The organism is Aquimarina aggregata (assembly GCF_001632745.1).
Taxonomy (GTDB): domain Bacteria; phylum Bacteroidota; class Bacteroidia; order Flavobacteriales; family Flavobacteriaceae; genus Aquimarina; species Aquimarina aggregata.
Map to the genome: position 1 here is coordinate 1 of NZ_LQRT01000004.1, position 115,343 is coordinate 115,343.

Below are 115,343 nucleotides of genomic sequence, written 5' to 3' on the forward strand. Positions count from 1 at the left end.
TGTTACCCCTCGACTTGCATGTGTTAAGCCTGCCGCTAGCGTTCATCCTGAGCCAGGATCAAACTCTTCATCGTTTGTCTTTAAATATTATTTGAAAACAATACAACGGAATTACAATCGTATCTCTAAATGATTCTAGTCTTTAATTTCGTATGTATTAACTATTCTATAAATAAAATAGCTAAATACGCGCTGTCAATCAATATGTCTATGAACTTTCTTAGCAATCTAAAACCACATCTAGTAGCCAAAATTACTCTTGTTATTACCTAAGGAATCGAACCCCAATTCTACCTCAATTATCAGTAGAAAACCATTCTAATTATTTTTATGAACTCGCTCTGTTTCGCTAAGCGGATGCAAATATACAACCCTTTTTTATTCTACAAAGCTTTTTTGAAATTATTTTTAAAAAACTTTTTTCCTAAATCCCTAACCAAAACAAGACCCTCAATGAACTCCTAAGCCCTCGAGCTTAGCGGATGCAAACATACAACCCTTTTTTATTCTGACAAGCTATTTCATAGAAAAAAAATAAAGTTTTTTTAACCTAAAAATAAAACCAAATCTCAATGAACTACCCGAAACATATTACCCCGTTTCGAGGGCGCAAATCTACACACATAAAACTATTCGACAATGACTTTTTTAATGTTTTTTTCAAAAGAAATGAAAAGCCTTGATTTTAAAAAAGATAGAAAGCTAAGATAATAAAAAATAATGAAACTAGAAATCAATTTTTTTAAATTTTAGTTACACTGAGAGAACATAAGTAGCCTATCCCCTAGTATTAAAACCCGAACAAGTTATTTTTTAACCGTACTAGTTTTGATTGTATCTGTCCATTTATTTCTTAAATCATAAAAACTAAAATCAAGTGCTGTCTTTTGTTCTTCAAGGATATTCGACTGAAAACTACGTTGTAATATATCCTCTATCCAATAATCTTCTTCTATATTAATAGGATCATAATGTCTTTTTAAAGAAATATCAAAAATCTTAGCCGTATTATTATACCAAAACGCCCTCCAACCACTTCTATACTCTTTAATAAGCTCAAACATTGTTTTACCAGTTTGACGATGGATTAACTTTACTAATATTTGTCCTTCGGTACGTGTAAGTTTTTTAAGTTCTGTGGTAAACTCCTCTTCCATGTATTTCTGAAGTATTTTTGTGTACTTCTTCTTTGACCTCTTCGAATTAATCCCTTCTAACCTTTTGTTCAATGTAATTAATCGTTCTGAAGCTAATTTTGCATACGGATACACTTTACGTGTTTTACGTCTAAGAATAAGATATTTTCTTCTTGCCAGTTTATCATCAAACTTTAATTTACCTAATATAACTACTTCATCAAGGTCTATAGCATCATGAGGGATAGTATCTCCTTCTATTATATAATATTGTACAAACCCAGTTGTATCTGCTTTTATTGAATCAACAGGTTTCTTTTTCCCTTGTCCATAAAGCAAAGGAGTACATAAGAATACTACTATATATGGTAAATATCTAAACATAATATTTTCTAAGGCTTCAAAATTACTTTAAAAAGTAATAATTAACAGATTCTAAAGCGTGAAATCTATGTGAATATTGTTAATTTAGTCAAAAAACAAAATTATATTTAAAATACCATGGCTAAAAAGAGCATATTGAATAAAAAATCTATAACCTTCCTTGAAAAATATCTAAATAACCCTGCACCTACAGGATACGAATGGGAAGGGCAAAAGATATGGATGGATTATCTTAAACCTTATGTAGATGAATTTATAACTGATACATATGGAACTGCTGTAGGTGTAATTAATCCAAAAGCGAAATACAAAGTTGTTATTGAAGGGCATGCTGATGAGATTTCATGGTATGTAAATTACATTACTGATAATGGACTTATATATGTAATACGTAATGGTGGTAGTGATCATCAGATAGCAACATCCAAACGTGTTAATATACATACAAAAAAAGGTATCGTAAAAGGGGTTTTTGGCTGGCCTGCAATTCATACTAGAAAAGGTGCTAAAGAACAAGCTCCTACTTTAGAGAATATTTGTATTGACGTTGGATGTACTAATAAAGAAGAAGTACTAAAACTTGGGGTTCATGTAGGCTGTGTTATTACATATCCTGATGAATTTTTCATTCTAAACAAGGATAAGTTTGTTTGTCGAGCTCTTGATAATAGAATGGGAGGTTTTATGATAGCAGAAGTTGCTCGTTTATTAAAGGAAAATAAAAAGAAACTTCCTTTTGGATTGTATATCACAAATTCTGTCCAAGAAGAGATTGGACTAAGAGGCGCAGAAATGATTACACAAACGATACAACCAAATGTTGCCATTGTTACAGACGTTTGTCACGATACCACTACTCCTATGATAGAAAAGAAAACTCAAGGAGAAACTAAAATTGGTGATGGACCTGTTATTTCTTACGCTCCAGCTGTACAAAATAGATTAAGAGAATTATTAATAGATACTGCCGAAGACAAGAAAATACCTTTTCAACGAATGGCTTCTAGTAGAATGACTGGTACGGACACAGATGCATTTGCCTATAGTAACGGTGGGGTTGCCTCTGCTTTGATTTCATTACCACTACGTTATATGCATACCACTGTCGAAATGGTACACAGAGATGATGTTGAAAATGTTATCAAATTGATTTATGAAAGTTTATTAAATATTAAATCGGGTGATACTTTTAGTTACTTTGACAAATAGACTTCGTTTTTTATATTCTAAATCCTGTTTTCTCAAACAGGATTTTTTATTTTTAGACTATGGCAGATGAAATGATAGATATACTTAATGATAAAGGTATTCCTACTGGTGAAGCTCGACTTAAATCTGAAGCACATCGATTGGGGTTATATCACGCTAGTGTGCATATCTGGATATATACAAAAGAAGGTAAAATACTGTTACAAAAGCGTTCTTATAATAAAGACACTTATCCAAATTTATGGGATGTGTCTGTGGCTGGTCATATTGAAGCTGGAGAATCTCCAGAAAATTCAGCTATTCGTGAAATAAAGGAAGAAATTGGCATCTATATTTCAAATAATAATCTAGAATACATTGGTATATACTTGGCCGAGAAAAAACCTAAACCAAATCTGTATGATAATGAATTTCATCATATATATTTGTTAGCTCTTCACCTTCCTATTCACAAATTCACATTACAGTCTGAAGAAGTAGCGCAGGTCGATTACATTGATATTAATATATTTAAAGATAAAATCATGAGTTCTACAGAATCCCTAAATTATGTTCCTCATGATCCAGCCTATTTTGAACTTGTTTTAGATGAAATTTCAAATCGACTATAATAATACCACTATCACCACTAACTATGAGCATCTACAATAAACAATAACAAACTATAGTATTTTTGTATTGAAAATAAATAATCAATAAACAAAAACTATGACATATTCAAATAAAGAAACCATAGCGGCTTTAAACACCTTATTAGCGGATTATCATATGCATTATCAGAAATTAAGAAATTTTCATTGGAATGTTACAGGATCCAACTTTTTTGAGTTACATGAAAAATTTGAAGAACTTTATGAGGATGCTAAACTTAAAATTGACGAAATTGCCGAAAGAATATTAACCCTTAGAGCAAAACCTTTTAGCAACTACAGTTCATATCTAAATAATTCTAATATTAAAGAATCTGAAAGCAATCTGCTTGATCACGAAATGGTTTCGGCTATTTTAGAAGATCATGACATAATTTTAAGTCAACTAAAAAATGTAGCGGAAAAAGCAGCAGATGTTAAAGATGAAGGCACCTTAGATATTACTGGAACTTATATTGGAGAGCTCGAAAAAACAAGTTGGATGCTTAATGCTTGGAATCAGAGAAATTAAAATATCAGCACTTTTATGTTTCATTCTTTTAACGGCTTTACAAGTTAGCTGTCAAAAGAATGAAGCTTCTATTTTGATAAAGATTGCCCCTTTATCAAATGCTCTTCATGAAATATCGGGTATTACAACACTTGAAAACAATAAATTATATGCAATTAATGATTCTGGAAATGACAATACTTTGTTCTGTCTTAATCAAGATGGTAAGATATTAAAAGAAATTAAAATTCCTGATTCAAAAAATATTGATTGGGAAGATCTTACCTATGATCATAACGACAATATATATATTGGCGATTTTGGAAATAATCAAAATACCAGAAAAGATCTAGTTATTTATAAAGTTTCTGGAATCTTATCTAATACTATTTCGGTTTCTAAAATCGAATTTATTTTTGAAGATCAAAAAAGGTTTCCTCCTAAAAAGAGTAACCTAAACTTTGATGTAGAAGCATTTATTCATCTTAATGGGAGTCTTTATCTCTTTACAAAAAATAGGGTTAAAAAATCTCCTATTACCACAAAATTATATAAGATTTCTGCTAAACCTGGTAAGTATATGGCAAAACTGATTGGAGAGTATGACACTTGCAAAGACCCTTCTGACTGTCTAATTACTGCGGCGGCGGTAAATCGATCGGGTAACAAAATAGCATTGCTTGCTCACAATAAAATATTTTTACTTCAAAATTTTAAAGGAGATAGCTTATTTAATGGTTCTGTTAAAAAAATAAAATTACATCACTATTCGCAGAAAGAGGGTATTTCTTTTAAAAACGACTCTACTTTATATATTACAGATGAAAAAATGAAACATAAGAAGGCGACATTATATCAATATACTTTAGATTAATTTGTTAGAAATCTAATCCAAACCCAAAAGTAAACCGTAAGCCATCGTCACTGGTAAACAATCCTAACTGCCCCCCTATTGTATCCACTGCGTTAATCCACATTCCACCACCAACAGAGTCATGCCATTTATCAGAGTCCTCACCATCTAACCATACTCGCCCTATATCATATCCACTAAAAACTCCTAACTGTAATGGTAGCAAACCTGTCTTAAATTTATTAAAACTATATCTTAGATCTCCACTAAATGCCACTGCACTCTCTCCTGTAAAACGCTCTTCTCGATAACCTCTTAATCCATTAACTCCGCCTAATGACGCTCCTTGATAAAACTCAAATTCATCACCAATAGTTATCTGTGCCATAACATCTGTTTTGAGGACTAATTTTCTATTTCGTGTCAAAGCATTATAAAATCCTAACTTAGGGTAGAGATACCCATAGGTACGATCGGTGTCTTCTACATTAGTTCTTCCTCCTGTTTGAACCTTAAAAAGCATTCCTCTTGTTGGATTAACGGCGTTATCATAACTTTCAAAAACATATTGCATGTCTACATTTGCAAAAAACTTTCTTTCAAAAAAATCTGGATCATCTGCTACAAAATCAAGTCCCGAGGTGATAAATCTTTCAAAGGTATCTTGCACTTCTATCCCCTCATAATTTGCTTTGATTGAAAACTTAGATCCATAATATCCGTTTTTAGAGAAACCTAAACCAACAGCCCAAGTACTTATCTTTACTCTATTAAAATCAAAACCTAATTCATCATCATTATTAATCGAATTATTTCCTAATCCAAAAAAGTTTTGAGCAAAATTTTCACTTGTAAGTAATCCGCTTACCAAGACGTTCCAATTTCCTATTGCATTCATATATTCTCCAGAGTATGAAACATCATATCCCCCTGAGGTTTGAAAATAGTAGGCTGCCCTAAAAGTATGCTTACTATGAAAGGGACTATTTTTAAATCCTTTCACAGTATAAACATCTGTAAGACTAACATTAAGCCCATCATCGGGATTAAAACCTACGAATGGAGTAACCACATTCGTTTTTTCTATATATTTATTAAAATCGTACAAGTTGTATTTATAAATATTACTTAGTCTAAATGTTGCTCCTCCTTTTTTCTTTATTGTATTTGGTTTTGATCTATGATCAAATACTTTAACTTTTCTTCCTGAATCTATCGCGTAAACATCATTATTTTGACCTCCAACAATACGCAATTTGATCGGCCTTTTTCCTTTTCCTTTGACTACAAATTGATCATCATCATCTAAACCATAAATCCATATTTCTTTAGTTTCTTTAGAATTGAACACTCTATTGATATATGGTTTTTTAATTTTATCTCCTTTAATTCTTGAAACTTTTATTGTTGTCTTATTATCTTCTCGTATAATCTCAAAATAATCATCCTTATCAGTTCCTTTTACAATAATATGCTTTAAAAGATATTCATGATATTGAAGTGCCAAACTTTCGATATTTTCAATTCTAACTTTCAGATCTCTTTTAATCTTTTCTACAGTATCCCCATGAAGTTCTGAAGGAAGATTTTTAAAGGCTTCTTCTATAGTTCTTTCTGAAATATTCTCTTTAATATAATGTGCCTGTTTAATCCAAGTATCTTTATTTGCATTTTGTATTAGTGCTTTATCTAATGGCAATCCCGATTGATTGATCCATCTTACTTTTTTAAGTTCATCATCATAAACCTGAAACTTACGTGCCAATGGCACTACAAACTTGACAACATCCAAAATCACACCATCATAATTAGAGTAAACCTGGTCTCTATCTCTGGGGATCGGTCTATATATTTTACCTTTTTTTGTATCGAATCGTGCCCAGCGCCATTGATCAGAATGACGATCCCAGTCACCTAATACCATATCAAAAAGTCGGGTTCTTATATAATGTTCTTCGTCAAGTTGGTATTCTTCGTCTTTTCGTAGCTTACTCAGTAAATCATCTGTACTTTCTATATCATCAGGTTTACCAAAGGAAGCCTCGTCGCTATATTCTTTTCCCGGACGTTCTTCTAAAAAATAAAGTTCTCCACCAAAACTATCATTATATCTTCCTAAAGCGGGGTGCTTAGGCATATAGTATAGTTTAGGATTGGCATGATACACACCTATAGCATCGGCTAATGTTCCTACGGTAAGAAAAGCATATGGATAACTTGAGGTATAAAAATCTGAGAGAGCCTCTTCTGTCATCGTATCGTCAAAACTGTCTCCTACATATGTGTTTTTAAAGGCTCCTTTTTGCAAAAACTGAGTAACACTCTTACGCATTGCTCTAAGACTATACCGTTTTCCTTCTTTGGTAATAAGTCTTAAGGATCTTGTTACCTGACCTCCTCCTTGTCTTTCGATTGTTACCCCTCCAAAAAGTGTATCTAAAGTAATAACAGGAACTTTTACATTTTTACCATAAACATGTCTATAATGATCTCCCATCATCGTTTTAAAGAACCATGATTTTTCAACCTCTGCATTTTTATAAATTGAAGCAGAAAATTCGGGCTCAAAAGTATTATTAATGCCACTATAATCATGTATTTCTTCTTTTGGATGAACTTCGGTTTGATATACTACTTCTGTTTTACCATTTTTTCCACCAAAAAAACGAACATTTGATGCTCCATTTTTAAACACATCTAGGACAGCAAAACCTTGACCTGGATATGAAAACTCACCATCTTTTCCCAATGCTGCTGCCGATACTTTAGACCCCGATCCTGATACAATTTGTTTACCGCCGGGACTATCAATATACTGTAAAGAATGTTCATGTCCAGAGGCAAATACAACTCTATCTACTCCCCTAGTCATTGTAGACAATCTTCTCATTAAACCATTATAGTGAACATTTGATAAGTCTTGTGCCGTAACACCTCCTTGTGCACGTATTAATGTAGCCAAAGACCCTAAAATTGGTAGCGGAATTTTCTTTTTAGATGGAAAAATGTGTTTATCAAAACTATACTTTCCACCATGAGGACCATTAGTAAACATAGGATGATGCATCGCGATTACTATTGTTTTCTTACTATGCTTTTTTACTTCACCTTCTATCTCAAGAAAAAACTTTTCTCTGGTTTTGATTTCACAATCATCGTTAACAGTAGGGTTTTTATCCCAATTTGCCAAATACCATTGCGTATCTAAAAGCAATAGTTGAACTTTATCACTAACCGTTATGCTTTCGATCGGACATCCTTTAGAAGGTAAGAGACTAACTTTTTTCCCTGTTTTTGATAAAATGAATTTCTCTTGACGTTTCACCCCTTCTACTCCATTAGCATACCAATCATGATTTCCAGGGATAAAAATGACATCGCCTTGAAAATTTCTAACTGCTTCTATTTGTGCATTGATTCTATGTTCTGCTAAACTTCTTTCTGGAGTATTTTTCTTTGGCATACCCTTAGGGTATATATTATCGCCTAAGAAAATAAGGTAATCATTTTTTGTTTTTGCTGTATCCAAAACTTTATTAAGCATAGATAAACCCTCTGTACTCTCTCCTTTTTTAGCATACCCAGCATCTCCTACTAAATAAAAGGTACTTTCTATAGTGCCGTTTGGTAATGTTTTTTTAAAATCTACGACTTTATACTTAGGAGAATATGTTGCGCAAGAACTAAGCAAAAATGCAACACTAATAATCAGAAACTTATTATATTTATTCATTGTTGTAAACTACAATCTCTTTTTTTTAATTATTTTGGTTACCGAAAAATAACAAATATGTCTTCTTTACTAGAATTAACTGATAATTTTGTTGCAGAACTTTTTGAAAAAGAGCTGCCGAACACTTGTACTTATCATAATTACGATCATACCAAAAGAGTACTTAAAAGTACAAAAGAAATTATTGATAATACTAATATATCTGATCAAGATAAAGAAGTTTTGTTATTAACTGCTTTATTGCATGATACAGGATATTCTAAAAGCTCTACAGATCATGAATCCCATAGTGTTACTATTTCTGAAGAATTTTTGGCACAACATAAAGTGAGTCAAGATATTATTGACAAGGTCTCTGTGTTGATTATGGCTACTAAAATGGAGCATGAGCCAACAAATCTTTTAGAAGAAATTATTAGAGATGCTGATGCTTCTCATTTTGCAAAAGATTATTATGAAGAGGCTAGTGAACTTTTAAGAAAAGAATTTAAACTAACTAATGTCTGTGATCTGAACAAATCGCAATGGCTTAAAGCTAATATTGATTTATTTGAAAACAAACACCATTACTATACTTCTTACGCTAAAGAACATTGGAAATCAAGAAAAGAGGAAAACCTTTCTAAGATGATAGAAGAACGAAGTAAGATCAAAAAGAAAAAAGAAAAAAAACAAGCAAAAGAAGAAAGTCCCGAGAAAGGTATACAAACATTATTTAGAGTCACACTAAGAAATCATTTAAAATTAAGTGATATTGCAGACACCAAGGCCAATATTCTGCTCTCGGTAAATGCTATTATTATATCATTAGCTTTATCTAACCTTATTCCTAAACTTGATAACCCGTCTAACCAATATCTTATATATCCAACATTGATATTTTTAATTTTTAGTATTGCTTCTATTGTTTTATCGGTTTTAGCTACAAGACCTAATGTTACTAGTGGAGAGTTTACTCGTAAGGAAATTGAAGAAAAAAAAGTAAACCTATTGTTTTTTGGAAACTTTCATAAAATGCCATTAGATGAATACAAATGGGCAATGGAAGAACTTATGGCCGATAAAGATTATATTTATGACACCATGATAAAGGATTTGTACTTTTTAGGAAAAGTATTACATAAGAAATACAAAATACTAAGAATAACCTATACTGTATTTATTATCGGGATCGTGACTTCAGTAATTTCTTTTGCGCTTGCCTTTAATTTATTACAGTAATAAATAATAAGCATAACACCTTATTAAATCAAGAAACTAAGAAATATCTTATGCTATTATTTAAAAGATTTAATTAAGTTCTTTCATTAAATCTTCGTAAGTATAAAACTCCTTATTATCTTCTTTTTTATGATAAAGAATATTTACGCGTAATGCTTTAAGTCCGGTTACACCTTGTAAATTTTCGATCTCTACAACTTCTATTTCTTCTTCTAGGTAGTTTTTTGACTGTAAAAAGTTGATATATTTTATGTATTCTCTTTCGTCAGAACTTTGAGAATATACTATTACTAGCTTACCTTTTTCTGTAATTCTTTGATCTGTACCTTTAATCTTAGATTTATCGACTCTTTTCTTTACAACTTCATATCTGGCATTATAGGTCCCATCGACATCAAAACGTTTTTCATCCATTCTAAACCTAACAGATAATGAGGCATTAAAAACTAAAACCATAGATGCTACATCTAGTGCTACTGGCAAATCAGTTTTCATTTGATAATATGCATTTTCCATTTCGCACATTACTTGTAATTGCCAAAGTCTAAGGTTGTAAAGATATACTTTATTAAAACTATTTTGTTTTGTAATCGACTCTCCGATATACATATTATGCTCAACACCATCAGTTTTAAATCTTTCAAAGTAATGTGGATACATACCCTGCGCTTCATCTTGTTTTTGATCTAATAATGCGGCCATTTTCTTGTTGATCAACATCACCGAATCATCATAAGCTTTACGATGTTTGTATACCGTTTTAATGTTTTTATCAAGTACATCCTCATACTGTTCGATAAGAATATTTAACTCACTATTTTTCTTCTTTAGATGCTTAAATAGCGGTGTAATTTCTTTTTTTATAAAGTTTACAATTTTTTGTTCACTATCTACCTGTAATTGTTCTGTGATAGAATTAATGTAGCGATTTGTTCTATAGTTTAGTTGCTCATATATTGGTAATGGATCAGATTCTATTACCTTATTCAGAACTTTAGCTATACCTTTAAGCTGTAAAACTAAGTCTTTTTGTATGGCAAAATTACGTGCTTCAGAAGACCCTTTAATATCGATTTGCCCATATAGTGGATATACATTATCAAATACAACTTCTTTAAATGAAGTTGGAGTGCCTTCTAACATTGAACGCATAAATTGTTTAGCTTCTTGCCTAAATTTCCAATGTACACTAGGGTGAATTGATGTACATTCCTGCTGAATGATTAATTCTAATTCATTTTCTGCTTTTGACTTAGAGCGTAACACTGAATCCACCAAATATGGCATCACATCTTGCAATTTATTTGCATTGATGCTATTAAGCTCATGTACATTAGGTGAAACAATTTCAAGAATTCCTAGCATTTTTCCTTCACTCTTTATGGGAGCAAGAATGGCACTATTTATATTTTGTTCTATTAAATTAGCATACATCTTCTCCTCTGGAGTAGACTTTTGATATCTTTTTACATCTGATATTGCAAAATACGTCGACTTTTCAAAAAGGTAATAATTTGTCCCTCCACAAAGTGCAGTGTCACATCTATCAGAATATCTATTAAAAAGAATATAACTATCTATATTACGCAAAGGTACTTTTTCAAGTACCTCTTCTTCTGGGTTATAATTAGAGAATCCTACTTTTATTTCATGTAAATTAAATATAGCCCTAAAGATTGCCTGAAAACTATCTACAAAATCCCCTTGGGTTTTATCATATTTAATAAGGCTTGTCTTGAAATCAGATAAAGAAACATCTGTAGTAACATCAAACATATTAGCAAGAACTATACCTTTAAAAATCCAACTATTTGGCGGGAACTTTTCTTTCCAAACTTCTACATTATCAAAATTATCTAGTAACTCTGCTACGTCTTCTTTAGTAATATCCCGAGCATCATCGGTTTTTATAATTTCTATAAAATCAGCATTATACATTATTCTGTAATGTCTTGTAATACCATTCTCATCAGGAATATCGTAAAAAAATGGTCTTCTAAAATCAATACTATACCCATAGTATGATTTTAAAATAATACTACATCCCATTATAAAATAGTGATCTTCATCAAGATTTTTAATTTCTGGTTCAAAATCTTTACCAGCTGCCTTAATAATATTTTTATAACGTTCAGAAGATTGTAAAACATTATTATTAAATGGTATTGTAGCTATTTTAATCTCGTTGGATTGTAATATTTGGGCAAAAGAATCTTCAAGAACCATTTTAATTTGTGGTAATAATTCTTGTACTCTTTCTTCTGATCTTATACCTTCTTCTAATTCAGGATATTCTTCAGCTATCTTTAAAACACGTATAGCTCTATCCTTAAGGAGTTCATTATCACTCTTTAAGTAGTTTCTATATTGTTCAAAAAACTTTGAAAAACTAATCCAAATGTCAAGTGGAAAATCCTGATCTAAAGCCCTCATATATAATTATTTACCCTAATTTAGCAAAAATAATGCATTAAAAATTGGTTAAACAGATATTAACAATTAATTAAATTTTATTTTTTTAATATCGTTTCTGTTACTAAGACGAATACTTTAACAATAATTGGACCGAAAGTCAGAAAAAAATCAAATAAATAAATATTAGTCGGTTTATTAATTACATCATTACATAGTATTCTTATTTTCAATCTACTATCAAAACAATTATAAGACGACCTAAAGGGGTATTTGTTACAACATTTTGTCAGTTTTAGGTGTAATTTTAGGTTCTTTATAAGAATCCTTTAACAATTACCCCATCTGCAACGTTAATATTTTGAGTATATACATATGATTCTTTACTTTTACTGTCAAGAAATATGAATTTTATGAAAAGAATTGCTCTGCTTGCTTTACTAGTATTAGTTGCAGCTTGCACAAAAGAAGAAAAAGGATATTCGATCAATGCCAAAACAGCTGGTTTTGAAAACGGAACAAAAGTGTTTATTAACGCCATTAGCCACTCCGGACGTCCTATAATAGTTGATTCTACAACAATTGAACAGGAAAAATTTAAACTAAACTTACCCCCTGCAGAAAGTAATGATTTTAATTATCTTACTTTTAATAATATTCAAGGTAATGTATTGTTTCTTCCAGAGAATAATGCAATTAAGATGACGATTCATAAGGATAGTTTACGTTCTTCTATTATTGAAGGAGGTAACGAAAACAAATTATTTTTTGAATACATCCAAAAAATTAACGAGTTTGGCAAAGAGAGAGTTGAACTTAATAATCAATATCAAATTGCATCTAGGCTAAACGAAAGTGATAAAGCTCTTGCAATCGCGGCCAAAAAAGAAGAATTAAGAGATAGCGAAAAAAATTATAGATTAAAAATAGCAGAAAATAACACTAGTTCATTAGTAGCTGTTATGGCATTAGGAGATCTGCTTAACCTTAAAATGTTACCTCCTAAAGAAGCTCAAGAAACCTATACTGCGTTGCAGGATACTGTAAAACAGAGTCGTTTAGGTAAAAATCTCAATCAAGTAATCGCTCAAACCTTAGCAGTATCTATGCAGAAACGTATAGATATGGGTAGTACTGCCGAAGATTTTTCTGGTCCAACTCCAGAAGGTAAATTATTGTCTCTAAAAGAATCTATGGGTAAAATTACAATTATAGACTTTTGGGCTTCATGGTGTAAACCATGTAGAATGGAAAATCCTAATGTAGTTAGAGTTTACAATAAGTATCATGATAAAGGGCTTAACATCATTGGTGTTTCTTTAGATAAACAACAAACAGCCTGGACAAAGGCTATTGCTGATGATGATTTAAATTGGAATCATGTTTCTAATTTAAAATTCTGGCAAGATCCAATAGCGCAAGCGTACGGGGTACGTTCTATACCTGCTACATTTATTATAGATGAAGAAGGTAAAGTAATTGCTAAAAACCTACGTGGTCCTGCTCTAGAGAAGAAAATCTCAGAATTATTAGGAGAAAAGTCTTTATAATATATTGAATTATACTAATATTTAAAACGACCCTAATGGGTCGTTTTTTTATACTTATAGTTTTCCTAGTCTTTGCATAACAAATAAGATAATAATTGGCACAGCTAATAATATTATCATTAAAAAATTCTCTTGAAAAAGCCATGGTGCCATAATTAATGTTATAAAATATCCCCCAACTGCACCTCCAAAATGTGCATCATGACCAATATTACCAACACTATTTTTCATTCCAAAAATAGAATATAATAGATAACCAATCCCAAAAATATAAGCCGGAATAGGAATAGGAATAAACATAAGATATAAACTCATATCAGGTCTGAACAAAATTCCCGCATAGATAATCCCTGAAACAGCGCCACTCGCCCCTACGGCACTATAATGATACTCATCTTTATGAAAGTACAATGAAAATAAATTCCCCATTAACAAGCTTCCAAAATACAAAATCAAAAATTTTACATTTCCTAAAAAACCTAGAACAACAGGTGCAAAGAAATATAAAGTAAGCATGTTAAAAAACAAATGCATCATATCTACATGCAAAAAACCAGAAGTTAACATTCTGACCTGCTCTCCTCTACGAACCCCTCCTATATTAAATTTAAATTTTTCGAAAAAAGAAAAGTCATTAAACCCTTTTAACGACATTAAAATATTAGCACCAATAATTACTATAATTACTATATCAAGATCAAGTTTTCCCATACGGAACAATAATTTTATTCAAATATACCACATATTTTGTCCTCTCAAAACCCATTTTAATTTTGTTAAAGAAGTACTTTATCCAATAATATAATGGAGTTATACTACGGTTTATGGGTCTTTGATTTTTTTAGATTTCATAAAATACCCTTATTTTTACAATCAAATTTTTCTTTATACATGCACTTACTTATTTATAGAGTTGTCTACCCCATTTTGTGGTGTATTTCTAAACTACCATGGGGGTTATTTTATGCGTTTTCTACTGGTATTTATTACTTTGTATATTACATTATCGGGTACAGAAAAAAAGCAGTGAAGGAGAATCTGGAGTTGGTTTTCCCCCAGAAAACACCTAAAGAAATTAAGAAGATTAGAAAAGGTTTTTATAAGCACATGTGTGATATGTTTTTAGAGATGATAAAGTCTATTTCTATCTCTAATGAAGAAATGATCAAACGATTTAAAGTCACTAATCTTGACGATTTAAAGAACCTAGAAGCTAAAGGAAAAAGTATGATGGTTTTTATGGCACATTATGCAAGTTATGAATGGTCTAATGTTGTTGATATACAAACAAAAATACAAGCAGTTGGTATCTACAAGCCTTTAGGTAATATATATTTTGATCGATTAGTTCAAAGAATCCGTGCTCGTTTTGGTTCGCGTCTTATACCTAACAGAAATGCCATGAAAGAAATTACTAAAGATCAGAAAAAAGATGGAGTATATATGTACGGTTTGGTTTCTGATCAATCTCCAAAGTTACATAGATCACAATATTGGACTGATTTTATGGGCATTAAAGTACCCACTTTTGTAGGAGCAGAAGTATTAGCCAAAAGATTAGATCTAAATGTATTTTACCTAAAAGTGAGCAAAATTAAAAGAGGTTATTACGAAGCTACATTTGTCCCCATTACAGATGATCCTAAAAGTTGTGAGGATTATGCCATTGTTAAAGACTATTTAAGAATGTTAGAAGAACAGATCTATAAAGAACCTCAGTATTATTTATGGACCCATAAACGTTGGAAACATCGTAATGCAGAGAAACCAAAAGGCGCAACAGTAGATTAAAGAGTTTATTTACTTATTAATGGTAAATAAGTTTACCTTTGTCCGCTAATCTTCAATTCATGCACTTACTTATATATAGGTTAGCCTATCCAATTATATTAGGAATTTCTAAACTACCATGGAGAATTTTTTATGCCTTTTCTACTTTTGTATATTTAATTGTCTACTATATTATTAGGTATAGAAGAACTACAGTTACGGAAAACTTAACCCTTGTTTTTCCTGAAAAAACTAAAAAAGAAATACAAATAATACGAAAAGCATTTTATAAGCATATGTGTGATATGTTTTTAGAAATGACTAAGTCATTATCTATTAGCCGCGAAGAATTAATAAAACGATATAAGGTCGTTAATCTTGATGAGTTTCATGAGTTTGAAAAAAAGAATAAGAGTATTATCACATTAATGGGACATTATGGTAGTTTTGAATGGTCTAATGCGGTAGATCTCGTATCATTAAATCCTTGTGTTGGCATCTACAAACAAATTAAAAACAAACATTTTGATAAGTTAGCTCATCGCATTCGAGGACGTTTTAACTCAAGATTAATTGCTAGTCATAAAGTTGCCCGACAAATAATTAAAGACAAACAAGACGGCACTGTATGCGGATATGGTATGATTTCTGACCAATCTCCTAAAATTTCTAATGCAAAATATTGGACTGATTTTATGGGAATCAAAGTACCTATTTTTATGGGGGGTGAATTTTTAGCGCAACGTCTTGATGTTATTGTTCTATATCTTCATGTCGAAAAAGTGAAACGAGGACATTATGAAGTGCGATTTATACCTATCTCAGAAAATAGTAAAGAAGAAGAAAAGTACTTTGTTATAAAACAATATCTACGTTTACTGGAAAAGCAAATCCATAAAAACCCAGAATATTACCTTTGGACTCATAAACGTTGGAAACATAGAAATGGACCAATTCCAGAAGGTGCTGTTGTTGATTAATACAAGTAAAAATAATCTAGAATCGAAATCACAAGAAAGGATTTACCATTCGATGATTACTTTTACTCGTATAAGTTATTAATATTTCCTAGAAACTATATTTTAATCGTGCTTGAATCCTGTTATTATCTTGATAATTACCGAAAAAAGTATTGTCCTTACCGCCAAAAAAATCGCCTATCACGCTTAAGTTAACACCACTACTTAAATTATAACGCAATTCTGATTGAACATAGGTATTGTCTACTTTGATATCATGTATACCTTGAACAATAAATTTTGCATCATTATTGATTTCATATTCTGCTCTTGCTACAAAAGATTCTTGAAAAATATTATTAAGATTTGTGTTTGGTGCATCTTCACCACTTTCTATAATCTGATGTACCCATTGCGCAATTACAAATAAATTATTCTCGCCGATAATATCAGTAAATGTTCTATCTAATCCTATAACATACTGGTAAAAAGAATCATCTATAAAAGGATTGGTACCATCCTGATCTTCAGTTCTAAAATAAGCTGCTTCTCCACGTAAACCAAAACTACCCAAAGCTGTAGAAAAATCTGCCCCAAACACTTGTAGCCGTTCAATTTCTGGAGTAATCAAAACATTTGTTAGTCCGTTTTGATCTTGTGAAAGTTGTCGATTAAAAGATGGTAAATCATCATAACCATTAAAATAACTAACAGAAAAATCCCATCCTTTAATTGTTGTACTTACTTTTAAAGCAAATTGAGCACTTTCTATATCCTTTTGAGGTTCTTGCGTCTCTTGTAATACAAATTGAGCGGGAATTATTTCTCCAGTAGGAAGTGCAACCGTTGTGGGAAAATCTACAAACCATCTAGAGTTTGTACTAGGTATTTTACTAGACTGAAAAACGGGAATAAAAACCCCTTGAATAGTAATATCATCTATATAATACTTAGATGATATTGAATATACCCCTATACGTTCGTCATCGGTATCAATTATATCTGAAAAATCTATTGGATTAATATTATTAGTTGGGTTAATACCATCTGCCTCTCCCCAATTGATTATTTGTTTTCCGATTCTTACATCCATAGTTTTCATGTAAATATCGATATAAGCTTCATCAATAAAAACACGTTCACGATCTGCATCTGATATATCGTTTCTTACTTCGATACCGGTAAAAAAATGGTATTTATCATTAACACTACCGTCTAACTCTAATTGTAAAATACCTTGATTTCTAGAATTGACTTTGGTATCATATTCTTCTGTATTTTTAAAATAACTAATGTGATCTAATTCAACAAAACCACCGATGTTATACTTTTTCTCCTTTTGGGAAAATGTAGATTGTATGGCTGTTATTATCAACAAAAGACTAGCAAACTTAATTTTACAAAAACTGTTTCTTCTAGTATCTTTTGTATTGTTTCTATATAGTTGTCTACAACTCAAAATGACAATTGATTATAAGTTTATATTATTATGTATTTGATTATCCCTTTTTTGAGTTTTCTATGAATTCTAGTATTCAAGAATAGATATTCTCTAATTTGTTTCTTGTAAAATCACACAAATCAATCAGTACGTGGCTTTAAACAAATTATAAGAATACCTATTCTATTACTTTTTGGTTTTTTTAACTATAATTCCATAGGCAAATATTAAGGGTTATACAATAATTTTTCTAGTCGTAAGAGTACTCTTTCTCTAAGTTTCGTTTAGAAAACAAATCTGTTTCTACTCCAGTATTAATTTGAAAATTTGAAAATTTTAAAATGGTTTTATGATTCGTTTTAAGATTATTCATGCTTATCTCATATGCTCTGGATTTTTCATTATTAACTACCTTTTTAATATCACCAGTAGTTAGTGTTTTGAAATGAACTCCATTTTTATCATAGAAATTCACTTTAGCAATCACAAAATCTGATTTTCTAACATATATTTCTCTTTTTGAATATCCTGTTTCTTTGATTTTTGATTCTGAAACAGGTATTGCCTCTACTAAGAAGCAATCTTGACCATCTAAAGTTTCTTGTTTTACATTTGTATATTTAAAATCCTCAAGATCCTCTGTTGCCAAGTCTTCATATGTGAAATCAGATCCAACAAAATTATCTGTCTGATTGCTTGATGAGATTCTTCTGGTTTTACTTAAAGCTGGTAGATACAACCACTGATCATCATCTCTATCAGAGTACTCTATCGCTAAAAATGAAGTGCCTTTTACATCTGATGGAGATGTAAATCGTATAATCGATGAACGATTTCGAGCCTCATCACTTTTTGTTACTTGATTTATGGTTCTAACTCTAGTTTTTCCTTTCTTATTTACTAGAGTCATAGTGATATCTACTTTCTCGTCATCTGCAAAAACTTGTTTTTCATTTTTGGTCATAACCTCTAAACCTGTTTGCGCTGATAACACTGATACGTTAAGAGAAAATACAACTAGAATTGCTGATAGCTTTATTGCTTTAAAAATTTTCATTGTTTTAAGTATTTTATATTTTTTTAATTAGATTCTTCTGATAATGCCATTTCTTTTTTGATAATCTTTGGTGGTGTTTCTTCTTTTACCACAATCATTTTTTGCTGAAACAACGATTTAGGTTTAAAAATTCCTAGAAGTGAAGGAAACAATACTAAAGAACCAAAGGCCACTGTTATCATAGTTAATGATATCAACCATCCAAAATATTGTATAGGTAAAAATCCAGAGAAAATAAATACGATAAATCCAAGAATATTGGATACTACATCATAAATTATTGCTTTCCCAGAAGTTAGAATAGTTGTCTCGGTTGCCTTTTCTAAATTTCCGTTTGTAATCATCATTTCTTCTTTAAATCGCAATAAATAATGAATTGCAAAATCGATACCTATACCTATTCCTATTGCAGTTATAATAGCTGTACCAGTTTCTAATCGAATACCTAAAAAGCCCATAAAACCAAAAGTTAAAATACTAGATACTGTTAATGGAACAATACTTAGTAACCCAAGAGATATTGATCTTAATACGATAACACAAAACACTAAAACAATTAAAATGGCTAAGAAAATATTTTGAATTTTACCATTAACGATGTAGCGTATTTGAGCCAACCAGAACATTACTTCTCCTCCAAACTCAATATTTGCTTCTCCTTTAAAATTCTCATTAACATAGGTTTCAAACTTCTTATACAACGCTATATGTTCTTCTTGCTCTGATGTGGTCAAGAAAAGTTTGACTTTGGCTCTTTGATAATCATAATCTATAAGATCTCCAAAATCTCCTGGATCTCCTGACATGGAGTACAATAATAAGTACTGGGCGATCGTATTTTTTGAATCTGGAATGGTATTAAACTTAGGATCTGCATCGTTCATTTGTAGATTCATTCGCTTAATAATATCCGAAAACGAACTACTATAACCAATCCCTGGTTGAGACTCTGCAAATTTTTGAAAATTCGCTATCTTTTTTAAAAATGTTGGATCTTTAATCATATCAGCTTCTTTAGCTTCTATCATTATATCCATAGTACGAACTCCTCCTAGTTTGTCATTAAATTTATTGAACGTAGAACGTAAAACATGTTCTTTTGGAAAATACTTTATAAAATCGTTACCTACTCTAATTTTGCTAATCCCAATACCCGAAATAACAAATAGTAGTAATGTACAGATCAAAATTCTTACCCTATATTTTAAGGATACGGCGGCTACCCACAATAAAAATTTATTAAGAAGTACCTCTCTATTTTTTGTACTCTTCTTCTCTCCTTTTTTCTTTGACAATGCAAGTATTGCAGGAATAAATAAAATAGATACTAATAACGTAGAGATTATACCCAATGAAGTAATAATTCCAAATTCTTGTATAGAGGTGACTTTAAAAATTATTAGAGTAGCAGATCCTATTGCCGAGGTTATCCCTGTCATTAATACTGCTGGTCCTATTTTTTTTACCGTTTCTCTGGCTGCTACTTTTCTGTTCTCACTAGTTAAGATTTCTTCATAATATCGATGAAGAACATGAATACCATAAGAACTTGATATAGCAATCATAAGCATTGGTAATACCGAAGATACAACTGTAATAGGAAAACCAATATGTCCCATTAAACCCATTGTCCAAATTATACTTAAAACAACAACGACAAATGGCAGTATTACGCCTTTTGCAGAGCGAAACGAAATGAAATACCCAATAAGTACTAATAAAAGCCCTAAGGGTAAAAGAAGGTTTACATCATCTTGAATACCCGTATCAATTTCATGAGAATTTATGGGTGCACCGGCAAGATAAAATTTCTCTTGTCCTTCATGCTTTTTAATAATTTCAGAAATTTCATTATAAACTACAGTTTGATCATAATCCTCGTCAAGATTAGCTATTATAGATGTAAAAGTAGCATCTTCGGACACTAAGCGACCAATAACCAGTTCGTTAGAAAAAACTTCTTTTTTAAGTTCTAGAATTTCTTCTTTGGTCGCCGGAACTTCTTCCATTAATGGACCTACATCTAGCCCCCAATCTTTACCTTGTATGTTATTAATTGTCGATAAACTTGTGATTTCATCTCCAATAACACCTTGTACAGTTTCTATTTCCTGAGAGATATTAATGATTTTACTAAGTGTTTCTTTGTTAAAGATATTTTCGGTTTCTATACCAACTATTAAAACATCTTTTTTTCCAAAAACTTCTTCCAGATAATCATTTGTTTTTACAATTGGATCATCTTCTGGTAGTTCTGAGTCCTGATTATTCTTGGTTTCAAGTTTTGTAACTCCTGTTCCTAAGAGTACAGTAGTGACCAAAAGTCCAATAAGGACAATCCATGGTCTCTTATAAATAATATTAGCTATGAGTTTCATTTTAAAAAATAAAATTAGTTAGGGGTTATGATTCTTATACACTCATCATACTTTGAGAAATCAGTTTATTAAGATTTGTTCCATCTTTTTTCATGACTTTCTCTGTTGCTTTTTTAATAATTAGTAATGGTATGATCCCAAAATACTTTCCTGGATCCATTTCGAAATACCATTCAAATTTTGTTGCATTGCCGTTTTTTATAGATTCAAATCTTTGTTCTCCTTTCATAGGAAAAACTCCTTCAGTACTTGTATACTTTCTTAGATGATATGCTTCTGTTGTGATTTGCATAACAAAAGTTTCTTTTCTACCTAAAAAATCATATAGTAGTTTTAATTGATCATTTGCTAATTGTTCGACTTGTTTCACAGAAGAAACCCAATCGACTTCATTTCCTGAGTCATTTACAAATTCATAAACATCCTTGATGTTATGATCTAAATAAAATGTTTGCTTAATAGATATCATGATTTTGTGTTTTGTTATTTATTTTGATACTGTTATCAATGCTTATTTTATTGGTGTTTTTTAAATAAAAGGCTCATCAGAAAGCGTAAAATGATATTAATTAGTATTACTTGAATTAGCCAAAAAGTTATGATTATTACTTTCTGACGAGCTATTGTTTTTTTTATTTAGTTATTACCATTTATAGTAATACCGCCGTTTCAACTTCTTTATACTCTGCTAGTACCTTTTGAAGCGTTCCTGCTAGTACAATTGCATTTGGATTATACATCATAGTATTATGATTACCTGGTACATCGTAAACCTTAAGATCTTTAACTTCGCAACGATCCCACCCTAGGTTAATACCTATTTGTTCTATAAGTGGTTCATGTACTGCTCTTAATAAATTTATCCGTCCGTTGTATGGTTTAGCTTCGTATAGTGATAATGCGGTTCCATTAGAGATATACACATCAAGATATCGTCTCATTTGATCTTGATTAATATCATCTGTTACGATATGTTCATTTTTTGCACGAGATAGCACAAGTTCAAACATTTTATCTACAGATTCACATTCTCTTAACTCTTCTGGAGATATCGTAAGTGTTTTACCATATGGTAATGCAAGATCTCTTGCAAACCATGATAAAAGAATAGCATCATCAAACTCTTCTGCATCATCATACAATGGGGATCGTGTATCTAATAAGTTTAGTGTCCCAATCTGGTCTCCTTGTTCTTTTAACTGATGTGCAATTTCTGTAGCGATTAATCCTCCAAAACAATACCCAACTAAATGGTAGGGTCCTTCTTCCTGAACCGATTTAATGTTATCAATATAATCCGTTGCAATATCTTCTACTGTAATATGAGGTGTACCATCTTCGTATAAATAAGGCACTTGTAAACCATAAATTTCATATTCATCTTTAATAGATTCTACCATTGGTGAATAACAAAAAACGTTACCTCCTATTGGGTGAATACAAAATACTGGGTGTTTATCTGATTTTCCTTTTTGTAAACGTACAAGAGGTGAACCTTTGGCGATCTCTTTCTTTTCACGGATTATTTCACCTAATTTTTCGATTGTTGGGTATTGAAACAAAACAGAAATTGCAAAACTATCACCAAATAATAGTTTAATATCACTCATTATACTCACGGCTAACATTGAATGTCCTCCTAGTTGAAAAAAATCATCTTTCACACCGATAGGTGAAATTTTAAGAGTTTTTTCCCAAATCTTCTGTAATTCTAATTCAACTACATCTCGTGGTAAGATCAATTCAACATCATCTCTTTTAATTTCGGGCATAGGAAGTTTTCTGTAATCTATTTTTCCATTAATAGTAAGTGCAAATGATTCCATTTCCATAAAAATCGATGGTATCATGTAATCCGGTAATCTGTTTACTAAATAATTTCTCAAGTCCTTATCAGTAACTTCTTTCTCTTCTTCTATGCTGTAGTAAGCTACAATTCGTATATCATTATCATTTATATTTTTTGTTGTTACTACTGCATTTTTAATACTAGGATGTGCTGTTAATAATGTTTGGATTTCACCAAGTTCAATTCTGAAGCCTCGAATTTTTACTTGAGTATCTGCTCTTCCTATATACTTTAAATCTCCATTTTTATAAAGTTGTGCCAAATCTCCACTTTTATACAATCGTGCATTCGCATCAGTACTATAAGGGTCTTTTATAAACCTTTCTGCGGTGAGTTCTTCTCTATTTAGATATTTTACAGCTAATCCTTCTCCCCCAACATAAATCTCTCCTGTAACTCCGTATGGTACAGGGTTTAATTCACCATCTAATAAATGAATTTTCATATCAGTAATTGGCTGTCCTACCATACTTTTTGGTGATAATAGGTCTTCTTTTACTATTTCTCTATATGTTGTATGTACAGTAGTTTCTGTAATACCGTACATATTTATAAGCTTAGGGGATTGATCCCCGTGTCTTTCTACCCATGGCTTTAAGGCAGGTATATCTAAAGCTTCTCCCCCAAAAACAACATATGACAGTGATAAATCTTTTGGTGCTGCCAAAGATACTTCATACTCTATAAGTTGTTTAAATGCCGAAGGTGTTTGACTTAATACGGTTACTTTTTTATCTACAAGTAGATCATAAAACAACTCTGGTGTTCTGCTTACTTCATAAGAAACAACAGCTAGTTTACCGCCATATAATAGTGCTCCCCATATTTCCCAAACACTAACATCAAAAGCATAGGTATGAAACAAAGTCCATACATCGTTCTCACTAAATTTATACCAATGATCCGTAGCAGTAAAGAGACGTAATACATTATGGTGTGTATTTAATACTCCTTTTGGTTTTCCTGTAGAGCCAGATGTATAAATTACATATGCTAATTCATCTTTTCCTGTAACCAGATCTAAATTTTCATCTGAATTGGTTTCTATTAATGGCCAATCCATGTCTAAATCAACTATTTCAATTTGATCATCTACTATTGCTATTTTTTCTTTTCCTTGCGTTATTATTATAGGAGTCTTAGCATCATCAATAATTAGTTCTAATCGTTCTTTTGGGTTTTTAGGGTCTAATGGAACGTATGCTCCGCCAGATTTTAAAATCCCCATTATTCCTACAAGTACTTCGATAGATCTATCCACACAAAGTCCTATTAATGTCCCTTTTTTAGCTCCCAGGCTTTTTAAATGATGAGCAAGAGCATTTGCTTTTTTATTTAATTCATCATAGGTTATTTCGGTATTGTCATACACTGCGGCAATGGCATTTGGGTTTTTAACAACCATTGCTTCAAATCCTTGATGTAACGTATTAAACTTAGGAAACTCTTGTGGTTTTTCCTGCCAAATATTTAGGATCTCTTCTTGTTCGGCATCCTGTAATATTGGGAGTTTAGCTATAGATAATTCTGGATTTTTTACTATCGATCGTAGTAGGTTTTTAAAATGTTGGATTACCTGAACCACAGTTTCACTAGATAATAAATCTGTATTATATTTAAATAATCCATGTAATTCTCCATCGACTTCATTCCCCATTTCAAGACTTATCTCAAACTGTCCTTCTTGTTGATCAACATCAAACAACTCTATATCTAATAACGAATCTTGACTTGTTCCTAAAGATGCCATAACATCATCTAAAACAGGTAATCTCTCCCAAGCAAATGCGGTCTGAATTAAAGGAGATCTTGCAGGATCTCTATCAGGAAGTAGTTCCTTTACAAGTTCTGAAAAAGGATATTCCTGATGTTTCATCCCATCGATTATATCCTTACGAATATCTTTTACAAAATCAGAAAAGTTTCTAGATGTATCTAAAGAAGATCTTAATACAATGGTGTTTACAAAATTACCTATGATATTTCTTGTTTCTTTTTTACCTCTACCAGCAACAGGAACTCCTATTAAAATATCTTCTTGATTTGTGTAGCGCTGTAAAAGAATTCTGTATGCTCCTAATAACAACATGTAAAGCGTTACACTTTCTTGTTTAGCCAACTCTACAAGCTCATTGCTTAATTCTTGGTCTAAAGAAAATCGTTCTACTTTGCCATTATAAGTTAATAATTTTGGCCTCACTTTGTCTATTGGAAAGTCTAATACCGGCAATTCTCCCGATAATTTTTCTTTCCAATAGGTTAATAAACTATCTCCTTTTTCAGAAAACAAGAGTGCTTTTTGATCATTTACATGGTTTCTGAAATTAGCTGTTATTGGTTTTAATTGTGGAGTCTCATTAGTCTTAAATGCCGTATACATTAATCTTAGCTCATTAAGTAATATAGCCAATCCCCATAGATCAATAGCGATATGATGTGCCGTTACCACCAATATATGCTGTTGATCATTTTTTTGATATAAATTTGCTCTAATTAACCTATCTGTACTAAGATTAAATGGTTTTTTTGTATCCTTATCAATACATTTTACTATTTCTTCTATATCAGACACACCTGTATTTAATTGAATATCAAACCCTTTAACAATATTTTTTTCAAAATTTTGATACGGTTTACCTTCAATTGTTTCAAATGTTGTGTTTAAAACATCATGACGTTCAATTAAAAAATTAAATGTACGTTCAAGAGTTTGAATATCTAGATGTCCTTCTATTTTCCCACCAAAAACGACATTATAAGCCGAAATATCTGGGTCTAGTTGTTGTAAAAACCACAATCCTTCTTGTTCTTTGGATAGTGGATATGATTGAGATGTATTTTGATCTATGTTAAAATCAGTTTTCATTATTTTTTAGTTTTAAGAATATGGTAAGCCTTAAGAATAAAAAAGAAAATATATACTAGTTGTTTTGGTTACTTTCTTAAATTCTTAATAATTGGTTATGGTGTTTCTTATTAAATTTTATCTTTAAGAAACGACATAATTGCATCTATTGTTGGATAATCCCATAGTGTAGTAGAAGGTAATTCTATATTAAGTTTTTCTTCTATATCTCCAGAAATCATAATAGCACTCATAGAGTCTAAACCATATAGCACCAGTTCTTCATGAACAGAAATCTTTTCACTATCCATACTTAAATGTTCTGCCACTTTATTGATTAACCAATTTTCCATTTCAATTATAGAAGTATTTTTTGCCCCCACTTCTATAGTTTCAGTTTTTTCTGACATTTTTTTTGTTTTTAATTAATTTGAAAGTTGAAAAGGTGTTATAGAAAATAACTTACCTTCTTGATGTAATTCTAATAAATGTTTTGCTGTATTTTCTAGATATTCTTTATCTAGTTCTTTCTTATAAATTGTAAAAGAGTCCAGAGTTCTCTGTAAAGCAAGGACCAGCCATTCACCTTTTGCAAAATATGGTCCTAATTCTTCTTGATTATATATCCACATAAATACTGAGGTAGCCGCTGTATGCAATTGACAATAATCCTGAGCAAGATCAAAATATTCGGTTTCAAGATTGTGTCCTGATTCTACTACAGGTAATTTATCTACTTTATTCTCAAGATCCATTAAATTACTAATAAGATCTATTGTTAAGTTAAGGATTTCGGATAATGTCTTAGGAGAAACATTACTTTTTCCTTTTAAGTTTCCTAATTTAGAAAGCGCAAACTCTATACCTTGTAGCACTATATTATTTCCTTTGCTAAAAAGGTCTAGTTTATCAAAATTGATATTGCTAACATCTTTATTTAGAGAAAAAATCTTTTCTAATTTCTCTTCTAAATCTATACCTCTACTTTTTGCTCTCTTTTTTGCTAAAAATTTAAGTTGAAGTGATAAAGAATGCTTGTTAATAATTGTACTACCATCAAATAAGCTAATAATAGAGTTGTCTCTCATCATTTTTTGAAAAACGCCATAGTCATGATCATTCCTAAAGTAAAATCTTGACCCTAAAATAACAGATAATTCTTGTATACTTTGTTCTACTTTTTGTGGTATATAATTTTTTACAATTGCTGACCACACGCTAAATTGAGAAGTTATCTCATGTAACCCTCTTGATGAAGCAATAGCTAGACAATCACAACTTAAAATATCAATAAATGATTTGGCTAATGTATGTCTTGAATGTTGTATATCAAAAACAGTTTTTCCGTATAATTGTCTTTTTAAGACAAAATTCAGTGTAGTTCTTAATGCCGTATCAGCTGCACCAAGAGATAAACCGGCACAAAGAGTTCTTGTTATTTGAAATCCTTTTAATGTTATTTCAAGACCTGCACCTTCTTTTCCAACAAGTGCATTTTTTGGTAGTACTGCATTATCGAATACAATACCACTTATATCACATCCTTTAATGCCAAGTGTATTGATCTTTGGACGATACGAAAAGGTATCAGGTGTTAGTTTTTCTTTATCTACCATTAAAATAGATAAGCTTCTTGAATCTTTCTTATCATTAGTTTTTGCTAAAACACATAAGATATCGGTCAATGTAGCTTTATTAATTGGCCATTTTTCTCCTGTCAAATGATACACTTCATCATCTGACTGCACTGCATATACCCCATTCGAATTAAGATCACTTCCATGAGATCTTTCTGTTACTGCAAGGCAAGCAGATCTACTATTTCTTATCGCTTCGGCTAACTCTTCTTTTTGTTCTTCTGATCCAGCAATCCAAACTGGAAGTGATCCTAAGAGCGTATGCGCATCGGTAATCGAAATAGATAAGTCTCTTCTAGAAATCATTCTTGTAAGAAATAATAACTCTTCGAAAGATTTTAGTTTTCCACCAAATTCTTCGGGAATATAATATTCATTATATCTCCACTTATGTAATTCTTTAATTTCTTGATGAGGAAATATTTCATTTTCATCAAGTTCGGCTGATTTTTTAAATGAAATTGCTGATGATTCATCAAAAGGGCTCTCTAGAAATTGTTCCAACTCTTCTACAATAGCAAGTCTATCAAAAATTATTGATTTTTGTATTTTAATTATATCTACAGACATATTCTTTCTTAATTTAGTTAGATAATCAATCAAACATTCATCAATACATTAACCGGGTATCATTTATGAATACCTATTTTGTCAATGTTTATGAAGTTTAAAAATAAATCGAATTAATCTTACGTATTTGGTACGATTAATTAGTTATTAGCATACTAAAGTTGCTTTTACGGGCTGTAAGTTATTTTTTAAATACATATCTTTTGAAGCCAATCTTTGTAATTTTCCACTGGTAGTTTTAGGAAACGAAGATGGCTCTATTAATACAACATCTTTTACCTGTACTTGGTATTCTTTAGACACTGCCATACATATCGCATTTGTAACTTCGTCTACATCAACTTTTCTTCTAAATTCTCGCTTCACTTCTTGCACAACAATAAGCGCTTCTCCATCTTCATTTTCTATTGCAAAAGCAGAGCCACATCCTGGTCTTAATGATTCATGAGTTTTTTGTACTGTATGTTCTATATCTTGAGGGTAATAATTTTTACCTCGAATAATTATCAAATCTTTATGTCTTCCTGAAATATATAAATTTTCATCTATCATAAACCCAAGATCTCCAGTTCTAAAAAATGGTCCTTCACCAGTATCTTTTACAAACGCATGAAACATTTCTTCTGTTAAATCTTCTTTTCCCCAATATCCTACAGCTACACTTGGGCTTTTAATCCAGATTTCCCCAATAGTTAAATCATCAGATAATGTTAGCGTTTCAGGATCTACTATTCTTATTTCATGACCATCTTCTTTGGTACCGCATGACACAAAAGATAAGCTTTCATCATTATTATCTTTATCAAGAACTTTTACTATTTGATCTTTTAAAACCTCTTTGTCTACACTAATAATTTTTGGATTTACTTGTGTTTTTCCTGAAGAAACTAATAGTGTTGCTTCTGCAAGACCATATACTGGAAAAAATGACTCTGGTTTAAAATTAGATGCCTTAAACTTTTCATTAAAATCAATTAATGTATTTTCTCTCACCGGTTCTGCTCCACTAAAAGCCACTTTCCAGTTACTTAAATCTAATAACTCTAATTTATCATCGGTTATTTTTCTTGTACATAATTGGTATGCAAAATCTGGAGCACCACTTATTACACCTCCTTTTTCTTTTCTTTTAGATATTTCTTCTAACCATATAAAAGGATTTTTAAGAAATGTCATCGGTGCCATAGACGTTAATCCAATACCGCTATATAGCGGTTGCAATATACCTCCTATTAATCCCATATCATGATAAGGAGGTAACCAACTTACCATATATGTATCTGGATAAAACCCAAACGATTCTCGAGCTACCTCTAAATTATCAAGAAGATTTTCATTGTTCAAAATAACTCCTTTAGGGTTTCCAGTCGAACCAGATGTATACTGTAAAAAAACAATATCATTTGGAGTTAATTCATTTGTATCATATGCTATTGTACTAGAAGAATCTATTAAATCGGTGGCTATCCAACCTATGTTATTTAAACAGTCCATTCCTTCTTTTCTGTTGTCATTAGAAATGTTTTTTCCAACCAGTGAATTTACATATTCTATAACAGGAGATGTACTTAACGCATATTTTGCTTCAGAATCCTTAATAATCATTAACAATCTTTCTGTATTTCTGCTATCTGGCGGATAAGCTGGTACAGGAATTACACCTGCATAAAGACATCCAAAAAAAGTACTTATATATTCTAGTCCAGGAGGATAAAGTAAAAGAGCTCTATCTCCAAAACTTAATTTTTGTTTAAGTTGCTTTGCTATAGCTTTTGCCCTATTTGACAATTCACCATACGTGATTTCTTCTTTCTTGTCTTTTGATTGTAAAAAAGTAATAGCTACTTTGTTCGCTTCGATTTCACCCCTACAGTACAAGATCTCTGCGATTGATTTAAAATTTTTTGTTTCCATTTAAAAGGTTTTAAGAGTATTAATTTTCTTTAATAAATCGACCTTCTCATATTATAAGAATATATTCCTGTTTATTCTGATGAACTCATTTATACCCCAAGTATAAATTGTTTTCAATACAAAAAGATCAACTATCATTTTTTAATTACGAGATAAAATTAAATATTATTTAAGTCATAACTATTTCATTGCATTTCACTAGGCTACTTAAAAATGCTCTAATTGATTGTTATTACATAGGTTCACATAAATTATATTTTAAAATAAAATAATATATTTCTGTTTTAAAACTCTAGAATTAGCCAACTATTTAACTAATAAGTAAGATCACAAAAAGTGATTTAATTATTAATTATTGACATTATTCCAGCGTTTCTCTATTTTTCAAAACTAAACAGGTTTAGCTTTAAAAATTTAAATAAATTTACTCTTATGACGACTATATATGAGGGGATATTTGTACTTTATTACACTGCAAATATGAATAATTAAAATTTAACGAAATGCAACTGGGCTTTTAAATAAACGTTAAATAAACATAATTGATTTATTATATCTTTTAAATTATAAATTCGAAATTTTCATAAGGAATATTTGAATTTAAATTTATGTATATAGTTACGTATTACAAAAAATACAAACTGTACTTACATCATTTTAAAGATAATAGTGTTATTAAAGACTATTATTTGGGGGCTCAAAAATAGATAATATTGATAAATTCTAGACATAACTAAGGTCTACAATAAGTAGACTTGAAATAATAAATTGTTAAAAAAGGTAAACAGTAGGTAGACAACTAATAAATAACACACTGAAATCAAGTTATTTGAAATTATTAGTGTTTTTTTAATTCTTTAGTATGTAGTATTTCTAATTCTAATTTATTTATCTGCTTTTTTAGCAATTTTAATGAATTCTTATCTCTGTTCTTAATAAGTGAATTAACAGCTGATAATATTTTACCTTTAATCAAATTAAGTCTACTGTCTTGATCTAAGAATAATGTATCGACACCATTGACCAATTCATATGAAGATGAAGTATCGATTTTATCAAATTCGGAAATGCTTTTTTTTCTTTCTAAATCTTCTTTAGTAATTTTAATTTTGTGTCTTAAATCTGATTCATTAACAATAATCCAATCGTCAACAGATTGGGCTTGTAATAATACCGCTAGGTCAGATTTTTTCATTCTGATCTCACCCATCAATATTTGTAGTTTGAGTTTAGGGTTTGTATCCCCTATTAAATTAAGAGCCATGGTATATTTTTCATCGCGTTTAATTGTACTTTCGCTAACATTAAATTCTTTAGACAATAATTTTGAAGTCGAAAGTTCAATTTGACCCTTTGATTCTACATTTGCATATCCTCCTCTACTTTTTTTGGTAAAACAATATTTTAAGCCTCTATAATAACTTAACTGATCTGGGTTAAGGTTTCTTCTACCAAGTTGATTATTAAGCATCCAAAATTTGACATCTTCAATGCTAGAAAAAATCATTTTTTTAGTCTTATACTTAATATTATGGTCGGTACAAATTTGATACCTGTTATGCCCATCGATAAGAATAAGGTCATCATCTTTTTCCCATACCAACAAAGCTTCTCTACATCCTTCAGAAATTATACTTTCACTCAATAAATGATATTCTTCTTTGGATAAGGGAACAATATGTTCTTTTAATTCTTGTATGATCCTTATTTTTTTCATGGTAATAGACTAACTGTTTTTAGAGGTTTTCAAATATACGAAATTCATCATGTACAAAATACACTTCTATTTGATCCAAAACAAAAAAAGACATTTCTAATGCCAAGAGTATGAAGCTAAAAATATTTTAGAAAAGAGAATGATGTTTAGAATTATTCATAAAACAAATTCATAAATACAAGTAAAAAACAATACTATTGAAATAAAAAACAGTCCATTCATTTATGTAACTAATAGAAATGAATGGACTGTTTGCTATATTTTACCTAATATACGGTAAAGTACTACAGTTTAAATACCCGCAATATTCTTTAACGTAGTAATAGTTTCTGCTGCAAGTTGATCTGCTTTTTCTTGACTCAATGCTTCAGTATAAATTCTAATGATAGGTTCTGTATTACTCTTACGCAAGTGTACCCAACAATCAGAGAAATCTACTTTAACTCCGTCAACAGTAGAAACTTCTTCTGTCTTATTTTTTTCATGAAAACCTTCTAAAATTGCATCTACATCTAATCCAGGTGTAAGTTGCACTTTATTTTTACTCATGAAATAAGATGGATAACTATTTCTTAATTCACTTACCTTGCACTTTTTCTCTGCCAAATGTGTTAAAAATAATGCGACTCCTACGAGAGAGTCTCTTCCGTAATGGGATTCTGGATAAATAATCCCTCCATTACCTTCTCCCCCTATGATCGCTTTATTTGCTTTCATTTTTTCTACTACATTTACTTCTCCAACGGCACTTGCTTCATAAACTCCATTATGTTTTTGAGTGACATCTCTTAATGCCCTGCTCGAAGATAAGTTAGAAACAGTATTTCCTGGAGTTTTTCCTAGTACAAAATCAGCACAAGCTACTAAAGTATATTCTTCTCCAAACATCTCACCATCTTCACTCATAAATGCTAATCTGTCTACATCTGGATCTACTGTTAAACCGAAATCTGCTTTTTCTTTTACCACTAGTTCAGACAAATCGGTAAGATGTTCCTTTAGGGGCTCTGGATTATGCGGAAAATGACCTGTTGGGTCGCAATACAATTCAACTACGTCAACCCCCATTTTTTTAAGTAATTTAGGGATTGCGATTCCTCCTGTAGAATTAACTGCATCTACAACTACTTTAAAACCTGCATTTTTAACAACATCTACATCCACAAGAGATAAGTTTAAAACTTCATCTACGTGTTTGTCTATATAGGTGTCATTTATAGTAATACTTCCCAAGTCATCGACTTCAGCAAATGTATATGCATCGTTTTCTGCTATTTCAAGGATTTTCTTTCCATTCTCTGCATTCAAAAACTCTCCTTTATTATTCAAAAGTTTCAAAGCATTCCATTGTTTTGGATTGTGACTAGCGGTAAGAATAATTCCTCCGTCGGCTTTTTCTAAAGTAACTGCAACTTCTACCGTTGGCGTTGTAGAAAGTCCAAGATCAATTACATTTATCCCCAACCCAATTAGGCTATTCATAACTAATTGTTGTACCATCGAACCAGAAATTCGGGCATCTCTACCAACTACTACAGTAGGATGGTCACTATTTGTATCTGTTTTTAACCAACTACCATAAGCGGAAGCAAATTTAACCGTATCTATAGGTGTTAAATTTTCACCTACAGATCCTCCAATTGTACCTCTAATTCCTGAAATTGATTTTATTAATGTCATATATATCTTCCTTGATTTGTTTCAATTTTAAACAAATGTACAAGATACAATGAACTGGTACAATTTAATGTACTATAAAATCTTGAAAAGAAAGAGGTTCTTTTTTAAGCTTTTACATCGCTTGTAATGTATTTCTTACTACTTCAATATTGCCTCTATCTGCAACGGTAACATAAAACAATTTAAAATCATTACTAAACGTAATATTTGTTGGTTTTTTTCCTTTAAGTCTAAATTCTTTTAGTAAATCTCCTTCTTCAGATAATACGACAACAGTACCTTTTTCATAACGACATATATAAAGATTTCCTGTTTCATCACATCTCATTCCGTCTAAACCATACTTATTAAATGAAAAGAATAATTTTTTATTTGATAACCTACCTCTTTCATTTATATCGTAAACCCATACTTTTCTTTGAACAGATTCATTCACATAAAGCTTTTCTCCATCTGGACTCATTGCTATTCCATTAGTTGTGCCCATATTTCCTTCGAGCAATTCGAATCCTTTTTCTTTAGTTACTTTCCAAAGATTCCCAGTATTATTAGACCAATTAGGATCACTGGCATAAATAACATTATTGTTTCCTATTGCTATATCGTTGGGTTGATTAGCACTAGAATCATGTGCAAAAACGTCTATTACTTTCGTTTTCATATCAACCTTTAATACATTGTGATTTTTGTAATCTGCGATATACATGTCTCCTTTACTTCCAAATCGTATTCCGTTTCCTATACTTCCGTTAGGGAGTTCTAAAAAAATAGAAGTTATTCCGTTTGGTGTTACTTTTCCTATAGTTCCTTCCGTATCAAAATTAACAGCATAAATGTTTCCTGAATCATCTGTAGCTGGTCCTTCAATTCCACTCGTGAATGTTCCCTCATCTGTAAAGTCCGAACTTTCATTAATTACAGTATACGAATACAAAAAGAGACATAACATAAAAACCAACAACATATATTTTACAACAATAACATTTACAACTACTTGAAGTACATATACAAGATGACAATATCTAATTTTTGTCATGCTAGCGTATAAATAAGATTATGTTTCATACATTTTTCAGTTATCCTCTCAAAAATAGAATCTTAAACCACGAAAAACATTTTTTTTATATCAATGACTGTAATAGAACTATAAACAGCAATAAAGTAGAATGTATAATTAAAAAAACTCGTATTTTAACACAATGAATTTTTTAGCCCATATCTATCTTTCTGGTGATGATCCAGAACTTAAAATAGGCAATTTTATAGCCGATTCTGTAAAAGGAAAAAAGTATCTAGACTATCCTGAACGCATTAGTCAAGGCATCACATTACATCGTAAAATTGACTTTTATACAGATACAAATGCTATTGTACGACAAAGTGTATCAAGGTTATTCCCAAAATACGGCCACTACAGTTCTGTAATTGTTGATATCCTTTATGATCATTTTTTGGCTGCAAATTGGAGTGAGTATTCCAACATTCCGCTTAAAGAATATACTTTAGGTTTTTATAAGCTATTAGAAGAAAACTATGATATTTTACCTAAACGAATTCAAAATTTTCTTCCCTATATGATCCAAGATAATTGGTTACTTAGTTATGCAACAGTTTCGGGAATTGGAGATGTATTGGCTGGCATGAATAGAAGGACAAAAAATAAATCTAAGATGCATCTAGCTGTTGTAGAACTCGAAAGTTATTATGAGGACTTTAATTCAGAATTTCATTCTTTTTTTAAGCAGCTTGAACACTACACCAAAGACGAAATGTCAAAACTTTAATTCTCTATACAAATGAAATATACAGTCTATTTCTTACTTACTATTTTACTCTTTATTTCCTGTAAAAAAACTCCTGAAAAAGCACTTTCTACCTACACACCATTACGTGGTAATATCACACAGAAAGCTATGGTAGTATCTGCACGAGAAGAAGCATCTAAGATTGGGACCGAGATTATGAAAAAAGGAGGCAATGCTTTTGATGCCATGGTTGCAACAGAAATGGCACTTGCGGTTGCATACCCCTTTGCTGGTAGCCTAGGTGGTGGTGGTTTTATGGTGTATCGCAAAGCAGATGGAGAAACTGGAGCATTAGATTACAGAGAAAAAGCACCTCTAGCAGCTACAAAAGACATGTATCTGGATGAAAATGGTGAAGTTGTTTCTGAAAAAAGTCAGGTAGGTGCTTTAGCCATTGGGGTACCTGGAACAATTGCCGGAATTTTTGCGGTGCACAAAAAATTTGGAACATTACCTATAGAAGAAATTTTAACCCCAGTAGTTGCATTAGCAAACCGTGGTTTCGTTATCACCGAAAAGCAAAAACTACGTTTTGATCATTTTAAAGACCTTTTTATTGAAGTAAATAAAGATACTATACTGTTTGCGAATTCCTTTAATACAGGAGATACTTTAAAAAATAAACAACTCGCTATTACTTTAGAACGCATTATTAAAAATGGTGCATCTGAGTTTTATACAGGTGAAACTGGAAAAAAACTTGTAAATCGAGTACAGGAATATGGTGGGATTATCACCATGGAAGATTTAGCTAAATATGAAGCAAAATGGCGAGAACCAGTACGTTTTACGTATAACGACCTTTCTATTATATCTATGTCGCCTCCTTCTAGCGGAGGAGTTTGTCTCGCCCAAATCATGAAAATGATAGAACCGTATGATCTCTCCAAATACGGGCATAACCAAACAAAAACTATTCAGGTAATTACAGAAGCCGAACGCAGAGCTTATGCAGATCGTAGTTTTTATCTTGGTGATCCCGATTTTACTAAAATACCAATAGATACATTAATAGGAGAACCATATTTACAAGAACGAATGGCAGATTTTAGCTTTGAAAAAGCAACATTATCTTCTGCTATAAATTGCGGTATGATTCCTGGATATGAAAGCGATGAAACGACTCACTACTCTATTGTCGATCAATTTGGAAATGCTATTTCGGTTACTATAACACTTAACGGAGCTTATGGCTCAAAACTATATGCCCCAGAAATAGGAACCTTTCTAAATAATGAAATGGATGACTTTAGTGCCAAACCCGGAGTTCCTAATATGTTTGGGTTAATTGGTGCCGAAGCCAATGCTATAGCACCCGAAAAAAGAATGCTTAGCTCTATGACACCTACTATAGTTGAAAAAGAAGGAAAATTTTGGATGTCTGTAGGAACTCCAGGTGGTTCAACTATCATCACTTCTGTTTTACAAACCATACTTAATGTAAAAGAATTTGGTATGACGATGCAAGATGCCGTAAATGCACCTAGATTTCATCATCAATGGCTGCCAGATGTAGTTGTTTTTGAACCCAACTTATTTGATACTGCTATTCTGGACAGTTTAAGGCAAAAAGGATACAAAATTGATGAAGAAACCTCTAAAATTATTGGTAAGGTTGATGGCATTCTTGTATTACCCGATGGCACCCTAGAAGGAGGTGCAGATAGACGTGGTGATGATACAGCTGTTGGATTTTAAGATGATGAATTTTATTTCTGAGTTAATATTAAAATTTGAAAATAATGCAGATGCGGATACAGCTTTTGCTATGGAAAAATATTTGAAAAATATTTTCAAATTATATGGAGTAAAAGCTCCTATCAGAAAAGCAATTTTGAAAGAAACTATTACTAGTTTTAAAACTGAACTAACAAGAAAAAAAGTTATTGAGATAACAGAGATACTATACCAAAAACCCCAACGAGAATTACATTATTGCGCTATAGAACTTATAGATCGTTTTCTTAAAAAGAAGTATGAACTAACAGATATAGACTTTATTCAAAAATTAATCATAACAAACTCTTGGTGGGATTCTGTTGATTTTATTGCAAAACATATTTTAGGGAATTATCTTCTTCAGTTTCCAAATCAGGTCGCTATTGTAACTTCTCAATTTTCTTCTTCAAAGAATATGTGGTTAAACAGAAGTGCTATTTTATTTCAGCTTGGGTATAAGGAAAAGACTGATTCAAAATTGTTGTTTTCTCTATGTGATAACCACAAATATTCTAACGAATTTTTTATTAAAAAAGCAATTGGATGGGCACTACGGGAATATTCAAAAGTAAATCCTGAAGAGGTTCTTCAGTTCGTTTCGACTGCGGGACTTAAACCTTTATCAAATAAAGAAGCTTTAAAGAGGATTAAGTAAATAAAAAAATGCGCAGTAATACTGCGCATTTTTTAATCTATATGTTGTAAATGTTACTTTACTTCTTCAAAGTCAACATCTTCTACATCACTACCTTCAGAACCACCGCCTGTTTGGTCTGCACCTGCATCAGGTCCTGGTTGTCCATTTTGTTGTGCTTCAGCCTGTGCTTTATACATTTCTTCACTAGCAGCTTTCCAAGCTTCATTGATCTTATCAAGTGCTGGTTGTATAATAGCAAGATCCTTAGTTTCATAAGCTTTCTTTAATTCTTCTAAAGCTTCTTCAACAGGTTTCTTATTATCTTCAGAAATTTTATCGCCAAACTCTGTCAACTGCTTTTCTGTCTGGAAAATCATTCCATCAGCTTCATTCAACTTGTCTGCAGTTTCTTTTGCCGCTTTATCTGCTTCAGCATTAGCCTCTGCTTCTTGCTTCATTTTCTCGATTTCTTCTTCTGTTAATCCTGAAGAAGCTTCGATGCGAATATCTTGAGACTTATTAGTTGCTTTATCTGTAGCAGATACTTTAATGATACCATTTGCATCAATATCAAAAGTAACTTCAATCTGTGGCGTACCTCTTTGCGCTGGTGGAATACCATCTAAGTGGAAACGACCAATTGTTTTATTATCTGCCGCCATAGGACGTTCTCCTTGTAATACATGGATTTCAACTGATGGCTGATTATCTGCTGCTGTAGAGAATACCTGTGATTTCTTAGTAGGGATAGTTGTGTTAGCTTCAATAAGCTTTGTCATTACATTACCCATAGTCTCTATTCCTAAAGAAAGAGGCGTAACATCTAATAACAATACATCTTTAACATCTCCTGTCAGTACTCCTCCTTGTATTGCTGCTCCTACTGCTACTACTTCATCTGGATTCACCCCTTTACTTGGTGCTTTTCCAAAGAATTTTTCTACAGCTTCTTGTACAGCTGGTATACGAGTAGACCCTCCTACTAAAATAATTTCGTCTATATCACTAGTTGATAATCCAGCTGCTTTAAGAGCTGTACGACATGGTTCTACAGTACGCTTTACTAAATCATCAATTAATTGATCAAATTTAGCTTTTGATAGAGTTCTTACCAAGTGTTTAGGTCCGCTAGCTGTAGCAGTAACATATGGTAAATTAATTTCAGTTTGTGCAGAAGATGACAATTCTATTTTAGCTTTTTCTGCAGCTTCTTTAAGACGTTGTAAGGCCATTGGATCTTTACGTAAGTCCATGTTTTCATCTGTCTTAAATTCTTCTGCTAACCAATCTATAATTTTTTGATCTACATCATCACCTCCTAAGTGTGTATCACCGTCTGTTGATAATACTTCAAATACACCGTCTCCTAATTCTAGGATAGATACATCATGAGTACCTCCACCAAAATCAAATACTACGATTTTTTGATCAGTACCTTTTTTATCTAGACCATATGCCAATGCTGCGGCAGTAGGTTCATTGATTATACGTTCTACTTTAAGTCCTGCAATTTCTCCTGCTTCTTTAGTCGCTTGACGTTGCGCATCATTAAAGTATGCTGGTACAGTAATTACTGCTCTAGATACATCTTGTCCAAGATAATCTTCTGCTGTTTTCTTCATTTTCTGAAGTGTCATAGCAGATAATTCTTGTGGTGTATATAGACGACCATCAATATCAACACGAGGTGTATCGTTATCTCCTTTTACAACTTTGTAAGCAGCTCTTTCTGCTTCTTTAGCTGATTCAGAAAATTTATTTCCCATAAATCTCTTTATAGAAGAGATAGTCTTAGTTGGATTCGTAACCGCCTGACGCTTTGCAGGATCTCCTACTTTAATTTCTCCACCTTCTACAAAAGCAATTACTGAAGGAGTTGTTCTTTTACCTTCGGCATTAGGGATTACTACAGGCTCATTACCTTCCATTACAGAAACACAAGAGTTGGTTGTCCCTAAGTCTATTCCTATTATTTTACTCATCTTTTATAATAAATTGTTATACTACTGTTCATAATAATTTAATTCTCTTAAGTCAATGATTATGCCATTGCTTTTTATATGACAGGATGTCATTATGATTTCTTTAACCATTCTAAAAACAATGATACTAATGCTCTTTAAAATACTTTCTAAGTATTTCACAAAAAGTAAGTTTCTTTATTATCAAAAAACTATATTTAACCCATAAATTTATTGACTAATTACGAATTATGGAATGTATCAGTATTTTTGATATGCTCAAAATAGGAGTTGGCCCCTCTAGTTCACATACTTTAGGCCCTTGGCGAGCCGGTCGAAGATGGATCGCCGAACTAAAAAGCAACAACACCTTTACATCTGTTGATACAATTTCAGTTGATCTCTATGGTTCATTATCTCTTACGGGCAAGGGACATGCTACTGATATTGCAGTTATTTTAGGATTATGTGGTTATGATCCGCAAACTATAGATGTATCCCAAATTAGTTCGATAATCGATACCATCAAGAATTCAAAACAACTTCAATTTAATAATGAGTTAGCGGTTTCTTTTGATCCTGAGTCTCAAATCAATTTTAATTCAAAATTTAAAGAATTTCATCCTAACGGAATGACATTTCATGCTATATTAAATGATGGTCAGCAAATTTCATCTTCATACTACTCTATTGGAGGCGGTTTTGTAGTAAAAGAGGAACGAAAAAGAAAAGAAAAAAAACTAGAAGCTTTTGAATGTTTTCCTCTTCCTATTCAAAAAGCCACAGATTTATTAGAATATTGTACTGCCAAAAACAAAAAAATATCAGAAATAGTTCTTGAAAATGAACGTTCTTTAAGAAGTGATTCTGAAATTGATGAAAGAATAACAAAAATCTGGGATGTTATGCTTTCATCTATGTATACAGGTTGTCATACAGAGGGAACATTGCCTGGGGGTCTTAATGTAAGACGTAGAGCATTTGACACTCATAAGAAACTTATAGGTACCACTACATATACCAACCCAACAGAATGGATAGAATCTATTCGTGACACCGAAGTGAAATTTCGTCAGATTTTAAAATGGGTTTCTTGTTTTGCTCTGGCTGTAAACGAAGTAAATGCATCATTAGGAAGAGTTGTAACAGCTCCAACTAATGGCAGTGCAGGTGTTATTCCGGCAGTAATGATGTATTATATGGTTATCGAAAATCACGATGCTAATTTTGACGATGTAAAACAATTTATGTTAGTTGCCGGAGAGATTGGTAGTTTGTTTAAAAAAGGTGCCACAATATCTGCCGCGATGGGTGGTTGTCAAGCTGAAATTGGTGTTTCTTCTGCAATGGCAGCAGGAGCATTAACAGAACTAATGGGGGGAACTCCTGAACAAGTTCTTATGGCTAGTGAAATAGCAATGGAGCATCATTTAGGCTTAACCTGCGATCCAATCGGCGGTCTAGTACAAATACCTTGTATAGAACGTAATGCTATGGGAGCGATTAAAGCTATAAACGCCTGCGAAATGGCACTGGATACCGATGCTGCAAATGCCAAAGTACCTTTAGATAAAGTTATTGCAACTATGTGGGAAACTGCTCTGGATATGAATACAAAGTACAAAGAAACAAGCGAAGGTGGTCTCGCCGTTAAAGTAAGTTTAAGTGATTGTTAAACAACATTCACGTTTAGTCATATTTATATTCAAACAACAATTTAACGTAAAATTATTTACAGCCTTCTTTATTTCTAGTATCGGCAATAGCAATTATTTTCCAAGAATTTCCATCATTAAATAATTGAAAAACATTAACTCCGCAATGACTAAATTTATCATTTACATAAAACTCATATGGTGTCCAGGCATTAGCAATACCACTATCTGTATCTATTTTAAAAAGTAGTAATCGTTCATCCCAACGCTGATCAGCAGGTCGATTATGTATTACATCAAGAAACTTTTTTACATCTGTTTGTACTGTTCTTAATTTACCTTCTTTGTTTTTTGCTATAGTTTGCATAGCAATATTATGATCTATAGTTTTTTTTATTTTGGATGTATCACCTTCATGAAAACCTTCAAAAAAGTTCAAAATAGTTTGCTTTACCTCTTCTTTATATCGTGATACTTCATCTTTTGAACCATCTTTTTGGGCATTAACACTAAATGAACATAAAAAAATACATACTGCAGATATATATAGCTTATACATAATATTGTTTTTTGATTTTATCAAAAATAAGGTTTTCATATTATCATTTTTTATTTCTTTAAAATAAAAAAGCATCAAAAATGGTATACACTTGTTACGATATTGGTAAATGATTACTTTTACATCTCAAAAAATTATTTCAAATGTCTACAGCAAAAAAAGATTACAAACGCGTTACCGTAAAGTCCCTTGTGGAAATGAAAGCTAATGGAGAAAAAATATCCATGCTCACAGCTTATGATTATACAATGGCTAAGATTGTAGATGGTGCAGGCGTTGATGTAATTCTTGTTGGGGATTCTGCATCTAATGTAATGGCTGGTCATGAAACTACTTTACCAATTACTTTAGATCAAATGATTTATCATGCTTCTTCTGTTATTAGAGCGATTCACAGAGCTCTAATCGTTGTTGATTTACCTTTTGGTAGTTATCAAAGTGATCCAAAAGAAGCACTTCGATCTGCGATACGAATTATGAAAGAATCAGGTGGACATGCAGTAAAATTAGAAGGTGGTAAAGAAATTAAAGAATCTATAAAAAGAATTCTTAATGCAGGTATCCCAGTTATGGGACATCTAGGTCTTACTCCGCAATCTATATATAAGTTTGGTACATATACAGTAAGAGCAAAAGAAGAAGCAGAAGCTCAAAAACTAAAAGAAGATGCCTTAATGCTAGAGAAAGCAGGATGTTTTGCTATAGTATTAGAGAAAGTCCCTGCCAAATTGGCTAAAGAAGTTGCAGAAAGCTTAACTATTCCAATTATAGGAATTGGTGCTGGAAATGGTGTTGACGGACAAGTATTGGTAACACATGACATGCTAGGAATGACACACGAATTTAATCCACGTTTTTTAAGACGTTACCTCGATTTGTATACCGAAATGACTAATGCATTTAAACAATATGTTACAGATGTAAAGGCTGTTGATTTTCCTAATGATAGTGAGCAGTATTAAAAAAATATATGGGTTTATATTCTAAATTTACTGATAAAGAATTACAAACTACTTTATCAAGACATACCAAATTGTCTTTTATTGCTAAAAAAGAACTTAAAAAAGAGTTTTTAAGTCGAACTATTAACGATATAGAACACCCGTCTTTGTTTGATGATTTAGTAAGGGATATAGATCTTGAACAAAAAGAAATACGAGATTTTAAGTATTTAGGAAACCTAGGACTTACAATTCGACAATCTGGTGATACAGTTTTTGAAATCCAAAGATCTTTAAAAGGGTTACTTATTGATATTTTGGCCATCATTGTTGGTCTTATTTTTTTTATTATCGGTATCATAGGTCTAGGTAACATTTCTTATCTTTTTATTGGCGAAGAAAAGCTCAACTTATTTTCTTTTTTTATGGGTATTCTTTTAATAACGATTGGGTTATCCGGAATAAAAATGATTATTAATGGTCTTAGCAGATTTATCGAGTATCTTGGGTTTGAATTTAAAGTGAATAACGCTACTTTTTATTTTAAAAAGCCTTTTGATATCGGTAAAAAAACTATCGAAGGTGATGTGTCTTCACTTACTATTGAAAAATCAGATCACCAAATTCAACTCATGTTTAATGATATTGTTATTATTAAAATTAACGCCCCAAATACTGTAAATACAAATACATTAGAATGGATTTTGAAACATACACAAAAGCCATTAAATGATAACATATTAGAGGAATCTTAAAATGTCTAAAATTATCTCGACTAAAGCTAACCTTCAAGTCCTTTATGAAGACAATCATATTATTGTTGTAAATAAAAGACCTGGAGATATTGTACAAGGGGACAAAACAGGAGATAAACCTTTAAGCGATGTTGTTAAAGAATATATTGCCGAAAAATATAATAAACCTGGCGCCGTTTATCTTGGCGTAGTTCATAGATTAGACCGCCCCACTAGTGGAATAGTATTGTTTGCAAGAACTAGTAAAGCCTTACCTAGATTAAATAAATTGTTTGCTGATAAAGAAGCAAAAAAGACATATTGGGCAATTGTAAAAAACCAACCTCCTAAAGACAAAGACACTCTAGTACATTGGCTAAAACGCAATCCAAAACAAAATAAATCATACGCTCATAAAAATGAAGTTTCTGATAGTAAGAAGGCTATACTAGACTATAAACTATTGAAAAAACTAGAGCGTTACTTTTTACTTGAAATCGCACTTCATACAGGAAGACATCATCAAATACGATCACAACTCTCTACTATTGGGTCTTTTATAAAAGGAGATTTAAAATATGGAGCACAACGCAGTAATAAAGATGGTAGTATACATCTACATGCCAGAGAACTTAAACTTATACATCCTGTAAAAAAAGAACCTATTCACATTATAGCGCCCCCTCCTATTGATCCTATTTGGAAAGCTTGTATTTAATAAAAAGAATTTAGCATTTCTTAAAGGTATAAAATGAGCATCTCGTTTTATCTGTATGCCCGTACACTTTCTATGACCACCGAAGTTAAAATCAAAACTCCACCAATTATAGTTGAAATTTCAGGTATTTCGCCTAAAAAAATCATACCAATAATAATACCGTATATTGGTTGTATGCTACTTATAATACTTGCCGTAGTGATTGAAAACTTTTTAAAACTACCCAAAAACAATGTGTGACCGATTGCCGTGGTTAATAACGCCAGCATCAAAGTAGGGAACCATTGTGAAGTGATACCAGAACTATCCATAAAAAATATAAACGGCAAAAGAATAGTACTCACTACTACCAATTGATACCACATTAGTACAGAACCGTTATAACTACTTACTTTTGTTTTCATAATAAGATTACGAAGTGAATAACATACCGCAGAAATTATTCCTAAAACAACTGCTTTTGTATATGTATTACTAAAATCTAAGTCAGGTACTAAAAAGTATATTCCTATTAATACTAAAAGAGTTAATAGTATATGTATTTTTTGAAATTTTGTTTTCAATAAAATAGGTTCTAGCAAAGCTGTAATTACTGGATACGTAAAGATCGACAACATACCTATTGCAACATTAGACAACTTCAAGGCATAAAAATATGTAATCCAATGTAATCCCATTAGGATACCACTTAATATAATTGTAGCCCTATCCTTACTCCCTATCTGAAACGAATTTTTTTTCCATTTACAAAAAGCAAAAAGTAATGCTCCTGCAAAAATTGCTCTAAAACCTATAATTACAGGTACAGGCATATCTATGTACCTTCCTAACGCTCCCGAAGTACTAATAAGGAGCATTGCTATATTTAACTCTAAAATATTCTTAAGGTGGTGATTATTCTTTGGCAATGGTATCTATCTTAAGAGTGTAAAATTAGCTTTAAATTCTTTAAATTCTTCATTTTCTCTATATAAAACTTTAAACCAATAATCATTAGATGGCAATGGTTTTCCGTTAAAAGTACCGTCCCAGTTTCCTTTCGGTCCAAGATTTACAAGTAATTTACCATATCGATCAAAAATTAAAACCTCTGAAATTGTAATATTTTTAGTATCCTTAATCTGCCAAAGATCATGAAAACCATCTCCATTTGGTGTAAAATACTCAGGATAATCAGATGTTAAACTTATAGTGGTAGATAGTTCATTACACTCTCCTTTATCTCTTACTGTTATTGTATGTTCTCCTTTTGAAACTTTAGTAAATACTGCTGCTTCTTGCCAATCGCTATTATCAATTCTATATTCATACGCTCCTAAACCTGTAACTGTAACTTCAATTGTACCATTATTAGAAAATGCTCCTGAAATAAGTTCTGCAGTAACACTTTCGGGAGGATAAGAGTCTATAACTTTAATAGTCTTAGGTAGCGTACATCCAATAGTTTTATTTGTAACTAAAACTGTATAATCTCCCGCAGTAAGTGGTAGAAATGAACTACTTGTTTCTCCGATAATCTCATTTCCTGTAATAGGTTGAATACCTGTATACCATTGAAAATCATATATTGTTGGATCTAGATTGAGGTCGATAGTATTTGTAGGTTTTAAATTGATTAATGTGCCATCCCGTTCTAAACATCTTAAATATTCATTTTCTATTTGAAATGGCTCGACAGGAAATACTGAAATTTTAAACGAAGCTATTTCATAACATTTTTGATTAAGTTCTGCTATTCTAATCCAAATGGTCTGATTTGCACTTGTATTCGTATATGCTCCGGGATTATCTATTACATTATCTGTACTTAATCCTGTATAATTCTTTGCATCGTTTTCATTTAAATGATAAGAAATATTTACCAATGAAGGGTCTTGTGCCCCTAGTACGACACTAGAATTTCTAGTAAGATCAAATACCGTTGTCGTATTTCCCTCTGGGTTACAAGAATTAATATCTACTGGTGCATTTATAATTTCTGGGGAAGCAACAAACTCAACTATTACAGAATCTGATGCCCTACATTTACCTGAAATATCAATACCAACAGTATACGTCCCATTTTGTGTAACTTCTAATTTTGCGCCTCCATCTAATATTGTGGTTCCATCTTCTGGGACCAATGGAATGCCATTTCTCATCCAAACATAAGTAGATCCTGATCCAACATTAGCATTCAGGATAATCGAATCTCCTATACATCCCGGATTACCGTTTGCAATAGTTCTATCTTCTCCTAAATCTCCACCGATATTAAAACTACCTGCAGATAAAAATACAGCAGAATCAAAATTACCATCAATATTATCTGCTATTACTAATTTTATAGTATATCGCTCATTAGGTATAACATTTCCCGATGCTTTTAACACTTTAGTATATCCATTAAAATTTATAGGTGAATTTGAGCCTATTAAATTTCTGGTATTAAAAAATTCTTCGTTTGTAGGAGGGCATTCTGCTGAATCAACAAATGTATCTATGTAATCTCCATCCATATTTAAATCAACCCCATCATGAACAGTAGTTACTCTAATAGGAATCGTTGTACCTGGTAAAACAGCCAAGTTCCTTGAATTCCCAGAAGAATCTGTAAGAATAAAAGCAAAAACATCAGAAAAAGTACAAGGAAAAGTACCAACATATTCGTCTGAAGCAAATAAAAAATCAAAACTTATAAAATCGATTGCTGGAACAAATTCAAACTGAATAAAAGATGCATTAAACAAATTTGGAGTGCTTGTAATTCGAGTTAAGTCAGCGTCTCCTCTCCATCCAGTACCATCTCCTTCTCCTGTGGTGTCAGGGTTATTAGGACCAATAGCACTTCTTGCGTTCCCAGTACTTAATACAATACCTCTATCGATCTCAAAGCCAGAACCATTTTCTTCAAAATATCCAATACCATTAAAACCAGCTGCAGTGCCTGTAGAAGATACTATATTTTCTACAACAGCGCATGGACTATCAATTAAAATATCCTCGATAAGTTGTTGCGCTGTAAATGAACGATCATCAACGGTAATTTGTCCTTTAACAATATTGGTAAAAATCATTAAGGTTATGAATAAGATATTACCAAGTATTCTTTTTACTTTCATATTTTCTGTATCTAACAGATTTTCATAGTAATTGCTATAGCTTAATAACACATTAAGTATAAAAGTCCCTACTTAAACATCAATTCTTTAACAAATACTTAACACAACTTATTCTACAGATCTGATATTACTTAACAGACAATACTAACCGTTTTATTACTTTAGAATCTCTAAACAAAATTAACGTGAAGATTTTTTAGATTTTTCTTTAATAATATCTGCTACAGGGCGACCCTCGATATTACTTTCTAACCATGATAAGATGTCTAAATATAAAAATGCTCTTTTCTCATAAGGATGTTCTTCATATTCTTTTAATCTTTTATGTAACTTCCTAAATTCGTCTTTAATTTGATGTGGAAAAATATCCCCGAGGTTTTTTAGAAACTTGATCATTTCTTTTTGGACTTCATGTAGGTCATCCATTTTAATTAAAAAACGATATGTTTCTTTTAATTGTGTTTCCAGATGATAGTCCATTCCGGCTTCATAATGGGCAACCAAGCTTAAAACTCTAGAGAAACACATTAAATCTTCTCGCATTTTTAATGATTTATTATTGATGATTTTAGCAAGATATTCTATACATTTTTTATGATTTGCCATTCCAAAATAAAGGCATCCAATTTTATAGTAAAAAACCATAATGTGATGATCATCAAGACGGTTTTTATAATCTTCTATACCCTTTAGAATTTCATTTACCAAATGCTCTCCTTCATCAAAAGTTCCTTCTAGAAAATGAATATTAAGTTTATTATTATAAATAAACTGAAATGATAAAACCTCTATATTATCATCTTTTGGAAACGTATCTTTATTAATAGCTTCTTCAAAATTAAATAAGGTAGATTTTAATTGCGTTTTATCCTTTATTAAAAATAAAGATTCTAACAAATAATGATTTCCTCTAAGAAAGAAAACTGGGTTTTGAATCATCATTTTAGGATGTTCATAAAATAAGTCCACCCATTTCTTAGAATAACGATAGCACGATAAAAAATCTTGAATCATAAAACTATACCATAAATGTGCTTTATATAACCATAGTTTTTCTCTGAAACCCATTAAGTTCCATTCGTACTTGGGTAATTTACTATTAAAATAATTCGTAATTATAGTATGCTCTTTATCATTACGTACATATCCACTTTTTAACATCAAACCATATAACTGAAGTGACAAATTTGATAAACGACTGGTTAATACATTTTTCATGCTCAACATCTTAGCCTCTATCGTCAGTTCATCGGCTCTGCTATTAATACTTCTTGTTATGTATTGGGTTTCTATTATTTTTTCTAATTCAACTATTTCATAAGCAACATTATGTTCTTCATTTTCTTTTGCCATGACTTTTGCCTTTTCTAATATCTTTAGGCTTTGTTTATACAGGCCCTTATGGTATAAAATAGATGCAAAGTCTAATTGTTCTCTTATCTGAGAACGCATATTTTGGTGAAGAGGGCTCAATCTTAAACTTATTAATATTTGCTTGTATAGATGAGCTTTTAAATTTGAAAGTTGTTGTTTTTTCACAATTCCTTTCTTTACAATAAGATCCTCGTCTAAAATATCATGTTTATCTAAATGATTAAAAAGTGCTAAAAATTTAGAATCTGTATTTACTCCTAATCGCCCTACATACACCTTAAACTGCCTCTTTTCAGATTTAGAAAGTGATTTCACTAAAACAAACAAAGGATCTTTTTGATCAATAGTCATTGTAAGAAAATATATTGTAATTAATTGATTTGTAGTTGATTAAAGTTTCACAAAATTAGTTTAGCATTGTAAAACCAGCTATCAAATACTTCCCTTTTGAATTCCCAAAATATAAATTCGTAAGAGATTTAAGAAACATCTTCTCAATAATATTTTAAAAAGATGATTTTTTTATAAAAGTACTGAACATATAATTCACTAAATTCTCATGAGCGATAATAAAGTCCAAATATTCGACACTACCCTAAGAGATGGAGAGCAAGTCCCAGGTTGTAAACTTAATACTGAGCAAAAAGTAGTACTTGCCAAACAACTTGATCTATTAGGAGTCGATATTATAGAAGCAGGATTTCCTGTCTCAAGCCCCGGAGACTTTAAATCAGTCAATGAAGTAGCTAAAATTGTAAAAAATGCTACAGTATGCGGCCTTACACGTGCCGTAGAAAATGATATCAAGGTTGCTGCAGAGGCATTAAAGTATGCTGCCAGACCAAGAATACATACTGGTATAGGAACTTCTGAATCACATATCAAATATAAATTTAATTCTACACAAGAAAAGGTAATCGAACGTGGTATTGCTGCCGTAAAATATTCAAAATCTTTTGTTGAAGATGTCGAGTTTTATGCAGAAGATGCAGGACGTACGGATAATGAATTTTTGGCAAGAGTTTGCGAAGCAATGATCAAAGCCGGAGCTACCGTACTTAATATTCCTGATACTACAGGATATTGTTTACCCGAAGAATATGGTGCTAAGATAAAGTATCTAAAAGAAAATGTAAAAGGCATACACAATGTAATTATTTCTTGTCACTGCCATAATGATTTAGGATTAGCAACAGCCAACTCAGTAGCTGGAGCTATTAATGGCGCTAGACAAATAGAATGCACTATTAATGGAATTGGAGAACGTGCTGGGAATACTTCGTTAGAAGAAGTAGTAATGGTATTAAAACAGCATCCGGATCTAGCATTAAATACAGGAATTAACACAAAACTATTGTACGAAACAAGTCTTATGGTTTCTGATCATATGGGAGTACTTGTGCAACCAAATAAGGCTATAGTAGGTGCTAATGCTTTTGCACATAGTTCAGGAATACATCAGGATGGCGTGATCAAAAATCGCGAGACTTATGAAATCATAAACCCTGCAGACGTAGGAGTAACAGAATCTGCAATAGTGTTAACCGCAAGAAGTGGTAGAGCAGCTTTGGCCTATAGAGCAAAGAAAGTAGGATATGAATTAACCAAGTTACAATTAGACGATGTTTATACAGAATTTTTAAATTTTGCAGATAAAAAGAAAGAAGTTATCGATGAAGATATTCATCAAATCATGAAAAATACAAATGTAGCAGCCGCCGTTGTTGCATAAATACTATATAACATACTTCGAAATATAAATTACACATATCAGTTAATAATTTGAAGTATTTTTAAGAGAAACGAATGAAAAAGACCTTATTTGATAAAGTTTGGGACGCACATGTCGTCAAAGAGATAGAAAACGGTCCTCAGATATTGTATATCGATAAACACCTTATCCACGAAGTTACAAGTCCCCAAGCATTTGGAGAGCTAGAACAACGTGGAATTCCTGTTTTTAGACCAGATCAAATTGTAGCTACGGCCGATCATAATACACCAACTGTCGATCAACATTTACCCGTAAAAGACGCTTTGTCAAGAAATCAATTGGCTCAGCTTACCGAAAATTGTAAAAAAAACAACATTACCTTATACGGACTTGGTCATAAATATAATGGCATTGTGCATGTTATGGCACCAGAGTTGGGGATTACACAACCAGGAATGACTATGGTTTGTGGTGATAGCCACACCTCTACTCACGGAGCCTTTGGCACTATTGCTTTTGGAATTGGAACCAGTCAGGTAGCACAAGTTTTTGCTAGCCAAAGTTTACTACTTCAAAAACCAAAAAGTCTTCGTGTAAACGTAAACGGAACCTTAAAGTCTGGTGTATTACCAAAAGATGTAATACTATATATTATCTCAAAACTAGGTACAAATGCAGGTACAGGGTATTTTTGCGAATACGCAGGTAATGTATTTGAAGAAATGTCTATGGAAGGCCGTATGACGGTTTGTAATATGAGTATTGAAATGGGAGCTCGTGGTGGTATGATTGCTCCTGATCAAACTACATTTGACTATGTAAAAGGAAGAGAATTTGCTCCTCAAGGGGCTGATTTTGATAAAAAGGTAGCCTATTGGAAAACATTGCCGACAGATGAAAATGCGATTTTTGATAAAGAATATCACTTTGATGCCGCCGATATCGAACCTATGATCACCTACGGAACTAATCCTGGAATGGGTATTAAAATATCAGAAAATATCCCAGTAGAAAATAATGCTTCTTTTGAAAAATCATTAGCATACATGAATTTTGAAAAAGGACAATCTCTAGTAGATAAAGAGATCAATTATGTGTTTATAGGGAGCTGCACAAATAGTAGAATAGAAGATTTTAGAGTAGCAGCAAATTATATAAAAGGAAAGAAAAAAGCTGATAACGTCACTGCCTGGTTCGTACCTGGTTCACAACAAGTTGCAGAACAGATCGTACAAGAAGGTCTTAATGAAGTTTTTGAAAATGCAGGGTTCACCCTTAGACAACCCGGTTGTTCAGCTTGTTTAGCCATGAATGATGATAAAATACCAGAAGGAGAATATTGTGTATCTACTTCGAATCGAAATTTTGAAGGAAGACAAGGACAAGGATCAAGAACAATTTTAGCAAGCCCATTGGTAGCAGCAGCAACGGCAATCGAAGGAAAAATTATTGACATTACTAAACAACTTAATTAATCATGGATAAGTTTGTAAAATTAAGCTCTACTGCTATACCATTGGCTATAGAAAATGTAGACACCGATCAGATTATTCCGGCTCGTTTTTTAAAAGCTACCAATCGTGATGGTTTTGGAGAAAATCTTTTTAGAGATTGGCGTTTTCATAAAGATGGAAGTGAAAATGAAGAGTTCGTTCTAAATGATACAAAATTTCAAGGCAGTATTCTAGTTGCCGGAGATAATTTTGGATGCGGTTCTAGTAGAGAACACGCAGCATGGGCCATTCATGATTTTGGATTTAAAGTTGTTGTTTCAAGTTTTTTTGCAGATATTTTTAAGGGAAATGCACTAAATAACGGAGTATTACCTGTACAAGTGTCTCCAGAATTCTTAAAAGAACTATTTGATGCTATCGAAAAAGATTCAAAAACAGAAATCCAAGTAGATTTAGAAAACCAACAAATAACACTTTTAGCTACAGGAGCATCTGCTATATTTGAAATTAATCCGTACAAAAAAACATGTCTAATTAATGGATATGATGATATTGATTTTTTACTAAGCAATACTTCAGAAATAGAAGCTTTCGAGAAAACCTTATCATAAATATAATTTACCTTTATAATTAGGCTTGTGCAAATAGAAGTCACATTTTTGAACATCCTGATATAACCAAATAAATAAAAAATTGAAATAAAGAAATAAATAGATGAAATTAGATATCGCAGTATTATCAGGAGACGGTATTGGGCCAGAAGTAACCGCCCAGGCTATAAAGGCATTAGAGGCTGTTGCCCATAGTTTTGACCACACTTTTATTTTTAAAGAAGCTTTAGTAGGTGCTATAGCAATAGACAAAACCGGAAACCCTTTACCTAACGAGACATTAGAATTGTGTGTTAATACAGACGCTGTCTTGTTTGGTGCAATCGGGGATCCTAAATATGACAATAATCCCAGCGCACCCGTTAGACCAGAACAGGGGCTTTTAAAATTAAGAAAAGAACTTGGATTATATACGAATATTAGACCCGTAAAAGCATATCCTACACTGATAGATCAATCTCCTTTAAAAAGAGATATCATAGAAGGTACTGATATTTCAATATATAGAGAACTTACAGGCGGTATTTATTTCGGAAAAAAACATTTAAGTGATGACGGTACTGTAGCTTCTGATCTTTGTGAATATTCTAAAATGGAAATAGAAAGAGTGGCTCACTTAGCATTTAAAGCTGCACAAAAAAGAAAAAATAAACTTACTCTGGTTGACAAAGCCAATGTGTTAGAATCGTCAAGATTATGGAGAAAAGTCGTAACCGAGGTAGCGCAAGAATATAAAGACGTAACACTGGACTTCTTATTTGTTGATAATGCTGCTATGCAAATGATCTTAAACCCTAGTCAATTTGATGTCATCCTTACCGAAAATATGTTTGGCGATATTATATCAGACGAGGCCAGCGTTATTGGTGGTTCTATCGGTTTATTAGCTTCTGCTTCTGTTGGAGATAATTGTTGCATGTTTGAACCTATACATGGCTCGTACCCACAAGCTACCGGAAAAGGAATAGCTAACCCTATTGCTGCAATTTTATCTGCTGCGATGTTATTAGAACATTTTGATTTAGTAGGAGAAGCTAATGCTATTAGAGACGCTGTAGAAAAAGCCTTAGAACTAAATATTACGACACCAGATTTAAATACTAGTAATCCACTATCTACAGAAAAGGTTGGAGATTTTATTACAGATTACATTTTAAATCCAGAAGATTCTAATATTAATTTTGAAAATATTCATGTAGGGCAATCTACAATTATATAATTTTCTGCTAATCTAATTTCATTTACAGATTAGTATTCAAACTGTTTTGTTTAGTCAAAAGCAACTAAGGAATTTCTTTAGTTGCTTTTTTTATGTGAATAACATAAGCAATCAAGAAGAACAGACACTACTAATAAAACTATGATCTCCAAATCATTAAAAACAAGTAGTTACCATACGTTCTAAAATCTGAATCAAGTAGTTATTAACAAAATATTCTCCAAGTCCTAATAGGTAGTATTCTTTTATATCTTCGCCCGCACTTTTACAACCTATTTCTTTGAAATACCTTATTAATCCTCTATAGAAAAGAATATTTTTTTAGCAGGAAATACACTGTATCTCAAAATTTCAAAAAACAAAATAAATTAATTAGGTAACAAATTTAATTATAAAGACATAAATACATATCACTACAAACCTCTAAACAAAAATGAAGAAAATACTAACGATTATTTTACTACTTGGAAACTTTATTAGTATTCAAGCACAAATCACCGAATTACCCAATGGAAATGTCGGCATAGGAACTACTACTCCATTAGATAAATTTGACATTCATCAAGGAGGACTTACTTTATCTACTCCAAATCAAGGAATAGGATATGGAAAAAATCTTAATGGAATTACATGGGTTGTAGATGATGATAGTGCAGGAAGAATTAGTGAAACCGCGGCAGCAATTAGGTTTCTAGGAACTTCAAATTGGAATGGTTCCACAAGCCCTAGTCTTTTAAGTTTTGAAACTATTGGTGCTGCTGGTGAAGGAACTGTTCAACGAATGATAATTGATCATAAAGGAAATGTAGGAATCGGAACTAATAATCCATTTGACAAATTTGATATTCATCAAGGAGGAATTACTTTATCAACTCCAAACCAAGGAATAGCCAATGGAAAAAACCTTAATGGAATTACATGGGTTGTAGATGATGATAGTGCAGGAAGAATTAGTGAAACTGCGGCAGCAATTAGGTTTCTAGGAACTGGAAATTGGAATGGTTCCACAAGCCCTAGTCTTTTAAGTTTTGAAACTATTGGTGTTGCAAATAGTGGTACAATTCAACGAATGGTTATAGATCATCTGGGAAATGTAGGTATTGGCACTACTGCTCCTGACTCTAAGCTAACCGTAAAAGGAAAAATACATGCCGAAGAAATTAAAGTGGACCTAAGTGTTCCTGCTCCAGACTATGTGTTTAAAAAAGACTATGATTTATTAACCATAGCACAAGTACAACAACATATCAAAGAAAAGGGTCATTTACCCAATATCCCATCTGCAAAAGTTCTGGAAACCGAAGGTGTTGATCTAGGACTTATGAATATGAAATTGTTAGAAAAAATCGAAGAGCTTACCCTTTACACTATTGATCAAGAAAATAAAATAAAAAAATTAGAAAATCAAAGCTCTAAAATTGAAGATTTAGAGAAAAAAATAGCATTACTAATAATACAACTAAAGAAATAAGATGAAAAAAATAATTGTAACAGGATTTTTATTAGCAAGTTTTATAGTAACACAAGCACAAATCACAGAATTACCAAATGGAAATGTTGGGATAGGAACTACTACTCCCGAAGCAAAAGTACAAATAGAAACCGATAAATGGTCACCATCCTTATTTACCTTAAAAGACACCCATTACACTCCGTTTCAAACCTATCATTTTCAGATTGAAAGCGATGGATTAAAAATCAAACAAAATGATGCCATCCATTACCAATTTAAATCGGGTGGGAACTTTATTGTAAATCAAGGCAATCTTGGTATAGGTGTTACAAACCCATCTCAAAAGTTACAGGTTGACGCTTTAAATAGCTCTATTCAAGTACAACTTAACAGAGTTGGAAGCGGCGAAGGAAAGGTTGATTTTGGTGCAGACGATAAAGGTTTACACTATTGGGTTGGTGGTTATGATGGATTTGGAAAAGAAGAATTCTTTATACAAACTAATGGTAACATAGGAATAGGAACCAATTCTCCTTCAGGAAAACTACAAATTGAAACAGATAAATGGTCTAATTCGCTCTTGACATTAAAAGATACACACTATTCGCCTAATCAAATTTATAATTTTCAAATAGAAAGTGATGGATTAAAAATCAAACAAGATAATATCATTAATTATCAGTTTAAATCCGGAGGAAATTTTATTGTTAACAACGGACGTGTAGGAATTGGCACTACAGCACCAGATGCCAAACTCAGCGTGAAAGGAAAAATACATGCCGAAGAAGTAAAAATAGATTTAAGTGTTCCGGCACCGGATTATGTATTTAAAAAAGACTATGATCTATTAACTATAGCACAAGTACAACAACATATCAAAGAAAAGGGTCATTTACCCAATATCCCATCTGCAAAAGTTCTGGAAACCGAAGGTGTTGATCTAGGATTGATGAATATGAAATTGTTGGAAAAAATCGAAGAGCTTACCCTCTATACCATACAACAACAAGAAGAAATTACTGAATTAAAAACTATGGTTAAAAAAATAATAGAAAATAAAAAGTAACATTTTCCAAGTTCGTGACATAATAAGTAAAGGAGGATTCAATATAACCAAAAACACTAATGAAAAAAATAACTTTAGTAATAACGCTATTGTCTATTATACAAATAAATGCGCAACATCAAACAATAGGATTGGGGTATTCCTTCGGATTCAGCCCAACAAATGATAAGTTTACTTTTAATAATAAAGAAATTGGTAACTATTCATTAGGGTGGTACCAAATACCTGGTTCTGCTGAAGCAAATTTATCTGGTTATGGCGGGATTAATTTTTTCACACAAACTGCTTTAAGATTAACGATTGCTAGATCTGGAAATGTAGGTATAGGAATCTATAATCCTTCTGCTAAATTACATGTAAATGGTTCTGCTATTATCGACAACACTTCTAGTCTACACTCTAGCCTTCGTTTTGGACGTGATCGAAATGATCAAATTATAGCCGATAACTCTGTGAACAAAATTTACGGGGGAGGATATTTCTTACGTGTCCATAATGAAACACTAGCTCATAAATATATAGATGTCATGATGTTATCTGATCAAGGTGATGTGGGTATTGGAATAACAAAGCCATCTGCAAGACTTCATGTAAGTGGCTCTGCAATTATTGATAATCCACAAAGTCTACACTCCAGTATTCGCTTTGGACATGGTTTAAATGATAGAATTATAGCTGACAATTCTGTAAATAAAATTTATGGGGGAGGCTATTTTTTCCGCGTTCATAATGAAACTATAGGACATAAATATGTTGATGTTATGATGTTATCAGATACAGGAAAAGTAGGTATTGGTACAAGAAATCCAGACTCAAAACTTACCGTGAAAGGAAAAATACATGCCGAAGAAGTAAAAATAGATTTAAGTGTTCCTGCACCGGATTATGTATTTAAAAAAGACTATGATCTATTAACTATAGCACAAGTACAACAACATATCAAAGAAAAGGGTCATTTACCCAATATCCCATCTGCAAAAGTTTTAGAAACCGAAGGTGTTGACTTAGGGATTATGAATATGAAACTCTTAGAAAAAATTGAAGAGCTTACCCTCTACACCATCGATCAAGAGAAACGATTACAGCAACAAACGACCATCAATAAAAAACTTCAAAGTAAGAATAATGAGCTGGAGGCTCGACTTGTTACAATAGAAAAACTACTTATTAAAGAATAAATCCATGAAAAAGTATATTGCATTAACAATCTTATCTATACTGCATTTTGTAGGCTCATCTCAAGATAGCAAAGGCTATTTTTCAGAATTAATTCCTCCAAGCCCAACTACTTCGGAGTTAGGGAAATTTGGAGAAGTTCCTGTTGGAAAATATAATGGAACTGCAAATATTGGCGTCCCAATTCATCAAATTTCTTTTCAAGAAATTTCTATTCCCATTAGTCTTTCTTATAATACTGGTGGAATTAAGGTATCACAAGAAGCTTCTTGGGTCGGATTAGGATGGAATTTATCTGCAAATGCTATTATATCCAGACAGATAAAAGGATATGATGATTTGACCAATAATGAAGGAGCCGTAGGTTATTTGTTTAGTAACAATTATACTTATCCTCTATCAGCTACTCAACAACAAGAGTTAGTAACCGCATATAGGACAAATCCAATAGATACTGAACCAGATTTGTTTAACATTAGTCTTTTTGGTCAATCTATTAAGTTTACTCTTCCAAAAAAAGGAAATACCACTACTATTAGCGCAAACGTACTAAACAATGCAAATACAAAGGTATTTTATAACACAAGTACTAAATCTTTTGAAATTATTAATAGTCTTGGCTACCGCTTCTTTTTTGGTAGTAAAGAGTTTACCACAGCATATAGAAGTGGTTTAGGTGGATCTGGTACTTTAGATACCGAGGAAAGTGCTCTGGGTGTAATTAATTATCAAACAGCTGATGGTAGCAGAACAAGACACAAAGTTTCTTCTTGGCATTTAGATAAAATACAAGCTCCCAATGATGAGGAGTTGTTTTTCTCCTATCAGAAAGGGTTTCATATGAGTTATCCTTCATTTTCAGAATCTCGTGATTTTAACTTATGTGATTTTGGAGGAACTTTAAATGGTCTTGATCATATCGATGGCGAAGTATCTACTAAAACAATCACTGGATATATTACTGGTTTTGAAAGTTTATATCTAAATCAAATTTCTGGTAGATTCGGAAGTGTGACTTTTGGACTTACGGATAGAGAAGATATTTCTTCTAGATTTCAAACTCCATTTACATTTCCTTTAGCCATTCCGGTAGATATAAACCAAAAACCTAAAAAATTATCTTCTATTGTTATTAAAGATTATAATGGAGTAATTAGAAAATCTGCCAGTTTAACTCATACCTATTTTAATGCCGATAAAAATCAAGATACAGATGACTATAAAAAAGAAAAATACCTTCGTTTGAAACTTGACGAGGTAGTAGTTCTTAATCAAAAATTTAGCTTTGATTATATATCTTCAAATTCATTGCCTGCAAAAAACTCGAAAGCTGAAGATTTTTGGGGATTTTATAATGGAAAAGATAACACTAACCGTATACCATCTTTTGGTAGAGTTGTGAGATGCGCAATCAATAATAAAAATGCTTTTTTAGATTTTGAAGGTGTAAATCGAGGAAGTGATATTACGTATGGTAAAATTGGATTGTTAGAAAAGGTTACTTATCCTACAAAAGGATATACAGTTTTTGAGTATGAAAGTAATAAGGCTACTATTGATAAACCTACTGTTGACTATAGTGATCCATATACAAATTCAACCGGTTTTAGTTATAATTATCAATATCTAAAACGTACTAACCTACAAAGTTTCTATACCCCAATTGGATCAGGAAGCATATTTACCATTAACTCTGCACAAGATTTACCGTTTAGTTATAATTTCAAAGCTTCTACAGGTTTTCAATGTGGTTATAACTGTCACTTAGGTGCTGCCGGACCACAATATGTTTTTAGAATAGAAAATGTTAACGATCCATCAAAGGTCTATGAAATCATAAAATATGCCAATGTCTCTTCTGTAAGCGAAGAAAGTCTTAATCTACCTAACGGTACATATAAACTAAAAATTAATTCTTATGACTGGCCTCCTGGAGGGTTTTCAGCAGCTGTTTCGGCAAAAAACCCTAAAGCATTCTATATCAAATCCCCAGATGTAAATTCCTTTCCTTTTGAAGAATTTGAAGTCGGAGGTGCTCGAGTAAAATCTGTAACTAATAAAGATCATAATAATCAATTCATTACTAAAAAAACATATACCTATACAGAAGGCAAGTACGGAACAACCGTTTCTTCTGGAGTTCTTATGAATGAATTAGTATACCATTCAAAAGCTGGTGTTTATGATTACACGCCTCAAGATTTTGGAGGAAGATTCACAATGTCTTCTGGTAATCCACTAAACTTAGACTACGCCGCACAAGGAAGTCATATAGGCTATAGTTTTGTCGAAGAAAGAAATGAAACCGAAGACGGTAGTAACAATGGAGTAATTAGATCTAATTTTGTAAACACAAAAAACCAACACCTTTCAATGTTTATAGGAGCTACCTATGAATATGCATTAGAATCAGCACAAATTAGTCAGTCATACACAGATGTCCACTACGGCAATGCCTATTTGATTGGTGTAGACCCTATCTCTTTTGACTATAAAAACGGTAATTTATTTACTGAAGAAATTATTGATGTAAATGGTGAAACTAAATCTTTCATTAACTACGCCACATATCAAGATGTTACTTTAACATCAGTTCCTGTTGTAAGAGCTCACTTAACAACTGTTAATGTAATTGCTTCATATGGATATACTCAAAAAGGGCAATTATCGCTTTTGACACAAAAAGAAAATTCCGAATATCATAACAACAAAGTTATAAAGACCGTTCAAACGAATACCTATAACGAAAGATATTTACCAGAACTAAGTACTACTTCTACTTCAGAAAACAACACTATCCTTAAATCATATACCTATTACCCTTTTGATAGCGAAAATGGGATTTCAACAAAACCATATATGCAAGATTTAGTAAATCAAAATCGAATAGCAATTCCTGTATTCACAAAAAATTTAAAAGACAATACTGTTTTAAATGAACGATTAACATTTTTTGATGAATTTTCAACAACTAATATGATTTTACCGTCTAAAATACAGGATAGTAAACAATCAGGGAATTTAGAGGATCGCTTTTTCTTTCACGACTATGATGCCAATAATAATGTATTAGAAGTTTCCTTAACTAAGGATACACACACGGTTTATGTTTGGGGGTACAATAAACAATATGCCATTGCTAAAATTCAAAACACCACATATGCCGAGGTTGCAGGTGCATTAGGTATTACCGTAGCAGCACTCAAAAATTTGGATGAAGGCGCTATGTCTTCATTAAATTCATTAAGAGAAAAATTACCACAAGCAATGACTTCTACGTATACCTATGATCCAATTATTGGTGTCACTAGTATGACTGATCCAAGGGGATATACCATGTATTATCATTATGATCTCTTTAACCGTTTGAAATTTGTAAAAGATGCCGATGGTAATCTCGTATCAGAAAATAAATATAACTACAAAAACTAATCAAGACCATGAGAAAAATAGTTAAATATATCGCGGTTGCCTTACTTTTTGTAGGTAGTATTGCGCAGGCACAAACTCCAGCTAACATCGTAAAAGAAGGAGATTATACAATTACAAGTACAGAAACACTTACGGCTACACAAAGTATCACCTTAAAACCTAATTCCTGGATCAAAGCAGGAAGTAATTTTTCTGCAGTGGTTACACCAGATGCATACATCCCTATTAGTTTGAATATAGATGAAAACTATATATTTACTAGAGTATATCAAGAAGCTAAAACGACATCTAGTGCTATTAGAAATAATAGCGATGTGATCGAGAGCATTTCCTATTTTGATGGCTTAGGTAGACCAAAACAACAAATAACCATAAAGGCATCTCCAGATCAAAAAGATATTGTTAGTCATATTACTTATGACACTCTTGGGAGACAAGCGAAACAATATCTTCCTTTTGAGCGCCAAGCTGGTGCTGTAGGAAGTTATAATCCTGTCAATATCAATACAGATATTAATAGTTATTACCAAAATAAATATGCTGCAGATTTTGCAGGAGTTACACAAGCAAATGTAAACGCTTATTCAGAGAGTAATTTTGAATCTTCTCCTTTAAACAGGGTGCTAGAGCAAGGAGCACCCGGTACAGACTGGAAAGCCAATCCAAATACTGATACAGATCATACCGTTAAATTTGATTGGGCTACAAATACAGCTACAGAAGTATTTTATTTTGATATCAATTTTACAAATGATAACCCAGAAACACCAACATTAATCAAAAATGGATATTACAATGCAGATGAGTTATTAATAACCATCACTAAAGACGAAAACTGGCAACTTGGACAAACACATCCTAATGATCATACTACCAAAGAGTATAGGGATAAACAAGGTAATGTACTTTTAAAAAGAACATATAATACCAATGTCCCTCATGATACCTATTATATATATGATGATTTTGGTAATCTTACTTATGTGATCCCTCCAAAAGTAACCTTAAGTGCCACAGATGGAGTAAGTACTACTGAGTTATCTGAGTTGTGTTATCAATACAAATATGATTACCGAAACCGCTTGATCGAAAAGAAAATACCAGGTAAAGGGATGGAATCTATTGTATACGATAATCTTGATCGTCCTGTACTTACACAAGATGCAAATCAAGCAGCCAAAAACCCTAAAGAATGGTTATTTACCAAATATGATGCTTTAAGCAGAGTTATCTATACTGGGATTCATAAAAACAATAAAAATAGAGCTGCTATACAATCAGATCATTTTACTGATAAAACTTCGCTACAAAACTATGAAACCAAAGTATCTACGGGTTCTGGGTATGACAATACCTATTATAGTAATGACGATTTCCCAAATACCAACCTTGAGGTATTAACGGTAAACTATTATGACAATTACTATTTTGATAAAGTAACACTTGCCTTACCATCAAAAAGTTATGGTGTAGATATTGTAAATTATGATGATGCTAATACAACACAAACTAGAGGTCTTAGCACAGGGAGTCGCGTTAAGGTATTGACCACTAACAATTGGATTACAACCATTACTGGGTATGACAAAAAAGCCAGACCAATTTATGTTGCTAGTAAAAATGACTTTTTAAATACTACTGATGTCATAGAAAGTAAATTAGATTTTGCGGGTAAAGTGTTACAAACCAAAACTACCCATACCAAAGATAGTAATCCTACCATTGTAACGATAGATAGTTTTACGTATGATCATGTAGCTAGATTGTTAACTCAAACACAACAAATCAACTCGCAAACACCAGAAACTATAGTTTCTAATACGTATGATGAAATTGGACAATTAGCATCTAAAGAAGTCGGTGGTGGATTGCAAGATGTGGATTATACGTACAACGTACGTGGTTGGCTAAAGAGTATTAATCAGGGTACTACAGCTAATGGAGATTTATTTGGCTTTGCTATAGATTACAATAGTGAGACCAACCCTTTATATAACGGCAATATTGCTAAAACTTCATGGCAAACCGCAAATGATAATGTGACCAGAAGTTATGCGTATACTTATGATGCGTTAAATAGACTAAAATATGGAGCTTTTACAGGTACTAATCCAGGTTCTGCAGAATATGATATGGGCGTTAGTTATGATAAGAATGGAAATATAAAAGATTTATATCGCTTTGATGCAGGAGGATATAGTAATATAATGGATAATCTTACATATACTTATGATAGTGGCAATAAATTATTATCTGTAAGCGATACTGGTTTCAACAGAGGATTCAAAGACGAGAATACCTCTGGTAACGATTTTGAATATGATATCAACGGTAATATGATCGAAGATAAAAACAAGGGCATTACCAATATCACATATAATCATTTAAATCTGCCAGAAACAGTCTCTATATCGAATCCTCAAGGAACAGGAAATATTACTTATATTTACAATGCAACTGGGACAAAGTTAAAAAAGATTGCACCTAGTGGAAGTTCTTTAATAGAAACAGAATATGCTGGAAACTACGTCTATAAATCTGGTAATCTTGAATTCTTTGGTCATTCTGAAGGTATTGTAGAAAAAGAGAATGATGGTTATAAATATGTATATCAATTTAAAGATCAAGTAGGAAATATTAGGTTGTCTTACTCCGATAAAAATAAGGATGGTACTATAACTCAGAACGAAATAATTCAAGAAAAGAATTATTATCCATTTGGGCTTACTCATAAAGGATATAATAATATACTAAGAGGTAGAAATCATAATTATGGTTTTGGAGGAACTGAATTCTCAGAGGAACTAAATTTGAATAGTTATGATTTTGGTGAAAGAAACTATAATCCTACTCTTGGAAGATGGTTTAATATTGACCCATTGACAGAATTTATGAGATCTCAATCTCCCTACAATTTTGGGTTTAACAATCCAATATATTTTAGTGATAGCGGAGGAAATATACCTTGGCCTGTACCTGAAATGTTCAAGCAATGGACAAGAAGAATGGATTCACCTTTTGGTGGTCCAAGAACATGTAGTGGATGTAGTCGATGGCATAAAGGAGTAGATATTAATTTCGACGGGGGTGGAGCTACAGATTATGGGGCACCAGTATTAGCTACACATTCAGGTAAAGTGGTTTCAATTAAAACTACTTTAGATGGATCAGGAAGAAATGTATATATTCAGTCCCCAGATGGGTCGTTTCAAACAAGGTATTTCCATTTAAGTTCTATTTTAGTAAAAAAAGATCAGGAAATTAGTGAAGGTATGACAATAGGTTTAATAGGAGGTTCAGGAAAAGGATTTGAGAAAAGAACAAACAAAGTGGGATATGTACCTCATTTACATTATGGTATAATAAAAGCTCCTTTTAACGATAGTGGGGATGATCATAGTTGGTATGATCCTACTGAAGGACATGGCAAAAATCCAGATTATCTAGTAGACCCTCAAACATGGATAACTGCAGGACCTTGGCCAGAATCTTATTATAATAATGACAATTATTTTGCTTTTTATAATTTTTCAGGAGTAACTGTTGCACGAAAAACTTCTGCTACTAGAAAAGCATTACCTAAAGCCAGTGCAGCTAGTACAATTTCACCTGAAGGAATTGCTCCTTCTCCAGCTCCAGCTCCTGATCCTGGTGGAGGAACAATTCCATTGCCAAACCCTAATCCAGCTCCCGATCCAGTAAACCCTGTAATAATTCCCTTTGACCCCATTATCGATTAGTTTTAAATTAAGTAATATGAGAACAAGAATAGTAATAATTATAGTATTAATGATAACTCTTATAGGGTGTATCGATAAAAAAAAGCAATCAAAGACACCTTTAAAAACAGAAAATAAAAAAGAAGAAAATTATACTACTAAGATAGTTCTACACCCATCCTCTCCAAAAGATTGTGGGATGAATTTTAAAACTTTTTTTATTAGATTTTCTTCAGATAGCACTTTTCAAATTAGCAGGATTAAATTCCCTTTAAAGATGGAATATTATGATGTTTATAGTTCTGATTCTACAAGTCCAATTGAAGAATATATAAAAGTGGAAAACTATCGATTTTTCGATCTTAGTATTGATGGTGAAGCTGAAGATCGAGAAACCAATAGATTTACTTCTGAAATAGAAAAAAAGAAAGAGGATACATATATATATTATCAATTGGGAATAGATAATGGAATAAGTGTAAAATTTCAATTTAAACAAATAAATGACTGTTGGCTTCTTGAATCAATTAAAGATGACTCAGTTTAAAACCTTGACAGCGCGGAAATATTTTCCGTGCCAGTATGAGTAAGTAAAGTAAAGTCGTAACTTTTTATCGTTACGACTTTTATATTAGTATTTAGAAACGTCCTTTAATAATATAAAAATCATAGTTTTAAATATATTCTGGAATAGAAAACACGGATTGCAAACCCATGTTATCGCATTATTGGTATCAAATACGGAATGTTTAACTCAAAAGACCATCTGATGGGCCAAAAAGGCCTTCCGTTTAACTTAAAAGGTACTATTTTTAACTCGATAGACTCAAAATCTAAGAGTCAACGTCGAATTTTTAAGAAGATGTGTTGAAATTTCGACCTTCTTCTCTCAATTTTAGGTCAATGATGCTCAAATTTTCGTCAGAATAGCCCAACAGAAGGTCAAAAAGGTCCATCACTCATTTAAATAAGTCTAAAGTTAAGCTTGTTAAGCTTAAAATTGAGTAGGTAAAGTCTAAAAACTAGAGTACTGGGTAAAACCACAAAAAACACAGATTATACCTCCGTGTTTTTCGTTCTATATAGTTATATTTTTAAGTATAATAGAGTAGTACAAACTTATCGCTTATACACCTTTACCCAATCTACTTTCATCACTGCTGTATCAGCATATGCTGTAATGTCTCTATCACCAGGAGGAAAGAAAATCCCGCCTACGGCAACGTTTAAAGTGATTTTATGCTTGTTATCAAACAAATCAGATATATTATGATTTCTAATGGTTGTGTATGTAGCTTTTACTACATCATCTAATAAGATAGTTAGCTTGTCTTTAGCCCAAATAAGCTCATACGTATGAAAATCAGCGGTTAGATCGTCCAGATTGGTATATATCTCTTCGTTATTAAAACTGGTTGCAGTTCCGGCAGTAGTACCATAAAAAACATTAGACTGAAACTGATTAGGTTCATTACCTCTTGCTTCTAGAATATCAATTTCTCCTTTGGTAGGCCATGGATCTCCAAAAGACCAAAACGCAGGCCACATTCCTGCTCCCGCTGGTAATTGAATGCGAGCCATAAAACGATATTCTTGTTCACCAGCTGCACTAGAAGGGCCATAGGTTGTTTTTGTTTCTATCCTTCCTGATGTATACGGAAACATTTTTTGATCCATACTGCCAGGAATGGTCGCTCCTGTAACTTCTTTTCGTTCTACATTAACCGATAAAACTCCATTTTCTAGTACCAATTGACTTGGTGTATATAATTGTACTTCTTCATTAAAAGCGCCACTATCCCAAGCGTTCCAGGCACTTAAATCTGTATCAAAATTATCTTCCCAAACTAAACTCCATTCTTTTACTGGGTCAGGATCTGGGTCTGGTGGGTTTACTTGTTCGGTTTCCGGGTCATCACTACTACTACAGCTAAAAAGTAAAATACTTAATATGCTTAGTGCCCCTATTCTAATGTGCATTTTTGTCATTTTTATTCTCATATAGTTTACACGGAAATATACATAAAACTTAAATATTAACTCAAATTACAGTCTCAATGTTTTACGATACCCAAACTTCAACAAGCGTTAAAAACGCTATACTACAACGTATTAACTATCGTTATATTTTTAAAGCTAATGCTAAATCCTTACTTTAGTAAGGCTAATGAAAAAGACTACAATAATGCTACTGCCCAGAACAAACATCGAAAAAAAGTTAAATCTATTACGTGCCAAAAATGCTGACCTTTCTACCTGGAGACAGCAAGTCCAGAATATTTTTAATGCAGAAAAACAACACGAAGATCAAATCCATAAAAATCTAGATACGCTAACCAAAGAAACAAGTAATACTTTTGATTTTGACCAGCTAGAAACATCTAGAATTTATCATATTGATCAAATTAAAAAAATATGTATCGATTATCGCTTGCGATTTTTGGATTCTAAATATTTTAAAGGAAAATTACCTAATGAGGCCATTTTTGCGATTAAAGATTTAGAAAAAAAACATGAAACCGAACTTCGAGGTTTTAAAATTATCGCACCTTCTAAATTATTCAAGTTAGAAAATGCAGATGACCCCCTACTCTTTGCTCCTATGGGAAACGATTATTTTTATCTGGTTCATAAATGGGGCAACGATTTACATCCGTTACGCAAAATGATGATGTGGTTTTTTAAAAGTTTCGAAAACTTACTTATTCTTACTTTTTTAGTAAGTCTTTTACTTACTTTTATGGTTCCTAATGGAATGTTTAGTAAAACCAGTGATACTTCAACTTTTATCATGATTTTTTTCTTTATGTTTAAATCTGTAGCAGCCGTAGTATTGTTTTACGGATTTGCACTTGGTAAAAACTTTAATACAGCCATCTGGAATAGTAAATATTTTAATGCATAAAAATAATATCTATGTTCCCCGAAAGTGAATATGAAAGAGTATATACCGGTAGTTTAATTACTATTCAATTTTTGCAAAACATGTTACAAGATAGCGGTATCAATTCTGTCACAAGAGATGATATGAAATCAGGTATGATGGCAGGTTTTGGTGGCGGTATTCCTGATCACGTGCAACTTTTTGTAAAAAAAACAGATACACAAGAAGCATTACCTATTATCGAAAAAAGTTTATCTTAATCTTATGGATGAGAACCACAAATCACATCGCAAAAACTGGGATTTTATCATTGGTATAATGCTAGTGTTGTTTGGAGGTTTACGCCTTTATAATACCACACAAAATAGTTTCGAATGGGGTTATAAACCTATTTTTATTATTGCATTTATGCTTTATGGCGGATATCTTATTTTTCGTCATTTTCAGAATTCTTCTAAAAAGTAATATTAAAACAAAACCATCAAACCCATACATATTTTTGTAAGGTTTAATGGTATGTTATGGCAATTCAAATATGTATTGTGTTTTTTATGGTGTGATTTCAAATTCTACAAATTGATATCCTCCAAAAACACCAAATCCATTTTTACCTTCGATATTGGTAGGTGAAATGACTGGCTCTATAAAAGGATTATCTTCATTTTCTTTATTAAAAAACTCTGCTCTAAGCGAATCGTATAGTAACTTTTCATTATTCGCTACTCGAATAACTATTTTGGTAATTTCTGTATCTTCAGAAAGGAAAAAGAATCCATCAGCATTTACAACCGTATTTTCTCGATTAGTGTCTGTTACAAATTTATTAAATTCAAAATCTACAGATACATCTGTATCCCCTCCTCCAGGAAATCTACCTGTAACAACAGCACCTACAATATAATAATTACTTACATCTTTAATATCTTCTACAGTCAATTTCATTTCTCGATTTCCAAAAAAGTCATCTCTTGTTTCTAGTTTAATTTCTTGTTCTACCCTAGTTACTCGTTCTAATGGAATAGTACATGAGGATTTATACTCTTCACCCTCTGCCATTACTTTTAAGAAATACTTTTTGCCTGGCATAATTGGTAAATCGGTTGCAGGTGCTTCATAATTAGAGGTTGTTGCATTATAGGTTAGCATAACTTCATTATCAGTTTCATCTGTAATCGTAACTGTAGCATCTGTAATTAATAAACTAGAGGTATCTGTACTCGCTTTTGATCGTGATTTGGATACACGTATTTTTAATGTTGTGTCTTGTGGAGATAAAAATCCATTAATGACTACTAATTGTTCTTGGTTTAACAATCCACTAGCATCGACACTGGTCTCACAGCTTTGCAAAAATATGCTTACTAGTACAAGTGTTATATATTGAAAATATTTCATGATTAAACGTTTTCTAATTAAGCTAAGGTTATTTAAAATTTATAAGTGTAATTAAAGGCCGGTATAAATTGTAATATCGATACCTTTTTTAATTGTGAATTATCAAAATAGTAGAAAAAAGGATTCTTTCTTCCGTAGATATTATATACGGAGAAACCCCATGTACGCTCTCTGTTTTTAGCAAATTTCTTATGAAATTGCACTCCTAAATCTAATCGATGATAGCTCTCTCCTCTAAAATTATTTCTCTCTGTACTAAAAGCATTACCACCACCAAAAAGACTAGCTGTACTAACAGGAAAATTATCTGCGCTAGACACCGAGGTCTTATCTAAAAGATTAAAATTATTCCCGGTAGAATATATCCAAGTTCCTGATAAAGTAATACGATCGTGTGGCTTATATATCCCTACTAAAGATAAATCGTGTCTTCTATCGTATTTAGAAAAGAATTTTCTTCCTCTATTTAGTTCATCAAACTGTCGTTCTGACCACGACAATGTATATCCTAACCAACCTGTAAGCTTACCGGTTTTTTTTCGCAATAAAATTTCTGCACCATAAGCCCAACCTTGACCAGTGGTAATATTTTCTTCCCAATCGATCTCGTTTCCTGTTTCTAAATCTTCTAACAGCAAAAACGAAGCACCTTCTTTATACGAGATCACATCATCCATTTTTTTATAATATCCTTCAAAAGTAATTGCATAACCACTATCCAAAAAGTCTTTGGCTACTCCAAAAGCATACTGCTCTGACACCTGAGGTTTTAATCTGTCTGTGGACGATACCCAAAGATCTGTTGGCAATCCTATCCCAGAATTAGATAATAAATGAATATACTGATTCATCTTAGAGTATGAAGCTTTAACAGCTAAGTCAGGTTTCACATTCCATGAGATAGTAGCCCGTGGCTCTAAGTTAAGATAATCTGTAGATTTAAATTGAAAATGTGTTAATCGTAATCCTGGTGATAGACTTAATGTTTTTGTGATTTTCCAGTCATCTTCTGCATACAAAGCACTTTCTAAAGACTCTATATTTTGAGTAATATCTACTTTATCTTCTCCTGTCTGATTAATTTTTGATTGTTTTGGTTTAAAATTATGATAGGTAGACGCCAATCCAAAACGTATAGAGTGTGATGGACTTGGATAATAATCAAAATCAGCTTTGATACCATAATCATTAATACCAGAGCTGGTTTTTAAATCAAAAACTTCATCATTAAATTTTTCTTCTACTTTAATTCCAAAATTATAATTACTAAAAATAAGGGACGTATTAGAAAAGAACTTATCACTAAATTGATGATTCCAGCGTAATGTAGATGTTATATTCCCCCAACCTAATTTGGTTCTAAAATCATCACCTTCAAATTTATCAACTGCACTAAATTTATCTTGTCCAAAATAATTACTCCAATACAGTTTATTTTTTTCGTTAAACACGTGATGTATTTTAAAATTAAGATCCATGAAGTAATACCCTGCTCTAAAATCTGAAGGCTGAAAAGGTCTAGTAAGTACATCTGCGTAGGTACGTCTACCGCTAAAAATAAATGAAGTTTTACCTTTATTAATCGGTCCTTCTAGTAATAAAGAACTTGAAATTAGGCCGATATTTACCTTACCACTTAATCGTTCTTTATTACCATTTTTAGTATCTATTTTAAGTACCGAAGACAATCTCCCGCCAAACCGTGCCGGAAACCCGCCTTTATAGGTATCTATAGATTTTATTGCATCTCCGTTAAAAACAGAAAAAATACCAAATAAATGGTTTGAATTATATACAGGAGCCTCATCTAAGATAATCAAGTTTTGATCTGGTGTACCACCACGAACAAAGAATCCTGCGCTTCCCTCATTACCACGTTGAATACCTGGTAATAATTGTAAAGCTTTGATCACATCTTTTTCTCCTAAAATAGCCGGAATATCTTCAATTTCTGAAGGTTTAATAGATACAACACTCATCTGTGTGACCTGACTCTCATTGACCCCTCTATCCGAATTAATAATAACTTCATCAAGGCTTTCTGTTCCCAAACTCATATCAAAATTAAGAGAGGTATTTGCACTAAGGTCAATCACTTTTTTAATGGTATTATACCCTATAAATGAAATAATTAACTCATGTGTACCTTCTGGAATGGTTAGCGAATAAAAACCATAATCATTGGTGGTTGTTCCTACTCCTTTTTCAGGAATATAGATTGACACTGTAGGAAGAGATTCTTGACTACCACTCTCTTTAATATAGCCACTAATGGTATATTTTTTAGAGGCTTGTTTTGCTGTTTTTTCTTGACTATGCCCAGAGAAAAAGCATAGTAATAGTCCCAAAAAGACAAGTACTACTTGTTTTGTTTTCAATTTTTTTAGATTTATTGGTTATCTACTAGAGGTGTATGGTATGAGCTACTATATAGTGGTTGTTAAAGTACTATCCTTTGAAACCATAGGCGTTGTATTTTATAATAGTATGAGGTGTTTTCTGGATTCTGAGAAATCCAATTTTGAACAAGTTTTTCTTCATCTCTTGTTGCTCGACCTGAAAAAAAATTAATTAAAGCGTAATCCGGTTTAAATTGACTTTGCACATTCATAAGCGTTGTTAATTTTAAAAAATAAATAGCGTTTTATTTTTTGTTGTTAATCAAATTCATACAAAGGCAGTAATACATTTTAAAGATAATATCTAATAATTCATATCAATCTTCTTTGGTACGTTAAACTACCTATACGCCTAAAACAAAGAAATAGAAAAATACCCTACCTTTTTTTGTAAATAAATTAAACAGGCAAATCAGGTTATATGAAATCTATACTCAATAAGACGATAATTTTACCATCAAAAAAGACTTTTGTAGATTTAGAAAGTTGCAATTGATATTCTATTAATTATTTGAAAAGAAAATTTTACCGTAAAAAGATACACACTTATTTATCTGGTATTAAACTCATTGCATGCTCAGAAATAGCGGTTATAGAAAGTGAAGGATTTACCCCAGGATTAGCAGATATCATCGAACCGTCACAAATATACATATCTTGATATCCGAAAACTCTATTATTTTTATCGATAACACCATTAGACGTATCCGGTCCCATAACTGCTCCCCCTAGAATATGGGCTGTAGAAGGTATTCCTGCTAATGGTTCTAATGCAAATACTGTTTCTTTTCCTTTAATTAGTTTAGCATATCTTTTTGCTAAATCTAATGATTGCGGGATAAATGCTGATGGTTTTTTTCCATCTGCAATTTTGGTATTCATCATCCCAAAACTATTTCTAGTAAAGGTAAGCGTACTGTCTAGTGTTTGCATAAAAAGCAAAACTACCGTGCTTTTACCCCAATCTTTTACAGTGTATAATTTGATGTATGCCAAAGGGTGTTTCACAAAACTAGTTAACATTTTTACAACTCTAATTATACTGTTTTTACCATGAGTTAATGGCAAATGTGATAATCTCCAAAATCCAGAACCTTTGGCATAACGCACAATTTCTAAATGACTATTCTTATCTGTTTTTAAGATAGAACCAATTGCGATTCCTTGTGACAAGTTCTTTGTACCGTCCAGATTAGTTACACTAATTAAACTTTCGTTATTAGTTCGGATATCGTGCCCTAAACGATCCGAAATTTTCGGTAAGGACTTTTTCTTTAGCTTTAACAATAATTTTACGGTGCCTAACACTCCCCCAGAAAAAACAACCCCTTTTGTCTGAATCGTTTTTTTTACTTTAAAAAACGTTGTAGAAGATTTAAATTTTACTTCATATCCTTTCTTAGTCGGTAATACGTCAACCACTTCATGCTCTGCAAGAATTTCTGCTCCCAATTGTTGTGCCAAGTACAAATAATTTTTGTCTAATGTATTTTTTGCACCAAACCTACATCCAGTCATACATCCTCCGCAATAATTACAACCAGTACGATCGGGACCTTTTCCTTTAAAATAAGGATCAGGAACTGTAACATTAGGTGTACCAAAAAAAACTGCAACATCTGTCTCTTCAAAGTTCTTTTTGATATTCATTTCTTTTGCTAATTCATGAAGCGCATCGTCACCATCAAAAAGTTTTGGATTCTTTTGAGCCCCCAACATACGCAAAGCTGTATCATAATACGGTTGTAGTAAAGTTTGCCAATCTTCAAGATTTGACCAGCTACCCGAGGTAAAAAATTCTCTTTTAGGTACAGGTAATGTATTTGCATATACCAATGACCCTCCTCCGACTCCTGTTCCTGAGGCGACAACAACATGTTTAAAGAAAGTCATTTTCATGATCCCAAACCAATTAAGAAAAGGTATCCATAACCATTTTTTAAGATTCCAATTAGATTTAGGGAAATCTTTAGACGTATACCATTTTCCTTTTTCTATGACTAAAACCTTATATCCTTTTTCTGAAAGTCTAAGCGCACTAACAGAACCTCCAAAACCACTACCAATAATGATATAATCATATTCTTTCTCTACATTCATAACACTACTTTACTATTGGTTTTTGAGAAACAACAACGAAATAAAACAATTCTAATACTAGAGTCTTTGATATTAAAACTAGTCGTTATCGATTTTTATTTTCGTAATTCAACCCCATATATTCCAAAAGGAGTATAAAAAATAAGGCTATAGTTGGCAAAGCCACCTTTCCTCTATATTTTAGCAAAACTGCTCGATCTTTTATGTAAATAAAATCTAGCTTAACTATTTAAAATCGAACTATGAATTCAAATATAGTTTGATTTTGTTAATTTACCAAAAATGGGGAGAAAATCTATTGATAGAAACCGAAAGGAAAAAAATAAAAAAGTAGAACAATGGACATTGGCACTATTGCCAAAATTAAAAAACCAAGAGCTCGGAAGTTTAACTATGGACGATCTTGCCTTGTTAATGAACAAAAGTAAATCTACTATTTATCAATACTTTACTACTAAAGAAGAAATTTTTGAATACATCACACAAGTAAGAGTTGATAATTTAAACGTATATAAAACAGAAATTACTGGAGAAATCTTAAAGCTAGACTATCATTATGAAACCCTTGCTAAAATCCTTGCTGAAGGAGCTAAGGATATCTCATCATTTTATCTCAAAGAATTAAAACAACACTACCCTACTGCATGGAAAATCATTGAAGATTTTTTATCTGGTCTTCTGGAAGATTTAAAGCAACTTTACACTTATGGTATTCAAAGCGGTGTATTTAAATCGATATCGGTAGAATTACTTGCCAAACTAGATGAGTACTTTATTATGCAATTAATAACAGACGATACTTTTTTCGTACAAACACAAAAAACATTAGAAACAACCGTTAGAGATTATATGTTTTTAAAGTTCGAAGGGCTTATGAAATAAACAAACCTATAAACTTGATGTTTATAGGTTTGTCATTGTAAATTACACGAATAACTAATTATCTAATAATAATTCTGGAAGGTTGCGTAAGTACATTATCCCCAAAAACCTTAACCAAATAAATCCCAGACCTGAGATCATTTAATGCAAGTGCTTTTTTTGATGGACTTAACGTCCCTAAGTTTTGTGTATGTGCGAGTACACCATTTAAACCATATATTTCAATAACACTATTTTTAATTGGTGTTTTTGAAGAGATAAAAACATTTCCTGTAGAGACTGTTGGAAATAAACGAGGTCCATCTAGTCTATCTAATGTTACGATCTCTTCTTCGGCACTGCCTTGTTCTCCAGCATTAATCGATTTAATTGCCCAACCAAAAGAGCTAACTAATGGATCAGAGACTAATCTAAAACGTATGGCTATCACTTCTCCTTCATTAAAGAAATCTAATAAATTGATTGTTTGTTCTTTAAATAATTCATCATTGATTGAAGGTGTAGGTCCAGAATTGACAACATCTATCCATTCTGTAAAACGTTCTCCATCATAAGTATCTAATCGTTTCCAATCTAACAAGTCGCTGGATGCTTCAATTGCTACAAAATCAAAAAATCTACCTGGTCTTGGATCAAATTCGGTAATTGCAACATCTTCATATCTAAAATTAGCATTATCTGTAGAAACTATAATCGGGTGTTTTAATACTGCTCTATACTCTGAATTGTTCAAATAAGGGTGACCTGTATTATTAAGTACAGGCTGGCTTACTGTTTCATCAACAGTATTAACAACAAATTCTCCACCAAAAGAGTATACGTCTTCATCTTTAAATGTTTCGATAGACACTACTTCTTCTGCTGCTTTAAACTCGATAATATCAAATGCTTTTGAAGAAATTACTGTCGCATTTTGTTGACTATCTACAGCTTGTAACCCTACAGTATGTGGTCCTTCTGAAATATTTTCAATGGTATAAGAAAATGTTTCTCCTTGCACGATATTATCTGTTATTTGAGCTACTTCTACTCCATCTAAGTACACAACTATGGCTTGCACATCTGCATTGTTTTGAACATACGTAACTGTACCATTTTTGTTCTCTACAGAGCTTTGAGATACATTTACAATTGCAGGAGGACCAAAGTATGTAGGTGGTTCATAACCTTCTAGTTCGTCTAGTGTAGCTGTCCATACACCTCTTCCGTGGGTAGCCATTACAACTTCATTATTTACTATTTTCATTTGCCAAACAGAAAATGCAGGTAATCCGGCTAATAAAGACCAATTTTTACCTCCATCTAAAGTTTGAAAAACTCCGATATCGGTTCCTACCCAAATTCTATTTTCATCAAATGGCATTTCAACTAAACTATGAATAGCCACATCAGGAAAACCTCTATCCTCGCCTAAACTAAAGCCTGATATATCTTCCCAGGTTTGTCCTAAATCATTTGTTTTTAAAACTTTTGCAGCTCCTTGACCAGAAAACAGCGCGTATGCTCTATTTTCATTTGTAGGGGACGTTTCTAATCCTGCAATAAAGTAATTATGCCCAACACCATCTCTTGGATCTGAGAATGTAGTTACAGGTGTATATGTTTCTCCGTTATCTCCTGAAACATGTAGTGTAAAGCTACCAGTTTCTGTCATTGCATTTCCTGCCCATACTACATCTGGATTTGCAGTAGATACAGATACATCCAAAGCACTTGAAGCTCCAACAGAAAAGTTATTTGGTAATGGAGTTAACTCCCATGACTCTCCAAAATTAACTGATCGCCATATACCACTAATCGCCGGACTAAAAATAACATCAGGATTATTATTTGCATTTACTATTTTTGAATAAAATGGAGACGTTCCGTTTCCTGATTCTCCATGTCTGGCACTAAATCCTCGTCCATTTTCGAAACGAACAAAATTATTATATTGGGAACCACCAATATATTTTTGCGGATCATTATAGTTCCATAATACCTCAAAACCATCACCTCCTATTATAAATCGATAAGCAGTTTCATCATCTGCTCCTTGATCGGTCGCCGATATCCATGTTCCGTTATCTTGTGCTCCTGCCATATAGTCTTCTGATCCATTTTGCTTATCAGCACCATAAAACTGAGAACAATTAAGTCCTACCGCAGCTTGAGACCAATCATTAAAAGTTGTTCCAGGATCAGCAAGGTAATCGGTATGGTAGACCCCTCCATCGTTAGCCAAAATAAGCTTAAATCTTTTTTCTGCAGGTTGTGCTGTCCATGTTAAACCATGTTGATCTACATGAACATAATTATTTAGTTCGTTATTATATCCTGCAGCAATTGGTGTAAATGTATAATCTTGAGGTCTTCCTTTTGTTTTTTTGCCTCCTTTACTTAGCTCGACTCTATATACTACTACTCCACCTACATAGAATACATTTTCATTAAAAGGATGCGCCATAACAAGATTATCATACCATCCTTGACCTGTAACCAAGTTTCCTGCTGCTGGTTCTCCTTTAAATCCAAGAAGTGTAAATGTTTCACCTGCGTCATTTGTAACATACAAATCTGTATTTACAGCTGTAGTTGCAGCCGTAGCAGGAAAATCTCCTGAGGCGTTTCTATTTGGTGTGTATACTGAAATGAATACTTTATTTGGATTTGCAGGAGACACATCTAACTCAAAACGAGCATGCGCCGGATTATAATCATCCTTATTAAGTACTAAATCCCATGTTAAACCACCATCTACACTTTTTATAACCCCTACACTATTTACACCACCATATAAAGTATTAAAGTTTGTAGGGTCAAAATTTAAATCTTGAACGTTACCACCTGTGTAAGTATTTTGCCAAGTGTCACCTCCATCTGTAGTAACATAAATTCCGTTAGAGCTGGCTACAATTAGGTTATTTTCATCTGCAGGATTTAATGCAAGTCTACCTACTCCGCCGAAATCTTTTGTATTATTCAAATACTCCCAGCTACGTCCACCATTTGTAGTTTTAAGCACTCCTAATCCACCTATAGCATCGAGGTTACCAAAAGGTTCTCCAGTACCAACATATAGTGTTCTGGGATCACTTGGACTTACTGCTACGGTTGATGTAGATAAACTAGGCACTTTAAAATCTGTTAGATTTTCCCAGGTAATTCCAGCATCTTCGGTTACCCAAAGACCGCCACCTACAGTTCCTGCATACCATTTATCATTATCATCAGGAGCCACTACAATACCACGTATTCTACCTGGTACATTTACAGGACCTCTCTCTTTCCACTTAATAATACTAGAACTTTTAGATGTAAATCTATTTTTCATTGCTTTTTGATGCTCTGTCATCAAAAATCCATCTTTATACGTAGATTTCTCTGCTCCTATAGGTTTTAAAAGATCGGCTATGTATCCAGCCATGACCTCTATTCCCTTCTTTTTGGTATACTCTTTTTCTACCTTTTCTTTTTTGGTATTATCAACAACTTCTGAAGTTGTGATTTTTTGTTCTTTTTTTGTAGTGCAGGCAGAATAAATCACCAGCATCATAGCCAAAAGAAGTAGCTTCTTACAATAAAATTTGTGTGTCATAAGTTAGTAAATTTAATAGTTGTTATTTGTGTAATTTGACAATTGTTATTCTTGCTGGAGATTGATTAAGAAGGGCTTCTTCAGGGTTTTCTGAAGTTGGTTTTTGCTCCATTCCTACGTAGGCTATTAGTTTTAAAGACATCTTATCATTCCACTCTATTCTAGCGCCTCTAAAAGTGCCTTTCTTTATAACCTTTCTAGTCTTCACATCATACACCGTATATTCGAAATGTATTGCTGGATCCGCTCTTCTTATATTCTTTTTAAGATAGAGCTCCATTGACTTATCACTATTAAACTTTGATGTAATATTTTGGTTTGCCATTGGATTATTAGGCTGTGTGACTATTTTATTTTGAAGTGCGGTGTTTTTACCCGATTTGCATTGAGCAAATGAAAAAATGGTCAGACTCAGGAAAAAACTAACCGTAATTATTTTTGACAACATGATTAGTACTTTACTAGGTTAATTTAAAGTTTAATCTAAATGATTGTTGACTGTTATTATTTTATTTTGGAGAGGGTTTTAAGTAACTAGATTATACTTTTTATTACTATAATATCATTGTATAACTAGCTCTAAATTAGCTTTATTTTTAGAGAACTCAATACTTTCTAAACCTATTTAACAAAACAAAAACAATTGTTCTGTTTTTATCAATTTTTATATACCTAAAAAAAATAACGTCTACCTTGAGGTAAACGTTATTTTTTAATTTTTAAGAAGAAATACAATCTCTAATTAAATGCTATTATGCATTAACAGCATACATTTTTTCGCGTAGTTCTTTAACTTTAGGGTCGCTCATATACTCGTCAAAAGTTGTGTATCGATCTATTACTCCGTTCGGGGTTAATTCAATAACACGATTTCCTACAGTCTGAGCAAACTCATGATCATGAGTTGTAAACAACACCGTTCCTTTAAACTTTTTAAGAGAATTATTAAAAGCTGTAATCGACTCTAAATCTAAATGATTTGTAGGTTCATCCAGCATTACCACATTTGCTCTAGTCATCATCATCTTAGACAACATACAACGTACTTTTTCTCCTCCTGATAGTACATTCGATTTTTTCAAAGCTTCTTCTCCACTAAAAATCATTTTACCAAGAAAACCTCTAATAAAAACTTCTTCTCTTTCTTCTTCTGTAGTCGCCCATTGACGTAACCAATCAACGAGAGTTAAATCATTTTTAAAAAAGCTACTGTTGTCAGAAGGTAAATAAGATTGTGTTGTAGTTATACCCCACGAAAACTTACCTTCATCTGCTTTTTGATTATCATTTACTATTTGATAAAACGCTGTAGTAGCTCTGGAGTCCTTTGAAAATACGACTACTTTATCTCCTTTATTAAGATTTATATCAATCCCTTTAAAAAGAACTTCTCCTTCTACACTGGCTGCTAAATTTTCAACATTTAGAATTTGATCTCCAGCTTCTCTATCTCTTTCAAATATTATAGCAGGATAACGTCTGCTTGACGGTTTGATATCTTCAATATTTAGTTTTTCAATCATCTTCTTACGAGATGTAGCTTGTTTGGATTTTGCTACGTTTGCACTAAATCTTGCGATAAACTCTTGTAATTCTTTTTTCTTTTCTTCTGCTTTCTTGTTTTGTTGTGCTCTTTGTCTGGCTGCTAATTGAGAAGATTCATACCAAAACGTATAGTTACCACTATACTGGTTAATCTTACTAAAATCAATATCAGAAATATGAGTACAAACAGCATCTAAGAAGTGACGATCGTGAGATACTACTATTACCGTATTATCATAATTTGCCAAAAAATGTTCTAGCCAAGAAATAGTTTCATAATCAAGATCATTTGTAGGCTCATCCATTATCAAAACGTCTGGTTTTCCAAACAAACATTGTGCAATTAACACTCGTACACGTTGTTTAGTATCCAAGTCAGACATTTGTGTATAATGTAAATCTTCTTTGATACCTAGGTTAGATAACATTGTAGCAGCATCACTGTCGGCATTCCAACCATTCATTTCTTCAAATTGAACCTGAAGCTCTCCTATTTTCTCTGCATTTTCATCTGTATAATCAGCATATAACGCATCAATTTCTGTTTTGATCTTATATAAAGGCTTATTTCCCATTATAACAGCTTCTAAAACAGTATACTCATCATAAGCATAATGATTTTGTTCTAAAACAGACATTCTTTTTCCTGGTTCTAAGTGCACATGACCTGAAGTAGGTTCTAGCGCTCCGGATAATATTTTTAGGAAAGTAGATTTACCTGCACCATTGGCCCCGATAATACCATAGCAATTGCCTTGTGTAAAAGATGTATTTACTTCATCGAAAAGTATTCGTTTACCAAATTGAACCGAAAGATTTGAAACTGATAGCATGATAAGAAAATTGTAAAATTTGAATTTGCGGCAAAAGTAGAAAAATCGATCCACAACTAGAAACAATCTATCATTAATTTAATGGTGGGCAAACCTAACTTTTTATTCTGTAGAAATTATTCATGTATTAAGAATATCAATTCTAAATAATATGCTAATAATTAAAGAATTAACGTAGCATTAACAATTGTAAAACTCGTTTCCTTTTACTTTTGGAAAAATTGTAAGTTAATTATAGCTCCCAAAATGCGTTTTTCTTTAATATTATATCTTGCAAAGGTTTCTTTGATATCCTATTGCTTAAGTAGTTGTAGTTCTCCAGAAAAAAATGAGAGGAGTTACACTTATTTTGGCGGAGAAATTGTAAATCCAAATACTAATTATGTAATATTATCAAAAGATAACGGTCTAATTGACACCATTCCTTTAGATAAAAACAATAGGTTTTTACATAAAATTGAAAATCTAGAAGAAGGGCTTTATTTCTTTCAGCATAAGCCAGAAAATCAAATTGTTTTATTAGAAAAAGGTGATAGTATTTTAGTTCGTCTAAACACTATCGAATTTGATGAATCTCTTGTTTTTACTGGTGACGGGGCTAGAAAAAATAATTTCCTTGTAGAGATGTATTTACAAAATGAGATGGAACGTGAAAGATTAAAGAAATCTGAACTTCAATTAGCACCTTCTTATTTTCAAAAAAACCAGGACTCTTTACTTTCTTCTAAATTAAAAGCTTTTGATCAGTTTATAGATAAATATCATTTTACGCCTTTGGCAAAAAAAGTAGCTCAAGCATGTATTGTTTTTGATTATTATACAAGACATGAATTATATTTTCATAACAGATATGGTATTGGAGGCTTAGACGCGACAAAGGATCTACCTCGAACTTTTTTTAATTACAGAAATAGCATTAATTTTAATGATGAACAATTAAAACATTTGTTTTCTTACAATAGGTATCTTAATTACTACTTTACTAACTCTTCTCTTACCGAATATTCTAATAGCACTAAAATTACATATCGAGGACGCGTTGGAAATGTTACTCATAAATTAAATCTTATAGATAGCATAGTGCAACATCCTTATATAAAGGACAACTTATTACGACGGGTAACCACTAACTTTTTATTAAGAAGTAAAAACAATAAAGATTCGAATACAGTGCTGCGTCATTACTTATCTGTAAGTACTAATAAAGATTCACAACAAGAGTTAAGGAAACTTGCTCGATCTATTTCAAGACTGAGGCCTAATCGTTCTTTACCAGAGCAAGAACTTATTGCTTCAAACGGTGAAATCATAAAATTATCGTCCTTATTTAGCAAACCAATTACGGCTCTTTATTTTTGGTCGATGGATAGAAAGGATCATTATACAAGAGCTCATAAAAAAGCTTCTTATCTTAGTTCTTTATATCCAGATATTGATTTTATAGCTATAAACACAGATGATGAGCAAACAAAAAATTGGTTAAAAACTATTAAGCGTAATCATTATAACCTTGGTAAAGAATATGAATTTAAATATCCTAAGTGCTCTTCGCAAGAACTTGTAATTTTTAATAGAAATAAAGTGATTCTAGTAGATAATTACGGAAATATAATCAATTCAAATGCTAATTTATTTTCTTCTATTTTTGAAAAGCAATTGATAAAATATACCACCCGTTTATCTACTATTGAAGCCAAAAAAAGCTACGCTTCAAATAGAAAGTAGCTTTTTTAATGTTGGTATACTTAATAACCTCCAATAAGTAATAAGTAGTTATCTAATTAATTTCCTTTTTTATAATCAGCAAGGAATTTTGCTAATCCTATATCTGTAAGTGGATGTTTTAATAATCCTTCAATCGATGAAAGAGGACCAGTCATTACATCTGCGCCAATTTTTGCACAATCAATCACGTGCATTGTATGTCTTACTGAAGCTGCCAAAATCTGAGTATTAAACCCGTAATTATCGTAAATCAATCTAATTTCTGCTATAAGATTTAACCCATCTGTAGAAATATCGTCTAACCTTCCTATAAAAGGAGATACATAAGTAGCACCTGCTTTAGCTGCTAATAATGCTTGCCCGGCAGAAAAAACTAAAGTACAGTTAGTTTTGATTCCTTTATCACTAAAATACTTGATTGCTTTTACTCCATCTTTTATCATAGGAACTTTTACTATGATTTGATCATGAAGTTTTGCTAACTGCTCCCCTTCTTTAATAATTCCTTCATAATCCGTTGCAATAACTTCTGCACTTACATCACCTGTAACAATATCACAAATCTTCTTATAATGATTAATAATATTATCTGCACCAGTAATTCCTTCTTTTGCCATTAATGAAGGATTAGTTGTCACTCCATCAAGGACTCCTAAATCCTGCGCTTCTTTAATTTGATCAAGGTTAGCGGTATCAATAAAAAATTTCATGTTGTTGTGTTTAATTTAATAGTTTTCTAAAAGAATGCGAATATAAAAATATTCGTCTTGTATACACTCTTGGACTGTTAAATACTCTTTATTTTTTTTTGATTGTTAGTATTAACAACAATTTATATCATAATTTGTAATGATTCATTAATAATCGTTCATACATCGTATCTGGTAAAACACGTTTTAGAACTATAGAAAATTTTTGCATAAACGCACCTACTTTGTAATGCACTTTAGGTTTTTTAGCATATATAACTTTATAAACTACTTTTGCCATTTCTAAAGGATCATTTCCTAAATCCACATGATCATCCATCAATTTTAAGGTATCACCATATGGTTTTTCATATGGAGAGTCCTTAATTACCGGTGCATGATATCGACCAGCCGCTATATTCGTGGCAAAATCTCCCGGAGCAATATTTGTCATATCAATATTAAACTTTTTCAATTCCATACGCCATGCTTCTGTTGTAATTTCTAGTGCAGCTTTAGAAGCGCTATAAATTCCGCGATATGGCAATCCCATATATCCGGCAATTGAGGTAATATTTATGACTAAGCCCTTTTTATTCTCTCGCATTATAGGTAAAACAGCTTTAGTAACATTAATAGGTCCGAAATAATTTGTAGTAAAATTTTTCAAAATCTCGTTTTCTGGTATTTCTTCAATAGGCCCTGTAATGCCAGCACCAGCGTTATTAATTAAAACATCTAATCTACCATGTTTTTTAACAATGCTATCAACGGCTCCTTTAATGCTATCAACATCTGCTACATCTAATGATAATAACGGAAACATATTAAAATCGGAATATCTAGAAGGGTTACGACTTGTGCCGTAAACAATAAATCCTTTATCTACGAGATATGTACCTATTGATTTTCCTATTCCTGAAGAACCACCTGTAATTAAAACAACAGTAGAATTTTTGTCTATACTCATGGTGACAAATATACAACTAGGATTAAAAAACTGACAACTATAAAGAAGAAATGAAATTTATTTTTGTTAACAACAAGGCACAAAAAAAGGCAAGCTACCTACATCACACCGCTACAACCGTCTACCTTTGCTGCGTTCCCGCCCTGGAGGATTCAACAGGAGCTAGTTGTGTAGGACTTGCCGGGTGCAAAGATACGATCTTTAATAGATAAAACAATGATTTTTTAAACCCAATTAAAATAAATATCTTGGTCTAAAATTTAACCATTACAATGAACATCCGTAACTCATTCGTCGTCATTATATTAAGTTTATTCTTTTTTTCTTGTGGAAGTAATCAGAATAAGAAAAAAAAGTATTTTTCTATTCTTACAGAGAATAATCAAGTCATTTTTAAACTAGGCGAGACTGTAAAAGCGTCTATAAAAAATGCCCAAAACATAGAAATTGACTCGGTAACCTATCTGTTTAATGACAAAAAAGTAAAGTCGAAAGAAGGATTTACCTATACTGAAGAAATTGATACTGAAAAATTAGGTACTCATATTTTAAAAGCGCATGTATTTTATAAAGGAAAGATCGATACTATAACCAAAAAACTTACTTTCCTTAATAATAAATCTCCAAAACTATATACGTACAAGATCATAGCCGAATATCCGCACGACCCAAAAGCTTTTACACAAGGATTAGAATTTTCTGGAGATACATTATATGAAAGCACAGGAAAAAAAGGAGTCTCATCTTTAAGAAAAGTAAACTATAAAACAGGAGAAGTATTGGTGAAAAAAGATATCGATGCTTCTTACTTTGCAGAAGGTATCACTATTTTAAACGATAAAATTTTTCAACTTACCTGGCAATCAGAACTAGGTTTTATTTATGATCTTTCAACTCTCAAAAAGACTGGGGATTTTGCATTTAACAAAAGTAAAGAAGGATGGGGATTATGTAATGATGGAAATCGTATTTACAAAAGCGATGGCACAAAAAAAATATGGATTCTAGACGCTCAAACACTAGCAGAAAAAGAATACATTGAAGTTACAACGAATAAAGGTGTAAAATCAAGGTTTAATGAATTAGAATGGATTGAAGGTAAAATATACGCTAATACTTGGCAAAAAGATGGTATTGCAATTATTAACCCTAAAAATGGAGCTTTAGAAGCTGTTATTGATTTATCAGGATTACGAAAAAAAGTGAAAGAACATCAAGAGTTAGATGTTTTAAACGGTATAGCTTACAAACCAGAAACCAAACAACTGTTTGTGACTGGTAAAAATTGGGATAAACTTTTTGAAATCGAAATCATTAAATAATATCAAAATTCACATTTAAAAAAGAGGTTTTATTTTGTATTCTTAACTTATCGAAGGTTATTAGTTAAGCAAAAGCATAAAACAATGTATACTCATAACATCTGATTCTAAAACACACTATTTAAACCCTACCACTCTATCTTTTTGTTTCTCAACACAAGAAACTAAACTTTTATTATGCAACACTATAATAAGTATCTCGTTATTGTAATAGACAAATAATAAACCGTACCTTTGCGGCTTATTTTTAGCTATATGAACAAATTTGAAGAGTTAGGCCTAGGTGAAGCCATAATAAAGGCGGTGAATGATATGGGGTTTGAGACCCCAAGTGAGGTGCAAGAAAAGGCAATTCCTATTTTACTTGATCAAGATACAGATATTGTAGCTCTTGCGCAAACCGGAACGGGAAAAACAGCTGCTTTTGGTTTTCCATTAATTGAAAAAATAGATAGTAAAAGCAGAATCACACAAGGATTGATTTTATCTCCTACTCGTGAACTTTGTTTACAAATTACAAACGAACTTAAAAACTACTCTAAATTTGTTCCAGGACTTAATACTGTAGCTATTTATGGTGGTGCTAGCATTACTGATCAGGCTAAACAAATCAAACGTGGAGCCCAAATAGTAGTTGCTACTCCTGGTCGTATGCAAGATATGATCAATCGTAAATTGGTTGATATTAGTAATATCGGTTATTGTATTCTTGATGAAGCAGATGAAATGCTTAACATGGGATTTTATGAAGATATTAATGCTATTTTATCTCATACCCCAGATGATAAAAGTACTTGGTTATTTTCTGCCACAATGCCTAGAGAAGTATCTACAATAGCTAAACGTTTTATGCATGATCCTGTAGAAATTACAGTTGGTCATAAAAATACTGGATCTAAGAATGTATCTCACGAATATTATGTAGTTAACTCTAGAGATCGTTATGCTGCCTTAAAACGTCTTGCAGATGCAAATCCTGACATCTTCTCTGTTGTGTTTTGTAGAACGAAACGCGATACCCAAAAAGTTGCCGAGAATCTTATTGTAGATGGATATAATGCTGCAGCACTTCATGGTGATCTAAGTCAGAATCAGCGAGATCTGGTTATGAAAAGTTTTAGAAATCGTCAAATTCAAATGTTAGTTGCTACAGATGTTGCAGCAAGAGGAATTGATGTTGATGATGTAACTCATGTTATTAATTATCAATTACCTGACGAAATAGAAACATACACTCATAGAAGTGGAAGAACTGGACGTGCTGGTAAAAGCGGTGTTTCTATGGTAATTGTTTCTAAAAGTGAAATTAGAAAAATTAAATCTGTAGAACGTATTATAAAAAAGAGTTTCGAGAAAAAAGAAATTCCAAGTGGAGAAGAAATATGCCAAGTGCAACTATTTCACCTTGCAAGTGATATCGGTAAAGCAGAAATAAACCATGAAATTGATAGTTACCTTCCTTCTATAAATGAAGTTTTAGAAGAGTTTTCTAAAGAAGAGTTAATTAAAAAGTTCTTCTCTGTAGAATTTTCTCGTTTCCATAATTACTATAAAAAGTCTAGAGATTTAAATGTTGTTAATGACAGAGATAGAGAATCTAGAAGTGATGATGGAAGCACACGTTACTTTATAAATGTTGGAGAAAAAGATGGTTTTGATTGGATGACTCTTAAAGATTTTCTTAAAGAAACTCTAGGGTTAGGTCGCGATGCTTTAAGTCGTGTAGATGTCAAAGAAAATTTCTCTTTCTTTAATACAAGTTCAGAACAACAAGAGACTGTTCTTTCTGTTTTTGAAGATTTCAAGATGGATGGAAGGAAAGTAAACGTAGAAGTTTCTAAAGATTCTGGTAGACGTAGTGGTGGCGGAAGACGCCGTAGAGATAATGATGGCGGAGGCTACAAAGGAAAACGAAGAAGTGATGGATTTAAACCAAAAGGTAAAAAACGTTTTGGTAGCGATAGTCAAAGTGGTGATAATCAAAGAAGAGACAGAAGAAAACGCAGTGATCGAAGATAAATTTAATCACATTAACATAGTAATATGATTTTTGGCGTGATTTTTATGTTATCTTATATGTAATTGAACGTCCTATATTATATGAGAAAAATATTATTTTACATATTAGTTATTAGCAGCATAAGTTTTTATGCCCAGGAAGATACATCTGGAAATGTGTCAGGAAAAGTATTAAATGCCTCTACTGACAAGAAACTTGAAAATGTACACATCGTTAACTTAAGTCAAGTTATTGGTACTATAACTAACAATGATGGAGATTTTTCTATTCCAGCTAAAGTAAATGATACATTATATTTCTCATATATAGGCTACAAACCTTTGCGTGTTAGAGTTACTAACGACTGGATTAAATTTGGTGATGTAAAAATCAAAATGACAGAGTTAGGTATCGCTCTTGAAGAAGTCGTTGTTGCGGATGTTCAATTAACCGGTTATCTAGAAATAGACGCCAAAAGAATACCTATATATAACAATTACAGATATAGTATTTCTGGTCTAAATTCTGGATATGAAGGTGGTAGTAAACAGCCTAATGCGGTAAACAAGGTATTGGGTGCTATATTTAACCCTGCCGATTTTTTATATAATATATTCAGTAAAAGGTCTAAGGAACTTAGAAAACTTAGGAAAATGAAAAAAGATGATGAAATAAGAAATCTTCTTGAAACTAAGTTCGATCGTGAAACCCTTATGGCCCTATTACAAGTAGAACGTTTGGATATAGATGAAATCCTAAGAAACTGTAACTACTCTGTAGACTTCATTAAATTTGCCAATGATCTACAAATTTTAGATGCGATTAGCGAATGTTATGAGGAGTACAAAATTTTAGACAGAAAATAAACAAGTGTTATTTTGAGGAGTGCAATGCGATTCTGTTACCTTCAGAATCTATAAAATAAGCCATATAACCATGTTCTTCAGAAATAAGTTCCTTTTCTGATATTACTTTTCCGCCAGCCTCTGTAACCTTTCCTATTTCGTTTGCTACATCTTCACAAGAAAAATAAATTAAGATCCCATCAGTACTTGGTTTATAGTGATCGCCAGCATAGATTAAAGAACCTGTAGCTACTCCTGCTTCATTTTTATTCGGAAACCAACCCATTTGTAAACCTTCCATTTTATGTAACCCAATTTCTATATCAAAAACTTTCTCATAAAAACTTTTAGCTCTATTCATATCCATCACAGGAATTTCAAACCATGCAACCATTTGATTATGTTTTAAAGATTAGACAAAAACAATTTACTTAATATTTTTATATCATAAATACATATTAACCAACCACTAAATACTATAAGTTATTTAAACCTGAAATTTCATGAATTTTCTTCATGATATCTAGCTATAATTTGTTCATGACTTTTGATAATTTTCTTAGTCCATTCCATACGCTTTTGTAATTTTTCTGCATCAGACAATTGCCAATTGATTTCTGATTTCCTTAATAAAGATGTCACATGTTGAAGCACAATAGCAGCAGAAACAGAAATATTAAGGCTTTCGGTAAAACCAACCATTGGTATATGAAGTTTGACATCTGCAGCTTCAAGTACCGCATCACTAAGTCCTTGTAATTCTCTTCCAAAGAAAAAAACAGATGGCTTTGTGATATCAAATTCTGAAAGCACTACAGAGTCATCATGCGGAGTTGTTGCGACCACCTGATACCCTTTATCCTTTAAAGTCTTAAGGCATTCTTTTGTAGTTGGATATCTGTTAATATCTACCCATTTTTGAGCACCCATAGCAATTTCTCTATCAATTCTCTTAACATTAATCTCCTCTATCACATGAATGTTTTGGATTCCAAAAACATCGCAACTACGAATAACTGCGCTAGTATTATGCAATTGGTAAACATCTTCTACAGCCACTGTAAAATGGTTTGTACGCTTATTTAATACTTTACTATACAATCCAAGTCTACGTGGTGTTAAAAATGATTCTAAATATTCAAGAAGTTTTAAATCTGTCATAGTGCTAAAATAAACAAATAGCTACTATTTCAATAAACCTAAGTTATGGGAAATTTTAAGTTACAAGTCTTATATATTAGGTAAATAAAAAACTGCCCGAAAAACAGGCAGTTTTACCTAAATCTACATTGAATTAAAAAAAACACTCAAAAGATAATTTTATGTCATATACTATACTTGTAAATAAATGACATTTGATACTAGTTTTTAAAAAAACCCCCCGAAATTACCCCTAACACCGGGAGGTCTAAAGTAAACACATCGTCAAAATGCTTCTTTATAGCCTTTTTCTAAAAAGAAAACGGCCGTATATTTTCTTATTTTCATTCTTTTTAAGTAAAACCCCCCGAAATTACCCCTAACGCCGGGAGGTTTAAAGTAAACACATCGTCAAAATGCTTCTTTATAGCCTTTTTCTAAAAAGAAAAACAGCTGTATATTTTTATGAATTAGTAGTTTAAAAACCTCCTGAAATTACCCCTAAAAACAGGAGGTTTTAATGTAAACACATCGTCAAAATGCTTCTTTATATACGTTCTACTAATTTTTTTTATTTGTTTTTTTTATTAGTTAATCATATTCTAGTTTCAAATAACTTATTAGTTTAATAATGTTATAGAAAAATTAATTTGATCTATAGCTTGGTAACGTATTTTTGAAGTAAAAACTTAAAAACATCATTACATAATTATTAATCAACATGTTAAGATCAATCACACCCATACGACGAAATATTATCGATAACGGACTGATTAAAAAACTTGTTAAGAAATTGCTAAAAAACTTACGGCACGACCGTAAAAAAGCGGAAGAATTCCTATATTTCACATATATTAAAATGTGATAGAAATTAAAATCGTTTTCTTTAAAGTAAAGAGAGATTTTATCAAAATATAATTGACATCTTATATACACTATAAGTAATATCCCAAACATGATGGTTAATTTTTTTAAATTAATCGTTATTCAGACCCTGCTTTTGTTGGCTCGCCAAAGTTTCACAAATAGCGGGGTTGTTTTTAAAGCTCTTTTGATTCTTAAAAATAAGTAACAATAAGCTTTTTAATATTTTATTTTACCCTGATTAAGTACAATATAAAGTACTTTACCTTTCATATATTATAAGTTATTAATTATTGAAAACTTATAACCTACAATTCAATCATCATTTTATAAAAAATGACTCAAATTATCTACAATTAAGAATACAAATAATGGGGTGAGGAAAAACTATTTATATTCTAATCAATTATGACTTTATATTCTTAGTTAAAAACAATACTTAAATATAATCACAATTTGTTAGATCATCATATTTTGCAACCACATAATTACTATGGTTTTACCGTAAAAAAATGCAATAACCCATCAAGATGGCAGTTTTAAACATATTTCAGAAAGTAAAAATTCGTTTCAAAAACAAATAAACAACTGAAAAACAAATACTTATAAAAAAAGTTACAATTTTCATTGGTTTTGCAATATTCTAAAAATGTAGGATTTTTCTTCCTTATATCTTGCTAATTTATTGCTATAATGGTTGAATTTTACTTCTTTTTAATTTTAGAATTGTTATTTTTTTCAGATTATAATACACTTAATTAATTTAAAATAAGTCTACTACCCTACTAATCCTATAGTTATACATTTAGTATATTAATGTGATATCAATATACTTATACAAAATTGTTCTTCACTTGTATTATTAAGCATCTTTCTGGATTTCTACAGCGTGAGGATAAGGAATTTCTATTCCTGCCTTATCTAAAGCAATCTTACAATGTTCTGTAATTGCAAAATAAACATCCCAATAATCTTCTGGGGTACAATACGGTCTTATGGCAAGATCCACAGAACTCTCTCCTAAATTTAATACATTTATCGACGGAGCGGGATCCTTAAGAACTTTATCATTTGATGTTAGTACTTCTAATAATACTTCTTTTGCTTGTTTAATATCCTCGTCATAGCCTATTCCTATAACAATATCTACTCGCATCTTGCCTTCTGCCGTATAATTAATAATATTTCCATTAGCCAATGTTCCATTGGGTATTATTGCAAGTTTATTTTCAGGAGTGATTAATTTGGTAGTAAAAATCTCAATTTCTTTAACTGCCCCCAGTACACCTTGAGCTTCTATTAGATCACCTATTTTATAAGGTCTGAATATCATAATGAGTACTCCACCCGCAAAATTTGATAAAGATCCTTGCAGTGCTAAACCTACGGCCAAACCCGCAGCAGCTATTACAGCAGCAAATGTAGTCACATCAACTCCTAATCTAGAGATAACTATTATGATGAGAAATATTTTTAACGCCCATGAAATAAGGTTTAAAAGAAATCTTTGCAAGGATTCGTCATATTTACTCTTAGACATTACTCCCCCTATCGTTTTAATCAATTTTTTGATCAACCAAGAACCAATTATAAATATCAGTATTGCGGTAATCAATTTGGGCCCAAATTCTTTAGCAAGTTCAATACCGTAATTAAACCATTCTTCTGCTTTTTCCATTAGTAAAAATTATCTAGTGATTAAATTGAAATTATTTTAATATTTCTTGTTGTAATAAAATGACTATTATTGTTTTTATCATTTCAAGTTATAAAAACCATCTTTTCAGAAAGTTAAAAACACGTTAACTTACAAAAATTATTAAAAAACAAGTAATAAGGAGTTGGATACAGTGCCTTTTTAAAACCGTTATTTTATACTAATAAATTCACTCCGTCGATTAAGTTGATGTTCGCTTTCGCTACAAGGCACATTATTTTCGCATTTATTTACAAGACTAGATTCTCCATAGCCCCTGCCAGTTATACGTGATTTATCAATATTTCCTTTTTCAATTATATATTGAATAGTACTTTTTGCACGTCGCTGACTTAGCAACAAATTATAATCATCTCCTGCTCTACTATCGGTGTGAGATCTTACATCGATTTTAAGTTGAGGATACTGTTTTAAAGCCGCTATAATTTTTTGTAATTCTACTTCGGCATCAGGTCTAATAAAAGATTTATCAAGATCAAAGTAAATAATCTCAAGTTCTAATAGTTTTGCTAAATCATCACCAGGTTTAACTTCTTTTTCTGCTAACCCACCTTTACTAAGTTGTAGGGTTAAATTATGCTCATGTTCTAACACGTTGTGTGTTGTCAAAATCACTTCGGTAGGTTTATAATCATCTTTTGTTGCTCTAACTATATAGTTAGTGGCACATTTTAGATTAAAGGAATATTTTCCGTTTTGATCACTCTTTATACGTTGTAACTCATTATTAGCGTCATCCATTAATATAACTTCTGTATTAGGTATTACCTCTTTTGTTACTGCATCGGTAATTACACCTTTTACGTATTGTCTACATTCTGTTATTAACTCGCCTATCTGCTTAAAGCTATAGATATCGTCATTTCCTTTTCCTCCATTACGATTACTCGCAAAATACCCTATTTTTGTAGCTTCATTAAGAACAAATGTAAAATCATCTTCTTTACTATTAATTGGTTTTCCTACATTATAAGGAACTGAAAATTCGTTAGCATTTTCAGACACAGCAACAAATACATCTAAGCCCCCAAGACCTACGTGTCCGTCACTGGCAAAATAAAGTCTTCCCGAATCGCTTATATATGGAAAAGTTTCTCTTCCTTCTGTATTAATTTTATCTCCAAGGTTTTTAGGAACTCCAAAAGTACCATCTTCATTAATATTAACCACATAAATATCAGAAAGCCCCTTACTATCAGCCATGTCACTAGCAAAATATAATTTTTTACCATCTAAAGTTAATGCAGGATGAGCAACCGAATATTCATCACTATTAAATGGTAACTCCTCTATATCAGTCCATTTATTATCCTTTAATGTTGCTCGATACATCTTTAATAATATAGTTCCCGCTGCATTAGAACCTAGTCTCTTTTTTGTATAATTATTGCGTGTAAAATAGACCGTCTGACCGTCTTTACTAAACACTGTAGAAGATTCATGAAACTTAGTATTAATTCTTCCCTTTATCTTTTTAGGAGCTTCAAGAACACCATTTGCTTCAAGAATATTAGATGAAAACAAATCTAAAAACGGCATCTCATTCCATTCATGTATGGTTTTAGATATTCCGGTTCGATTACCACGAGACGAGGCAAATACTAATTGCCCTCTATTGTTAAAACTTGGTGCATAATCAGAAAATTTAGAGTTTATATCCAATTTTGACAGATTAAACTTACCAGATTGCATCTCAATAAATTTTAAATAATCCCTAGTATTCATAAAAAATTGAGCTCGTTGATCATTACCAGTAAGGGCATTAAATTTTTCCATTACTGTATCTGCTTTTTCATATTGCCCAATACTTTTTAAACATTGAGAATATCGAAACAAATATTCTGAATCTACTTCGTCAGGGTTTTTGTTAATCAACTTTTCATACCACGGCACTGCAGCTTCTAATTGTGCATTAAAATAATATGAATCTGCGAGTTTTTTAAAAAGTTCTGGTGATTCATACCCTTTTTCTGCTACTTGAAGGTATATTTTTCGAGCGTCGACAAATGCATAACGATCAAAGTTTTCATTTGCCTTTTCTAGTCTTTTTTCTTGAGAATAGAGCATACAAGAAACTACTAGTCCTAGTGCTAATACTAAAAAATGTTTTTTGCAACCTGTCATATATTCAATTTACATTTAATCAAAACCCAAAATCATTTTAATTTTTTTGATGTGTAAATGATTCCTGGTTATACTAATATTTAATCTGAATAAGATGAAAATTTTAACCTCTTGTCCCGTTAAAAGAAACGAGGAGTTAACATTCTATTATATTTTTTGAATAGCTCAAATCTTAACATAACTTCATAACTTCCATCATTAAATTGAGATCTTCCTAATTCTGTTGTTTCTCGATCATAAGCGAATCCAATCATCATTGAGTCTGAAATTTGAAAACCTAGTTGTCCTGTCACTGCCGCACTCCAACGATATGCTACACCTAAAGTTAATCGTTCATACATTAAAAAGTTTGCTGAGACATCAACCTGTAACGGTGCACCAAACACAACCTTACTTAATACTGCTGGTTTAAATTTTAGATCGCTACCTATATCAAAAACATGTCCTGCTATAAAGTAATAGTTGATTCTTTCTTCTGCCAGAAAACTAACAGCATCACTGCCGCTAACCGTTGTGCTTTCATCAAAATGATTGGTCTCTAACAAATTAGGCGCACTTAATCCAAAGTAAAACCTATTTGTATGATAATACACACCTATACCTACTTGAGGAGAAAATTTGTTGTCTATATTCGTCTCAAAAAGTGCATCATTTTGATTAAATTGAGATAACTCTTGTAGATTTATATTCAGTAAATGTGCTCCTGCTTTTAAACCAAAACTTAACCTTCCTGTTTCTGAGGTCGGAATTGTATACGAAAAATCAATATCAAAATACGTTTCATCTGTGGGGCCAATTTCATCATTCACAATAGACAACCCTAAACCAACTCTTTCATTATTTCCGATAGGTGTATTAAGTGTTAGTGTTTGAGAACGCGGAGCTCCTTCAAGACCAACCCATTGACTCCTATGCAGCCCCATGATACTCATGACACCACGGCTTCCTGCATATGCGGGATTAACACTAATTGTATTGTACATATACTGCGTATATTGAGCATCTTGTTGGGTATACCCCATAGTACACACAATGCTTAAAAGTCCAGTAACAATTATTTTGTGTATTTTTTTCATTCGCTTTCCTTTAATATTATCTAGATACTCCTACAGTTCTACATTTATTAATATTTTGAAATACTTTTTTTAAAGTTTTTATAAATTCTATAACAATGTAAAAAAGTTACTATAGTATATGTTCAAATATCTATCTATAACACATTTCACCCCATGGGTTACGATTTTATATCGATGAGTTGTTATGCATTAAGACCTATTGATTTTAACCAAAAAATCTTTTCTTTTTTTTGTTCCCAAATCTATTTTAGTCTCATAGACATTTAAATACTGTTTACTAGACATCGTGAGATTACTCTTATATGAGGTATCCAAATTGTCGTTAGAGGATCTATACAAAAACAGACCAGCAATACACAAATAGAGTCCTACTAAAAAAAGGGCTATGATCAACATTAACAATACGTAATATTTATTTTTACTCTTCTTAGGTTCCTTATTATTATCAGTATCTAACTGCTGATTATTATTTTTAGAAGTTGGAGGTGGTTTTATGCTTTTTGACGAAAAAGAATATGAATTCATAATTATTGGTTTACTTTTAAAATTTATCGTTATTCAAATCTCATTTCTTGCTGGCTCGCCACAAATTTCACAATTATAAGATTGTTTTTTTTTTAGATTAAAGAGAATGCCTTATTGGCAACGAGGTAATTCTTTTAGATTTTAATTTTTCATTATATAATTTATGTTTAATTAAAAAAATGTGAACTTATATTTACAAAAGCAGGTACAACCTACTCCTAATTTGATTTTACTCGAATGGTATTATTATATAGTAACACAAAAAAAGATTGTAAAAAATCCGGATTACGACTATCCCGATAAGAGGTGAAAAAAGATATGAACGACAATAACCTTTTCACAGAAAATACTAGCGTATATTTGCTCATAAACAATGTGTTTTTCAATAATTTAAGTTACTACAATTATAATCTCCTAGGGCGCGAGAGTATTACAATCAGATTTTGACGATCTACTTACTTAAATCAAAATGATCAACATCTAAAAATTAAACCGCTTCTACATAATGTATAACAACACTAAAATATCGTGTTTAATTTTGTGTAACAATAACAATTAGTGGGTATCGCTAATCTATTATGTTTTTGTTAACATTATAAATTTATACATAATACTTCAATTAACAACATGGTATAACCTCAATATTTATAAGTTATAACCATATTTTTATACTATAACGTATCGTATTTAGAAATTAAACGATGATTATAGACTAAAATCTAAATAATGTTACAAACAAAAGAGAGGCTATCCTAGGATAGCCTCTCTTTTGTTTTGTACAATTTTATATAATTAAAATGTATAAATTATATAAAACCACGTTTTCTTGCCTCTTCTAAAAGCTGTTGATCATCTGCCTTTGCAATAGAGAACATTTCTTTAATTTGATTCTTCCTTTTCTCTATAGCACTTAATGAAAGACTTACATAATTTGGTAAGTTTTTAGTTTTAACACCACGTGATAAGTGATATAAAATCTTCAGATTTTTTTCATCTAATGAAAACTTATTTGTCATCATTTTTCTGAAGTGGTCATTAACCGTTGCACTATAATACGCTTTACCTTTTACAATGTTATTAAAAGCCAGTAGCAATTCACTAGATGTAAGATCACTCTTAATTAAAAAACCTGCAGGATTAATATTTTTAAGAATATTATGTATTCTGTGATCTTCTCTATGCATGGTTAAAATGATCACTTTTGATTTAGGTAGCAGTTCTTTTGCATGCTTTGCTAAATCTTCTCCAGAAGTTATTGTACCATCAGAAGATGGTGGCAATTTGATATCCACAAAAAGCATATCATAAGGAATCGTTTCTGAAGATTTGACAATGTTTGCATAGGCATCATCACAGTTAGAGGCAATGTCTATCTTGATTTGATATTCATTTTGGTTTTCACCTAATAAGGTATTCTTATACCCTTCGATAATCATTGGATGATCATCAATCATAAGAACTTTTAGCTTTTTCTTCATTTTAAAATTTGTTGTTTTTTTACCTAAAAAAAACAGTAGACTCAACGTATATAACTTTTACAAAAGAAAAATAGTATGATCCTACTATTATAATTAGATTGTTAGTTTAAACTGGTACACTTACGGCTACTTTAGTACCCTCGTCTTTTTCACTCAAAAACTGCACCACACCGCTCATCTGACTGACTCTTGATGTAATATTTTTTAAACCAATCCCTTTTTTAACCTTAGTACTTTTAAATCCGATTCCATCATCCAAGATAGTAAGATTTATTTTATCTTCTAAATAATCGAAATCAATTTTTATATTTTCTGCATTGGCATGCTTAAAAATATTCTGCATTGATTCTTGTAAAATTCTAAAAAAGTTTACTTTTTTCTGGTCATCGATTTCTTCCCAATCGATATCTTCATCGTTATTAAACTCAAAATCAATTTTATGTATTGCACAAAGGTCCTTGATCAAATCTTCGACAGCATCTATATATGCTACATCAGACGGCAAAGTTTCTGCCCCTAGATCATGAGAGATTAATCGTATTTCTTTTTCTATAGATTTAAGTTCGTCTATATATTTATTTCTGGCTTCTGTAAAACCGTCATTGGCACGTTGGTTAATCCCATCTAGACTTAACCGTACTCCAAATAATCGTCCTAATACACCATCATGCAGTTCTTCAGACATTCGCTGTTGTTCTAACTGCCTTCCTTCTTCTAGTTTTATTTGTTGATTAAGTAGCAATCGATAAATTTCTTGATTTGCTTCTTGTTGTGTTTGGGCAAACAATAGTTCTTTATTGCTTTGTTGTTGTCTAAATATGATATATCCCAATAAAAATAAAGCCGTTAATCCTAATATAGCAATGATAAGGATTTGGTTTTCTTTACTTATCTGTTGGTTTTGATCTTTTATTTCATTCGTTTGAAATTCAATTCTTGCAAATTTATCTCGAAACAAACGTTCTTCCTTTACTAAACTGTCATTGAGTTTAATATATTTATTAGCATATACTAAACCTATATCACTACTTGAAATATCAGATAATATTTTATATGCTTTTAACAATTCTTCATTATTTTGTAGTTCCAGTGACATGTTACTAGACTTTTTAGCATATAATTTAGAAAGACTATCATTACCAATAGACATATAGTACTCCGCCAAGTGTAGACTGGTAGTAGCAATACCATATTTATCCTTAATACTATCCTTTATTTTTAAAGCTTCATAAAAAAGACGTGGTATCTCAGATGTATCATTAGATAAAAAGTTCACATATGCCAAATTATCAATTAATGTAGTTCTTAATTTGGGGGCCTTAGCCAAAAAATCTTTATATGATAAAGCTTTGTTATAGTATTCTTTTGCCTTACCATACTTTTTTTGGGACTTATAAATCGTTCCTATATTAACAAAAGAAGCTATTGTTCGAGAAACTTCATTATTAGTACCTTTAGCATATTCTATTGCTTTATAATGATAGTCAATAGACTCTTCATAACGTTCTAAATATTTCGCCAGTATACCTAAATTAGTATAACACAAAGGCAAATATTTTTCATTCCCTGCACTAATAAACTTTTCAATTGCTTCTATTGTAATAGCCTCACTTTCAGTATAATCTTTTGCTTTTCTTAATATCAAAGCAATGTCTATTAGTATCTTACCATGATTATATTCAGACCCTTGAATTTTTGAATAAATCCGTTCTGCCTGATCAAAGGAATAATATGCACTATCGATTTTAGAAACTTTATTATAATAGATCCCTATATTTCCATGCGACTTTGCTATTCCAAGCGAATCATTTATCGACTTTGACAACCTCAATGCCTTTTCATTCATTTTTTTATAGGTGTCATAATCCTTAATCGTATAATAACCAATAGAAATAGTATGAATTTTATCTAGTTTATATTTCCCATCTGCAAGTGTTGAAGAGAAATTATATGCCTTACTAAGAATAGTTTTCTTTTCATCAATAGAAATTTCCTTACTTTTAGATTCTTCAATATAAGATTCAACTAAATTTGACATTGATACTTTTTCTTGAGCAGTCTCATCTGAGTTATTACAGCTAAATAATATCAATCCAAAGCATGCCAGAAAAAAATTATTAAAGAAATTGGTCATAACAAATTTTTACAAAATTTAAAATAATCAATTAAATTACAATAAAAAAAAGAACTTTAAAATAAAAGTTCTTTTTCTATATTTTTTGATAGTATAATGTACTATTCTGGATCCACGCCATCTCCTTCAACATCTTCTCCTCTCAATTCATCTTCAATTTCAATACCTACTTCTTCATTAATATTATCAGCTTCACAAGCCAAAAACATTGTACTTAAAAATAATATAGCGAATAGTGTTTTTATAGTTTTCATATTGTTTTGTTCTTTATTTAATATTATTTATATTTTTTATACTTTCTTCAATTCATTAAGGCTTATTCTTCAGGAATTACTCCATCTCCATCAACATCCTCTATTTTACTTATGTAACCAACTTCTGGATCTACACCTTCTCCTTCTGCATCTTCAAATTTAGCACCATTATCTAATTCGGGGACTACACCCTCTCCTTCCGCATCTTCAGAAATAAAATTCTCATTTCCGTCAATTCCAATTTCTTCACTCACTACATCCGCTTCACAAGCGATAAAAAATGTACTTAAAAATAAAACTGCGAATAATGTCTTTATAGTTTTCATAACTGTTTTTTTTATTAGTTTGTTTACTCCTTAAAACTAACGTCTTAAGTTGGGGTAATTGTTTGTTTATTTAGTTTAACTTTTACTTTTACTTTGGGGTTTTTCGCTGCGCTTGCGAAAATTTGTACTAGAGACTCATTATGCAATTTTGATAGTGTGTTTCTCTGTTTGTACACTACAAATGTAGACCTAAACCTCGCGCGCGCCCAATATATTAAGGTGTGTTTAGTAATTGACCCCCAATTAAGTGTGGTTGGATCGATTATACGGGTGGTTGGACGTATTTTAAAAATACAGGTTTTTTCTTGTAGGAAAAAAGTGTCTTTTCTGACTTCAAAGACAGTATGACAGGCTTAATAAAAAAAACCGATAGATAACGTTATCTATCGGTTAATTTTTAAATAATACTTTGTTAAACTATATATGTATCAAACTTTTTTTAGATAGCGCATCTTTAATTTCTTCTACATTAGTCTTATATGATTTTGAAAACGGAATCATATCGTCTGTGTTCTTGATTGCACATTTTGCTTTACCAAAATGAATCCTAGAAACATAGTTGGTATTTATAATATAACTGTTATGAATTCTTACAAAATGATCTGGCAATAAATTTTGAAAATGCTTTAAGGTTTTGAATGCTTCTACCTTATTGCCGTTACTCATAATAAAATCTGTAGTATTATTATCTGCTTTTAAATATAATATCTCTTCTACATCTACAAACCTATAATCCCCATAGGATTTAAAGCATAATGTATTATCTTCTACCTTATCAAAATCCTTCTCAAACCTTAACAACGTTCGGTTTATCTGGCTTTTGCTCATTGGTTTTAGTATATAATCTAAAATTCTATTACGTATCCCTTCTATAGCATAATCTGATGTTTTAGTGATCACAATAAACTCTGGCAGTTGTGTCATATACTTTGTTAATTCGGTCATTAACGTGTATTGTGTTTTAGCACAATGTGTTCCTGGAACTTCTGGTTCTAAAAACACTAATCTTGGCTTTCTTTCTAAAATAAGATCTAATGCTTCTTGCTCATCCTTTGCAATTCCCGTACAAATATAATCTGTCTGTTCATCTAATGCTATTTGAATGGAATCTGCAATCTTTTGATCATTGTCAATAATTACATAAGGATATTTCATAGGGTAAAAATTAAAATATTAGTGTCGGTTAATGAACATCAAATTATTGTTCTTACAAGATAGGATTTTTAACTCTTTTTTAAATACGGTTTTACCGTAACATTTTTATGGAGAGCCTTTGATAGCAAGGCTTCACAGACTGTTCTTTATCGATCAATAGCTACATTTAATCGAAACAAAAATACAGCCATCCTTAAACGACAAAAGCAGAATTATAGTATATGTTTTTATAGAAAAATTACAGAACCCATAATTATATTACCAAAAACCGGCCAAAAGTAGTTTAAAATCCACCTTGACTTATTAAACAACTATTAAAATTTCATTAAATAAGACACCCCGCAACCACTATTTTTTAAAATTTTAATAAAAGTTTAAGTCTTTGCACTACTAAATGCATGAATAATACATCTTAAATGATTACCAAAAACTATAAAACACCATCTTATTAATATTATTTAGCATTAAAGTCTTAAAATATATTTGTAGCAAATCTTGTAAAGAGACTCTGTTTTGTCTTAATTTTACCTTATGAAAAAGATTGTAGTACTTACTGGAGCAGGAATAAGTGCCGAAAGCGGCATCAACACTTTTAGAGATGCAAATGGGCTTTGGGAAGGTCATGACATTATGGAGGTAGCTTCTCCTATAGGATGGAGAAATGATCAAGATTTAGTATTAGATTTTTATAACAAAAGACGAAGACAACTACAAACCGTGCTTCCTAATAAAGCACATTTTGATCTTGTTACTCTCGAACAACAATATGATGTCACTATTATTACACAAAATGTAGATGATCTTCATGAAAGAGCAGGAAGTTCCTCAATTATTCATCTTCATGGTGAACTACTTAAAGTACGTAGTCAATTTGACGAGCAACTTGTTTTAGATTGGAAAGAAGATTTAAACACAGGAGATCTTTGTGAACACAATTCACAATTAAGACCTCATATTGTATGGTTTGGCGAAGATGTACCTATGATGGATAAGGCTATTGCAATAACAGAACAAGCTGATTTTATTATGATCATTGGGACGTCTATGCAAGTATACCCTGCTGCAGGACTGGTTCAATATGCACCCAACAATACACCTATCTATTTTATAGATCCCAAACCCTCTATATCTGCAAACGAACGCCTGACTGTTTTATCAGAAAAAGCAACAACCGGAGTACAAAAAGTGGTAACTGAATTAATGAAGTAATCCAAATTTGTAATATTACTGTATCGTATCTTTATTTAGTTGTAAAGATTCTTGTGCGAGGGTATCTGTAATTTTGGGAGTTATCGTATCTGTTAATTTTTCTCTAGTCTTTTTAGCCCAATTGATCAATACTTCTGAGTCTGATGAAGAGAGTTCCCCGTGTACCCATGTATATGGTTTAAGTGGCATTTCTTTTTTCTCCAGCTCTTCTATAAACTCTTCTAGTTTGTGATCTTTTTGTTTTATAGTATATGATTCCCAATCAGAGATATTAAAATGTTCTTTACCTTCTTCAATTTGATAGGCCATCCAATGCGAGATAGGACTTACTTGCATATACCAAGGATATCTGGTAAATGTACTGTGACAATCATAACAATTATTTTCTAAAATTGTTTTAACCTCACCTGTAACCCCCACACTTTCTTCAAAATTAGTAATACTTAAATAACTGGATTCATTTTTATCTGGTCTTAAAAATTGTGAAATAACCAGTACTAATACTAATAAAAAAAGTAAATTTTTAAACATGACGTATTCCCTTTAGTAATGAACATCTCTTAATTTTTTTCTTTGAATTGAAACAAAATATTAAGATTCATTCATAACAAAAATCAATTTAGATAATTGTGTGTTATACAAGTAATAACGATTTTAACACTTAAATATTATTTTCTAATTTTGATTTGAACAACTATCAAATTATAATGATCGTATTAAAAGATGTACTGGATACCGTTAATCATTCTCGTGAAAAAAGAAATTACTTTGCAAATTTAATTCTTGATTCTCCAGAATTACTACCTGAACTTTTAGAGATTTGTGCAGAAGTTGATCATGAAATCTCGTGCAGAGCGTCTTGGGGTTTAGAATTTTTATCAAAAAAGAATTTAAACGTTATTCTACCCTACCTAGATGAACTTATTACCATTGTACCATCAGTATATCAACATCCTGCAGTGCGCCCAATGGCCAAAATTTTTGAATATTTATGTATCTCATATTATAAAGACAAATCAATAGCGGTTAGAAAAGCATTATCTCGGCAACATAGAGAAAACATTACTGAAATTTGTTTTGATTGGTTAATCACAGATCAGAAAGTAGCTCCTAAAGCATATTCTATAACATCACTGTATTTGCTAGGTACAGAATTTGATTGGGTACATCCTGAACTTAAAGTTACTTTAGAAAATAACTACAATGAAGGCAGTGCCGCCTATAAAGCACGATCAAGAATGATTTTAAAAAAGTTGTAGTTTCGACTATATTAGATTTAATGAGTTCTTTTATCTTCTAGATTAATTTTATTGACTTGATTCATATTCAAGACATAGGCATCTAATTTCATCAAAAAATCATTACGAGTCCTTCGTAATTGGTAATTAATTAAATTATCTTTGCCCCTTTCAAAAAACAAAAAATTATGTCATCATTTCCTTTGCAAGCCATCTCACCAATTGATGGACGCTATGCATCAAAAACTCAATCTTTAAGTGCATATTTTAGCGAAGAAGCTTTAATCAAGTATCGTGTTTTAGTAGAAATCGAATATTTTATTGCGCTTTGCGAATTGCCATTACCCCAACTGCAAGGTGTTGACAATGCTGTTTTTGAAAAATTAAGAGCTATTTACACAGGTTTTTCTACAAATGACGCTCAGGCTATAAAAGATATTGAAAAAGTAACGAATCATGATGTAAAAGCCGTAGAATATTTTATCAAAGAAAAGTTTGACATCCTCGGGTTACAGGAACACAAGGAGTTCATTCATTTCGGTCTTACTTCTCAAGATATAAACAATACGGCTATTCCTTTAAGTATTAAAGAAGCTATAGGTGATGTGTATATTCCTCAATATTTAGAATTAAAAGATAAATTAACCACTCTGGTCAAAGAATGGTCTAATATCCCAATGCTTGCCCGTACACATGGTCAACCAGCTTCTCCAACTAGATTAGGTAAAGAGATACAAGTATATGTTACCAGACTAGAAGCACAATTTGATTTATTAAATGATATCCCTAGTGCTGCAAAATTTGGTGGTGCAACAGGAAACTACAATGCACATAAAGTTGCATATCCAAATATCGATTGGAAAGCTTTTGGAACTCGTTTTGTTCAAGAAAAATTAGGTTTACATCACTCTTTTCCTACTACACAGATTGAGCACTATGATCATATGGCTGCCTTATTTGATGGCTTAAAGCGCATTAACACCATCATACTTGATCTAGATCGTGATATTTGGACGTATGTATCTATGGATTATTTTAAGCAGAAAATTAAAAAAGGCGAAGTAGGTTCATCGGCAATGCCGCATAAAGTGAATCCTATTGATTTTGAAAATAGTGAAGGTAATATAGGTATTGCAAATGCTATTTTTGAGCACCTTGCTGCCAAACTACCTGTAAGTAGATTGCAGCGTGATTTAACAGACAGTACTGTACTTAGAAATGTTGGAGTACCTTTTGGACATACTATCATTGCATTTCAAGCTACATTAAAAGGCTTAAACAAATTGTTATTAAACGAAAGCAAGTTTGCACAAGATTTAGAAAATAATTGGGCGGTAGTTGCCGAAGCAATACAAACTATTTTAAGGAGAGAAGCCTACCCTAACCCTTATGAAGCATTAAAAGGGTTAACCAGAACCAATGAAGCTATTAACGAGAAATCTATCGCTGATTTTATAGAAACTTTAGAGGTTTCTAACGAGATCAAAGCAGAACTAAAACAGATAAATCCTTCTAATTATACAGGGATTTAATCTGTGAGACATAAAAACATTAAAAAAGCCTCTACTAAAATTTAGTAGAGGCTTTTTTATGTTTAACTATAACCATCTATATTAATCTATATCTATAGTTTCTGCAATTTGCTTAAAAGCACTTAGATCCATTTTTTCCATAGACTTTGCTAGTTTTGCAATATTTGCAGGTTTCATATTATCTCCTAAAACTCGTATTAGTGCTAGTCCTTTTTCCTGATCGTTAGCAAATACGATTACCTCATCAATTTTATCTTCGTCTCCTTGAAACTTTAATTCTACTTTAGTCCCGTTAGAACCAAATTTCATTAACGTCTCATACTTGTCTGAGCTTAATATTTTACCAATAGCAGCAGTTTCTTTATCAAACTTACCTCTTAAATCGTCATTAAGTTTCAATGCTAAAAAATTTACTTTCTTAATACTTTCTAACGTCTCCTTTTCATCTGCACTTAGTTCTATCTCATCTTTATCTAATAGGCTTGTAGGAACATCTACTGCTATAAAATCATTATCGTCTTGATGATTAACAAAATATTCTTGTAATGTTTGATCGCTATTACAACTTGCAAAAGCTAATAAACCTACAAGGCCTAAAGTTTTAAATACATTTTTCATTCTTTTGGTTTTTTGCCTTAATTAGATAAGGCTGGTTGATCGTTTTTGATTGATGTTACTATAATCTACTACTATTTTAAACGAAGCCGGTTAGTAATGACTTCGTTTAAAATGATAGTAGTTTTTTAAATACTAGTGATTAATTTCCTTTTTTAACCTTCTTTAATTCTTTTCCACCTGGGATATTAAGATCATCTGCCAATTTTGATACTTGTCTAAGATCTATTTTTCCTGTTATGGTTAATATGATAGATTCTGGACCATCTTTTTTATCATTTCCTTCTAGATACATAAATAACTCACTTACATAGTCATCGGTACTACCTGGCTTTATATAAAATTTTATATTTTCACCATCATCACTTTTAACACGCATCAATTCGTCTAAAGAAGAACTTTTTAAGTAGTTTCCTACGTCTCCTTGCATTTTCTGACTTACCTCTTTATTATCTGTGATAAATACTTTAATATTATTAATATTTTCTACCAAGTTTAGATATTCTTGAGTTTCTTTATCAGAACTTTCGAAATCAATTTTGCTTAATAGTTTAAACATTTTGTTGGTGATCACCATAGAGGTAACGTCACTCATGTTTTCATATTTATCAAAATAACTTTGTGCATTAGACACATATGGTAATACAGCCAGTACTAAAATAATTGCTAACTTTTTCATATTTCTTAATTTAAATTACCTCGAAGTTAATCGAGATCGTTGTTTGTGTTTGTGTTTCTATTTTATAAATTTACTTTTAGTGTTTTCAAATTCCTTCAGGTACACTAACCCCTGCTTACCCTCATTCATATATTGAGAAACCATACTGAGGATCTTTTTGGTTTCCTGCAATGCTATTTCTGGATCTTCAAACGTATCTACTTTTTCAGGAGGCGGATTAGTTCTTGTTAAAAACAAGCCTGTAATCAAAGCGATAGATGCCGCCATGCCAACCCAAGCAAACTTAGGTCTGTTACGAGTTTTTAGTTTTAGATCCCTAGTAGCAGTTATGGTGCTTTCTTCAGAAAAATACTGAAACAAATCTCTATATCTCTCGAGGTGTGACGGCACAGTTTCTCTGGTAAAATAAACCTTTAATTCTTTTTCTTCAGAAATGGTCGTTTCACCCTCAAAATACTTTTCGAGTAATTTTTCTATGTTAGACAACTCCATAATTGTGTTTTTTTAATAATTCTTCTCTAATTTTTTTTCTTCCTCTTGATAATGCTACTCGAACGGCTGTTTCATTTAGGCCAAGCATATCTGCAATCTCGGCATTATCATATTGTTCTATATCTCTAAGCTGGATAATCATTCGTTGTTGTTCTGGCAGATCATTCATAATTTTACCAACCCAATCTAAACTATCCTTAGCTTCTACTTGTCTTTGTAACGAAGGCCTTTCATCCTTATAATTACTATGTACAATTTTTAGATTTCCAGTTTCTTTTGCTTTAAGCTTATCATAACAGTAATTTTTAGTCATCGTCATAGCAAAGGCTTCTACATTCTTATACTCTTCTATCTTCTTTTTATTTTTCCATAGCTTTAGCAATACTTCTTGTGTTGCATCTTCAGCCTCTTCATTACTTACCAATAAACGCTTAGCCAACCTAAATAGTTTGTCCTTAAATCCATTAGTTAGTGTTATAAATACTCTTTCTTTCATTTTTTGGTTGGTTGCATTAAAACTTTGTCAGCTTTATACTAGGGAGACGACTATACATATAATTTGTTACAATCTTTTTTAAAATAATAATAAAGTAGTTACTTTTAGCGCTATATAGTTAAGAGAAGTCATTATGAAATACCTCAAGTCCTTTACAATATTGTTTCTGTGTAGTAGTTTCCTTTCTGGATGCTTTAATGATAATGATGATGTATTAAGAATATCAAGCACTACCGAAATTAATAGTTTTATATGGAGAGGTATGAATAATTTTTATTTATACAAAGCCGATGTTCCTGATTTAGCAAATAATCGTTTTTCTTCTGATCAGGCTTTCACTACATTCTTAGATGGGTTTAATTCGCCTGAAGCTATTTTTGATGCATTGCAATCTGGTGTAGACGAATTTAGTTTTTTAGTAAGTGATTATATTGCTCTAGAACAGTCTTTTGATGGAATTACGCGAAATAATGGAATGGAATTTGGTCTAGTGGGCTATCCAAATGATGATACTAATGTTTTTGGATATGTGCGTTATGTTCTTCCTAATACTGATGCAGAGGATAAAGGAGTCAAAAGAGGAGATGTTTTTAATACTATTGATGGTACACAGATCACTCGACAAAACTTTAGACAACTAATAGCTCCTGATAACTATACAATTGGATTAGCTACTTTTGATGGCACTACAGTCACACCAACTACCAATACAATCTCTCTTACAAAAGTGCAGTATACCGAAAACCCTGTTTTTATTACAAAAACTATTGATGTTGGTGGCAACCCTGTAGGGTATTTAATGTATAACGGCTTTACAGCCGATTTTGATTCTCAATTAAATGCTGCTTTTACACAACTCAAAGCAGATAATGTAACGGATTTAATCTTAGACCTAAGATATAATGGTGGGGGTTCTGTAACTTCTGCTATTGATTTATCAAGTATGATTACAGGACAGTTTAATGGTCAAGTTTTTTCTACAGAAGAATGGAACGCAGACTTAAATGGTGAACGTGGAAGTACCAATCTTTTTGATAATCGAATTAGAAATGGTGAGGATATTAGCAGTTTAGGGTTATCTAGGGTATATATTTTGACCACTAGGGGTTCTGCATCTGCTAGTGAACTTGTTATAAATGGATTAGACCCTTATATCAATGTTATCCAAGTAGGATCAACTTCTAGAGGTAAATTTCAAGCTTCAATAACTATATATGATTCGCCAAATTTTAGGCGATTAGGAGCAAATATTGGGCATAGGTATGCAATGCAACCATTGGTACTTAGGTCTATTAATTCTGTAGGTTTCACAGATTACTTCAGCGGGTTTACACCTGAAATAGAAATTGCAGAAGATTTTTCTAATCTAGGCATTCTTGGCGATCCTAACGAACCTCTTTTAAAAGCCGCAATAGATAATATTTCTGGTACTAGAAATGCAAAAGCGTATTTCACAGAGCAACTAGAAAGTTTGGGTAATAGTAATATGTTAAACCCTGATTACGAACTTATGTACAAATAAATATTATACTGGTATAATTCTTGTTGCAGTTCTTAAAACTCTAAGAATACTCAAAAAAAAGAGTATTTTAGCTTAAAAAAGTAACACATTTTAACATAACTCAATGAAAAAGGAAATATTTAGAGCCGCAGTACTAGTATTCACATTTTTATTTCTCGTCTCTTGCTCTAGTGATGATGATGCTCCAGATCCAAATCCAGTATCTATTCAAAATGATGATGAAAACATTGACTCTTTTGTCTGGAGAGCCATGAATTTTTGGTATTTATACAAAGATGATGTTCCAAATCTTCAAGATAGTAAAATAGATAATACCAATGAATATAGAAAATTTCTTAGTACCTATGACTCACCTGAAAATTTATTCGATGATTTACTAACTAAAAACATTTTACAAGGCGTACAAGAAGATCGATTTAGCCGTATTGTTAATGACTATATAGCTCTAGAACAAAATCTTAGTGGAACAAGTAAAAATAACGGAATGGAATTTGACCTTGGTAGAATTGTTAATACAGATGATATTTTTGGATTTGTTAGATACGTATTACCAGGCACAGATGCAGAGTCAAAAGGAGTATCGAGAGGTGATATTTTTACTAGAATAAATGGAACGCAACTTAACCTTGATAATTACAGGAGTCTACTTTTTGGTTTAGATAGTTATGAAGTGGAGTTTAATGTAATAGAAAATGGTGCTCTTGTTCCAACAAAAAACCTTACATTAATTAAAACTGAATATACTGAGAATCCAATATTTATTGCAAAAAACATTGAATATGGGGGACAAAAAATAGGATATCTAATGTATAATGGTTTTACTTTTGGTTTTAATAAACAAATGAATGATGCTTTTGCTAATTTTAAAAATGATGGGATTTCTGATTTAATTCTTGATCTTCGTTATAATGGAGGAGGTTCTGTATATACTGCTGTGGCATTATCAAGTATGATCACAGGTAACTACACAGGACAGATTTTTGCCAAAAGTATATACAATCAGGACATATTAGATATCGTAAGTAATCAAGACAATGCAGATGAGTTTTTAAATGATAGATTTTTAGATAATATAATCACTGATTTTGATAACAATACTCAGGAGCCAATAAATTCCTTAGGACTTCAAAAGATCTATATTTTAACCTCACGAAGTAGTGCATCAGCAAGTGAATTGGTTATTAATAGTCTTTCTTCATATATAGATGTTATTCAGATTGGAACTGAAACAAGTGGAAAATTTCAAGCCTCTAGAACACTTTATGATTCTGGAGATTTAAATCGTGAAGGAGCCAATCCTGATCACACCTATGCTCTTCAACCACTGATTAGTAAAATATCAAATAAAGATGATAATACTGATTTTATTAATGGACTAACACCACTAGTAAGATTCAGTGAAGATTTTCAAAACATGGGCACTCTTGGAGAATCAAATGAACCCTTTCTTAATACAGCATTAGAATATATTGTTAATGGAGCAGCATTAGCAACAAAAAAACAAGGCACAATACAATTTGAATTAATCGGAAATAGTAAAATGAATAGTAGTTCTTATCAAAGAATGTATATTGACAATATTCCTTTCTCTACTTTTGAAGAGAAAGAATAAACATCAATTTTTAAATACAAAAAAGTCCTGAGTTTTGCTCAGGACTTTTTTTATACTTAATTCTTATCGTTAAAAAGTAAGATTAAATCCTATTTTTGCATTTCTTCCTCTTGTACTAAATCCAAAAACTTCTTGATATTCTTCATTCGTTATATTATTCAATGCCGCAAATACGGTTAAATTATCCATCAATTTATGATTAATATAAAAATCTAATAATCCGAAATTATCCAGAGTCACTTGTGCTGGGGCAAAAGTAATAGGGTCTGGGTTAGAAAAATCATTATCTGATCGCTCGGTATTGTATTGGTAATTTAAAGAGGTATAGGTCTTGTCGTTTAATTGATACCCTATATTTGCATTAACCATATGCTCAGGAATTCTAATGTTATCATCTAACTTACCAATATTTGTATAGGTATAATTACTCTTTATAAACAACTTGTCATCTAAAACTGTAGCTGATAATTCTAATTCTACACCATCTACCTTTATATCATTGACTGAGTTTAAATTTACAAATGTATTTGGGTCAAAAGTGATAAAATTCTCCGAAGTACGATTAAAATACACAAGACTTACCAATGCTCTTTTTGCATGAGATAGTTCTACTCCTACTTCTAACGTTCTGCTTTCTTCAGGCTCAAGGTCTACATTCCCGCTACCAAATGCTGTATCATATAATTGAAACAAAGAAGGCGTTATATAAGCAGAACTATATGAAGCCAATCCTTTGATATAATTACTTCCAAATGTATGTACATAAGATGGATTAAGATTATAAACTAATTGACTACCATATACACTATGGATATTAAGTCTAGCTCCTGCATTTACATTTAGTCCAAAATCAGATGCATAAACAAAATTTGCATAAGGATCAATAATATCAAACTCTGCATTATCATCACTTATCGTTTCAACTAGATCTGAAGTACCGAAAGGAATACTTAGTAAATTAAAGTCGCTATATGAACCATTTGCCCCTATAACCGTATAAAATGTATTATCAATTTTGTATTTGTTATAAATATCAAATGTAAATACATCTGCTTCATACTTTGAAGGAAAACTTGATTGTGTAAGATCTCTTTCTAATTTTGCTATACTATTTGTAAAAGTAACACTACCATTAGGATATTTAATTTCCCAAAAAGAACCCGCTCTTAATTGTTTACTCTCAAATTCATTATCTCCATCTAAGCCTGCTCCTGCATCAAATTCATTGGTATATTGATCTAAGTTTCCAAAAAAATGAAATTTGAAATTGGTATTCCATTGATATCCAACTTTTGTATACACATTAAATTTTGAAAAAGCATCGGTCTCTGCTCCTTCTGCTTCTGCAGTAGACAATCCATCTGCAAATTGATTACTAAAACTAGTTAAGTAACTTACTTTTCCTAAAGTTCCATTAATAGAAGCTAGATTAACAAACTCATTGATATCATAATCTTGATCATCTTGAGATTGATTAGTCCCTATTGTAGATTGAAAGCTTGCAGCAATCTTTTCTTTACTCTCTCCTTTTGTAGTAATATTAATTACTGCACTCGCTGCTCCTGATCCATAAAGGGTACTGGATGCACCTTTTAGGATTTCTATTTCTTTGATTTGATTTACAGATAATAATCTTAAATCAAAATCTCCAGCAGAAGATGAAGGATCACTAACCGTCACGCCATCTACTCTTATTACAACTTGACGATTTCTTCCTCCTCGAACATAAACCCCTAAGTTCTGTCCGGCAGCACCTCCGCTACCATTAATAAATACTCCTGCGGTTCTTGTAAGTACTGTAGCTACAGACTCTCCCTGACTTCGTTCTAATTCTTTCGAAGTAATTTTAGTGATTACTTTACCACTTTGTTCTCGTTTTAGATTAAATTTAGAATCAGAAATAACCACTTCTTCTAGTTCATTAACCTTCTCTTCAGACGTTGCCTCTTGCCCTGTTAAATACGAAGATCCCAGCATCAAAAATGCTGCTCCAAAAAACATCTTTTTGTTCATTACTTAAATACTTATTTTTTACAATAACCGGAAAAAAGTATGCAGTTTACCCATACCCAAACTATTATCCCGACAGTTTGACTTATCGAATTAAGGCAGGTCTCCTGGCTTGCGTTTTGTTATTTACCTTCCCGTTTAACTAACATATATTAGTGCATACAGTGGTTTAAAGAATTATAACAAACACCAATTAATACTATAATTGGCTAAGCTTACAGTTGCGGGAACAGCTCAGGTCTTTTAATTTACTATACAAGTTTTAAGAGTATTGAATTAAAAATTCAAGTTTAGTGTTTACAGTATATTTTTCCTGATTCCCTTTTAATCTTAACTCTTATTCAAAGAGTTAAGAACCAAAATTCTGCGCGAATGTATTATATTTTATGGAAATTGAGATTACTTTAACAAATAAATAATGTATTCAATTAACTTTGCTTTCTTAAAAAAAGCAAATGTTACATTACATTACAGGAGGAGAGCGATCTGGAAAAAGTAGTTATGCACAGAATCTAGCCCTGCAACTGTCACCCACACCTTACTATTTGGCAACATCTAGAATATGGGACGAAAATCATCGGCAACGTATAGATAGGCATGTTGCTGATCGTGACCAACGTTGGATTTCTATTGAAGAAGAAAAAGAAATCTCTAAAGTAATTGTAGAGAATAGTGTTGTCGTGATTGATTGTGTTACTCTATGGCTGACAAATTATTTTGTAGATACTCAAAATAATGTACAAGAATCTTTGGCACTGGCTAAAGAAGAGTTTTATAAACTTTTACAGAAAAAAGCCACAATCATTATTATATCTAATGAAATTGGTATGGGAGTTCATGCCACCACAGAAGTAGGTAGAAAATTTACAGAACTACAAGGTTGGATGAACCAACATATTGCAAAACATGCAGATAAGGCCACAATTATGGTATCTGGAATACCTGTAGAAATCAAAAACAATAACTAACCAAACGTACATGGATTTTAAAATTAAATCTGTTTCAAATAAAAATCTAGCAGAAGCACTTCAATCAAAAATAGATCAAAAAACCAAACCTATTGGTGCTCTTGGCTCTTTAGAAAAGATCGCTTTGCAGATAGGGTTAATTCAAGGTACAGATCGGCCTATTTTAAAAAACCCAACCATTGCAGTCTTTGCAGGGGATCATGGGATTGCTAAAAAGGGAGAAGTAAATCCTTACCCCCAAGAAGTAACAGCACAAATGGTCTATAATTTTTTAAATAAAGGTGCCGCAATAAACGTTTTTTGTACCCAAAATAATATTGATCTGCACATTATTGATGCAGGTGTTAATCATAACTTTAATGGGATTTCTGATCTTATTGATGCCAAAATAGATTATGGCACTCAAAATTACCAAGAAGTTCCAGCCATGACCAAAGTACAATATGAAAACGCATTAAAAAAAGGAGGAGATATTGCTAAACAGATTTTTCATAACGATTGTAATAGTATTGGTTTCGGTGAAATGGGAATTGGTAATACATCTGCCGCGTCCCTATTAATGTCATACTTCACGGATACTCCAATTGCAGAATGTGTTGGCGCCGGAACAGGTTTACAACCTGAATCCATTACTATTAAACAACAAATCTTATCTGAAGTATACCATAAACATAATCCTACTTCACCTCAAGAAGCACTCTCCTGCTTTGGAGGGTTCGAAATTGTAATGATTACGGGCGCTATTTTAAAAGCTGCAGAGCTCAAAATGACTATTGTTATCGACGGTTTTATTGTAACAGCAGCACTTCTAGGTGCTCATGCAATGCATCCTGAGGTACTTGATTATTGTATATTTGCGCATACATCAGGAGAACAAGGTCATCAAAAAATGCTAGCATATATTGGCAAAACACCTCTTGTCAATTTGGGTATGCGTTTAGGCGAAGGTACTGGTGCAGCAATAGCCTATCCTATAATCAAATCTGCTGTTGCTTTCTTAAATAACATGGCTAGCTTTGAAAGCGCGGGAGTATCTGATGGTAACTAAACATAGGATAATGAAACAAGGAATTTTATCTATTAGTATTGCCCTTATTGGATTTTATTTTATCTACTGGTTTAATCATAGCCTTCTAGAACATATGACAACCTTAACTAATCCTAAAGAAAATACGATAGAAGTGCCCAAAACTATTCTTACGATAAGTAAAACGTATCGCATTACAACAATTTGTATAGGTTTATTAAGTCTTTATTTTGGAATAATCTCATTTCTTAAAAAACATAAAATTGGGAGTATTGGAATTCTTTTAGCCGTATTTTTGATAATTCTAACTTTTATTCCTTTTTGGCAATATGCCATACAATAAAAGAATTTGGATATAATATTTGAATAAGTCATGAAAAAAGAAATTCATATTTTCTTTACCGCTCTAATGTTTTTTACAAGAATACCTTGTCCAAAATGGGTAAATCATGATCCACATTATTTACAACAAAGCTCAAAATATTTCCCCTTAGTTGGCATACTAATCGGAAGTATCGGAGCCATCGTTTTTTATACTTCTTCTTTTTTATTCTCTACAGAAGTTTCTCTTTTACTCTCTATGTTTTCAACTATATATGCTACAGGGGCTTTTCATGAAGATGGTTTCGCTGATGTATGTGACGGTTTTGGTGGTGGTTGGACTAAAGATAAGATTCTTTTGATTATGAAAGATTCTAGATTAGGCACATATGGTACACTAGGTATCGTATTAATGTTGTCTATTAAATTTGCATCATTGCGAGAAACAGAGGTGCTTTATATTCCTTTACTTCTTATATCCGGACATGCTTTGAGTCGGTTTATAGCCACTACATTATTATATACACACCCTTATGTACGAGATACAGAAGATAGTAAAGCCAAACCTGCTGCAAAAAGCATGAGTTTAAGGTTACTTATAATTAGTGCTTTTTTTGGAATCGCTCCATTGTTTTTTTTCAAAAACCCTTGGATTTTCATTACACTAATCCCTATGTACTTATCAAAAATGTTTTTAGGAGTCAAATTCAAAAAATGGATTGGTGGGCAAACAGGAGACTGCGCAGGCGCAGTACAACAATTAAGTGAAGTAGTTTTTTATCTTACAACAATAGCACTATGGAATTATATTTGGTAAGACACACTACTCCTAACATCGAAAAAGGAATTTGTTATGGTCAAAGTGATCTTGGAATAACCGATTCATTTCCTTCAGAAGTTCATAAAATACATAATCAAATTCCGATTAAAGAAATCTCTAAAGTCTATAGTAGTCCATTACAACGATGTAAATTGCTAGCACAAACATTTAAAAAAGAGACCATTTTTGATGATCGATTAAAAGAGTTAAATTTTGGCGATTGGGAATTGCAACCTTGGGATGCCATACATAGTAAAGAACTAGATCCATGGATGAAAGATTTTGTAAACATAAAAACCCCTAATGGAGAATCATATGTTATGCTTCAACAACGCATGTTA

At 31.8% G+C, this 115,343-nt stretch carries 90 protein-coding genes, 1 rRNA gene, 1 other RNA gene and 1 riboswitch (1 of these 93 running past the window's edge); of the genes, 43 read left to right on the forward strand and 49 right to left on the reverse strand.

The window, feature by feature from the left end; all coding sequences use genetic code 11:
* Together AWE51_RS07380 and AWE51_RS07385 are read right to left on the reverse strand one after the other, a co-directional pair.
* A 16S ribosomal RNA gene (locus AWE51_RS07380) occupies window positions 1–74 on the reverse strand; the annotation flags it as partial.
* A 732-nt stretch (window positions 75–806) separates the two neighbouring features.
* Window positions 807–1,520: a DUF4294 domain-containing protein gene (locus AWE51_RS07385; RefSeq protein WP_066311672.1), complete on the reverse strand. Its 714-nt coding sequence runs from the start codon at window positions 1,518–1,520 to the stop codon at window positions 807–809.
* Window positions 1,521–1,637: 117 nt separating this feature from the next.
* On the opposite strand from AWE51_RS07385, the gene AWE51_RS07390 reads away from it, so the two are divergent.
* The 4 genes from AWE51_RS07390 to AWE51_RS07405 all read left to right on the forward strand — a co-directional run bounded on the left by AWE51_RS07390 (window position 1,638) and on the right by AWE51_RS07405 (window position 4,743).
* A complete protein-coding gene (locus AWE51_RS07390; RefSeq protein WP_066311674.1) occupies window positions 1,638–2,729 on the forward strand; it encodes a M42 family metallopeptidase in 1,092 nt (363 codons plus the stop codon).
* 59 nt (window positions 2,730–2,788) lie between these two features.
* Window positions 2,789–3,340, forward strand: coding sequence for an NUDIX hydrolase (locus AWE51_RS07395; RefSeq protein ID WP_066311676.1), 552 nt, complete (start codon window positions 2,789–2,791; stop codon window positions 3,338–3,340).
* A gap of 97 nt (window positions 3,341–3,437) precedes the next feature.
* On the forward strand, window positions 3,438–3,890 hold the full coding sequence (locus AWE51_RS07400) for a Dps family protein (protein ID WP_066311678.1): 453 nt from the start codon (window positions 3,438–3,440) through the stop codon (window positions 3,888–3,890).
* The gene (locus tag AWE51_RS07405; RefSeq protein ID WP_066311680.1) at window positions 3,868–4,743 is read left to right on the forward strand and encodes an SdiA-regulated/phytase-like domain-containing protein; all 876 of its coding nucleotides are present in this window, start codon (window positions 3,868–3,870) and stop codon (window positions 4,741–4,743) included. The genes AWE51_RS07400 and AWE51_RS07405 overlap by 23 nt, the downstream gene beginning before the upstream one ends.
* A gap of 4 nt (window positions 4,744–4,747) precedes the next feature.
* Here AWE51_RS07405 and AWE51_RS07410 read toward each other — a convergent pair whose 3' ends face one another.
* On the reverse strand, window positions 4,748–8,455 hold the full coding sequence (locus tag AWE51_RS07410; RefSeq protein ID WP_066311682.1) for a metallophosphoesterase: 3,708 nt from the start codon (window positions 8,453–8,455) through the stop codon (window positions 4,748–4,750).
* Between the two features lie 57 nt (window positions 8,456–8,512).
* Here AWE51_RS07410 and AWE51_RS07415 point away from each other — a divergent pair, with 57 nt between their 5' ends.
* Window positions 8,513–9,676 (forward strand): Pycsar system effector family protein, encoded by a 1,164-nt coding sequence (locus AWE51_RS07415; protein ID WP_066311684.1) that lies wholly within the window; start codon window positions 8,513–8,515, stop codon window positions 9,674–9,676.
* A gap of 69 nt (window positions 9,677–9,745) precedes the next feature.
* Here the strand turns inward: AWE51_RS07415 and AWE51_RS07420 are convergent, their stop codons facing one another.
* Entirely contained in the window at window positions 9,746–12,109 is a 2,364-nt protein-coding gene (locus AWE51_RS07420; RefSeq protein ID WP_066311689.1) for a cell surface protein, read from the reverse strand.
* Between the two features lie 392 nt (window positions 12,110–12,501).
* Between AWE51_RS07420 and AWE51_RS07425 the strand changes: the two genes are divergently transcribed.
* Window positions 12,502–13,638: a TlpA disulfide reductase family protein gene (locus AWE51_RS07425; protein WP_066311690.1), complete on the forward strand. Its 1,137-nt coding sequence runs from the start codon at window positions 12,502–12,504 to the stop codon at window positions 13,636–13,638.
* 54 nt (window positions 13,639–13,692) lie between these two features.
* Here the strand turns inward: AWE51_RS07425 and AWE51_RS07430 are convergent, their stop codons facing one another.
* Entirely contained in the window at window positions 13,693–14,349 is a 657-nt protein-coding gene (locus tag AWE51_RS07430) for a rhomboid family intramembrane serine protease (RefSeq protein WP_066311696.1), read from the reverse strand.
* Between the two features lie 180 nt (window positions 14,350–14,529).
* Between AWE51_RS07430 and AWE51_RS07435 the strand changes: the two genes are divergently transcribed.
* Both AWE51_RS07435 and AWE51_RS07440 read left to right on the forward strand, forming a co-directional pair.
* Window positions 14,530–15,429, forward strand: coding sequence for a lysophospholipid acyltransferase family protein (locus tag AWE51_RS07435; RefSeq protein WP_066311984.1), 900 nt, complete (start codon window positions 14,530–14,532; stop codon window positions 15,427–15,429).
* 59 nt (window positions 15,430–15,488) lie between these two features.
* Window positions 15,489–16,388 (forward strand): lysophospholipid acyltransferase family protein, encoded by a 900-nt coding sequence (locus AWE51_RS07440; RefSeq protein WP_066311699.1) that lies wholly within the window; start codon window positions 15,489–15,491, stop codon window positions 16,386–16,388.
* A gap of 88 nt (window positions 16,389–16,476) precedes the next feature.
* Here AWE51_RS07440 and AWE51_RS07445 read toward each other — a convergent pair whose 3' ends face one another.
* The 11 genes from AWE51_RS07445 to AWE51_RS07495 form a co-directional block, all read right to left on the reverse strand.
* Window positions 16,477–17,826 carry a DUF1302 family protein gene (locus tag AWE51_RS07445; RefSeq protein WP_066311702.1) on the reverse strand — a complete coding sequence of 450 codons (1,350 nt, stop codon included), beginning with the start codon at window positions 17,824–17,826 and terminating at the stop codon, window positions 16,477–16,479.
* A 232-nt stretch (window positions 17,827–18,058) separates the two neighbouring features.
* Window positions 18,059–18,865, reverse strand: a complete 807-nt coding sequence (locus AWE51_RS07450) for an outer membrane lipoprotein-sorting protein (RefSeq protein WP_066311705.1) — start codon at window positions 18,863–18,865, stop codon at window positions 18,059–18,061.
* A 23-nt stretch (window positions 18,866–18,888) separates the two neighbouring features.
* Window positions 18,889–21,243, reverse strand: a complete 2,355-nt coding sequence (locus AWE51_RS07455) for an efflux RND transporter permease subunit (RefSeq protein WP_066311708.1) — start codon at window positions 21,241–21,243, stop codon at window positions 18,889–18,891.
* A gap of 34 nt (window positions 21,244–21,277) precedes the next feature.
* Window positions 21,278–21,712, reverse strand: a complete 435-nt coding sequence (locus AWE51_RS07460) for an SRPBCC family protein (protein ID WP_066311710.1) — start codon at window positions 21,710–21,712, stop codon at window positions 21,278–21,280.
* Window positions 21,713–21,893: 181 nt separating this feature from the next.
* Window positions 21,894–25,958, reverse strand: a complete 4,065-nt coding sequence (locus AWE51_RS07465; RefSeq protein WP_066311712.1) for a non-ribosomal peptide synthetase — start codon at window positions 25,956–25,958, stop codon at window positions 21,894–21,896.
* A gap of 110 nt (window positions 25,959–26,068) precedes the next feature.
* On the reverse strand, window positions 26,069–26,347 hold the full coding sequence (locus AWE51_RS07470; RefSeq protein ID WP_066311718.1) for an acyl carrier protein: 279 nt from the start codon (window positions 26,345–26,347) through the stop codon (window positions 26,069–26,071).
* 15 nt (window positions 26,348–26,362) lie between these two features.
* Window positions 26,363–28,144, reverse strand: a complete 1,782-nt coding sequence (locus AWE51_RS07475; RefSeq protein ID WP_066311719.1) for an acyl-CoA dehydrogenase family protein — start codon at window positions 28,142–28,144, stop codon at window positions 26,363–26,365.
* 147 nt (window positions 28,145–28,291) lie between these two features.
* Complete coding sequence (locus tag AWE51_RS07480; RefSeq protein WP_066311721.1) at window positions 28,292–30,058, reverse strand: fatty acyl-AMP ligase; 1,767 nt, start codon at window positions 30,056–30,058, stop codon at window positions 28,292–28,294.
* 838 nt (window positions 30,059–30,896) lie between these two features.
* The gene (locus AWE51_RS07485) at window positions 30,897–31,775 is read right to left on the reverse strand and encodes a ParB N-terminal domain-containing protein (protein ID WP_066311723.1); all 879 of its coding nucleotides are present in this window, start codon (window positions 31,773–31,775) and stop codon (window positions 30,897–30,899) included.
* A gap of 291 nt (window positions 31,776–32,066) precedes the next feature.
* Window positions 32,067–33,455 carry a phosphoglucosamine mutase gene (glmM, locus tag AWE51_RS07490; protein ID WP_066311726.1) on the reverse strand — a complete coding sequence of 463 codons (1,389 nt, stop codon included), beginning with the start codon at window positions 33,453–33,455 and terminating at the stop codon, window positions 32,067–32,069.
* 112 nt (window positions 33,456–33,567) lie between these two features.
* The gene (locus AWE51_RS07495; RefSeq protein WP_232517356.1) at window positions 33,568–34,491 is read right to left on the reverse strand and encodes an SMP-30/gluconolactonase/LRE family protein; all 924 of its coding nucleotides are present in this window, start codon (window positions 34,489–34,491) and stop codon (window positions 33,568–33,570) included.
* A gap of 163 nt (window positions 34,492–34,654) precedes the next feature.
* On the opposite strand from AWE51_RS07495, the gene AWE51_RS07500 reads away from it, so the two are divergent.
* The 3 genes from AWE51_RS07500 to AWE51_RS07510 are packed head-to-tail and all read left to right on the forward strand — an operon-like array spanning window position 34,655 to window position 37,634.
* A complete protein-coding gene (locus tag AWE51_RS07500) occupies window positions 34,655–35,239 on the forward strand; it encodes an acyl carrier protein phosphodiesterase (protein ID WP_066311728.1) in 585 nt (194 codons plus the stop codon).
* A gap of 12 nt (window positions 35,240–35,251) precedes the next feature.
* On the forward strand, window positions 35,252–36,958 hold the full coding sequence (ggt, locus tag AWE51_RS07505) for a gamma-glutamyltransferase (RefSeq protein ID WP_066311736.1): 1,707 nt from the start codon (window positions 35,252–35,254) through the stop codon (window positions 36,956–36,958).
* Window position 36,959: 1 nt separating this feature from the next.
* Complete coding sequence (locus AWE51_RS07510; RefSeq protein WP_066311989.1) at window positions 36,960–37,634, forward strand: DNA alkylation repair protein; 675 nt, start codon at window positions 36,960–36,962, stop codon at window positions 37,632–37,634.
* 53 nt (window positions 37,635–37,687) lie between these two features.
* Here the strand turns inward: AWE51_RS07510 and dnaK are convergent, their stop codons facing one another.
* A complete protein-coding gene (dnaK, locus tag AWE51_RS07515; RefSeq protein WP_066311739.1) occupies window positions 37,688–39,598 on the reverse strand; it encodes a molecular chaperone DnaK in 1,911 nt (636 codons plus the stop codon).
* A 230-nt stretch (window positions 39,599–39,828) separates the two neighbouring features.
* Here dnaK and AWE51_RS07520 point away from each other — a divergent pair, with 230 nt between their 5' ends.
* Entirely contained in the window at window positions 39,829–41,253 is a 1,425-nt protein-coding gene (locus AWE51_RS07520) for an L-serine ammonia-lyase (protein WP_066311741.1), read from the forward strand.
* Window positions 41,254–41,305: 52 nt separating this feature from the next.
* On the opposite strand, the gene AWE51_RS07525 is transcribed toward AWE51_RS07520, so the two are convergent.
* A complete protein-coding gene (locus AWE51_RS07525; RefSeq protein ID WP_066311991.1) occupies window positions 41,306–41,791 on the reverse strand; it encodes a nuclear transport factor 2 family protein in 486 nt (161 codons plus the stop codon).
* Window positions 41,792–41,934: 143 nt separating this feature from the next.
* Here AWE51_RS07525 and panB point away from each other — a divergent pair, with 143 nt between their 5' ends.
* Genes panB through AWE51_RS07540 form a run of 3 tightly spaced genes read left to right on the forward strand, consistent with a single transcriptional unit; the run spans window position 41,935 to window position 44,184 of the window.
* Complete coding sequence (panB, locus tag AWE51_RS07530; RefSeq protein WP_066311743.1) at window positions 41,935–42,753, forward strand: 3-methyl-2-oxobutanoate hydroxymethyltransferase; 819 nt, start codon at window positions 41,935–41,937, stop codon at window positions 42,751–42,753.
* Window positions 42,754–42,761: 8 nt separating this feature from the next.
* Complete coding sequence (locus AWE51_RS07535) at window positions 42,762–43,487, forward strand: hypothetical protein (protein ID WP_066311747.1); 726 nt, start codon at window positions 42,762–42,764, stop codon at window positions 43,485–43,487.
* Between the two features lies 1 nt (window position 43,488).
* Complete coding sequence (locus tag AWE51_RS07540) at window positions 43,489–44,184, forward strand: RluA family pseudouridine synthase (RefSeq protein ID WP_066311748.1); 696 nt, start codon at window positions 43,489–43,491, stop codon at window positions 44,182–44,184.
* A gap of 47 nt (window positions 44,185–44,231) precedes the next feature.
* On the opposite strand, the gene AWE51_RS07545 is transcribed toward AWE51_RS07540, so the two are convergent.
* From AWE51_RS07545 to AWE51_RS07555, 3 genes are all read right to left on the reverse strand, one after another.
* Complete coding sequence (locus AWE51_RS07545; protein ID WP_232517357.1) at window positions 44,232–45,092, reverse strand: DMT family transporter; 861 nt, start codon at window positions 45,090–45,092, stop codon at window positions 44,232–44,234.
* A gap of 6 nt (window positions 45,093–45,098) precedes the next feature.
* Window positions 45,099–47,285, reverse strand: a complete 2,187-nt coding sequence (locus tag AWE51_RS07550; RefSeq protein WP_066311752.1) for a T9SS type B sorting domain-containing protein — start codon at window positions 47,283–47,285, stop codon at window positions 45,099–45,101.
* Between the two features lie 180 nt (window positions 47,286–47,465).
* Window positions 47,466–49,010, reverse strand: a complete 1,545-nt coding sequence (locus AWE51_RS07555) for a hypothetical protein (RefSeq protein ID WP_066311755.1) — start codon at window positions 49,008–49,010, stop codon at window positions 47,466–47,468.
* Between the two features lie 208 nt (window positions 49,011–49,218).
* Here AWE51_RS07555 and AWE51_RS07560 point away from each other — a divergent pair, with 208 nt between their 5' ends.
* The 10 genes from AWE51_RS07560 (at window position 49,219) to AWE51_RS07605 (ending at window position 65,050) form a co-directional block, all read left to right on the forward strand.
* Window positions 49,219–50,391 carry a 2-isopropylmalate synthase gene (locus tag AWE51_RS07560; RefSeq protein WP_082832353.1) on the forward strand — a complete coding sequence of 391 codons (1,173 nt, stop codon included), beginning with the start codon at window positions 49,219–49,221 and terminating at the stop codon, window positions 50,389–50,391.
* 74 nt (window positions 50,392–50,465) lie between these two features.
* Window positions 50,466–51,848, forward strand: a complete 1,383-nt coding sequence (gene leuC / locus AWE51_RS07565) for a 3-isopropylmalate dehydratase large subunit (RefSeq protein ID WP_066311757.1) — start codon at window positions 50,466–50,468, stop codon at window positions 51,846–51,848.
* A gap of 2 nt (window positions 51,849–51,850) precedes the next feature.
* Window positions 51,851–52,438, forward strand: a complete 588-nt coding sequence (gene leuD, locus AWE51_RS07570; RefSeq protein WP_066311759.1) for a 3-isopropylmalate dehydratase small subunit — start codon at window positions 51,851–51,853, stop codon at window positions 52,436–52,438.
* 103 nt (window positions 52,439–52,541) lie between these two features.
* Window positions 52,542–53,657 (forward strand): 3-isopropylmalate dehydrogenase, encoded by a 1,116-nt coding sequence (gene leuB, locus AWE51_RS07575; protein WP_066311761.1) that lies wholly within the window; start codon window positions 52,542–52,544, stop codon window positions 53,655–53,657.
* 433 nt (window positions 53,658–54,090) lie between these two features.
* Window positions 54,091–55,128, forward strand: a complete 1,038-nt coding sequence (locus AWE51_RS07580) for a tail fiber protein (protein ID WP_066311763.1) — start codon at window positions 54,091–54,093, stop codon at window positions 55,126–55,128.
* A gap of 1 nt (window position 55,129) precedes the next feature.
* Window positions 55,130–56,176, forward strand: a complete 1,047-nt coding sequence (locus AWE51_RS07585) for a tail fiber protein (RefSeq protein ID WP_066311764.1) — start codon at window positions 55,130–55,132, stop codon at window positions 56,174–56,176.
* Between the two features lie 59 nt (window positions 56,177–56,235).
* Window positions 56,236–57,354 carry a tail fiber protein gene (locus tag AWE51_RS07590; protein WP_066311765.1) on the forward strand — a complete coding sequence of 373 codons (1,119 nt, stop codon included), beginning with the start codon at window positions 56,236–56,238 and terminating at the stop codon, window positions 57,352–57,354.
* 4 nt (window positions 57,355–57,358) lie between these two features.
* Window positions 57,359–60,784 carry an RHS repeat domain-containing protein gene (locus AWE51_RS07595; RefSeq protein ID WP_066311774.1) on the forward strand — a complete coding sequence of 1,142 codons (3,426 nt, stop codon included), beginning with the start codon at window positions 57,359–57,361 and terminating at the stop codon, window positions 60,782–60,784.
* Between the two features lie 8 nt (window positions 60,785–60,792).
* A complete protein-coding gene (locus AWE51_RS07600) occupies window positions 60,793–64,524 on the forward strand; it encodes a DUF6443 domain-containing protein (protein WP_066311775.1) in 3,732 nt (1,243 codons plus the stop codon).
* A gap of 16 nt (window positions 64,525–64,540) precedes the next feature.
* Window positions 64,541–65,050 carry a DUF4348 domain-containing protein gene (locus AWE51_RS07605; RefSeq protein WP_066311783.1) on the forward strand — a complete coding sequence of 170 codons (510 nt, stop codon included), beginning with the start codon at window positions 64,541–64,543 and terminating at the stop codon, window positions 65,048–65,050.
* Window positions 65,051–65,622: 572 nt separating this feature from the next.
* Here the strand turns inward: AWE51_RS07605 and AWE51_RS07610 are convergent.
* Window positions 65,623–66,483: a glycoside hydrolase family 16 protein gene (locus tag AWE51_RS07610; RefSeq protein WP_066311785.1), complete on the reverse strand. Its 861-nt coding sequence runs from the start codon at window positions 66,481–66,483 to the stop codon at window positions 65,623–65,625.
* 187 nt (window positions 66,484–66,670) lie between these two features.
* Between AWE51_RS07610 and AWE51_RS07615 the strand changes: the two genes are divergently transcribed.
* The 3 genes from AWE51_RS07615 to AWE51_RS07625 are packed head-to-tail and all read left to right on the forward strand — an operon-like array spanning window position 66,671 to window position 67,852.
* Window positions 66,671–67,408, forward strand: coding sequence for a hypothetical protein (locus tag AWE51_RS07615; protein WP_232517358.1), 738 nt, complete (start codon window positions 66,671–66,673; stop codon window positions 67,406–67,408).
* A gap of 11 nt (window positions 67,409–67,419) precedes the next feature.
* The gene (locus tag AWE51_RS07620; protein WP_066311788.1) at window positions 67,420–67,647 is read left to right on the forward strand and encodes a putative signal transducing protein; all 228 of its coding nucleotides are present in this window, start codon (window positions 67,420–67,422) and stop codon (window positions 67,645–67,647) included.
* Window positions 67,648–67,651: 4 nt separating this feature from the next.
* On the forward strand, window positions 67,652–67,852 hold the full coding sequence (locus AWE51_RS07625; RefSeq protein WP_066311790.1) for a hypothetical protein: 201 nt from the start codon (window positions 67,652–67,654) through the stop codon (window positions 67,850–67,852).
* 84 nt (window positions 67,853–67,936) lie between these two features.
* Here AWE51_RS07625 and AWE51_RS07630 read toward each other — a convergent pair whose 3' ends face one another.
* The 4 genes from AWE51_RS07630 to AWE51_RS07640 form a co-directional block, all read right to left on the reverse strand.
* Entirely contained in the window at window positions 67,937–68,782 is an 846-nt protein-coding gene (locus tag AWE51_RS07630) for a DUF4249 domain-containing protein (protein ID WP_066311793.1), read from the reverse strand.
* Window positions 68,783–68,814: 32 nt separating this feature from the next.
* Entirely contained in the window at window positions 68,815–71,160 is a 2,346-nt protein-coding gene (locus AWE51_RS07635; RefSeq protein ID WP_082832355.1) for a TonB-dependent receptor, read from the reverse strand.
* 62 nt (window positions 71,161–71,222) lie between these two features.
* A complete protein-coding gene (locus AWE51_RS26410) occupies window positions 71,223–71,393 on the reverse strand; it encodes a hypothetical protein (protein WP_157766038.1) in 171 nt (56 codons plus the stop codon).
* A 334-nt stretch (window positions 71,394–71,727) separates the two neighbouring features.
* The gene (locus AWE51_RS07640) at window positions 71,728–73,281 is read right to left on the reverse strand and encodes a GMC oxidoreductase (RefSeq protein ID WP_066311795.1); all 1,554 of its coding nucleotides are present in this window, start codon (window positions 73,279–73,281) and stop codon (window positions 71,728–71,730) included.
* 282 nt (window positions 73,282–73,563) lie between these two features.
* Here AWE51_RS07640 and AWE51_RS07645 point away from each other — a divergent pair, with 282 nt between their 5' ends.
* Complete coding sequence (locus AWE51_RS07645; RefSeq protein WP_066311796.1) at window positions 73,564–74,163, forward strand: TetR/AcrR family transcriptional regulator; 600 nt, start codon at window positions 73,564–73,566, stop codon at window positions 74,161–74,163.
* Between the two features lie 58 nt (window positions 74,164–74,221).
* Here the strand turns inward: AWE51_RS07645 and AWE51_RS07650 are convergent, their stop codons facing one another.
* From AWE51_RS07650 to AWE51_RS07660, 3 genes are all read right to left on the reverse strand, one after another.
* On the reverse strand, window positions 74,222–77,740 hold the full coding sequence (locus tag AWE51_RS07650; protein ID WP_066311798.1) for a hypothetical protein: 3,519 nt from the start codon (window positions 77,738–77,740) through the stop codon (window positions 74,222–74,224).
* A 22-nt stretch (window positions 77,741–77,762) separates the two neighbouring features.
* Window positions 77,763–78,188, reverse strand: coding sequence for a hypothetical protein (locus tag AWE51_RS07655; RefSeq protein WP_066311800.1), 426 nt, complete (start codon window positions 78,186–78,188; stop codon window positions 77,763–77,765).
* A gap of 304 nt (window positions 78,189–78,492) precedes the next feature.
* Window positions 78,493–80,118 (reverse strand): ABC-F family ATP-binding cassette domain-containing protein, encoded by a 1,626-nt coding sequence (locus AWE51_RS07660; RefSeq protein WP_066311802.1) that lies wholly within the window; start codon window positions 80,116–80,118, stop codon window positions 78,493–78,495.
* 246 nt (window positions 80,119–80,364) lie between these two features.
* On the opposite strand from AWE51_RS07660, the gene AWE51_RS07665 reads away from it, so the two are divergent.
* Window positions 80,365–81,843: a hypothetical protein gene (locus AWE51_RS07665; RefSeq protein ID WP_066311803.1), complete on the forward strand. Its 1,479-nt coding sequence runs from the start codon at window positions 80,365–80,367 to the stop codon at window positions 81,841–81,843.
* A 56-nt stretch (window positions 81,844–81,899) separates the two neighbouring features.
* Here the strand turns inward: AWE51_RS07665 and fsa are convergent, their stop codons facing one another.
* From fsa to ffs, 3 genes are all read right to left on the reverse strand, one after another.
* Complete coding sequence (gene fsa, locus AWE51_RS07670) at window positions 81,900–82,553, reverse strand: fructose-6-phosphate aldolase (protein WP_066311804.1); 654 nt, start codon at window positions 82,551–82,553, stop codon at window positions 81,900–81,902.
* 127 nt (window positions 82,554–82,680) lie between these two features.
* Entirely contained in the window at window positions 82,681–83,502 is an 822-nt protein-coding gene (locus tag AWE51_RS07675) for an SDR family oxidoreductase (protein ID WP_066311806.1), read from the reverse strand.
* Between the two features lie 84 nt (window positions 83,503–83,586).
* Window positions 83,587–83,685: signal recognition particle sRNA small type (ffs, locus tag AWE51_RS07680), an RNA gene on the reverse strand.
* Between the two features lie 89 nt (window positions 83,686–83,774).
* Between ffs and AWE51_RS07685 the strand changes: the two genes are divergently transcribed.
* The 3 genes from AWE51_RS07685 to AWE51_RS07695 all read left to right on the forward strand — a co-directional run bounded on the left by AWE51_RS07685 (window position 83,775) and on the right by AWE51_RS07695 (window position 87,689).
* Complete coding sequence (locus AWE51_RS07685; protein WP_066311809.1) at window positions 83,775–84,824, forward strand: glutaminyl-peptide cyclotransferase; 1,050 nt, start codon at window positions 83,775–83,777, stop codon at window positions 84,822–84,824.
* Window positions 84,825–85,079: 255 nt separating this feature from the next.
* Window positions 85,080–86,843 (forward strand): DEAD/DEAH box helicase, encoded by a 1,764-nt coding sequence (locus AWE51_RS07690; RefSeq protein ID WP_066311811.1) that lies wholly within the window; start codon window positions 85,080–85,082, stop codon window positions 86,841–86,843.
* 81 nt (window positions 86,844–86,924) lie between these two features.
* On the forward strand, window positions 86,925–87,689 hold the full coding sequence (locus tag AWE51_RS07695) for a carboxypeptidase-like regulatory domain-containing protein (protein ID WP_066311814.1): 765 nt from the start codon (window positions 86,925–86,927) through the stop codon (window positions 87,687–87,689).
* A 7-nt stretch (window positions 87,690–87,696) separates the two neighbouring features.
* Here the strand turns inward: AWE51_RS07695 and AWE51_RS07700 are convergent, their stop codons facing one another.
* From AWE51_RS07700 to AWE51_RS07745, 11 genes are all read right to left on the reverse strand, one after another.
* Window positions 87,697–88,062 carry a VOC family protein gene (locus AWE51_RS07700; RefSeq protein WP_066311817.1) on the reverse strand — a complete coding sequence of 122 codons (366 nt, stop codon included), beginning with the start codon at window positions 88,060–88,062 and terminating at the stop codon, window positions 87,697–87,699.
* Window positions 88,063–88,169: 107 nt separating this feature from the next.
* A complete protein-coding gene (locus AWE51_RS07705; protein ID WP_066311818.1) occupies window positions 88,170–88,829 on the reverse strand; it encodes a TrmH family RNA methyltransferase in 660 nt (219 codons plus the stop codon).
* Window positions 88,830–90,534: 1,705 nt separating this feature from the next.
* Complete coding sequence (locus tag AWE51_RS07710; protein ID WP_066311819.1) at window positions 90,535–91,350, reverse strand: mechanosensitive ion channel family protein; 816 nt, start codon at window positions 91,348–91,350, stop codon at window positions 90,535–90,537.
* A 189-nt stretch (window positions 91,351–91,539) separates the two neighbouring features.
* A complete protein-coding gene (locus AWE51_RS07715) occupies window positions 91,540–93,513 on the reverse strand; it encodes an OmpA family protein (RefSeq protein WP_066311820.1) in 1,974 nt (657 codons plus the stop codon).
* 119 nt (window positions 93,514–93,632) lie between these two features.
* The gene (locus AWE51_RS07720; protein ID WP_066311823.1) at window positions 93,633–94,589 is read right to left on the reverse strand and encodes a PorP/SprF family type IX secretion system membrane protein; all 957 of its coding nucleotides are present in this window, start codon (window positions 94,587–94,589) and stop codon (window positions 93,633–93,635) included.
* A gap of 189 nt (window positions 94,590–94,778) precedes the next feature.
* The gene (locus tag AWE51_RS07725) at window positions 94,779–95,114 is read right to left on the reverse strand and encodes a hypothetical protein (protein ID WP_066311826.1); all 336 of its coding nucleotides are present in this window, start codon (window positions 95,112–95,114) and stop codon (window positions 94,779–94,781) included.
* A gap of 806 nt (window positions 95,115–95,920) precedes the next feature.
* A complete protein-coding gene (locus AWE51_RS07730; RefSeq protein WP_066311829.1) occupies window positions 95,921–96,592 on the reverse strand; it encodes a response regulator in 672 nt (223 codons plus the stop codon).
* A gap of 106 nt (window positions 96,593–96,698) precedes the next feature.
* Complete coding sequence (locus AWE51_RS07735; RefSeq protein ID WP_066311831.1) at window positions 96,699–98,726, reverse strand: tetratricopeptide repeat-containing sensor histidine kinase; 2,028 nt, start codon at window positions 98,724–98,726, stop codon at window positions 96,699–96,701.
* Window positions 98,727–98,827: 101 nt separating this feature from the next.
* A complete protein-coding gene (locus tag AWE51_RS26415) occupies window positions 98,828–98,980 on the reverse strand; it encodes a hypothetical protein (protein ID WP_157766039.1) in 153 nt (50 codons plus the stop codon).
* A 62-nt stretch (window positions 98,981–99,042) separates the two neighbouring features.
* Window positions 99,043–99,306 carry a hypothetical protein gene (locus AWE51_RS07740; protein WP_066311833.1) on the reverse strand — a complete coding sequence of 88 codons (264 nt, stop codon included), beginning with the start codon at window positions 99,304–99,306 and terminating at the stop codon, window positions 99,043–99,045.
* Between the two features lie 417 nt (window positions 99,307–99,723).
* Window positions 99,724–100,461: a LytR/AlgR family response regulator transcription factor gene (locus AWE51_RS07745; protein ID WP_066311835.1), complete on the reverse strand. Its 738-nt coding sequence runs from the start codon at window positions 100,459–100,461 to the stop codon at window positions 99,724–99,726.
* A 531-nt stretch (window positions 100,462–100,992) separates the two neighbouring features.
* Here AWE51_RS07745 and AWE51_RS07750 point away from each other — a divergent pair.
* Entirely contained in the window at window positions 100,993–101,670 is a 678-nt protein-coding gene (locus tag AWE51_RS07750; RefSeq protein ID WP_066311838.1) for an SIR2 family NAD-dependent protein deacylase, read from the forward strand.
* 15 nt (window positions 101,671–101,685) lie between these two features.
* Here AWE51_RS07750 and AWE51_RS07755 read toward each other — a convergent pair whose 3' ends face one another.
* A complete protein-coding gene (locus AWE51_RS07755; protein ID WP_066311841.1) occupies window positions 101,686–102,201 on the reverse strand; it encodes a heme-binding domain-containing protein in 516 nt (171 codons plus the stop codon).
* Between the two features lie 176 nt (window positions 102,202–102,377).
* Here AWE51_RS07755 and AWE51_RS07760 point away from each other — a divergent pair, with 176 nt between their 5' ends.
* Together AWE51_RS07760 and purB are read left to right on the forward strand one after the other, a co-directional pair.
* On the forward strand, window positions 102,378–102,929 hold the full coding sequence (locus tag AWE51_RS07760; RefSeq protein WP_066311844.1) for an adenylosuccinate lyase: 552 nt from the start codon (window positions 102,378–102,380) through the stop codon (window positions 102,927–102,929).
* A 167-nt stretch (window positions 102,930–103,096) separates the two neighbouring features.
* Window positions 103,097–104,440: an adenylosuccinate lyase gene (gene purB / locus AWE51_RS07765; protein WP_066311848.1), complete on the forward strand. Its 1,344-nt coding sequence runs from the start codon at window positions 103,097–103,099 to the stop codon at window positions 104,438–104,440.
* Between the two features lie 81 nt (window positions 104,441–104,521).
* Here the strand turns inward: purB and AWE51_RS07770 are convergent, their stop codons facing one another.
* The 4 genes from AWE51_RS07770 to AWE51_RS07785 form a co-directional block, all read right to left on the reverse strand.
* Window positions 104,522–105,058 (reverse strand): DUF4252 domain-containing protein, encoded by a 537-nt coding sequence (locus AWE51_RS07770; protein WP_066311851.1) that lies wholly within the window; start codon window positions 105,056–105,058, stop codon window positions 104,522–104,524.
* A gap of 139 nt (window positions 105,059–105,197) precedes the next feature.
* Window positions 105,198–105,734, reverse strand: a complete 537-nt coding sequence (locus AWE51_RS07775; RefSeq protein WP_066311854.1) for a DUF4252 domain-containing protein — start codon at window positions 105,732–105,734, stop codon at window positions 105,198–105,200.
* 57 nt (window positions 105,735–105,791) lie between these two features.
* Complete coding sequence (locus tag AWE51_RS07780) at window positions 105,792–106,226, reverse strand: hypothetical protein (RefSeq protein ID WP_066311857.1); 435 nt, start codon at window positions 106,224–106,226, stop codon at window positions 105,792–105,794.
* Window positions 106,213–106,722, reverse strand: coding sequence for an RNA polymerase sigma factor (locus AWE51_RS07785; RefSeq protein WP_066311861.1), 510 nt, complete (start codon window positions 106,720–106,722; stop codon window positions 106,213–106,215). Before AWE51_RS07785 ends, AWE51_RS07780 begins: the two co-directional genes overlap by 14 nt.
* 133 nt (window positions 106,723–106,855) lie before the next feature.
* Between AWE51_RS07785 and AWE51_RS07790 the strand changes: the two genes are divergently transcribed.
* Together AWE51_RS07790 and AWE51_RS07795 are read left to right on the forward strand one after the other, a co-directional pair.
* Window positions 106,856–108,244, forward strand: a complete 1,389-nt coding sequence (locus AWE51_RS07790) for a S41 family peptidase (RefSeq protein WP_066311865.1) — start codon at window positions 106,856–106,858, stop codon at window positions 108,242–108,244.
* Between the two features lie 103 nt (window positions 108,245–108,347).
* A complete protein-coding gene (locus tag AWE51_RS07795; RefSeq protein WP_066311867.1) occupies window positions 108,348–109,856 on the forward strand; it encodes a S41 family peptidase in 1,509 nt (502 codons plus the stop codon).
* 69 nt (window positions 109,857–109,925) lie between these two features.
* On the opposite strand, the gene AWE51_RS07800 is transcribed toward AWE51_RS07795, so the two are convergent.
* Entirely contained in the window at window positions 109,926–111,869 is a 1,944-nt protein-coding gene (locus tag AWE51_RS07800; protein ID WP_066311870.1) for a TonB-dependent receptor plug domain-containing protein, read from the reverse strand.
* A gap of 77 nt (window positions 111,870–111,946) precedes the next feature.
* Window positions 111,947–112,242, reverse strand: a riboswitch (cobalamin riboswitch).
* Window positions 112,243–112,321: 79 nt separating this feature from the next.
* Here AWE51_RS07800 and AWE51_RS07805 point away from each other — a divergent pair.
* The 5 genes in view from AWE51_RS07805 to cobC are tightly spaced (at most 30 nt apart) and all read left to right on the forward strand, a layout consistent with a single transcriptional unit that may run on beyond the window.
* Window positions 112,322–112,834: a bifunctional adenosylcobinamide kinase/adenosylcobinamide-phosphate guanylyltransferase gene (locus tag AWE51_RS07805; RefSeq protein WP_066311872.1), complete on the forward strand. Its 513-nt coding sequence runs from the start codon at window positions 112,322–112,324 to the stop codon at window positions 112,832–112,834.
* Between the two features lie 10 nt (window positions 112,835–112,844).
* Window positions 112,845–113,882 carry a nicotinate-nucleotide--dimethylbenzimidazole phosphoribosyltransferase gene (gene cobT / locus AWE51_RS07810; protein ID WP_066311875.1) on the forward strand — a complete coding sequence of 346 codons (1,038 nt, stop codon included), beginning with the start codon at window positions 112,845–112,847 and terminating at the stop codon, window positions 113,880–113,882.
* A gap of 10 nt (window positions 113,883–113,892) precedes the next feature.
* Window positions 113,893–114,204: a hypothetical protein gene (locus tag AWE51_RS07815; RefSeq protein WP_066311877.1), complete on the forward strand. Its 312-nt coding sequence runs from the start codon at window positions 113,893–113,895 to the stop codon at window positions 114,202–114,204.
* A gap of 30 nt (window positions 114,205–114,234) precedes the next feature.
* Entirely contained in the window at window positions 114,235–114,999 is a 765-nt protein-coding gene (locus tag AWE51_RS07820; protein ID WP_066311880.1) for an adenosylcobinamide-GDP ribazoletransferase, read from the forward strand.
* Window positions 114,981–115,343 carry the 5' portion of an alpha-ribazole phosphatase gene (cobC, locus tag AWE51_RS07825; RefSeq protein WP_066311883.1) on the forward strand. 165 nt of this gene lie beyond the right edge of the window, so the window shows 363 of its 528 coding nt (coding positions 1–363); the start codon lies at window positions 114,981–114,983; its stop codon lies beyond the right edge, outside the window. The genes AWE51_RS07820 and cobC overlap by 19 nt, the downstream gene beginning before the upstream one ends.

What these genes read in the sequence shown, in the direction of transcription:
- AWE51_RS07385 (WP_066311672.1), bottom strand. Translation starts at nt 1,520, where the DNA reads ATGTTTAGATATTTACCATATATAGTAGTATTCTTATGTACTCCTTTG.
- AWE51_RS07390 (WP_066311674.1), top strand. Translation starts at nt 1,638, where the DNA reads ATGGCTAAAAAGAGCATATTGAATAAAAAATCTATAACCTTCCTTGAA.
- AWE51_RS07395 (WP_066311676.1), top strand. Translation starts at nt 2,789, where the DNA reads ATGGCAGATGAAATGATAGATATACTTAATGATAAAGGTATTCCTACT.
- AWE51_RS07400 (WP_066311678.1), top strand. Translation starts at nt 3,438, where the DNA reads ATGACATATTCAAATAAAGAAACCATAGCGGCTTTAAACACCTTATTA.
- AWE51_RS07405 (WP_066311680.1), top strand. Translation starts at nt 3,868, where the DNA reads ATGCTTGGAATCAGAGAAATTAAAATATCAGCACTTTTATGTTTCATT.
- AWE51_RS07410 (WP_066311682.1), bottom strand. Translation starts at nt 8,455, where the DNA reads ATGAATAAATATAATAAGTTTCTGATTATTAGTGTTGCATTTTTGCTT.
- AWE51_RS07415 (WP_066311684.1), top strand. Translation starts at nt 8,513, where the DNA reads ATGTCTTCTTTACTAGAATTAACTGATAATTTTGTTGCAGAACTTTTT.
- AWE51_RS07420 (WP_066311689.1), bottom strand. Translation starts at nt 12,109, where the DNA reads ATGAGGGCTTTAGATCAGGATTTTCCACTTGACATTTGGATTAGTTTT.
- AWE51_RS07425 (WP_066311690.1), top strand. Translation starts at nt 12,502, where the DNA reads ATGAAAAGAATTGCTCTGCTTGCTTTACTAGTATTAGTTGCAGCTTGC.
- AWE51_RS07430 (WP_066311696.1), bottom strand. Translation starts at nt 14,349, where the DNA reads ATGGGAAAACTTGATCTTGATATAGTAATTATAGTAATTATTGGTGCT.
- AWE51_RS07435 (WP_066311984.1), top strand. Translation starts at nt 14,530, where the DNA reads ATGCACTTACTTATTTATAGAGTTGTCTACCCCATTTTGTGGTGTATT.
- AWE51_RS07440 (WP_066311699.1), top strand. Translation starts at nt 15,489, where the DNA reads ATGCACTTACTTATATATAGGTTAGCCTATCCAATTATATTAGGAATT.
- AWE51_RS07450 (WP_066311705.1), bottom strand. Translation starts at nt 18,865, where the DNA reads ATGAAAATTTTTAAAGCAATAAAGCTATCAGCAATTCTAGTTGTATTT.
- AWE51_RS07455 (WP_066311708.1), bottom strand. Translation starts at nt 21,243, where the DNA reads ATGAAACTCATAGCTAATATTATTTATAAGAGACCATGGATTGTCCTT.
- AWE51_RS07460 (WP_066311710.1), bottom strand. Translation starts at nt 21,712, where the DNA reads ATGATATCTATTAAGCAAACATTTTATTTAGATCATAACATCAAGGAT.
- AWE51_RS07465 (WP_066311712.1), bottom strand. Translation starts at nt 25,958, where the DNA reads ATGAAAACTGATTTTAACATAGATCAAAATACATCTCAATCATATCCA.
- AWE51_RS07470 (WP_066311718.1), bottom strand. Translation starts at nt 26,347, where the DNA reads ATGTCAGAAAAAACTGAAACTATAGAAGTGGGGGCAAAAAATACTTCT.
- AWE51_RS07475 (WP_066311719.1), bottom strand. Translation starts at nt 28,144, where the DNA reads ATGTCTGTAGATATAATTAAAATACAAAAATCAATAATTTTTGATAGA.
- AWE51_RS07480 (WP_066311721.1), bottom strand. Translation starts at nt 30,058, where the DNA reads ATGGAAACAAAAAATTTTAAATCAATCGCAGAGATCTTGTACTGTAGG.
- AWE51_RS07485 (WP_066311723.1), bottom strand. Translation starts at nt 31,775, where the DNA reads ATGAAAAAAATAAGGATCATACAAGAATTAAAAGAACATATTGTTCCC.
- glmM (WP_066311726.1), bottom strand. Translation starts at nt 33,455, where the DNA reads ATGACATTAATAAAATCAATTTCAGGAATTAGAGGTACAATTGGAGGA.
- AWE51_RS07495 (WP_232517356.1), bottom strand. Translation starts at nt 34,491, where the DNA reads ATGACAAAAATTAGATATTGTCATCTTGTATATGTACTTCAAGTAGTT.
- AWE51_RS07500 (WP_066311728.1), top strand. Translation starts at nt 34,655, where the DNA reads ATGAATTTTTTAGCCCATATCTATCTTTCTGGTGATGATCCAGAACTT.
- ggt (WP_066311736.1), top strand. Translation starts at nt 35,252, where the DNA reads ATGAAATATACAGTCTATTTCTTACTTACTATTTTACTCTTTATTTCC.
- AWE51_RS07510 (WP_066311989.1), top strand. Translation starts at nt 36,960, where the DNA reads ATGATGAATTTTATTTCTGAGTTAATATTAAAATTTGAAAATAATGCA.
- dnaK (WP_066311739.1), bottom strand. Translation starts at nt 39,598, where the DNA reads ATGAGTAAAATAATAGGAATAGACTTAGGGACAACCAACTCTTGTGTT.
- AWE51_RS07520 (WP_066311741.1), top strand. Translation starts at nt 39,829, where the DNA reads ATGGAATGTATCAGTATTTTTGATATGCTCAAAATAGGAGTTGGCCCC.
- AWE51_RS07525 (WP_066311991.1), bottom strand. Translation starts at nt 41,791, where the DNA reads ATGTATAAGCTATATATATCTGCAGTATGTATTTTTTTATGTTCATTT.
- panB (WP_066311743.1), top strand. Translation starts at nt 41,935, where the DNA reads ATGTCTACAGCAAAAAAAGATTACAAACGCGTTACCGTAAAGTCCCTT.
- AWE51_RS07535 (WP_066311747.1), top strand. Translation starts at nt 42,762, where the DNA reads ATGGGTTTATATTCTAAATTTACTGATAAAGAATTACAAACTACTTTA.
- AWE51_RS07540 (WP_066311748.1), top strand. Translation starts at nt 43,489, where the DNA reads ATGTCTAAAATTATCTCGACTAAAGCTAACCTTCAAGTCCTTTATGAA.
- AWE51_RS07550 (WP_066311752.1), bottom strand. Translation starts at nt 47,285, where the DNA reads ATGAAAGTAAAAAGAATACTTGGTAATATCTTATTCATAACCTTAATG.
- AWE51_RS07555 (WP_066311755.1), bottom strand. Translation starts at nt 49,010, where the DNA reads ATGACTATTGATCAAAAAGATCCTTTGTTTGTTTTAGTGAAATCACTT.
- AWE51_RS07560 (WP_082832353.1), top strand. Translation starts at nt 49,219, where the DNA reads ATGAGCGATAATAAAGTCCAAATATTCGACACTACCCTAAGAGATGGA.
- leuC (WP_066311757.1), top strand. Translation starts at nt 50,466, where the DNA reads ATGAAAAAGACCTTATTTGATAAAGTTTGGGACGCACATGTCGTCAAA.
- leuD (WP_066311759.1), top strand. Translation starts at nt 51,851, where the DNA reads ATGGATAAGTTTGTAAAATTAAGCTCTACTGCTATACCATTGGCTATA.
- leuB (WP_066311761.1), top strand. Translation starts at nt 52,542, where the DNA reads ATGAAATTAGATATCGCAGTATTATCAGGAGACGGTATTGGGCCAGAA.
- AWE51_RS07580 (WP_066311763.1), top strand. Translation starts at nt 54,091, where the DNA reads ATGAAGAAAATACTAACGATTATTTTACTACTTGGAAACTTTATTAGT.
- AWE51_RS07585 (WP_066311764.1), top strand. Translation starts at nt 55,130, where the DNA reads ATGAAAAAAATAATTGTAACAGGATTTTTATTAGCAAGTTTTATAGTA.
- AWE51_RS07590 (WP_066311765.1), top strand. Translation starts at nt 56,236, where the DNA reads ATGAAAAAAATAACTTTAGTAATAACGCTATTGTCTATTATACAAATA.
- AWE51_RS07595 (WP_066311774.1), top strand. Translation starts at nt 57,359, where the DNA reads ATGAAAAAGTATATTGCATTAACAATCTTATCTATACTGCATTTTGTA.
- AWE51_RS07600 (WP_066311775.1), top strand. Translation starts at nt 60,793, where the DNA reads ATGAGAAAAATAGTTAAATATATCGCGGTTGCCTTACTTTTTGTAGGT.
- AWE51_RS07605 (WP_066311783.1), top strand. Translation starts at nt 64,541, where the DNA reads ATGAGAACAAGAATAGTAATAATTATAGTATTAATGATAACTCTTATA.
- AWE51_RS07610 (WP_066311785.1), bottom strand. Translation starts at nt 66,483, where the DNA reads ATGCACATTAGAATAGGGGCACTAAGCATATTAAGTATTTTACTTTTT.
- AWE51_RS07615 (WP_232517358.1), top strand. Translation starts at nt 66,671, where the DNA reads ATGAAAAAGACTACAATAATGCTACTGCCCAGAACAAACATCGAAAAA.
- AWE51_RS07620 (WP_066311788.1), top strand. Translation starts at nt 67,420, where the DNA reads ATGTTCCCCGAAAGTGAATATGAAAGAGTATATACCGGTAGTTTAATT.
- AWE51_RS07625 (WP_066311790.1), top strand. Translation starts at nt 67,652, where the DNA reads ATGGATGAGAACCACAAATCACATCGCAAAAACTGGGATTTTATCATT.
- AWE51_RS07630 (WP_066311793.1), bottom strand. Translation starts at nt 68,782, where the DNA reads ATGAAATATTTTCAATATATAACACTTGTACTAGTAAGCATATTTTTG.
- AWE51_RS26410 (WP_157766038.1), bottom strand. Translation starts at nt 71,393, where the DNA reads ATGAATGTGCAAAGTCAATTTAAACCGGATTACGCTTTAATTAATTTT.
- AWE51_RS07640 (WP_066311795.1), bottom strand. Translation starts at nt 73,281, where the DNA reads ATGAATGTAGAGAAAGAATATGATTATATCATTATTGGTAGTGGTTTT.
- AWE51_RS07645 (WP_066311796.1), top strand. Translation starts at nt 73,564, where the DNA reads ATGGGGAGAAAATCTATTGATAGAAACCGAAAGGAAAAAAATAAAAAA.
- AWE51_RS07650 (WP_066311798.1), bottom strand. Translation starts at nt 77,740, where the DNA reads ATGACACACAAATTTTATTGTAAGAAGCTACTTCTTTTGGCTATGATG.
- AWE51_RS07655 (WP_066311800.1), bottom strand. Translation starts at nt 78,188, where the DNA reads ATGTTGTCAAAAATAATTACGGTTAGTTTTTTCCTGAGTCTGACCATT.
- AWE51_RS07660 (WP_066311802.1), bottom strand. Translation starts at nt 80,118, where the DNA reads ATGCTATCAGTTTCAAATCTTTCGGTTCAATTTGGTAAACGAATACTT.
- AWE51_RS07665 (WP_066311803.1), top strand. Translation starts at nt 80,365, where the DNA reads ATGCGTTTTTCTTTAATATTATATCTTGCAAAGGTTTCTTTGATATCC.
- fsa (WP_066311804.1), bottom strand. Translation starts at nt 82,553, where the DNA reads ATGAAATTTTTTATTGATACCGCTAACCTTGATCAAATTAAAGAAGCG.
- AWE51_RS07675 (WP_066311806.1), bottom strand. Translation starts at nt 83,502, where the DNA reads ATGAGTATAGACAAAAATTCTACTGTTGTTTTAATTACAGGTGGTTCT.
- AWE51_RS07685 (WP_066311809.1), top strand. Translation starts at nt 83,775, where the DNA reads ATGAACATCCGTAACTCATTCGTCGTCATTATATTAAGTTTATTCTTT.
- AWE51_RS07690 (WP_066311811.1), top strand. Translation starts at nt 85,080, where the DNA reads ATGAACAAATTTGAAGAGTTAGGCCTAGGTGAAGCCATAATAAAGGCG.
- AWE51_RS07695 (WP_066311814.1), top strand. Translation starts at nt 86,925, where the DNA reads ATGAGAAAAATATTATTTTACATATTAGTTATTAGCAGCATAAGTTTT.
- AWE51_RS07700 (WP_066311817.1), bottom strand. Translation starts at nt 88,062, where the DNA reads ATGGTTGCATGGTTTGAAATTCCTGTGATGGATATGAATAGAGCTAAA.
- AWE51_RS07705 (WP_066311818.1), bottom strand. Translation starts at nt 88,829, where the DNA reads ATGACAGATTTAAAACTTCTTGAATATTTAGAATCATTTTTAACACCA.
- AWE51_RS07710 (WP_066311819.1), bottom strand. Translation starts at nt 91,350, where the DNA reads ATGGAAAAAGCAGAAGAATGGTTTAATTACGGTATTGAACTTGCTAAA.
- AWE51_RS07715 (WP_066311820.1), bottom strand. Translation starts at nt 93,513, where the DNA reads ATGACAGGTTGCAAAAAACATTTTTTAGTATTAGCACTAGGACTAGTA.
- AWE51_RS07720 (WP_066311823.1), bottom strand. Translation starts at nt 94,589, where the DNA reads ATGAAAAAAATACACAAAATAATTGTTACTGGACTTTTAAGCATTGTG.
- AWE51_RS07725 (WP_066311826.1), bottom strand. Translation starts at nt 95,114, where the DNA reads ATGAATTCATATTCTTTTTCGTCAAAAAGCATAAAACCACCTCCAACT.
- AWE51_RS07730 (WP_066311829.1), bottom strand. Translation starts at nt 96,592, where the DNA reads ATGAAGAAAAAGCTAAAAGTTCTTATGATTGATGATCATCCAATGATT.
- AWE51_RS07735 (WP_066311831.1), bottom strand. Translation starts at nt 98,726, where the DNA reads ATGACCAATTTCTTTAATAATTTTTTTCTGGCATGCTTTGGATTGATA.
- AWE51_RS26415 (WP_157766039.1), bottom strand. Translation starts at nt 98,980, where the DNA reads ATGAAAACTATAAAAACACTATTCGCTATATTATTTTTAAGTACAATG.
- AWE51_RS07740 (WP_066311833.1), bottom strand. Translation starts at nt 99,306, where the DNA reads ATGAAAACTATAAAGACATTATTCGCAGTTTTATTTTTAAGTACATTT.
- AWE51_RS07745 (WP_066311835.1), bottom strand. Translation starts at nt 100,461, where the DNA reads ATGAAATATCCTTATGTAATTATTGACAATGATCAAAAGATTGCAGAT.
- AWE51_RS07750 (WP_066311838.1), top strand. Translation starts at nt 100,993, where the DNA reads ATGAAAAAGATTGTAGTACTTACTGGAGCAGGAATAAGTGCCGAAAGC.
- AWE51_RS07755 (WP_066311841.1), bottom strand. Translation starts at nt 102,201, where the DNA reads ATGTTTAAAAATTTACTTTTTTTATTAGTATTAGTACTGGTTATTTCA.
- AWE51_RS07760 (WP_066311844.1), top strand. Translation starts at nt 102,378, where the DNA reads ATGATCGTATTAAAAGATGTACTGGATACCGTTAATCATTCTCGTGAA.
- purB (WP_066311848.1), top strand. Translation starts at nt 103,097, where the DNA reads ATGTCATCATTTCCTTTGCAAGCCATCTCACCAATTGATGGACGCTAT.
- AWE51_RS07770 (WP_066311851.1), bottom strand. Translation starts at nt 105,058, where the DNA reads ATGAAAAATGTATTTAAAACTTTAGGCCTTGTAGGTTTATTAGCTTTT.
- AWE51_RS07775 (WP_066311854.1), bottom strand. Translation starts at nt 105,734, where the DNA reads ATGAAAAAGTTAGCAATTATTTTAGTACTGGCTGTATTACCATATGTG.
- AWE51_RS07780 (WP_066311857.1), bottom strand. Translation starts at nt 106,226, where the DNA reads ATGGAGTTGTCTAACATAGAAAAATTACTCGAAAAGTATTTTGAGGGT.
- AWE51_RS07785 (WP_066311861.1), bottom strand. Translation starts at nt 106,722, where the DNA reads ATGAAAGAAAGAGTATTTATAACACTAACTAATGGATTTAAGGACAAA.
- AWE51_RS07790 (WP_066311865.1), top strand. Translation starts at nt 106,856, where the DNA reads ATGAAATACCTCAAGTCCTTTACAATATTGTTTCTGTGTAGTAGTTTC.
- AWE51_RS07795 (WP_066311867.1), top strand. Translation starts at nt 108,348, where the DNA reads ATGAAAAAGGAAATATTTAGAGCCGCAGTACTAGTATTCACATTTTTA.
- AWE51_RS07800 (WP_066311870.1), bottom strand. Translation starts at nt 111,869, where the DNA reads ATGAACAAAAAGATGTTTTTTGGAGCAGCATTTTTGATGCTGGGATCT.
- AWE51_RS07805 (WP_066311872.1), top strand. Translation starts at nt 112,322, where the DNA reads ATGTTACATTACATTACAGGAGGAGAGCGATCTGGAAAAAGTAGTTAT.
- cobT (WP_066311875.1), top strand. Translation starts at nt 112,845, where the DNA reads ATGGATTTTAAAATTAAATCTGTTTCAAATAAAAATCTAGCAGAAGCA.
- AWE51_RS07815 (WP_066311877.1), top strand. Translation starts at nt 113,893, where the DNA reads ATGAAACAAGGAATTTTATCTATTAGTATTGCCCTTATTGGATTTTAT.
- AWE51_RS07820 (WP_066311880.1), top strand. Translation starts at nt 114,235, where the DNA reads ATGAAAAAAGAAATTCATATTTTCTTTACCGCTCTAATGTTTTTTACA.